The organism is Paenibacillus sp. CFBP13512 (assembly GCF_005233705.1).
GTDB classification, from domain to species: Bacteria; Bacillota; Bacilli; order Paenibacillales; family Paenibacillaceae; genus Saccharibacillus; species Saccharibacillus nuruki.
Genome location: NZ_QGAD01000014.1, coordinates 1 through 115343, shown reverse-complemented (window position 1 = coordinate 115343; position 115343 = coordinate 1). Strand labels below are relative to the sequence as shown.

Here is a 115343-nt window from a genome sequence, read left to right as displayed (position 1 = left end):
CAGTCGAGACTGCTATTGGTTCAGGTTCGGCTTGCTTGGTCTCTAGTATTTTAACTTCAAGTGGAGCAGGTGCCGCAGATGAAGCATTTTCCCGAATCATCGCCATCGGGATAAAAGCAGCTAAAGTCGCTATACTCCCCAGTAAAAGCACTAACTGTAGACTTAATATGTACGTGAGTCCTGTAAATTGTAGAATATCGGCAAGCACACCACCGCCTGTATTACCCAGTACCTGAGCTGCAAGTGTAAGACAAGCCAGATAGCTGAACATTCGTAGACGCTTGGATTTCTCTACATTTTCAGCCAAAAAAGGAATAGCCATGACTTGAAAAATAGAAGCAAATATTCCCGAACACACAGCTAAAACTAATAAACTTTGTTCATTCATCGCAAAAGATCTACCGATAAAAAATAGACCACTGGTCAAAGCACCCAGCACTAGTAACTTTTTACGGCTGAATCGATCGCCCATTAATCCGACAGGTATAAATAAAATAGCAGTAGCTAAGGATTGAATACTAATAATACGTCCGTTCATCACATCGGGGTAACCTAACCCTTGAATATACAAATTGTAGAGTACACTGAACATCCCTGTACCTATTTGATAAAATAAATTAGCCCAGAAAAATAACCGCACATTGTGCGGCCAACTACGTATTTCGTTCCAGATCGATATCAGTACACGCACGTCATATGCCTCCCCTGTTGGATGTATCCGCAATCAACCTTCGTAGTATAACAGTTTGTTGTTGATTTATAAAGGGAAAGAGCCGGATACATCCATACTTACAGTAGAAGCTTACGAATAACGAAGTAGATTTCTCTCAATTTCTTTGCTAATCTGATAAATTAAAAAAGGAGCACCGATAATAACGGTGATCGGCATCACCGCAATATCAAAAATCGGATCAATCGTATGCGATAAAATATCCAACCCAAGAATCAATACTGCGCCATAAATCGATGACCCTAGAATCAACCAGCGAATCGGCGGTTGATGAAAGAAAAAGCGCAATATGCTTGGAATAATAATGCCCACCAGTCCAAGCGGCCCAGCTAACATGGTCGATATGCCTGTCATCAGAATCACCATCAGCATACAAATGATCGTTGCCCAACTTAATGAAAAGAAACGAGTTGTTGCTGAGCGGGATGGTACACGTAGTGAAAGTAACCAACAGATTACTATTGCGCCTACAGTGACAGGTAACAGCACCCAGATGGTAAAGCGTGGGTCACCTAATATAGTAGGATTCACCAGATGATCGATATAATCAATAGTAGAATAAGAAGAATATATAATCATAGAGATCACTGTAATTAAGAAGACAGCTGCGATTCCGCCACTGATCTGGCGTAATGATTTTACTTTCCATGGAAGTAGATTGCCGATACTATAAGCTACGAATCCACCTATAGCTGCGCCTGCAATCGCCCAGACCATAATCATCCACTGACTTAGTGAAGGTAGAAAGATAATAATAATGCATAATGCTAGCGCTGTTCCTTGAGTCAAGCCCATAGTGGAAGGAGAAGTCATTGTGTTACGCGAAATATACTGCATGACTGTGCCGGATACGGCTAGACAAGCTCCTACAAGAATACAGCCTAATGTACGAAAAAGTGATCCAGTTTGTGAATACATGTGTTCTCTGTTGATCATTACTGAAAAATAACATTCAATGATCACTAAAATAACTCCAATAATCAGTACCATCATCATATAATGAGGTACATGCTTAGGAGTTACAGAAGTAGTAGGAATCGCTGTCGAGCGAGACATAAAAAAATTCACTCCTTTATGAGATTGAGTATTTGTGCCAATCTAAAATTATGTAAGTGCTACATGATCCATCTGATAAAACGTCTATCTATAGATGCTATTTTGTAGAGTACCTTATCTATTATCGGAAAGAAGATTGTTATTTTTCACTGTTTGAGCAAAAATTTACATAATTGATGAAAATGAGCTATGAAATGCAAAGTAATACAGCTTTTATATGGTAAACTTTGTTAATATGAAAAAGAAGGATAAGGTGAAAGAGTTAATTTGCAGACAGGTGGGATAAAACAGTGAATACAATCAAATCACAAGAGCAAATTATAAATATGATCGTCACATGGGCAGAACAGACAACCAATATTCGTGCTGTTGTTTTGGCAGGTACACATGGTAATGATCAAGTTCATAGTAATCCGTTAGCAACTTATCATATTCAATGTATAGTGAATGAACTGAATACAATGATCTGGCAAGAAGAATGGTTGCATACATTCGGAGAACCGTTGACTACATTACAACATATTCGTCATCATTCCGTGACTGGAGCGGTTGCTTGTACCCAGAATGTATTGTATACCGATGGTATCGAAATCGAATTTCAAATCTATCCTGTGAGTGAATGGGAGAATCAGATCGACAATGAATCTGCTTTCACTACACCGATATACCAAGTATTGCTGGATAAAGATCATCGTATACAACATTCAATCGTGGTACTTAATCAACAGTCTGTACGTCTAAATAAACCTGCACGGCAAGAATATGAACAGATTCAGCATGAATTTTGGTGGTATTGTATGCAAACAGCCAAAAGCCTTTTGCAACAAGAATTGCTTGTCGCTAAATATCAGTTGGATCATATTCTAAGAACTCGTTATCTTGAAAAAATGTTAGATTGGTATGCAGGTAGTCAGCATGAGTGGGATGTGATGTATCATCATGATCGGGCTGGATATCGACAACAGCTAGAACCTGAATTAGCGCAAGCATTAGCACAAACGTATGCAGGCAATCTGTTAGACGATAACTGGCAAAGCTTGCTTCAGATGACAAAGCTATTCCGTAATCTATCGGTATATGTAGCAGAAGTGACAGGATATGAATATGATCATGAGCAAGATCAGCGCATGATTCACTATTTGCATCAACTTCAAAACCAATAAGTTTCTATCTATATCATGAATCAATATAGAACACAAAAAGACTGCATCCCAAGATTACTGAGGACGCAGTCTTTTTGTTATTTAACGTAATGTTTGTTGAACTGTACCTGATCCATTAGATACTTGAATATGAGCACTAGCCCCATTAATTAACGTAAGTTGCGGAGGAATATGTCCAATATCTACATTATAGATCACAGGAATCTGTTGTTCTCCGAATACAGCTTGTAATGCATCTTGAAGTTCGAAATTTTTGACAGGTGTATAGCCAGCAGGTCTACCGATCAGCACACCACGTGTATATCGGAACCAACCCGCTTGATTCATTTGCCAAAGATGACGATAAATATCACCCGCATTCATTTCACAACTTTCCAGATACCAGATAAATCCTTCTTCTTGATCATAATGTTGGATAAAATCAGTCACAGGAGCCCATGGTGTACCGATCAGTGGAGTAAGCACATCCATACAACCACCTATCAATCGACCTGACAATTCAAGAGAAGATTCTGGTTGATCTTCTTGTCCGAGAATCTTCCATTCTGTAGGCGTATCCAGATTGAAATTAGGCTTCGAATAATCGCTATGCGTCTGATGATACGTAGAAGATGATTGCTCGACGCTTTGTCCTGATGCAGCAGATAAAAGATCCTGCCAGCGAATCGTTAGATTATCATCCGCTCCTGAAATATCAACCACTCCAGGTCCATGAGCTGATGCATATCCTGTCATCATCGTATACGTAAAGGTTAAAGTGCTAATATCTGAAAATCCTAGTATCCATGTAGGTGAGGCTTGACGAATCTTTTCCCAATTTAATAAGGGCAAAATATCCATTAGAAATTCGCCACCCCATGGAGGAATAATGGCTTTGATCTTATCATCAAGCAGGAATTGCTCTAACTCGGCTGCCCGTTTTTCTTTAGGTAAGCTTACACATTTATCATTGGTCCATACACTGCTACCGACACGTGTCTGATACCCTAGTTGATGCAGATACGCTGTAGACCGGTGTATTAAATGATGAATCTCTGGTTCTAACCCACTGGATGGAGCAATAATACCGATAAGATCGCCTGCCTGTAAAGGTGCAGGATAGATGATGTGCGAAGCATACAAATCTGAATGATGGGTCATAATGGTTTAACCTCCCGACGGTTCTGAATACGATGGTAGTTACACGAAATATAGAGTATGCCTATCTTCATTATATGCGATAACTAGCAAAAGGTTCTCCATTCTTGTTTGAACGGCTCATTTCATCTAATCGAGCATCGACTTCATCACTAATGACATAGTCTAAGCTATTCAGATTACTTTCCAATTGATCTGCATGTGTAGCGCCTACAATGACTGTAGCAACAGCAGGACGTTTAAGTAACCATGCTAAGGCAAGCGTTGTAGGTTCCGTGGAACGATTTTGTGCATACAGTCGTAATACTTCACCTAGATTGAGACGTTGGGTATTAAAAAAGCGCTGGAAAGAAGGATCTGTATCTGCACGCGAACCTGAAGGAGAAGGTTGCTTATCTGAATATTTACCAGTAAGAATACCACCAGCAAGAGGGAAATAAGGAATAATGCCTAACCCTTGATCCAGACATAAAGGAACCACTTCTTGCTCGGGTGTACGATCTGCTAAAGAGTATGAGGTCTGAAGCGATACATAGCGATTGAGATTGAATTGGTCACTGATACTTAATGCTTTCATCAATTCCCATGCCGCATAATTCGAAGCGCCGATATACCTTACTTTACCTGAGCGTACCATATCATCTAGTGTACGCAATGTTTCTTCTAATGGAGTATACGGATCGAACGTATGAATTTGATACAGATCTACATAATCGGTTTGCAACCGTTTGAGACTTTGATCCAATTCGCGTTCAAGATGATAGCGAGAAGAACCACGATCATTAGGACCTTCACCCATTGGAAGACCAGCTTTGGTCGTTAATACCACTTGTTGACGTTTACCACCTTGTAGACCTTGACCAATAATGCGTTCTGAAGCTGTGCCTGCATAGATATTAGCGGTATCAATAAAATTAATTCCCCGATCTATAGCAGTATGTAAAATACGAATCGATGTTTCTTGATCTGCACGTTTGCCAAAAGAATTGGTGCCTAGACCCAGTTCAGACACTTTTAATCCACTTTTTCCAAGGTTACGATAGTTCATAGGTATACTCCTTTATGTGATTTATTCTTAGATGTATCGATGTGGTGAGTAATCGAGCATGAAGTACAAATAAAGTCTGTAACCGTACCCTTGACGATTATTTCACTTATTATACCAAGCGAATAGAGTAGCGTTGTCCGGGTTCAGATCGTACATCTACAGGGGTATTGAAAAAAGAACTGAGTTGCTTGGATTCCACCATCGCTGTTGTATCACCTGAAGCAAATACCGCTCCATCACGAATCAATAATGTTTTGTTAAAGCAAGGCATGATTTCTTCGATATGATGCGTAACATAGAGTAATGTAGGCGCATGATCTTGCATCGCTATCGATTGTATCCGATGCAGTAATTGATCACGTGAAAAAATATCAAGCCCTGTACAAGGTTCATCCAAAATCAGCAATTCTGGCGACGCCATCAAAGCTCTAGCAATCAGAATACGTTGCCGCTCTCCTTGAGATAAGGTATCATAAGTGCGTCCTACTAGCCTTTCGGCATCCAATTGCTTCATAATAGATAAAGCTTGTGCATGATCTTGTTCTTCGATCTGATTGTAAATACCAATCGAAGCAAATTTGCCACTAAGCACAATGTTCTCTGCTTTCTCATGACCATGTAATCGTTGTTGCATCGATGTACTGACCCAGCCGATTTTTTTGCGATGTTCTCGCAGATCGACAGCACCAAATTGTTCATCAAGCACGTTAATACTACCTGTTGTCGGCCAAATGTAACCATTCACCATATTCAGTAATGTGGTTTTGCCCGAACCGTTGAGACCGAGTAAGCACCAATGTTCTCCGGGCTGTACTTGCCAGGAAATATCGTTGATAATCGTAGTCTGATCTCTTCGCCAGCTGGCGTGTTGTATATCAATAATCATATCGCTCACTCCTCATAAGTTTGGAAATTATTATAGCATTAAATGATTTATACATTGAAATTAATCAGAGAAGGAGACTACATAATATGTCATTTATAAACCATTCTAGTAAAGATGGAATCATCGGATTGTTAGTTGGAGACGCTGTAGGTGTCCCTTACGAATTTTTGGATCGTTCAATCATAGCTCGTCAGCCTGCTGTAGATATGATCGGTTATGGTACTCATCAACAACCAGCAGGGACGTGGTCAGACGATGGTGCATTGACGGTCGCATTATTAGTTAGTCTTGTTCACCATCCACAATTGGATACGATCGATTTGGGAAGACGTTTTATTCAGTGGTATCGTCAAGGGCTCTGGGGTGCACACTATGAAGTATTTGATATTGGGATTGCGACCCGAAAAGCCATTGCACTTATAGAAAAAGATCCGAACCATCCAGAACAAGCAGGAGGTCATGACGAGTATAGCAATGGGAATGGATCATTGATGCGTATTCTGCCTTTAATTTATAAATTAGTCGATCAAGATGCGAGTACACGTCTGGATTGGATTACACGGGTATCTTCTTTAACGCATCGTCATCCTGTATCTATTCTTGGGGGTATTATTTATGTCGAAATAGGTATCCAGTTGTTACAAGCTTCTTCACCGATGACGATCAAAGATGGCTATCAAAAGGCTTGTCAGATCATTAATAGTGAATATGCCGATTATCCAGAAATAGAACGGTATCAGCGCTTACTTAGTGGCTCGATCGATCAGTTTCCTATAGAAGAAATCTCTTCAAGCGGATATGTAGTGCACACATTAGAAGCCAGTATATGGGTACTTCTGCATACTTCAAATTATCGAGATGCGGTATTACAAGCAGTGAATCTAGGTGAAGATACCGATACAACAGCCGCTGTAGCAGGAGGACTAGCTGGAATACATTACGGTTATGATCAGATTCCTAGCGATTGGATCAAGCAATTGGCTCGATTGGAAGAAATGCTAGAGTACTGTGAACAATTTGACCAGCAAGGAGAATCATAATGAATCAGAATTACAATATCTGGGGTACCAAAGTATGGACAGGCAAAATGGTTATGTTGATCACGTTATTGATCGCTACAGGGTTTTGTGTAGCACTAGGTATTCATTTACGAGATTATACAGGGCGAGATATTTACCGTTATCTAAACTGGGACATTTTTCTAGGCTGGGTTCCGATTGGTCTAGCGTTGTGTATTGATGTATTGGTCAAGTTACGTCAGTCTTGGATCAAAAATATATTGGTGATTGGAGCAGGAATTGTCTGGTTATTGTTTTATCCTAATTCAGTATATCTGGTAACAGACACATTGCATCCGTTTGTTCATTTTGAAGTTCCATCAGGACAACGCTTTTTATTTCATTTGGAATTCTGGTATCATCTGTTTTTATTTTTTGTCGCGGCTATCTTAGGCTTGGGATTAGGTACGTATTCGTTGTCTTCCATACAGCAATTAGTCAGTGAACGCTATGGTGTTGTACGTTCATGGATATTTGCACATATCGTTCTAATTTTAAGCAGTATCGGTATCTATATTGGACGGTTTATTCGTTGGAATAGTTGGAATGCGATAACACATCCCAAGTTAATCTGGAAAGATGTGATAGACATTGTGACTGATCCGGTGCAATTACATTTTATGTTTGTTTTTACAGCAATGATCTGGGTGATTAGCCTGATCGGGTATTTTATGATGCGTGGCGGAATGTTTATGACAAGGCGAGGATGAAGCAGGATGTATCGATATAATTTATTTACTAAGATGGTCATGTTAATTGTAATAATGCTGATTCCTATTATGATTCTGTATATCTACTCTAACCGTACAACAACAGAAGTACTCAGTCGGGAACTGAATCAATCGAATATTAATCAATTGAACTTTTTTCAGACACAGGTTAATACCAACATCGAATTATTATCATCATGGCCGAATTTGTTAATTCATGATCCGGATATTGTGAGTTTTAACGATATTTATTTACAAAATGGATATCTAAATCTTGATGCGATCACATTGGTCAAGCGTATTCAAGGTAAATTAGCGATTCAAGAAAGTTCATCGAACTGGCGAAGTCATTTGTCGATCTATTCGCCAAGCCTGATGCGGTTAGTTACAGATAACGATATGAAAGACTATCGTATCAGTCAAGCTCAACGTTGGGCGAAGCCCGGCTGGCAAGTCACTTCATTACATGATAATAACAGAACCACATTCAATTTTTCATGGACAACCATTTCTCCGTATACTGCCAATACTCCAGATTTGCGAGATGCAAGTACCGTGATACGGGTGGAATTTGATAGTAGTAATATTCAAGATATGCTTGATAAATTCAAAAGTGATGGTCGACGTGATCCTTTTTACTATAATCCAGAACTGGGTGTCGTCTATAATCGTTCAGCTGATCATGTCTTAACAGATGAATTGATCAGTCATCTTAGAGAAAAGCCATTACAAGCTTTAGAAAGTCGCACGATTGAGATCGCGGATCAACAGTACATGGTGAATGCTGTTCGATCTGAAGTGACCGGTTGGTACATGGTAGACTATATTCCTCTGGACGATGTGTTACAGCCGATCCATAATTCGAATCGATTATTTTATTTGTCGATGATCGCTCTGTTATTAATGAGCTGTCTGGCTTCTTATCTTCTATACGCACAGGTACAGGTTCCCATTCGTCAGTTGATTGCTGGATTTGATCGGTTAAAGCAAGAAGATTATTCGGTACGTATACGACCGAAAGGTAGAAGTGAATTTGCGTATCTATCGATTCGCTTTAACTCAATGGTGGCACAGATTCAATCTCTATTTGAAAATGTGTATATGGAGAAAATTCATGTGCGTGAAGCGAGGCTGAAGCAGCTACAGTCACAGATTAATCCGCACTTTTTTTACAATTGCTTTTCATTTATTACCAGTATGGCGAAGCTGAATAACCAGCAAGCCGTTATTGCGATGTCCAAAAATTTGTCTCAATATTATCGATATACAACCCGTCAAGAACGTGATCTGGTTCCGATGACAGAAGAAATTGATTTTGTCCAAAATTATTTGGAAATTCAGCAGATGCGTATGTCCAGATTGAATTATAATATTCATTTGTCAGAAAATATCAAATACATTCTGATTCCACCGCTGATTGTACAACCACTTGTTGAAAATGCAGTGATTCATGGCATTGAGCGGTATTCGTCAGCAGGGTTAATCACTATTCATGGTTGGTGTGATGAAGAACAGTGGTTTTTGAGTGTAGAAGATGATGGAAAAGGAATGGAACCTGAAGCTTTAGCACATTTACAGCAGAGTTTATCCGAACCATTAGGCGAAGAAATGGGCTGTGGACTATGGAATGTACATCAACGATTAACATTGCGTTTTGGCGAGCAATCTGGGGTACATTTGTCACCATCTGAATTAGGTGGACTTAAAGTGACTCTCAGTTGGACGCAAAATAAAGGAACTAACATTCAGGAGTGAACCGTTAATTATGAACATTTTACTTGTCGATGATGAATCTTATGTTACAGAAAGCTTAGAACTCACGATTCCATGGACAGAATTAGGGATAGAAGACGTGTATCGTGCAGATTCAGTAGATCAAGCACTGACAACGTTGAAAAAATATGATATTGATATCGTAGTGACTGATATCCGTATGCCTGATCGGGATGGACTCGAGTTACTGGCTGAAATCGGAAATACATGGCCACATATTCGTACACTGGTGTTAACTGGTTATTCTGATTTTGAATATGCACAGAAAGCGATTCGTCTCAAAGCAGGCGATTATATTCTCAAGCCTGTTGATGATGATCCATTTATGGAAAGTATTCGTCGTGTAGTGAATGAGATTGAAGCGGAGTGGGGACAGACAGATAAATATAATCAGCTGGCTTATCAGCGTCAATCGGAGCTTGAGTTGTTGCGAGATGGTCTGCTAAATGATCTACTGCTTGGCAGAGAAGCTTCTGATCGTAGTATGTTATCTCGCTTAGAAACGTATGATATTCAGATTAAGCCAAATCATACAGCGCAGATGTTATTTGTTCCTCCAGGGTCATATACCCAAGATCAGACAGAAGAAGCAATTCGATTGTTAGAATATGCGATTGGGAATATTACAAATGAGATTCTAGGTGCGCATGGAGGAGTCTGGTTAGGGAGAGCACCACAAGGAGGTCTGGTGATCTTATGGCAGTATGATGCTCAGATCTACTCGGGTTATAAGCTACACATACGTGAACTAAGAGATAGCGTACATCGTTATTTGAAAACGAATTTGTCTTTCTGGGTCAGTGATCCCTTTGTATTTCCGGCAGAAATGTCATCGACCTATCGTCATATGATGCGTTTTGCTCATCTGGCTTATGCAGCAGCAGAGCAAGGCATTCATTTTATTCAAGAACAGCATCAACCGTTAGAGCGTCCATCTGCTATGAAATTTATGGAATCGCTCTACAAACCGCCAGCGCTTATTCATCTGTTAGAATCTGCACAATGGAATGCCGCTAAGCAAAAGGTCGATCAAGTGCTTGATACGATGGAGTCCTTACCCTTAACCCATGAACATTTGTATGAAGTCTATCTGGCAGTGAGTAATGCACTGGTGTATATGGCACATCATCATGGATACAAATTAGCAGCTTCGGATTCAGGAGGATTAGACCCTTTTTCAGCGCAACAGATTACAGGTTCACTGAGCAAGCTTCGTCTATGGTGCAATAGTGTGCTGACCCGGATTGAACTGCAAGGAACACCTTCAGCATTAGAACCAAGTCGTAGCCGTATTGTGAAGCAAGTGCAAGAAATGGTCGCTGAAAGTCTAGGGCAAGATGTATCCGTCAAAACGATTGCAGATCGTGTATTTCTTCATCCCGTGTATTTGTCTAAAATCTATAAAACAGAAACAGGTGAAGGACTGGGCGATTATATTATTCGGATTCGGATGGAAAAAGCATTATATATGCTCAAACACACCAATAGCAAAATTTATGAGATTACCGCAGCGTTAGGTTATCAAAACCCCCAATACTTTAGCAAATTGTTCAAAAAACATTACGGAATGACTCCAAATGAGTTCCGTGAAACATAAATGATTGCAAAAGGTGCAGGAATGTTATATTCGTGACATAGGCGATTGATGTTCTTGCACCTATACTTAAGAAGTAAGCAAGAAGCAACATACAATATGAACGAACGTGAGAACTAATAAGCTTGAATGTAGAATAAGGGGGAGCAACATGGGAATCAAGAAAACAGCAACAATCGTCATGAGTACACTACTTGTAGCGGCAAGCCTAGCAGGATGCGGAGGCGGAAAAGAAAGCGCACCTGCGGCGGTCAATACTGAAAACGTATACAAAGAGAAATACGATCCTCCAGTAACGATCACCACAGTATGGGGAGTAGATCCAACATTACAATTTAAAAATGGAGAATCTGCTGAAAATAATGTAGCTACCAAATGGGCAAAAGATAAATTCGGTATTGATGTCAAATCACTCTGGTCTGTAACCGATACGAACGGTGCATTTGCAACGAAAGTCAGATTGGCAATGTCTTCAGGACAAGAAATGCCCGATGTCGTGACAATCGGTGATACGGATTCGCAACTTGCACAAGATTTGATCGATTCTGGTATGTATAGCGAAGTTGGACCGTTGTTCGACAAATACGCTTCAGATACGTGGAAAAAGGCAATGTCTGAAGATGCGAATGTATGGAATCCGTATATCCGTGATGGTAAAAAAATGGGTATTCCTGTACTTGATTATGCATACAACCATGATTATGTATTGTGGATTCGTCAAGATTGGTTAACCAAGCTAAATATGAAAGCGCCTACTACTATGGATGAGCTAGAAAAAGTAATGGAAGCTTTCAAAAACAATAATCCAGATGGATTAGCACCAGATAAAGTAATTCCACTCAGTATCGGATTCAAATCTTCTATGAACACATGGATGGGCGATCCTTCGTGGATCTTCGGAGCTTATGGAACGATTCCTCAACAATGGAATCTTGGTTCCGATGGTACATTGCAATACGGTTCGATCCAACCCGGTATGAAAGAAGGTCTGGTGAAGATCAAAGAATGGTTTGATAAAGGATACATTCCGAAAGAAGCAGCACTATGGGATGAAAATAAAACTTCTGAACCAGCAGTTGCAGGTACAGCAGGTATTTTGCCAGGACCTTACTGGATGAGCGGATGGCCGTTACAAGATACTGTGAAAAACGTTCCAAGTGCAGTATGGAAACCGATCACGATCCCTGTTGGACCGAATGGCAAAGCGATGCGTCATGGTACAACAACAACGAACGGCGTAACATTGATCAACAAAAACATGAAACATCCTGAAGCATTCTTTACGTACCAAAACTATATGTTTGATCAATTGGCTAATCCTTCAGCAAATAGTGAATTTGATAAAGGTCTATTCAAAGGATATGACTACGATGTCGATTCTTCAGGCAAATTGTTGACAGGCGAAAATATCCCGGGCGGTTATGTGAACAGTGTACGTTACTTGTTAGTTCGTGATGGCGCACGTATTCCTAATGCTCAAATGGATGCTTTGATTAAATTAGCAGATGGTGGTAAAGCAGAGACTCGTCTAGAACGTGATATTCAAAATAACTATGGGCCTTTGACACCCGAAGCGGCTAAAGTATTGATGTCTCAGAAAGACAGTTCTTATCCAAATATGTTTACAGGTCCAACAACACAAAGCATGAAAACAAAAATGGACTATTTGAACAAAATCGAGAGTCAAACTTTTAATGAAATCATTTACGGTAAATCACCTATCGATTCATTTGATACTTTTGTACAGACATGGAAAACGTCAGGTGGAGATGAAGTAACCAAAGAAGTAAATGATTGGTATAAGAGCGTTCATAAATAATCTTAAGTAATACATTAAGAATGATCGAAATGCAATAAAAGGATATGAGAAAATAACGACTCTATCCAGAGTCGTTATTTTCTTCCTATCTACTGATTACAACCATAACAGTAAGCAATATATAGAGAAATCGAAATATAGAGGAAAAACGATATAGAAGGTATGAGGAGGAGAGAAATGAAAACACTTAGAAAAACTTGGCCGTTTCATGTGATGTTACTACCATCTATGATTTTCTTGCTTATTTTCAGTTATGTACCGATGGCAGGTATTGTGATGGCATTTCAAGATTATAAGCCGTGGTTAGGATTTACAGGTTCCGAATGGGTAGGACTGGCTAATTTCCGTTATTTATTTGAAAGACAAGATAGTATACAAGTAATCTGGAACACATTAGTGATTGCTGTACTCAAACTGATTTTTAATTTATTTGTTCCCTTTATTTTTGCGATTTTATTGAATGAGATTCGTCGTGTTAAATTGCAACGTACCATTCAAACGTTAGTCTACTTACCGCATTTTCTGTCATGGGTAATTTTGGGCGGGATCTTGATTGATCTATTAGCAACTGATGGATTCGCTAACCGTATTTTAAGCACATTTGGTGTGCAACCGATCTTCTTTCTCGGGGATAATGACTGGTTCCGGTTCACAGTCATTGCATCTGATGTATGGAAGGAATTTGGATACAATACAATCATTTTCTTAGCAACACTGGCAGGTATCAATCCTTCTCTTTATGAAGCAGCAGAGATGGATGGAGCAACTCGACTCAAACAAACTTTGTACGTTACGATTCCTTCAATGATTCCAATGGTAGCTGTAGTAGGTACACTAGCCCTTGGTAATGTATTGAACGCTGGATTCGATCAGATATTTAACTTATACAACCCGCTTGTCTATGCTAAAGGCGATATTATTGACACCTTTGTCTATCGTACAGCGATCTTGAATGGTGAAATGGGCTTTGGTACAGCTATTGGATTGTTCAAATCTGTGATCAGTATGGTTCTTATTCTCTTGTCTTACCGTTTGGCGTACAAATGGGCGAACTACCGTATATTCTAAAGGTTATGTATTAACCTCAGTACAACATCAACGGATCATTTAAAAAGCGAAACATAAAGGAAAGAGGGAGAATATGTATTTCAAAACCAGAGGATATCGTGTTTTCAATGTATTTAACACGATTTTGCTTATCCTGTTATCGATTATGTGTATTATACCTTTAGTGCATGTATTAGCGATTTCACTCAGTTCCAAAGCAGCAGCAGATGCTAATCTAGTCGCTTTGTGGCCAATCCAGTTTTCATTAGAAGCCTATAAAAAGACGATGTTTAATCCAGTATTTTTACATTCCATCTGGATATCTGTCTTACGTACCGTAATTGGTACAGCAATTACATTATGCCTAACCTTCCTAGCCGCTTACCCGTTGTCTAAAGACAATTCGGTATTTAAAGGACGTAATATTTACTCATGGATCTTCGTATTCAGTATGGTATTTACCGGCGGATTAGTACCGTTCTATATCGTTATTCAGAAATTAGGCTTGATCGATTCATTCTGGGTACTGGTATTGCCTGGTGCAGTGAACACATTCCTGGTTATCCTTATGCTTAACTTTTTCCGTGGTATTCCCAAAGAATTGGAAGAAGCATCATTTATTGATGGCGCAGGACCATTCCGTACCTTGTTTACCATTTACTTACCGATCTCATTACCATCAATCGCAACCATTACACTATTCAGCATGGTGTTCCATTGGAACTCATGGTTTGATGGATTGCTTTATCTAAACAATGCCAGCCAATTCCCACTAGCGACATTTTTACAAACCGTTATTATTCAACAAGATATGAGTTCTATGAGCTCCAGCCCGAAAGAAATGGAATTGATCTCACAAACAACCGTCAAAGCCGCCCAAATCTTCATCGGCGCAGCACCCATCCTAATCGTCTATCCTTTCCTACAAAAATTCTTTGTTAAAGGGATGACTCTAGGTTCTGTAAAAGAATAGTAACCATTCATTATTACTGCTAAATGAGGGTATAGTAATGCCAATTAAGATTCTACATCTTGCATAACGATGCTTTACACTATGATATAACTAAAAAGTATAAGAGCATAAAGGTATAAAAAAGTAACATCAATCTTAAAATCCCTCTCCTGCTACCCCAATTCAATAGGCACACTTTATCTTGTGAAAAGTTGCCACCCCAGCAGAGCGGAGGGAACGAAATCAATTCTAAAGGAAGCCTTTAAGGTTGGATATCGACTGCTTAGCAGTCCAATCAAGATATCCGACCTTACCAGCGCCCGACAGAATGATTTCGTTCCCGCAGCGGTCTAACTAAATGCAAATATGTAACAATAAAGGAGTCCATCATGACAACAATTGAATCCACTTGGAACCAAATGCTTCACGGAGCCGATTATAACCCTGAACAATGGCAACATCGTCCAGATATTTTAGAAGAAGATATTCGTTTGATGAAATTAGCCAAATGTAACGTGATGTCTGTAGGTATTTTCTCTTGGGTCGCATTAGAACCCGAAGAAGGTGTATATAACTTTGAATGGCTAGATCGCATACTAGATAATTTTGCAGCGAATGGAATTTCAGCCTTGTTAGCTACACCGAGTGGAGCACGTCCAGCTTGGATGTCTGCAAAATATCCTGAAGTATTGCGTGTCGAAGCGAATCGTGTACGTAATTTACATGGATTCCGTCATAATCATTGTTTTACTTCACCAGTTTATCGTGAAAAAGTCGATATCATGAATACCAAATTAGCAGAACGCTATGGAGAGCATCCAGCAGTAATTGGTTGGCATATTTCAAATGAATACGGTGGCGAATGTCATTGTGATTATTGTCAGGATGCCTTCCGTACTTGGGTGCAAAACAAATACACAACACTTGATACTCTAAATGAAGCATGGTGGACGAACTTCTGGAGTCATACATATACCGATTGGTCTCAAGTAGAATCACCTGCTCCACATGGTGAGACTCAGGTGCATGGTATGAACTTAGACTGGCGTCGTTTTGTTACCGATCAGACAGTAGATTTTTGCCGTCATGAAATCGAACCTTTGCGCAAAATCAATCGTTTACTGCCTGTAACGACTAACTTTATGTTTACAGGGAATTTCGATGGATTGAACTACTGGAAATTCGCTGATCTGTTGGATGTATTGTCTTGGGATAGTTACCCAACATGGCATGATCAAGCAGGAGATGAAGTACAGGGAGCAAGTATTGCATTTATGCATGATATTGTTCGTTCGATCAAACAAAAACCTTTCTTATTGATGGAAAGTACACCAAGCTTAACCAACTGGCAAGAAGTCAGTAAAAATAAACGACCTAATATGCATATGTTATCTTCACTACAAGCTGTTGCACACGGATCAGATTCTGTACAGTATTTCCAATGGCGCAAAAGTCGTGGTTCAAGCGAAAAATTCCACGGTGCTGTAGTCGATCATGTAGGACATGAACATACACGTGTATTTAAAGATGTACAAGATGTGGGGCAAGCGCTATCCAGTATGCAAGATATCGTCGGCAGCCATGTGAATGCAGAAGTCGCAGTAATCTACGATTGGGAAAATCGTTGGGCAATCAAAGACAGTCAAGGTCCTCGTAATATCGGTATGAAGTATGATGAGACTGTACTTAATTGTTACCGTCCTTTCTGGGAACGTGGTATTTCTGTCGATGTGATCGATATGGATCAAGATTTGTCCAAGTACAAAATCGTTGTAGCCCCTATGTTATATCTGGTACGTGAAGGGGTAGGCGAACGAATGGAGCAATTTGTAGAAGCAGGCGGAACACTCGTAAGTACGTACTGGTCAGGTATCGTAAATGAGACCGATTTATGTTTCCTTGGCGGATTCCCGGGCCCTTTACGCAACGTACTAGGGATCTGGTCAGAAGAAATCGATGGATTGCATGATCATGAGCGCAATCATTTGAAAATGTCTGATAACAATGAATTACAAATGCAAGGAACATATGATGTGAAAGAACTTTGTGATCTTATCCATTTGGAAAATGCACAAGCATTGGCTGTATACGGTAATGACTTCTATGCAGATCGTCCAGCACTAACAGTCAATACATTTGGAGCAGGTGAAGCTTACTATATTGCAGCTCGTACAGACTATGATTTCTTAGATGCATTTATCGGAAAATTAACAGATCGTCAAGAAATCAAGCGTACATTAGCAGGAGATTTACCTAAAGGTGTCACTGCCCATTCACGTATGAATGAAAAAGATGAATTTCTGTTTATTCAGAATTACACTTCTGCTGCACAATCTATTTCATTGGATCAACAGACCTATTATGATCTATTAGAAGATCAAGAACATGTTGAATTACCTAAAGAAATAGAGATTCCAGCATATGGAATTCGTGTACTGAAAAGAAGCCTATAATAGATCAAAATAGGGAAGGAATGGATCACTCATTCCTTCCTTATTTTTATATGTATTTTAATTTTTATCTTTAATTTGATATATAATTGTCGTAAAAATGCTTTAAAAATAAAATATATGTCGAAACAATTAAAATAACATTGAATATTGTTGAGCTTTCATATATATTGAAATCTGAAAGAAACACATATCGCTATAAAGAGAAAGTTAAACCGTTTACATTTATTGTTTATTATTCAAATTATCAAGAGGGGGAGAGACATGCCGACCATACATGATGTCGCCAAACATGCTGGCGTCACTCCAACAACAGTATCCCGTGTACTCAATAACAGGGGTTATATCAGTGATAAGACTCGTAAAAAAGTGTACTCTTCGATGGAACACTTAAATTACCAGCCTAACGAAATTGCACGTTCTCTCAAAAACAAGCAGTCCAATATTATTGGATTAATTGTGCCAGATGTATCCCATCCGTTTTTCGCAGCATTTGCCAGTCAGATTGAATATTATGCTTATGAAAATGGAATGAAGGTATTGTTATGTAACTCTCATCTAGATCCGGTTAAAGAAAAAGAATATATTGATATGATGCGAGGTAATCGAGTAGATGGCATTATTATGAGTAGCCATACACTGGAGACAGAACAATATCAGAATGTGCAAAGCCCTATTGTTACGTTTGACCGTCAAATAGGAGATATTCCTTACATTTCGTCTGATAATTATATGGGGGGCAAGCTGGCAACCGAATTGCTTATTAAGCAAGGATGCCGAAAGATTGCTCATATTTGTGGAAACTTACAATTGAATTTACTTGCAAATGAGCGAAGTAAAGCTTTTTTGAATGTAGTCAATGTACATAATGTTGAACATATTGTTATCGAAACAGATACGAATGTCTTTCATAACCAAGAATATCAAAAAATGATTCGTCAATTGTTAGCCGATCATCCCGATCTGGATGGCGTTTTTGCAACCAGTGATATTATTGCAGCTTATGTGATCAAAGAATGTATAGAGCTAGGCATCAAGGTACCTGAACAAATTAAAGTTATCGGCTATGATGATGTCAGTATCGCACCGTGGATCACACCTTCTTTAACAACGATTCGCCAACCTATAGAAGACATAGGGAAATTAGCGATTAAGTTATTAAGTCAACAAATAAACAAAGAAGAATATGTGATCAAAAATCAATTAGATGTTGAGCTTATTGAAAGAGCTTCCACCCTGTAGTGTGGAGGTTTTTTATAAAATGTATGTTAACCGATTGATAGGATGCTCCGGGCAATCTATACTCTTATTATGACACCCTGTCACTTATAGATATCTACTCGAACCATATTTACTTTTCTTATTAAATAGAAGAAGGGAAGATAAAAAATGAGTTATAGTATCGAACGTGCCAATCGTTTTGTTGCTGAGTCCAAACATTTGCTGGTCGATCAATATCGTTTGCATTATCATTTTATGGGTGAATTTGGATGGATCAATGATCCTAACGGTTTTGTTCAATATAAAGGGGAATATCATTTATTTTATCAATATCATCCGTATCAACCAGTATGGGGACCCATGCATTGGGGACATGCAGTCAGTAAAGATTTGATCGAATGGAGACATCTACCTGTCGCTCTGGCACCGGATCAAGAATATGATCGTGATGGATGTTTTTCAGGAAGTGCGATAGAGCATAAGGACAGTCTATATCTACTATATACAGGGCATATTATGACAGGACCTGATATTACCAAAGACTATTATCAAGTTCAGAATCTAGCGATATCACAAGATGGTATTCTGTTTACAAAAGATGCTCATAATCCAGTCATTAATACCGATCAGATTCCTGCACATACCAGTCAAAAAGATTTCCGTGACCCTAAAGTATTTGAACGGAATGGACAATTTTATATGGTGCTTGGCTCCAATGATGATCAAGGTAAAGGATTGATTTTACTTTATCGCTCGGTGGATCTTCATACATGGGAATATATGAATGTGATGGCACAAAGCGACGGTACATTGGGCGACAACTGGGAATGCCCGGATGTGTTCGATTTGGATGGTATAGATGTATTAATGATGTCTCCACAACGAATGTCGCCGCAAGGAAATAATTATCATAATTTACATTCCACTGTATATATGTTAGGTAAGCTTGATACTGATACAGGCATTTTTGATTATAAACAGTATATTCCGATTGACTATGGCTTTGATTTCTATGCTTGTCAGACTACACTCGATCAGCAAGGTAGACGTATCATGATCGGTTGGATGGACAGCTGGGAAGCATTAATGCCTACCCAAAATGGACATCACTGGGCAGGAGCGATGACGTTACCACGCGAAGTTATCCGTGACGGTGAACGCTTATTGTTCTGTCCTGTTGCTGAATTGGAGCAATCTCGCTTAGAAGGATTACATGCAGAATCATTTGAAGTACAAGGACAACAAGTGTTGGATTACAGAGGCGAAAGTTACGAGATTGAACTGAATATCGACGTCAGCAAATCCGAAGAATTTGCTATACATTTACGTACAGGTGAAGCAGAAACAACAGTACTCAGCTACTCACCTTTGGAACAATTATTCCGCTTTAATCGTGACCAATCGGGTATCGGACCAGGCGGTGAGCGGATCGCTTCGCTAACTACACCCGAAGGTCAACTACACCTACGCATTTTTGTAGACTTATCTTCAGTGGAAGTGTTTTTACAAGATGGCGAAAAAGTAATGACTGGACGCATCTATCCACAACCAGAATCACAAGGTATTGCGTTATATTCCAACGGTATCACCCAAGTACAATCTTTACACATCTGGAACCTAGTCCAACCCGAACAGATATAACCTAGTTCATCTAAAAAAGAGCTATTGTGCTGTCAACAATACAGCCCCAATAGCTCTTTTCTTTGTACATATTCCGACTGCTCATTAAATAGTTCCTATCAATAGCGACGACAAGGACAATACTGCCCCTGAAGCACTCTCCCTTTTCAACACGAAACCGACCCCAGCTTTTAGTTCAAAAACGCATCTAAAGCAATCGTCACTTTCCCTTTAGCATCAAAAGCACCTTTAGTATATTCGTACCACGTACCGTAAGACTGAGGTTCCCAATAGAACACACCTAATCCTTTACCACCAGAGACAGAACGTGTTTTGTTCAAAATGTCGGTCAAAAAAGCTTTAGACGTTGCCGGATCACTAGCATCCATACCGACTTCACAGACCATGACTTCTTTGCCATAACGAGCGACCATATCATTCATATTGGTTAACGTTTGTTGATTCAAAGCTTGCCAATTACTTTTCTCTGGATAAAGCGACATTCCGATGACATCGTATTTAGCACCATTCGCTTTGAGTCCATCAAACATCCAGCGATACAATGAATTATCATAGCCGTTAGATAAATGAACAATCACTTTTGTACTGCTATTGACTGCTTTTGTCGCATCATACCCGGAATTGATTAACCAGGCGAAATTTTTCATATTAGCAGAAGCACGTCCTTCTTCCCAGAGCATACCGTTGTTCGTTTCATTACCAACTTGTACCCATTCTGGCGTAACTCCTTGCGCTTTGAGAGCAGTCAGCACATCATACGTATGATCATAGACAGCTTTCATTAATCCGTTAAAATCTTTGCTAGCCCAATCTTTAGGCTTGGTCTGATGAGCAGGATCAGCCCAGACATCGCTATAATGGAAATCAATCATAATACGGAAACCCATTTTTTTAGCACGAACCGCTTGTTTGATCACATCTGCTTTATTAGAGAAATTTTTAGCAGGATTAACCCATACACGTAGACGAATCGAGTTCATTCCATGATCTTTAAGAATTTGTAGAGCATCTTGCTTAACGCCAGCATCATTATAAAAAGCCCAGTTATACGATTCCATTTCAGATAACCAACCAACATCAGCACCTTTGGCAAATGTAGCCGCATCTGCTGTAGAAGTTAGTGGAGCGACACTATAGCTTAATCCTGTTAGAATAGAAAGACTCAATACAACCCCGGATATACGTTTCATGATTTTACCAGACCACTTGAACATAAATAACCTCCTCAGTTCTTTTTGATTGTATGCGTTTACATTAAACGTTTTAAAAAGATTCCTTTTGCGAAGGAACAAGATTTATTGTAGCTTGCAGGTCAAAGGAAAGGTACCTATAAAAACTCAATATTTTAGCACTTTTGACAATAAAGATTCGTTAAATGAATATTTCTATAGTTAGGTGAACATCAAACATCATATCTATATAAAGATAGCTTTTACACAATATGTTAAAAAATATATATTGATTATTTACAAACGGTAGACATACACTTTATGATAGTACTGTTACTACATAGTAAACATTACGTATAAAATGCCTTTATTTGCTAACAAAGTTGTTCTTTTTATAAACGATTTTTCTTTTTAAAAGGAGTTGTATACCCAATTGGCGAAATAAATAACAAGAATGTTATAAAAATGTGTCGATCGTTTAAAGGTTATGTCTGAACTTACCGATAAATAATGTATTCAGTATTTCCTTTACCCACACAATAGAACTCATCGGATAGGCACTTGTATCACAATAATGACTGGGACATCGCATCATACATAATGTGAACCAGGGAATGGTAGGGATGATATGAAAAGAATAAGTTTATGGATGCTAACTCTGATCATGATTTTGATGGTAGTCTTGCCTTCGACAGGACATGCTGCCATTACAGCGAGCACTCATATTAATTTGGATGGGCAAGAGTTAGCTCTACCTGCAAGCGGACAAGTAGAGACAGTAGATGGAACAGTGATGGTACCGCTACGTGTTATCGTAGAACAATTAGGTTACAAAGTGAGCTGGTCGAATAAGGCACAGACAGCAACGATTAAAAAAGATAAAACAACATTACAACTTGTAGCAGGTAGTCATGTGGCTACGGTCGACAATAAATTGATTGATCTACCTGAAGCGCCTTTATTGCAAAATGGAACAACGCTTGTTCCGCTTCGGTTTATCAGTGAAAATACAGGAACAACAGTCAAATGGGACAATACAGTCAAAACGGTTTTTCTAACTACACCTAAAAAAATAGAACCTTCTGTACCTGATAAGACTCCAGATACGACAACACCAGCAGATACAACCAATGCTTCTGCTTTGCAAGCGATTAGCTTTAGTGATAGTCGCTTAACAGTGACGTTAAATGGAACAGCATCACCTAAATACAGCGCACTGACGAATCCGAATCGTATCGTGCTTGATTTACCGAAAACTGCTTTTTCAGATTCATTTTTAAATGGAAAAGTAATGAATCTAGGTAATGTAGGAAAAGTCGATGTAGCAGGTGATCCAGATGTAGCAGGTATCCGTTATTCATTATTTAGTAATGCACCATCTACAGTGCGTGTCGTGATGGATCTGAATAACGCACAGAAATACAAAGTGATCAATAACAATAAAGGTGTAGTCATTGTCGAATTAGATGGTGCAATTAAACCAGCATCTACAATCAACAATGGAACAGGAACGACCACCAATAATGGAAATACACAGGTATCAGGTAATCCGAATACGTCTACCGATCCTGTAATCACTAATCCAGACGGTTCAACATCTCCTGCTTCTGATCCTAATAACGATCCGAATACGACTCCAACCGATACACCTTCGACGGCTGTCCCTGTCACACCGGGTTCTGGACCAGGGAAAGATGGCAAGAAATTAGTCGTTATTGATGCAGGTCATGGTGGTAAAGATTCAGGTGCAATCAGTCTGACAGGACGATATGAGAAAAACTTTACATTGCCAGTCGTACTCAAAATTCAAGCTTTATTAGAACAAGAGCCGAATATCGATTTTGTGTTAACACGTAGCGATGATAGTTATCCTACTTTGCCAGATCGTGTGAAGATTGCCAATGATCTGAATGCCGATGTATTTGTATCGATTCATGGAAATAGTACAGATTCTGCTGTTTCTCCAAGTGGTACAGAAATGTATTACAGCCGTACAAGTAGCTTGAGCCTTGCACAAATCGTGCATAAACATGTGGTGGCAGCTCTAGGATTATCGGATCGTGGTATTCATCAGAAGAGTCTTCATGTGACACGCGAGACGAAAATGCCTGCTATATTGATCGAAGCTGGATATTTAAGTAGTCCGAAAGATGAAGCTTTAATGTATACCGATGCCTTTCAAGAACAATTAGCAGAAGCTGTTGTAGCAGGTATTAAAGAATATTTAGGGGTAGAATAACGTTATTTTGGAAATGTATTCGACCGCTACTGTTTCATTATTAAGATGGAGTGGTAATTAACCACGGTAAACTAATGACGAACTTGTCATTTTTGTGGTTAATACATAGACTCTACACATCAGGAGACATCAGATCAATCGCAACAGAATTTTCAAGGAGGGCATCTATGAAACGAAATCTTATTACTCTGGTGACAGCGGCTATGTTGCTCACTTCTACACCTCAAATGATGGAAGCAGCAGCAACGCCTGTACCGGTAGGCAAAGTGAATCTGCCAGTTAACTTCCGTTCAGGTCCGTCAGCAGATAGTACAGTGTATGGTACACTCCAACCTGGAACGAATATTAAAATACTTCGAGAAGTAAATAGTTATTGGTTACGAGTCAAAGTAGGCGTAAAAACAGGCTATGTATCGGCAAGTTATATCAACTATACACCTAAGCCAGCAGACGCTGAGACGATAAGTACACCAACAACGTCTACCAATACAGTATCCAGTCAAGAACAATCGTCTTCTAAGCTTCAGACACCAAAAGATACACCAACGATCACGCAAGCCAGTGCGCCTGCGCCCGTATCGCCAAGTACACCACCCGTGACAACAGTACCTCGTACCAATGATCCAGGTACAGGCATTATCGAACGGGGTGTTAATTTTAGAGCAGAACCCAAAACAGGTAGTGCTGTATTACGAGTGATGCCTGTCGGTGAAACGTTCAAAGCTTTGGAACAACCCAGTGCTTCTTGGATCAAAATCAAAGATAATACAGGCACCATCGGTTATGTATCGACAGATTACGTATCGTATACGTTACCAGCTTCAGCCACACCTGTGCTTACAAGCTTACCTGTAGATGCAATTCCAGAAGTGGATGATGTTCCATTCCAGCCACCTGTAACGGTTACACTACCACCTACACTAGCAACAGGGTCACCTTTGGATGAAGCGACCGCTGATCTTATTCTGGGTAGTGCATTAGCTTTACAAGGAATTACGCATTATGGTTATGGCAAAAATGAAGCACCTACATTGTTTGATTGCTCTTCATTTACACGGTATGTATTTGCACAAGCAGGTATCGATCTGGCTTGGGGAACACAATATCAGAAAAATGTAGGCATTGAAGTTGAACGTGGACAATGGCAAAAAGGAGATTTACTTTTCTTCTCAGGTGGAGATCCAAATGTGATTTCTCATGTAGGCATATACGCTGGCGATAACAAGCTAGTTCATAATAGTGTGAGTTTGGACGGTATCGCTATTTCTAATCTAGATCTTGATTATTGGGTGAAGCACTATGTAACGGCTCGTCGTGTTTTGCAATAGTTCAAAAGAATATAGATTAGTTCATAGATCAAGATAGTAAAAACTTGTTTTCTTTACCTTACTTAAGGCAGAGAGAACAAGTTTTTACTATTTTCGACAAAATATATTGTAAGCGTTACCAAAAGAGTGTATACTACCTGTAATATAAAGGATTGTTACTGCTCTAGCAGGCAAAACCTAATTTGACGATAGAAGGACACATTACTGTGTATCCTCTGTGGTTGGATTAGGTTTTTTTACGTTCATCTTGATCTACATAGCTATAGAGCTAGTGCTTTTCTTTGTATACATCTATAAATCAAACGATTTGCCAATCAAGGAGGTATTCAAATGATGAAGAAAAAAGTTCAATGGTTGTGGTTGCTTGTATTCATGTGTATATTATCTAACAACGGTATCGCAGAAGGAGCCGTTCAATCTAACCAAACAAAGAGTGATACGATGAACTACAAATATGAAGAAAATGTAAATCAACCTACAAGTGTAGGTATATTTAAAGGGTTACAAGCAGGTAACAATAATACATTAGTATGGTCAGGTATTCCCTATGCTCAAGCTCCTGTAGGAGACTTACGCTGGAAAGCACCTCAACCGATCTCATCATCTCCAACACAGCATTATAATGCTCTCCAAGCAGGCAATATCTGTACTCAATTAGCAGAGGGTAAAGTGGTTGGTGATGAAGATTGTCTATATCTTAATATTTATCGACCACATACGTCTGCAACCGACCTGCCTGTGCTTGTCTTTTTACATGGTGGTGGAAATGTAACAGGAAGTTCGGCTGCTTTGGAAGCGCAGTCTTTAGCTACTAGCACGGACTCGGTTGTTGTGACTGTGAATTATCGCTTAGGCTTATTAGGATGGATTCACAACAAAGCAATACAAAGTGGCGATCCAGCAGAAGATTCAGGTAATTTTGCGCTATTAGACCAGATTGCAGCCTTGAAATGGGTACAACAGCAGATTGGTAGCTTTGGCGGTGATGCCAATAATGTAACATTAGGCGGTCAGTCTGCCGGAGCGCGAGATGTATTAGCCTTAGTCATTTCACCACTAGCCAAAGGATTATTTACCAAAGCGATGCCTTTAAGCGGAGGAATGACCACAGCTACATCAGCGGAAGGGCAAGCTTATTCCAATACTCAATTAGCGAAAGTATTAGTTCAAGCAGGTAAAGTTACTACTGAAAGTGAAGCGCTCACGTATCTTAAAGAAACAGATGCTACTACATTACAACAAACGCTACGTTCACTGGATAGTAAACAACTGGTTCAAGCTGTAGGTAGCGTTATGATTCGAATGTCTGAATTTCCGCATTTATTTGCAGATGGATATGTTCTACCGAAAAATGGATTCGATGTTGTACAAAGTGGTAAATACAATCGTGTACCGATGTTAATTGGTAGTATGAAAAATGAGTTTAATGTGTTTGCTGCTTATGATCCAAAGTTTAGCGACCATTTTACCAAAAATACATGGGACAAAGCAGAGCAGAAGCAGTTCTGGCAAGCGACCGAATATGGAAGTCAATTATATTCCGCGTTTAATGCCGATCAAGTAGCGAATACATTTACCAAAGATAGTAAAGCATTACCGATCTATGTGTATCGTTTTGCATGGGGAACCGATGTAGATGGATTACAAGCACCTGCCAAATACCTAGCAGCTACTCATGGCGTAGATATGGACTTTTTAAGTGGTAACTTTGCACAAAGTAATTATGGATTATTATTTAAAGATCAATTTTACAAAGAAGATAATCAAGCAGGAAGAGTACAATTGATGCATCGTTACCGTCAATACATTCGTCATTTCTTGCATGATCAACCTATTCATAGCGGGGCATTACCTGTGTGGCAATCATGGCAACAATCAGGACAACTATTGCAATTTGATGCGAATAATAAGCAAGCCAATATCAAAATGATTGAGCCAGCGCCAACATCAGCTACAATGAAAAAGTCGATTCAATCTTCATTATCAGAAGCTTCTCAGTCTGTAGTATGGGACAACGTATTAAAAGGTAGATTTTTTATGGAGTCACAATATTAGAACAAATGAGATAAACTAGAATGAAAAGTACTGAATCAGCAGAGGTTACTCGCTAATCAGTACTTTTTTTATTATAATAAAAAGTTTGAATATCCTTCTACTTGTTTAAATTTAGCTATAATTATATGATAGATATAACTAATGGATGAACTTGACATAAATCTTTGGGAGGCACCATGAATATAAATCCTAAAACAGCAGCAGTCGACTGGGAATATGTAGTACAGAATTTAAAATCTTCTGTAACGATTGCAGATGCACGAAGAAGAGACTTTCCGCTTGTTTTTGTAAATAGTCATTTCACAGAATTGACAGGTTACACTAAAAACGAAGCGATCGGATATAACTGTCGTTTTCTACAAGGGGTAGATACCGATCCAGCAGCTGTTAAAAAGATTCGTGAAGCATTGAATAAAAAAGAATCTGCTGTCATCGAGATTTTGAATTATACAAAGAATGGAACTCCTTTTTGGAATGAAATTAATTTAGATCCTATTTTTGATCGAAATGGTGAATGCCATTATTTTGTAGGAATTCAATTTGATATTACAGATCGCAAAACAGCGGAGCAACAAGCTAAACGTGCAGCCGAATTAGCAGAAGCCGCTAATCGTGCGAAAAGCCGTTTTATCGCTAATATGAGTCATGAGTTCCGCACACCATTGAACGGTATTATCGGGATGACCGAATTGATCTTATTAAGCGAGATTGATCAAGAACAACGCGATAATATGAAAATTGTTCAAAATAGTGCAGAGACATTATTAACACTAATTAATGATGTACTGGATTTCTCTAAGATCGAAGCAGAAAAAATGAATCTTGAAAATATCGAATATAATATTCATGAGTTGATGGATATTACGATCAAAGCGCATCGTCCGTTAGCGTTAGAGAAAAAGATTGATTTGCTTCTTCATATCGGTAAACGTGTACCTCAAATCGTGCTAGGAGATCCGCACCGACTGAAGCAAGTGCTGAATAACTTGATTGGTAACGCTATCAAATTTACAGCAGAAGGTTCGGTAAAGATTTCACTTGAAGGACAAGAATTATCTGAAGATAAGTTGATGCTTCATTTTAAAGTTAAAGATACGGGTATCGGCATTGCAGAAAAAGACATGCCTAAATTATTTAAAAGTTTCAGTCAAGTAGACGATTCACAGACTCGCAAATTTGGTGGGACAGGTCTAGGACTTGTTATTAGTCAGCAAATTGTTGAGTTAATGGGTGGACAGATCACGGTGGATAGCGATCCGGGAATCGGCGCAATTTTCCAATTTACGATTCCAATGGGTTATGCTCATACGTCTACGAGTGAAGGGATGAACAAAGAATACACGCCTTTAGTGCAAGATATCGAACCACCAGAAGATATGGTTGCTGAATCCAATCCTAATAGCTTAAAAATACTATTAGCAGATGATGACCGGATTAGCCGTCTTATTACGATGCGTATGTTAGAAAAGCTGGGGCATCGTGCAGAATTTGCAGAAAATGGTCTAGAAGCTGTTCGTACATTAGAAAAAGATTCGACTTATGATCTGGTACTGATGGATATTCAAATGCCTGTAATGGATGGGCTTCAAGCTACAGATGAGATTCGCCATTCCAGTACGATTCAGAATCGAATGATTCCTATCGTTGCCTTAACAGCTCATGTATTCAAAGACGATCAGGAACAGATCTCAGCTTCAGGCATGAACGGTGCTTTATCTAAGCCTTTACCTATTCAAAAGCTAGCTGAAATGATTGACTCGGTAAAACAAGAACTACAAAAATAAGATCAAAAAACCGCCTTTTAAATAAAAGGGCGGTTTTTTTGATCTTATCTATTTGGGTATTACGAATTGAGTCTACTTTAGAAGCTGTATTTCAGCTATTAAGCATTTCTATTAATCTTCAATAGTCGACAAATCACCCGTAGGTAATTCTAACTCCCAAGCTTTCAAGACACGACGCATAATTTTACCACTGCGTGTTTTGGGAAGTTTGTCTTTGAATTCAATCTCACGTGGAGCCGCATGAGCAGATAATCCTTCTTTGACAAAACGAGTGATCTCTTGCTTCAGTTCTTCGGTAGCTGTATAACCTTCTCGAAGCGAAATAAAGGCTTTGATAACCTCACCACGCACAGGATCAGGCTTACCGATAACTCCTGCTTCAGCGACTGCCGGATGTTCTACCAGTTTACTTTCGACTTCAAATGGACCTACACGCTCACCAGAGGTATTAATAACATCATCGATCCGTCCTTGAAACCAGAAGTATCCGTCTTCATCCATATAAGCAGAATCTCCTGAGATATACCATCCCGGAATACGTGTATATTCTTCAAATTTGGCAGGATTATTCCAGATTTTGTACATCATTGAAGGCCATGGTGTCTTAATCGCCAAGTTTCCCATTCGTAGAGGAGGAAGGATATTACCAGCATCATCAATAATAGCTGCTTCTACGCCCGGAATCGGACGACCCATCGAACCAGGGCGGATATTCATACGTGGGTAGTTACAGATAAGCTGTGCACCTGTCTCTGTCATCCACCATGTATCATGAATCCGTTGTCCATAGACACGATAACCCCAGCGAATAACTTCAGGGTTCAGCGGTTCACCTACGCTTAATACATGACGAAGTGAAGAGAGATCATATTGCTGAACAACTTCATCTCCAGCTCCCATTAACATCCGGAAAGCAGTAGGCGCACTATACCAGACGGTCACTTGATAGCGTCCAATCGTCTCATACCAATCTTGCGGGCTGAATCGTCCTCCACGCACGATGTTAGTCACTCCATTTAACCACGGTGCAAAAATACCGTAAGACGTTCCTGTGACCCAACCCGGGTCAGCAGTACACCAATACACATCATCCGCTTGAAGATCGAGTACAATCCGTCCAGTGTATTCTTGTTGAATCATCGCACGATGGACATGATACACGCCTTTAGGCTTGCCTGTAGAGCCTGAAGTATAATGAAGGATTAGACCATCATCAAGATCAACCCATTCGACCTCTGCTTCAGTAGAAGCTTTACTCATTTCTTGGGCAAAATCAATATAAGGAGCAGTAATTTCTTCTGCTTCCCCTACAAGAATCACGTGTTGAAGTTCTGGTAAATCAGCACTTGGAACCCGTTCAACCAATTTGGGCGTTGTAATAATAGCGATAGCACCACTATCTGCCAAGCGATCTCTAACTGCCGTTTCCATAAAAGCTTCAAATAAAGGTCCTGCAACTGCACCGATTTTGATAATACCGAGTAGTGTAAAGTACAGTTCAGGTGTTCTCGGCATAAAAATAAAGACCCGATCGCCTTTACCGATCCCTAGTTGGCGAAGCATATTAGCAGCACGATTCGATTCTTGACGTAATTGTTCAAAAGTATACGATTCACTACGTACTGCATCACTGTAATGAAGAGCGATATGATCACCACGCCCAGAAGTAGCATGACGATCTATCGCTTCATAAGCCAAATTCACTTTTCCCGATTCATGCCACGAGAACCTTTTTTCTACATCAGCCCAGTCAAATGTACGACTGGCTTCTTCATAATCCATCATATTGGCTTGTGTAGCTTCTACAGCAATAGTTTCCACGTTATCTTTTCCCATAATGACCTCCATGATTACTGAGATACGATCTTGTGTTGCGATTACCATATATAGCGCTTACAAAAAACAATACTACGATTTCACAAATTGTTCAATTTTATATTTTCCTGTAGTATAGCATAGCGAAATATCCTTTTCTTTACAAATCACTTTTACATCATAATCATGAAAAAAATCATGAATTTACATTTTGACTACAAAAGATTACAACTTTGTAGTAATATATAACGAATGAAAATGATTCGTATTGAACAACTTAACTATTTTAGACGAACATAATAATTCAAAACGAATAATTATGCTAGTAATTGAGTTCTTTTAGAACCAGTATTCGATGTCTACCCTAATAGTCAAGCAAATCAAAAGGAGAGATGTGTACCTAGAAATCTTAAGCATTAACTATACTTTTTAACTTAAAAGGAGGTTTATCACGTAATGAAACAAAGTACCATTTCTCCCAGGCAAACGATTGGCGAGGTAGGCATCATCCGAGCTATCGCTTGTATGAGTGTTGTATTATTACATTCGATCAAATTCACTACAGGTGAAAGCACAGAAGGTGCAATTCAATTTGGACTCTGGACTCTGGCTGGACTGCTTTCGTTTGGGACATCTACATTTGTCTTTATATCCGCATTAGTCTTAGCTTATTCATATCCCAATCATTTGCCTAAGCGGTTCTATAGTAAACGAATTAAATTTCTATTGATTCCATTTGCTTGTATGGCTGTCTTTTATGCGATCATGTCGGGTATTCTAAATGGATGGTCAATTCCCAAGCTAGTTGTATTTAATTTACTGGGAGCTTATCACGGATGGTTTGTATTGGTTATTTTCCAGTTTTATATTCTACATCAACTGTTTAACAAATATATAGACCGCTTTTCAGCGAAATGGGTACTTATGATATCGCTAGTAGTGAATGTAGGGTATTTGGCTTTCTTTAATCTGGTAGCACCGCCTAGCAATAATCAGTATATTGCCTATATTTGGGATCGAGGATATTGGATGCCATTTACAGGTTGGGTATTTTACTTTGCACTTGCTTATTATTGCGGTAAAAATTATCAGACTTTTATGCAGTATATTGAAAAGTATAAAGTATGGATCTATGCCGCATTACCTGTATCGATTGCGTTGATTCTGTACAATAATGTATATTCTAGTTTTGGATTTGGCTCAAAACGAATGGACATGATCTTATTCACAGTGTTATTGATTTTTGTACTCTTTTTAGCGTTCCGTCATGTAAAAAAAATGCCACCTATCTTATCTGCGATTAGTCAGTATTCATTCGGCATTTACTTGTTACATTGGTTCTATCTACAAATGATGGATCTCGCTGTGGAATCTTTTCATTGGTCACTAGGATATTTGGAGATTCCTTTGTTATTTATCGGAGGGATCGCTTGCTCGTATCTAACAATTAATATATTGAATCGTATGAAAATAGGTAAATATATCGTAGGTCGAGTGAATGTGCCGAAGTCAGCTACAACACTATCCAATCGCAAGTTGGCTACAGAAATTAAATCATAATATATTCAATATGGATATAGAGCAGACCTTCTTAATGACTAAGAAGGTCTTTCTGTGTAGATCGACACATACATTTACTGCAAAAGTCGGTATAATCAAAACTATAAAGAAAGCGTTATCAAAAAAATATACTATAAAACACAGCTTATTCAATACTCTAATACAGAAAGGAATCTCAGTATGGAGCATTTGAAAATCCCACAAACGGAAACACTGGTGTCTCCTCGGTGTACATTGATATTAGAAGGACCCGTCTCTCCAGAACATATTCGTACCAAGCAGATGCATCCTCAACTTGATGCTTTTCGTCGTCCACCTGAACAGTGGGAAGCATTGATTGAAATTGCGGCATTGGATGAAGGACGTATTATTATGGCGTGTGACGGTGATATGATCGTCGGCTATGTTACTTTTCATTATGCTGATGAATATGAACGATGGTCTGAAGGAAATATGGAAGATTTGATCGAGTTGGGCGCAGTTGAAGTAGCTAATGACTATCGCGGACTAGACATTGCTAAGAAATTGATCCAGCTTTCTTTTCGAGAAGAGCAATTGGATCATATGATTGTATTCACTACAGAATACTATTGGCATTGGGATCTTGAAAGTACAGGGCTTAGTGTCTGGGATTATCGCAAAATGATGGAGCAGTTAATGAAAAATGTAGATATGGTCTGGTTCGCGACAGATGATCCTGAAATATGTTCTCATCCTGCCAATTGTCTTATGGTACGTGTAGGTAAATATGTGCCGCAATCTTCTGTAGAAGCATTTGATCGCTTACGATTCCGTCAGCGATTTATGTACTAATTAGGAGCGATAGAAAGGAGAATCGATAGATGGACAAAGCAGCATATATGTATCATCCTGATAGTCTAAAATATGTTTTTCATCAGAATCATCCATTTGATCAGCGTAGATTAACGTTGACTCGTGATCTGTTGCAACAAGTGGATGCTTTGTCTATAGACCAAATCTTTGTGCCGACTGAACTGCCTGATCATCATTTGTTACAACAAGTTCATATTCCTGAATATATCGATGTTGTAAAGCAACTAAGTGTAGAACATCCTGCCACAAAAGCGATGGATCATGCTGCGCAATATGGTCTTCATCAAGGCGATACTCCTTACTTTGCAGGTATGCATCAGAGTGCGCTGTCGATTGCTGCTGGCTCGGTAACTGCGGCGCAGATGGTGATGGAGGGTCAGACGACACATGCGCTTCATTTGGGCGGTGGACTGCACCATGCGATGCCACAGAAAGGGGCAGGTTTCTGTATTTATAATGATGCGGCACTTGCTATAGCTCATGTACGAGAAGCTTATGGAGCTAGAGTCCTCTATATTGATACCGATGTGCATCATGGGGATGGAGTAGAGATGTGCTTTTATACCGATCCTGATGTATTCACGTACTCGATTCATGAGACTGGTAAGTATTTATTTCCGGGAACAGGAAGAGTTGAAGAACGAGGTGCTGGTGAAGGATTTGGTTTTACAGTCAATCTACCCCTTGAACCGTATACAGAAGATGATTCGTGGTTAGAATGTTTTGAGACAACACTGCATCAAGTGTTAGAACGTGCCCGTCCTGATCTCATTATTAGTCAGCATGGATGTGATGCTCATGCACTTGATCCTTTGTCTCATTTGCATTGTTCGATGCAGATCTATCGGGAGATGCCTCGTATGATCCATGAAGCGGCTCATCAATGGTGCGAAGGACGGTGGGTAGCCCTTGGTGGTGGAGGATATGATATCTGGCGCGTGGTGCCTAGAGCGTGGTCATTGTTATGGCTTGAAATGAGCAACCATCCACTACTTCAACAGATTGATCAAGCGCCATTACTATCACTACCTGAGGTCTGGCTAGAACGCTGGCAAGCAGAAAGCCCTGTCGATTTACCACGTACATGGCTAGATGATGTCACACGCTGGGAGCCTATTCCAAGGCGAGATGAGATTACTTTATCCAATCGCAAAATCTGTGAAATAGCAGCTACTTATCTAAAATAATAGCAGAATAGAATTGCTAGTATCCAATTGTGTTATAACTGGTATAAAATAGCAATAAGCCAGCTTGTAACAAAATCGTAATCACTTAAAAGTGGCGAAATGCACATTTTCGGGTATATATATTTTGCCGGGAGATTGGCAGACGAAGGATTTTCACATACAACGTGTAAAAGGGTAAGGTAATATGAACAGTAAGCAGGGAGAATTACCCTATGTGTAGAAATAGATACTATAATCAAGTAATGAGGTAAATCTATCATTCATTTATAGTATGGAATGGTCTGCCGATCCCGAAAGGAAGAGATATGTATGTGCTATATCCTATCACCAGCGAATGTATACCCGGATCGTTATTGGTTTAAGTACAATTTCAATGATTCGCCGGATCATTTGAGTTTCAAAAAAGGCACACCTCAACGAGATTGGGCGAAGACGCCAAAGTTCCATTTGCAAGGAGATATCGATCTTAATCACTTAATGCATTTTGATTGGTTTATGAGTGACGGTCCAGATTTGGTCGGACCCAGGCTAGCTAATGTGATTCGACAATATGCAGATAAAGATGTGCAATTGGTAGATGCAGAAGTCACTGTGAACGGAACACCGCTGAATGGATTTCAGGTGCTCAATATTTTGACCGTTATCAATTGTCTTGATCCCGAAGAATCTGTACATATTCCATTACTTCCGGGTATTCATGGAAGTCCAGTACATTACATTTCGGTGGCTTTTCAACCGGATGGGCTTCGAGGTCATGGACTCGTTCGTTCGAACGAAGATATCAGTCTAATTGTAGCTTCTTCTGAATTCGTAGAAGCGTGCCGTGCGCAGAACATAGCTGGTATTGTTTTTAAGGAAAATCTGTAGTATCTATAGGTGCAACATGCCTTAATAGGCGGTCTCCTTCTTTTTTGGAATACAAGGGTATCGTTAAATGATTCATTGATTCTTAGCGTTACATGTCTCTGCAAATTATATGATAATCACATGAAGGGGGCTTTTCCATGAGTAAGAAAGAAGTAGTAGCAATGTTGCTTGCCGGAGGTCAAGGCAAAAGACTCAAAGGTCTAACAAGATTCCTGGCAAAGCCAGCCGTATATTTTGGTGGTACTTATCGTATTATCGATTTTCCTCTTAGTAATTGCGCCAATTCACGTATTGATACAGTAGGTGTATTGACACAATATGAACCCATGGTCCTTCATGCATACATAGGTGTTGGTAACGATTGGGATATGGATCGCAAAAATGGTGGAGTCTTTGTATTACCGCCACATGAACGCGAAGAAGGTAGTAGCTGGTATCAAGGAACAGCAGATGCGATCTATCGCAACCTTAATTTCGTGGAAAGATTCGATCCTGAACACGTTCTTATTTTATCCGGTGACCATATCTACAAAATGGATTATGGCAAAATGCTGGATTACCATAAAGAAAAAGACGCAGATTGCACCATCTCTGTAGTCAATGTCACACTGGAAGAAGCAAGCCGCTTTGGTATGCTGAATACAGATGATGATCTTAAAATTTACGAGTTTGACGAAAAACCAGAACATCCAAAAAGTACTCTTGCTTCTATGGGAATTTACTTGTTCAAATGGGATGTGCTTAAATCTTATCTAATTCAAGATGAGACGAATCCAACATCTTCTTATGACTTCGGTAAAGATATTATTCCTTTACTGTTAGATGATGACAAAACATTGTACGCTTATCCATTCGAAGGCTATTGGAGAGATGTCGGTACAATCCAAAGTCTATGGGAATCCAATATGGACATGCTATCCGAACATCCGGAATTGGATTTGAATGATCCGAACTGGCGTATTTTCACACGTAGCCCGAATCAGCCTGCTCAATACATTGCACCTGAAGCTAAAGTCAGTGATAGCATTATTAACGAAGGTTGTATTGTACATGGTGAAATTAATCATTCAGTTCTATTCTTTGGCGTGGAAGTCGGCGAAGGTAGTATGATTACTGATTCTGTTATTATGCCTAATGTTAAAATAGGTAAAAATGTCCGTATTCACCGCGCGATTATTGATGATGGTATGGTATTACCAGATGGCACACAAATCGGTGTGGATCGTGAAGATGAGAGCGAAATCTTACTAATAACGAATGAGTCATTATAATATAGAGGACGGTGATGGGAATGAAGGGCTTCGTAGGAGTTATCAACCTGGATCATGAATTAGACCAATTAAATGAATTAACATATTTCCGTTGCGGTGCAGCCGTTCCATTTGGTGGACGCTATCGTCTGATCGATTTTGCTTTATCGAATATGATGTATGCAGGTATGGAAGATATCGCATTATTTGTTCGTCGTAAATATCGTTCATTGATGGATCATCTAGGCGAAGGTAGACCGTGGGACTTGGATCGTAAACGGGGTGGACTCTTTATCTTGCCACCGGATTGGCATGATCCAACCGATACTTCACTTGGGGATCTGCAACATATTCATAATAATATGGATTATTTCCATCGCAGTTCTGGTGATATTGTAGTGAACAGTGGAACACAGCATGTGAACAAAGTAGATTTCAATGAAGTCTACAAGTATCACAAAGAAAAAGGCGCTGACGTCACTGTTGTTTACAAAAAAATAGCTGAATTGGAACCAGAGCATGGCCCATGTCGTCGCGTAGAAGTAGATGAGAATGGATATGTGTCCGGTTTTCACCATGAACGTGATCACAGCAATGTTTATCTAGAAATCTTTATTATGGATAAAGAATTGTATTTGGATCAAGTTCGTTACTCTATCGCTCATGGCAAAAGCTATTTCTTCCGTGATGTGATTCAGCACAATCCGAATGGTCTGAAAATTGCAGCTTATGAATATACAGGCTACAATGCAGTCATCAATTCAGTGGAAAGTTATTACAAAAACAGTCTGGCTCTATTGAACCCGGATAACTATATGAAGTTGTTCCATGAAAAACCGGTACAGACGAAAATTAAATACGAAGCACCAACCAAGTATCTAGAAAGCGCTAAAGTGACCAATTCGCTTTTGGCAAATGGATGTATTATTGGTGGAGAAGTTGAAAATAGTATTCTGTTCCGTGGAGTTAAAGTGGAAAAAGGCGCACGTGTTGTCAATTCGGTTATTTTGCAAAAATGTACAATCGAAGCAGGCGCTGTTCTGGAAAATGTTATCTTGGATAAAGATGTTCGTATTTCAGGTGATCGCACATTGATTGGTGATGTGATAAAACCATACGTTACAGCGAAGAGCACTTCCGTCTAAATACAGAATAGAAATAGAATAGAGGAGGAACGCCCTGTTGTTTACAAGCAAAGAGTCATTCAAAAGTATATTTCAGGATAATGTAGTGTCCAAATTAGGAAAAACGTTAGAAGAAGTATCAAGTGAAGATGTATATACGATTCTAAGTCGCATGATCCGTGAATCAGCGGGAAAAGAATGGGCAGCAACGAACCGCGAATTTAAAGATAATGAAGAAAAGCAAGTCTATTATCTATCACTTGAATTTCTGATAGGACGTCTACTAGGTAATAACCTACTTAACATGGGTGTCCTTGAAATTGTACAAGAAGGTCTGGAAGACTTAGGGGTTTCTCTTTCTGAAATAGAAGAACAAGAAGCAGATGCAGGTCTAGGTAATGGCGGTCTTGGCCGCCTTGCTGCTTGCTTTATGGATTCACTAGCTTCCCTTGGATATGCAGGGCATGGCTGTGGTATTCGTTATAAGTACGGTTTATTTGAGCAAAAAATAGTGGATGGTAATCAAGTTGAATTACCAGATAACTGGCTACAAAAAGGGAACGAATGGGAAGTCCGTCGTGACGACCGTAAAGTAGAAGTTCGCTTTGGTGGTAATGTTCAAGTTCATGAAAAAGATGGCGAACTTGAATTCTCTCTTCATGATTATGAGGGTGTCTGGGCGATTCCTTATGATGTTCCGGTGATCGGATACAAAGGTAATAAAGAATCTTCCCACATGAATACTCTTCGTCTGTGGAGTGCAGAACCGATGCGTGAGATGGCAAGTCGTAGTTCTTCTTCAGGAGGCAACTATTACAGTTATCTGGATTACAATCGTTCGGTAGAGTCGATCTCCGAGTTCTTGTATCCTGATGATTCCCAATATGAAGGACGACTGCTTCGCTTGAAGCAACAGTATTTCCTTTGTTCTGCTGGTCTTCAAAGTATTCTGCGTACCTATGATAAATTAGGGCTTAGTTATGAAGAATTGCCGAAAAAAATAGCGATTCATATTAATGATACGCATCCAACACTGGTTATTCCTGAACTCATGCGTATTTTATTAGATGAAAAAGGCTATGGATGGGATACTGCATGGGAGATTGTAACGAAAACGGTCTCCTATACAAACCATACGATTTTGAGTGAAGCTTTAGAAAAATGGCCGACTCATATGGTACGTGAACTATTACCACGTGTGTATATGATTATTGAAGAGATCAATACTCGTTTTTGCGGAATGTTGATGGATAAATATCCAAACGATCCTGATCGTGTAGCGCACATGGCGATTGTTTTTGATGATCAAGTGAAAATGGCACATTTGGCGATTGCAGGTAGTCATAGTATCAATGGTGTAGCTGCATTGCATACCGATATTCTGAAGCAACGCGAAATGAAAAATTTCTACGAGCTATATCCAGATCGGTTCAATAACAAAACAAATGGGATTACGCATCGTCGTTGGTTGATGCATGCTAACCCTGAATTGTCTCAGTTGGTTAGTGAATCGATCGGTACACGCTGGATCACGCATCCACAAGAAATGGTTGGCATTTTGAAATATAGCGAAGATGCTAGCTTCCAAGAACGGACAGCTCAGATCAAGCTGAATAATAAGCAAAAGTTAGCGTCGTATATTGAGCAAAAATACGATGTTAAAGTAAATACCGACTCGATCTTTGATGTACAGGTTAAACGCCTGCATGCCTACAAGCGGCAGTTCTTGAATATTCTTCATATTATTCACCTGTACCATCAGATCAAAGCTATGCCATCACTGGATATGGTTCCACGTACGTTTATCTTTGGAGCCAAAGCAGCACCAAGTTATTATTTAGCAAAAAGTACGATCAAGCTAATTAACAGCGTAGCTAACGTTGTGAATAATGATCCAGATGTGAAAGACAAACTGAATGTCTTTTTCTTAGAAAATTATTCAGTATCTTTAGCAGAGAAGATTATTCCGGCGGCTGATGTCAGTGAGCAAATCTCGACAGCCAGTAAAGAAGCATCCGGTACAGGGAATATGAAATTTATGATGAATGGTGCTCTAACCGTTGGTACATTGGATGGTGCTAACGTGGAAATGCATGAGATGTTAGGCGACAATAACATGTTTATTTTCGGCTTACATGCAAATCAAGTGATGGATTATTATCAGCATGGTGGTTACAATGCTCGTGATATCTATAACAGCGATTCACGTATTCAAGAAGTTATGAACCAACTGATTGAACGTGGACCATTCACTAATCATAATAATGAATTTGATATTTTGTACCGTTCAATTCTGGATATGAACGATGAATATTTCGTATTGAAAGATTTCTCCGCCTATACAGAAGCTCATGTTCAGATTGATCTCGCTTATCGTAATCGTAAAGAATGGCTGAAAAAATCTATTCACAATATCGGACATTCTGGTAAATTCTCTAGTGATCTGACGATCGGGCAGTATGCGTCAGAAATTTGGAAAATCAAACCTGTGGATCGTCCTTAATATTGCATATGGATTGAATGAGCTGAATATAGTTAGTGAATGAAGGGAATCCTTCTTGGTATTGTGATTGTCTGCGGATGATTATGATAGTGGGGAGGGTTCTTTTTCTTTTATGCGGTGGAGGGACATCGCTACGTAAAATGATTATCCTCTCGATCACTGTTAAGAATGGATATTTTGAACAACTTCTATCGCAGTAAATATCCATTCTTAGTGTATGCTTACGAAGTAGTTTTCTTGCGAAAACTTGTAAGGCTAACGCTACGCTTCTTACGGATAATTCCTTTTCCTTCGCTAAATCGTTGTCTACATCCAAACAAGAAACACTTATTTATTATGGTTATACTAGATCAGCAGATTTTTTTGCTAAAGGTAATGAATATAATTCAGTTTTATCTTAAAAACATGCAATATATCTAACACTAGAGTTACAAACGTCCACTGAGCGCAGGGAGCGATATAGTTCTGAAAGAGCGAAGCGCTCGCCTTTGTAAATGGATACCTACCGCAAAGCGGTTGATCAAGGTATCCATTTACAACAAGCGACGACAAGAACAATATCGCACCCGGAGCGCTGTAACTCTAAAACACCCCCACACCCATCCGTTCCCCACCCGTACGATTCTTCTGATACTGCTTCGGCGTAACCCCCGTGTACCTTTTAAAAATCTTCGTAAAATAACTCTGATCGTGGAACTGCAATAACGTTGAAATTTCCGCTAGTGAATAATGAGAAAGGCTGATTAATTTTTTCGCTTCATCTATACGTTGTTGCTGAATGTAGACAACAGGCGAACAGCCGATTTCTTTTTTGAATAATTGGGATAAATAATCAGCATTTAGCTTTGTTTCTTTTGCCAAATATTGTAGATGAATCGGTTCGTACAGATGGCTGAAAATATAATGACGTGTGAGATTAACTTCATGCGAATATCGTTGCTTTTGCCCTTCCAGTACGCGATCCACAAAGTCAGCATTACATCGTTGAGTCGTCATATGCACTTGAGCTGGATTTTCACATTCTTCCACCGCTTGAATATAAAAGTCGCTTAACGTATAAGCAATTTCGGCGTTGACTCCGCCATCCATTGCTGCACGTGTGACGAGCGTAACCGAGCAGATACCTAGATTTTTTTCGTTACGTAACAAGCTTTTTTTGGACAATACTCCTAATTTTTCGGTAGGAAAGCCTAATTCCCACTGGATCAAATCTTCTTTGCGACCTTCTCGAATATATTGAAGAAACACACGCTCCATTTCTGGATTATGATGATAACGATCCGAGGCCGAGTATTCTGGATCATTCTCATGATGTGTTAAGGATTCAGATGAAGCTAGACGTGGAATAGAGTCCAAATACACACGGTGAATAGACGTAGCAGGAATATGCAAGTTATGTTGAATCAATTCGGCAATATCTAATTCTTGCTGGTACAGCATAAAATAAATCATGACCGCAGCATTATAGATACGTTCTTTGGAGATCAAGGGAACTTTTTTATAAAATGCCCATACTTCATCTTGCTGACGGAATGATAACTGATGATCTACAATAATGCCTTTGATCAATTCTTCCGGGACAATCGCATTGAAAAAAGGACCTGCGATCAGTGCACCTGCCAACGTGGTAGAAGTAGTATGCACTGTAGAAGATAGATCAGAAGCGGAAACATTCCTATTTGCATCACTGCTAGCATTTTCATCTGTAATAGCATCTGGATACGAATGTAAAGGTATAATGAGATACTGTTCTACAAAATTAGTCGCATGAATTAGTGGATACTTGCCCTGAATATGTTCAGTCAATAATTGTAACCCTTCACTTTTACTTGTATACAAAGGGTTAAAGTTCTGCGCAGGGTATTCTTCAATCAGTACAGCATGCTGATCTACAAGATAAAGTGGAATCTGATACTCAATATGTATACATTTCATCATAAATTTAAGGGTATTTAACCAGTGACTATTCATATCATTGTCCAACTCCAATCATTTTTGCTCGATCTTTTTTTATTATCGAATAATAAGGTATTTATTATTTTACTAAAAAAATAGGAATAATACCATAAATATAATGTCATAACGCTTACATTAGAGCAGTACACTATATACAAATAGAGAATAGCAATTGGAAACGAGGGCATACGAATGATAGGAATATGGAACAGTACATCACAATTACAATCATCCAAGTGGAAATTTTTATTTGAGGTTCAGCAAGAGTCTCCTAAGCCAACACCACAGGATTACTCTTTGACCGTGCAAATGGAGCCATTACCACTTGCTCTAGATATCAAGCACATCCATGTAGAAGGTAATACGTTGAAAGCTACCGGAAGTGTGGTTGTTTTGCCGCATGGAGAAGGCGAAGCTACGATTGAAATGGTATTTGAAGAAGATTGCTTTACTGGCTTTATTTCACTACCTTTTACAGGAGTGATGAAGCTTGATGGTACAAGAGGTAGAGGACAATCGTTAAGCGAAGAATTGATTAACGTCGTTGCTCCTTATCATAAAAATAATGTTATCGAACGTACTCCAGAAAATATTCAAGCTCAAGTCGAACAGTTGCTTGGCGAAATGACGATTGCCGAGAAAATCGGGCAAATGAGTCAGTGTATGGCTTCTGATTTTGCTTTTGGTGGCGATATCGAAGCAGAATCGGCAGACGTTCTCGTTGAACAAGGACGTACAGGTTCAATCTTAGGTGCTTTTAATAGTAGTCGTGTATTTGAATTGCAAAAAACAGCTGTAGAAAAATCTCGTCTAGGTATCCCATTGATGTTTAATGCGGATGTTATTCATGGTTTCCAAACGATTTTCCCTGTACCGCTGGCATGGTCTTGTAGTTGGGATATTGAAGCGATTCGTGATGCTTGTGCAATCGCAGCCAAAGAAGCAACCGCTACAGGAATTACCTATAACCATGCACCTATGGTTGATATTGCACGTGATGCTCGTTGGGGACGTGTAGTCGAAGGTTCAGGTGAAGATCCATATCTAGGTTCCCTTATTGCTAGAGCGCAAGTAGAAGGCTTCCAAGGGGCTAGTTTATTTGACAAAGAAACATTGATTGCTTGTCTGAAGCACTTTATCGCTTATGGCGCTTCTGAATCCGGTCGTGATTACAATACTGTTGATATTTCAGAATGGATGTTGCGTAATCTGTATTTGCCTCCTTTCCAGGCTGGTCTTCAAGCAGGTGCGGCTTCGGTGATGAATGCCTTTAACTTTTATCAAGGAATTCCGATTGCAGCTAGTGAAGTGATTTTGAAAGATTTACTGCGTGATGAATTAGGATTCGACGGTATCTTGATCTCTGATTATGGTGCAGTAGAAGAGATTTACACGCATGGTGTAGCGAAAGATCGTAGTGAAGCTGCTCGTCTATCGCTTAATGCAACCATGGATATCGAAATGGTATCGCAAACGTATGAGCAATTTCTACCACAGCTTGTAGCAGACGGCAAGATTCAAGAACAGCAATTAGATGATGCTGTACGACGTATTTTGACATACAAATATCAGATCGGTATTATGGATGATCCTTTCCGTTATGTGCGTCCAGATAAAGAAGTCGAGTATCATTTCAACGAAAGCCATCTACAAGCTAGTCGTGAATTAGCTCAGAAATCAATCGTTTTGCTCAAAAATGAAGCTCAAACGTTACCGCTCCATGTGGCTGAATCGAGTGCACGCATTGCAGTCATCGGACCTTTCGGAGATAGCAAAGATTTGTTAGGGCCTTGGCAGTTTTCCAAATATGGAGCAGATACAGTCACTCTATTAGAAGGATTACAAGCCAAAGGCATTCAAGAAGATCGTCTGCTATACAGTGAAGGTTCCAAAGTGAATGAATCGATTGTAGGTGGAATTGAACGAGCACTTGAAGTGGCTAGTCATGCCGATGTGATCTTGTTAGCACTGGGTGAAAATAGTGAAATGTCCGGTGAAGCGGCTTCACGTATGGATATTACGATTCCTGAACCACAGCAACAGTTAGCAGAAGCGATTGTTGAATTAGCGAAGCAATCCGGTAAAGCGGTGGTATTGGTTCTTACCAATGGTAGACCACTGGTACTGGATTGGTATGAACAACATATGGATAGTATTGTTGAAACATGGTTTTTGGGATCGCAAGCAGGACATGCGATTGCTGATGTATTAGTCGGCGATTACAACCCGTCTGCCAAATTAACAATGAGCTTTCCGAAGCAAGTGGGACAAGTACCGATCTATTACAATCACTTCAATACAGGTAGACCGGTTACTGCCGAAAATGAACACGAAAAATATATTTCCAAATATTTAGATGGTCCGAACGATCCGTTATATCCTTTTGGTTATGGACTGAGTTATAGCCAATTTGAATATTCCGCTATCGAATTAAGCCGTTCTACTATGCAACGTTCTGAGTCGATTATAGCAACGGTTCAAGTGACGAATACTAGTGCAGTGGCAGGACAAGAAATTGTACAATTGTATATTCAAGATCTATACGGAAGTACGGTTCGTCCTGTCAAAGAACTAAAAGGATTTGAAAAAGTTACACTAGCTCCAGGTGTGACTGCACAAGTACAATTTGAAATCACAGAGGAATTGCTCAAGTATTGCAATGCACGACTGCAATGGGTAGCAGAAGCTGGAGAATTCAAAGTGTATATTGGTTCCAATGTAAAACACGTACAAGTAGCAGGGTTTGAACTGATTGAAGCTTGAATTAAAAAGCTTTTCGCTGTAACATAGTAGTGAAGTAAGTGCTTACAAAAAAGTGTTGCTAACATTTTGAGCGTATGTTACTATGGATTCACAGAAAACCAAAAACACGGATTGTTACTGATTACTCAGGCAAAACCGAAATTGACGCTCCAAGTCATTTTTGGTTTTGCCTTTTTGACTATTTTGATAGTAAAAGGTGATGGGAATGAAAATAGCACAAGTGCTGAATAATAATGTTGTCACAGTCATCAATGCTTCTGAACAGGAGCTGGTGGTCATGGGTCGAGGTATCGGTTTCAAAAAGCACCCTGGCGATCTGGTGGATGAGACAAAAGTAGAAAAAGTATTCAAGCTCGAAAGCAGGGAAGTCTCACAAAAGTTGATGACATTATTATCAGACATTCCCATCGAATACGTAGATTGTTCAGACGAAATTATCCGATATGCGCAGACGATACTCGGAAGCAAATTGCATGACAGCATTTATATCTCACTGACCGATCATATTCATTTTGCGATAGAACGTTATCGACAAGGAATAGAGATTCGGAATGCGATTCTTTGGGAGATCAAAAAGTTATACCGTAAAGAATATGTAATCGGTATGAAAGCGCTCCAAATGATTGAAGACAAATTAGGTGTTGAGCTGACTGAAGATGAAGGTGGATTTATAGCGCTCCATTTCGTGAACTCACAATTGAACGGTGAGATGAGCGAGACGATCAGTATGACCAATATCGTCAAAGATGTTCTACGAATCGTTACCCGACATTATGTTTTTGAAATGGATGAAGAATCATTAAGTTATTTCCGCTTTTTGACGCATTTAAAGTTTTTCGCACAGCGCGTACTCCATGATACAGTAAGCGATAGTGGAGACAATTCGTTACATGATATGGTCAAAGTCCAGTATCCTAACGCTTATGCATGTGCACAGAAAATTGAGTCCTACACCAGCAAAATTCACCAGCGTAGCCTTTCCAAAGATGAATTGCTGTATCTCACGATTCATATCGAACGGATTACTAAGGCTGAACAGACAGAACGATCAGAAGGGTAGTATCATGAACCAACTCACACAAGTAAATACATCAATGAATGGGATTGTGACTTTAATTAGGCAAAACCTGAATGTGGATAGATGATCATGCAATATGCTATAGAAGCATTGTATGTACTGTCAGTGTAGACTGACTCATTTATAAGCATTTAGGTTTTTTTGTATCCTAATCGTAATAGCCCTATATAAAAAGGAGAAGCTTACTATGGATAGAGAGAAATTATCACAAGACATACTGGATTTAGTCGGCGGTACAAGTAATATTGATCAGGTCACTCATTGTATGACCAGACTTCGTTTTAACTTGAATGATGATAATCTAGCCAACAAAGCTCAATTGGAACAAACACCCGGCGTAATGGGTGTCATGAAAAATGGCGGTCAATTTCAAGTTATTATTGGAAATGAAGTCGCCAATGTATACAAAGAATTAATCAAAAAGATACCTGGAGCAGGGCAGACTGAAAATACATCTTCATCCAAACCCAAAAAGAAACAGAATCCAATCAGTACGCTGTTTGATTTTATTTCAGGTATGTTTACACCGATCTTACCTGCAATTACCGGCGCAGGGATGATCAAAGGGATCGTAGCGATCCTTGTAGCCTTAGGCTGGATGTCTAACACAAGCTCTACTTACATTATTTTGTCAGCCATCGGAGATGGAGCATTTTACTTCTTACCGATTATTCTAGCGATTAGTGCTTCTCGTAAGCTGGGCAGTAATATGTATATCGGGGCAGCCTTAGGAGCCGCTATTATGCACCCGACGATCACCGCATTATTGGGTTCAGGGCAAGCGGTAACATTTGCTAGTATTCCAGTAGTAGCAGCAACGTATTCTTCGACAGTTATTCCGATCGTGATTGCGATCTGGATCGCTTCTTATGTAGAAAAGGTAGTAGATCGCTTTACTCACGTATCGCTCAAATTATTAGTCGTACCTACGATTACATTGTTAGTTATGGTGCCTTTAACATTGATTGCTATTGGACCATTAGGGTCTATTATCGGAAATGGATTATCCGGTGGAATCGCTTGGTTATTTGAAAATATGTCGATTGTCGCAAGTATTCTAATCGGTGGTACGATGTCATTGTTAATTATTACAGGTATGCATTATGCTTTGACACCGATTGTTATCGGTTCGATTACAACATTAGGATATGACTTTATTATTCCTTTGATGTTTGCCGCTAACTGGGCGCAAGCAGGTGGAGCACTAGGCGTAGGTCTTCGTTCCAAGAATGCTCAAACCAAATCGCTTGGCTTCTCTACAGGTTTAACTGCTATTATGGGGATCACGGAACCTGCTATGTATGGTATCAATATGAAATTCAAAAAACCATTTATTGCTGCTCTAATCGGTGGAGCGATAGGTGGAGCATTTATGGGTATCTTCCATGTTAAATCGTACGTGATTACCGGATTGGTGGGTCTACCGAGTGTAGCAGCATTTATCAGCCCATCGATCAGTACACTAATCTATGCACTATTAGGTGGTGTCGTTGCTCTAGTATCTGCAACAGCGATTACTTATTTTGCAGGAATTAAAGAAAAGACAGAAGAGTCTGAATCTACTCCGGTTGCCAATACTGAAGGTAATAGTCAATCTGCAACAAGTCATCAGGTAGCAGCATCGAATGTCATTGATATTCACCAACCGACTATTCATCAAGTGGTTGCCACCGATATTTTCAGCCCTGTAGCTGGTGAAGTGAAGCCACTTAGCGCTGTCAATGATCCTGCATTTTCTCAAGAAATTATGGGTAAAGGGGTAGCGATCGAACCGACAGAAGGACGAATTGTATCACCTGTAAATGGAACAGTATTCTCTGTTTCCAAAAGTGGACATGCAATTGGACTTGTAAGCGACACCGGAACCGAAATGTTAATTCATATCGGAATCGATACGGTGAAGCTCAAAGGTCAACATTTTACACCTCATGCCAAAGCAGGAGAAACAGTGAAGATCGGGGATCTATTAATGGAGTTCGATCTCAAAGCAGTACGTGATGCAGGATATGAGACGATTACACCTGTGATTGTAACCAATATTAATGATTATAATGATCTACAATCTGCAACACAGCCTAATACACGTTCAGGTGAACTATTGTATAAATTAAGCTAATATCATAGCTAGTAACCAAGATAAGAAGTGAATAAGATTAGACTCATTATGAGCATATATTGAATCTCAAGCAATACTAACAAGCTAACCGAATATATGATATATGCTAAAAATATACACAAAAAGAGCTTGAACAATGTCATGGGTGATTATTTCCCGACATCGTTTAAGCTCTTTTTGCTACAGTAACATTGTGTTGGCATTAAGCCGTTATAGTTGAATTCAAATTATAGATCGCCACTGAATGCTTTGATAACCAAAATACCACCAAATACAATAGCAATACCCAGCACAGCATACCAGCGTTCTTTCACTAGATTATTCACGAGTAGACTCCTTTAAACCGTTCATTAGATTGAATTGGTATGGTTCTTATAACCAAACCATATTGTACCAAAATGAATTGTAAATTCAACCCTTTTATAGTTATAAAATTATAGAGAAAACAAAATTTTTTAATTAATATAGATGCCTATGTATAAGTTGCATAAAATATTAATCTATCTATACCCTACAGATAATGGTGATAGTAAATTAAATATGCAATTAATTCGTTATAATGATATAAATATTATAAAAAAAGTGAAATTTATTTTTGAAAATCTATTAGAGTAGAGGAAAAAAATGAAAATTTGGAAAATAACTAGTAGTGAAAAAAATATTGTACTGACTATAGGTGAATGGATTGATTTTTTAGATAATATCCGAGGTCAATCTCTCATTAAAGAGTGGATACCATTTGAAGTTTTTATTGAAGGAAGCAAAAAAAAGTATAAAGATTTTCCATCGTTTCTTCCTAGTGCACCCGTAATAGGTATAGAAGCAAAGAAAAAAATTGAAATTTTTTTGGAAGGAGAAGTAGAATTTTTACCTCTTATTCATGAGAACCACTCATTTTTTCTTCTTAATATTATTAATGTGATTGACTGTGTAGACCAAGATAAATCAATTGCTGATTTTTCAAAAAAAGGTAAAAAAACAAATTACAAAAAAATATATTTTAATAAAGAACTTATAACTACAAATAATAAAATATTTAAAATTCCTGAATTTCCAAGTAAGTACTGTTTTGTATCTGATGAATTTAAAGAATTTATTGAAAAATCTGGTTTGCATGGTCCAGATTTTGATTTGGTATGGGACTCTGAAATAGACCAAGAAACTGAACTTCATCAACAGCAGAATTACAACGAATATATTAATAGTGTTAATAATAGTTTCGATCTCAGTATGTCTTGGGAACAAGCAATGAACTGTGTAAACCAAAACGAGGCTGTGGTCAGTGATCGATGGAAATTAAAATTAGATCAAGATCTTAATATTTTACTTGGACAATTAAATATGGATTTACAATATGATTTTGTCAGTCCAAAGTATATTCCACCGATTCTTTTAGATCTGAAATGGAAAAAGGCTTAGATGTTGAGTAAGGAACTTTAGCAGTCATATAGATCACCAAAAGTATTTTTGAAAAAAAGTATGTTATATGAAATGTAGTATTAGTAATTTTCTCTAAATAATTAAAAATAAAAAAGCCTTTCAGCGTAAAAGACTGAAAGGCTTTTTTGTATTATGATATCTACCTTCAACAACTTATATCGTTCTGATGACGCTTACTAATAACGCTTACATATACTGCTTATCAAGCTACATTATACTTTAGGCATAGCTACCATTCGTTCTTTATTTTGCTTCGGTGTAACGCTTCCTACAGGCTCACGTTTGTTTTTATCATTGGATAGTCCAAAGATCGAAATCACCGTAATCAGTAATACGATGGCGCTCAAGAAGTAATACGTATTTTGGAAACCAATACTGGTGTACATATTACCGGCAATACTTGAGAAGACCACAATAGCGGCTTGCTTGGCAAAGTTAAACGCTAACAAATAGATCGTAGCGGAAAGTCTAATATCGAACACGCTTGTAATGTATTTGAAAATGGATACTAACAACAATGGCATTTCAACAGCAGCAATCAAACGAAGTAATGATAAGCTGACAGTGTCTGTTGCGATAGCGGTTCCAAAAATACGTACAAACGTTAATAATCCGAAAAGTAACAGTCCGTTTTTGGCTCCAATTTTGTTAATAATAAATGGCATAAAGATCATCAAGATCGCTTCAATCGCTGTTTGTAAAGACACCAGTTCACTAAAGCGCTGTGTACCTAAATCAGGAGAAGCAAAGAATTGATTATAATAGTTCGGGAATTGTTGATCAAATACATCGTACACACTTGCTGTACCGACAATCAGTAGAGACAAGAACCAGAAATTTTTAAGTTTGAAAATCGAAAATACACGTTCTTTGGTAATTTCACTAGAAGCTTCATTCGAATCCGCAGGTACACCGGCTGCACTTGCCGAAGGATCAACTTTAGCTGTATGCAATAGAATCCCCAATATAGCCGCAGAACAAGACGCGAACCAGAAAATACTGATAGGATTATACAGATACATCATTCCGCCGATTAAAGTCGCTGTAGCACCGGCAATTGAACCGAAAAGACGTACACGACCGTATTCGATTGAACTGGCACGACTAGCACGTTCAATATACGCTTCAACGACCCCAACACCACCCTGGAAAACAGCACTCAGGTAAATACCACCAATAATCGCGCCTACCCAGATATTATATTGAAGAAGTGGAATAAATAAAAAGGTAAAGAAGGGTCCCATAAATAAAGCAACAATAACAACAAACCAGAATAAGTTTTTACGGAATCCTAATTTGTCTGAAATCACACCGAAAAACGGTTGATAACATAAAGCGATTAACGAAATTGCTGAAAATACAAGTCCAGTATGGCTAGCATCAAGCCCTGCTTCTTCTTTTAACCAGATCGGTAAGAAAGCAAGTACAACTGCCCAGATTAAAAAGTAGAAAAAGAACAATCCGCCAAAATTCCAAAAATTCCATTTTGGTAATTTGATATTGTTTAACTTCATGATTCACTCATCTCCGTATCCATATCGTTGTCTCTATTTATGAACAAACAAATCTTGATTTAAGAACGAACAAATCCTGCATCAGGCACAGGCTTGCCAAAGTTCGGTGTACCATCTTCATTCCATGTAATCACTTGTGCGCGTGTATGGCGGTTAGGATCGTATAATGGATCGCCTGTAATTTCAGTGTAATTACGTCCATGATAGACAAGTACATCATGTTGATCATCTTCAGTACGGGTAAAGCTGTTATGCCCGGGGCCGTATTGACCATTTTCAGCAGCACTTGTAAATACAGGTTGTGGCGATTTGTGCCATGAGTTCACATCTAATAGATCACTATTCTCATCAGCAGTCAGTAATCCCATGCAATAATTCTCATCGGTAGCGCTTGCAGAATACGTAATAAAGATTTTGCCATTACGTTTGAGCACAGCTGGACCTTCATTTACAAGGAAACCAATTACTTCCCAATCCAGTTCAGGTTTAGTCAACATCGTTTGTTTACCTTTAAGAGTCCACGGATTTTCCATTTCTGAAATGTAAAGATTGGAATTGCCCGGGATATCATAATCACGTTGTGCCCATACATAATAAAGGGTGCCATTATGTTGGAAAGTGGTTGCATCCAGTGCGAAAGATTCCCACTCTGTAATGATTTGTCCTTTTTCTACCCATTGACCTTCTAATGGATTAGCAGCATCTGTCTCGATCACATACATACGATGATTAAATGTACCATTCACCGGTTCAGGAACATCAGCAGCAGCGAAGTAGATATACCATTTCTCATTAATGTAATGTAGCTCTGGAGCCCAGATCAGGTTGCTAAGCGGTCCGTGGTCTGGTTTGCGCCATACGGTTACCGCAGGAGCATCAGCTAATCCTTGGATCGTCTGAGCACGTCTTACGTCTAGTCGATCATATTCAGGTACAGAAGCTGTGAAATAATAGTATCCATCTGTATGTTTGTAGATCCACGGATCAGCTCGTTGTTCCACAATCGGATTTTTGAATTCAGGTAAGTTGGTCATGATATCGTCTCCTTGAAGTGTGGTATAGCATTATCCTGATTTATTTTCAGGTAACGCTTACAAGTTTGATTTAAAAAATATGTACGTACATTTATAGTTTATATAAACATTAATAATAAACTGATACATACACTAATTTTCTAAATAGTAGCATTTATTTAAACATATTTCAAGAATATAGATCAAAATAGATAATAGACCTGTCTATAATGTGTATTTTCTGTGGTTAAATGTACGTACATGTAGAGGAATAGAGAAAGTAGTAAAGAATATGAGCCATTTGGTCGATAAAGGATATATACGCAAATGTCAGATTATATTGTTCGAGGAGCTAATCATTATGAAAATCGAATTGATTGTATTTTATGTAGCAGGTCAAGCTTATGCTATTAACTTTAATGAAATTGATGAAATTCAAACTGCTAAAAAAGGAACACCGTTACCCTTTTCAGAAGATTGGCATGAAGGATTGATCACGATTCGTGGAGCATTGTACCCGTTGGTTAATCTGCGTAAAGTATTGGCTGTGTCTTATGAAGAACCGAAAGAAACAGACAAAATGATTTTGCTTCGTCGTACTCGTGTTGCTCTACTAGTGGATGAGCTAGACAATACAGCGACTGTAGAAGAATCAGAGTTGAAAGAAAACCCGGAAGTAAATAGCCGTGATATTTTGCCGAATGCATTTGAAGTGAATGGTAAAATTATACCGATTGTGAATGTAGAGTCGTTGTTGTCGTACACACGTAACGCATACGTCTAAACATCTGCTTGAGTCATATCGCATCATGTCTTGCATATAAAAGTAAATAAAAAAAGCGCCGTCTGCTTATCGCAGGGCGCTTTTTTTATATTAAGATAGCAAAGATTCTGCTCCATCTACATACATTTCAGTACCACTAATTTGAATAAAATAAGTAGTCTAATTTATAAGGGCTTTTATGATTGAACTGAGAGCGTATTTATAGTTTGAATTACTAAATTTGTAAGCGTATACTTTAATTTCTATAGACATTTAGAGTATGATAGAAGTGGAAATGAACACGTTAACATAATAGATTAAAGGAGGATATTATCAATGACATTACAGTCTGATCCACAAATCTATACGAACCCTATTATTCATGAAGATTATTCTGATCCTGATGCTATTGCGGTAGGGGATGATTTCTACATGGTGGCTTCTAGTTTTGCGCATGTTCCGGGATTACCCTTACTTCATTCTACAGATCTTGTACATTGGAAGTTGATTCATTATATTTTGCCCAAGTTAGAATTTCTAGAAGGTTCGTCTGATTATGATCAGCCTAGACATGGAGAAGGGGTATGGGCACCTAGTCTTCGCTATCAGAATGGACGTTTTTGGGTGTTTTTCAGTACGCCGGATGAAGGTATCTTTATGTGCTCGGCAGAACAACCAACAGGCCCATGGACTGCTCCGCATATGTTGAAAAAAGTCAAAGGATGGATCGATCCGTGTCCATTTTGGGATGAAGATGGGCAAGCTTATCTTGTGCATGCTTTTGCTCATAGTCGTTCAGGGATTCGAAGTAAATTGCAAATGTTCCGTATGAGTGCAGATGGTCGTGAACTTCTGGGTGAAGGACAAATTGTGTATGATGGTGGATCGGTTCATCCTGTTATGGAAGGCCCCAAGTGTTACAAACGTGAAGGAAAGTATTACTTATTTGCTCCTGCGGGAGGAGTTAGTCATGGTTGGCAAGTTGTTTTGCGTGCGGACCATATTTTCGGACCCTATGAAGATCGGATTGTGTTGCAACAAGGAAATAGTGAAGTGAATGGACCACATCAAGGAAGTTGGGTAGAGACAGCGGCAGGAGAGTCGTGGTTTTTACATTTTCAAGATAAATATGCGTATGGACGAATTACTCATCTTCAACCGATGCAATGGGATAACGGTTGGCCTATTATCGGGCAGTATCAACAAGGGCAGACAGCAGGAGAACCTGTATCACAATGGCGTATGCCTGTAACTCGTAATAACAATCCAGCTATCGAATATTCTTCAGAAAATCAAGCTTCGAATATCACATCTATGCAACCGTATTCACTTTATGAGGAACAGATCCAATTATTAGATGGAGCGACTCAGACTTTTGGATCACAGTGGCAATGGCAAGCAAATCCGCAACCAGACTGGTATGCTACCGATGATGAACATCAGGAGTTACGATTATATGCGTGTCCATTTGTATCTCGTGAAATAGGCTTACCGGACAAGGCGGTATTGTATGATGCTCCACAATTGTTGTTACAGAAGTTACCTTCATCCCATTTTACAGCGACGACCCGATTGCAGATAGCTCCCAAATCGATGACTGAGAAATTCGGACTCACTGTATTTGGACGAACATATACGTATTTAGCGATAGAGCAGAATGAAGATCAGCACTATCGTTTATCGTTAACACAAGGCTATAGTGATCAAGATGCTAAGGGGCAAGCGCTTGATCATCCGATTGAAGAAGACATTTGGCAGACAGATCTGCATGATCTACAGGTTAATCCTTCACAACCACATATATCCAATCCTATCTATCTGCGTGTATCAGTATGGTTAGATACCAAGCAAGACGATCATCCTGCACCTGCAAGCACCGCAAGAGAAGATCAGATTCCGGTATCTATTTTGCATGCAGGGTTATCTCAATTTAGTTATAGTCTGGATGGTAGCCATTTTATTGATATTCCACATATCGAACCTATTCACCCCGGGCATTGGGTAGGTGCCAAAGTAGGCATATTTGCTGTGGATTTGAAAAAAAGAATAGAGCCATTTGAATTAACAAGTGATGATCAGGATACCATAGGATATGCAGAGTACAGCACATTTTTCATCGAACAACAGCATTAATAGATAGCCATAGATAAAATAAGCACATTTCAATTGTAAAGCCCCACCATTGATCTCTGATGAGTACAAGAGACGGATGGTGGGGCTTATTTTGTATATCTTTATTAAATTCTTAATATATAGAATCAATTAACAGATGATCAGATCGTAGAAAGAGCTTGAAATACATGATTAAATCCACGCTCTGAACGTTCCCATAATGACGTGATTGAATCGGTAGGCGGTTCTGGTGTGAGAATTTCTTGTGCTACTACGCCCGTATAACCGATATCTTGCAAAGCTTGAACAAAAGAACGCAAATCAATGACTCCTTCAGCAGGATATAAGCGATCATTATCCAGCACTTGATCCATAGGAATATCTTTGGCATCGTTAATATGCACATGGACAATCTGATCTGCACGTAATTGACGAATATCATCCGCTGTAAATCCTGTTGTATAACAATGATAAGTATCGACCAGTAAGCCTACATTAGTCTGATTTATGGCATCAATCATTGTTAAGGTATCTTCTACACTATGAATAAATGGGTATTTCCAAGCAGTACGCAAGTGATGTGGCCCTACAAATTCTAACCCTAATCGAATACCATATGCATCCAAAATAGAAGCGATCTGACGTAAACGCACAATACTCTGCGCCATATAAGCAGCAGGTAATTCATCGGTAGCAGGTAAAATATATGTACAACAGCTCTCACAACCAAGTAAAGAAGCTTGATATGCTGTTGTAGCTACACGGGTTAATTGTTCACGAAAAAGGGATTCGGTCTGACTCCATTCTACAGGCAAGCCTATCGAACCCAATACAACATGATGATCTTTCAAAAGTTGTTGAGTTCCTTCTAATCCATACTTAGCAACTAATGTATCCGTACTCATATCGACAGCGCCAAATCCATACGTAGCGGCAGAACGGACTAATTCTTCAGGTGAAATGTGACCAAGTCCAGCCTGACTGATTCCTTTAATCATTAATAATCATCTCCCAATCGTGAATGATGGTTATAGTATTCGTGCCAAAGAGGTGGAAGTCCTTTATATCTATTGAAGATAAAAGGTATTTATTAGAGTGTTATTTTGATTCGAAAGAGCATTGGTTTATAATAGGGTGTATTCATTAAAGAAGAATGGTCTCTTTCATCGAAGTTGATGCATAAAGAAAGGATTTTGCCCATAATGACCTTATTACGTCATAAAATAAGTTTGCTTCATTTTACTTTTTTGAGTGCAGTGATGGTATTGAGTGCGTGTTCGAGCACTTCAAAAACGATTGCACCTGAAGTATATTCAGTCCCACTTCAAAAAAATTCAGATCATATATCATCTACGACCAAGCCTACTGTAGAACCGACTACACAAAGTACACCCACAGATCCGGGAACAACGATTGATTATGTCTTTTCAGCAGAAGGACAAAAGCCGGATCAGCTCATTATTAATTTAATCAATAAAGCACAGTCTACACTGGATATAGCTATCTACAATCTGTCACGAGAATCAATTGTTCAAGCGTTGGAATATGCGCAAAAGCGTGGCGTGCAAGTGCATATTCTTACAGATAAAACTAAAGTAGAAAAGAAATCACAAATCAAAGCGCTTCAAACATTAATAGAAGCAGGAGCAACGATTAAGATCAATACATTTGATGGTAAAATGCATGAGAAAATGTTAATTGTAGATCGTCAAATTGCTACTGTAGGTTCATTTAATTATACCGATGAATCAAGCGAAGAAAATGATGAAGTGTTAGTCGCTATTCATGATGCTAATCTGGCGGAAAAATGGTCAGTTATTTTTGAACATATGTGGAATGATCACAGTCGTTATGAGACTTGGATTGCGAATAATTAAACAATATGTCATACATTTTCCTTTTATTGGATATTTGACTTAAAAAATGGTTTTTATTACAATGAGAAATATACTTCCTAACAAGAGGAGTATATTTTTTATATGTTTTTGTAAGCGTATACAAAATAAAAGGAGGCAATGTAATGAATCTATGGTCAACAAGTAAAAAATGGCTACCTCTTGTCTGTGGGTCTGTATTGTTCACTTCTTTATGGATGCCTACATCGATCTCAGCAGCCACAACAAATGATACTTCTTCAGCAATCCAGGTAGCGAATACCTCATCTTTTACACCCGGTGCGGTCTGGAATGATACGAATGGTGTACCTATTCAAGCACATGGTGGCGGGATATTATACAATCAGCAAGATGAGACCTATTACTGGTATGGGGAAGATAAGACCAATGGATACTTACCTGCACGTGGCGTTCATGTATATGCTTCCAAAGACCTTTATAATTGGGAAGATAAAGGATTAGCATTAACAGCCATTGAATCGGAAGATGATTTTACGAATGATCCAGTTATTTCTAAATTATATGCAGGACGTACAGATACTGCTAACATACTTAATGATATTGGAACGAATCGCATTATCGAACGCCCTAAAGTGATTTATAATGAAAAAACAGGCAAGTACGTTATGTGGATGCATACCGATGGGCCAAGTGCGACATCAACTGCTAATTATGCCAAAGCTCAAGCGGGCTATGCGCTGTCTGATTCACCAACAGGACCTTTTGTATATGGAGAAGGATTCCGTATGGATCGAGCACCTAAAGATGCAGAGTACAATGGACAACCGGATCAGCCGGGGATGGCAAGAGATATGACTTTATTCAAAGATGATGATGGAACCGCTTATCTGGTCTATTCCAGTGAAGAGAATCTAACGATCTACATTTCCAAGTTAAACGATGACTATACTGATATTACAGGTTGGCACAAAGAAGGCAAAGCAGAACGGGATCAGGAATATCAATCGGTCTATGGTGAAGATTATGTACGTGTATTCCCGGGAGCACAGCGTGAAGCACCAGCGATGTTCAAGCACAACGGCAAGTACTATATGGTGACTTCTGGAGCGACTGGCTGGGACCCGAATGTTGCTAAATATACAGTAGCTGATCATATCTTTGGTCCGTGGGCACCGTTGAAAAATTTTGCACCGGATAGTCAGACTACATTTGGTTCGCAAAGCACACATATTATTCCGGTAGAAGGAGCACCCGGTAAATTTATCTATATGGGAGATCGCTGGAAAAAAGATAGCCTCAAAGATTCACGTTATATCTGGTTACCTATTAAAATAGCAGACGATGGTGCAATTACATTATCTTGGCGTGATGAATGGACGCTAAACGATCTGTAATAATGTTACCAAATAGCATTTACATGTATTTCACATGATTCGTTATCGCCTTTAATCTTGAAAGAGTACGATTTATATATACTCTGAATCATAGAAAGAAGGCGATGGATCATGATTAGTCAGATGCTGAAGCCCTTGCTGAGACAAGCGAGAACAAATGAAGCTACGTCTTTGCAAGCAGTAGCGATACCTTCATTTCCAGATAGTCGTCCACCTGAAGACACGTTAACCCTTACTGATCTTCTTCGTAGTGCTCCTCAAGTCACAACCAAGCAGACATGTGAACAAACGCTTAAAGTCATGTCCAGTTATCCTGAAGCTGAAAGTATTGTAGTCTGTGATAAGCACAATCATCCAGTAGGTATCGTGATGTGTGCTCGCTTTTTCTTTCGTGTGAATAGACGTTCAGGCATGGATGAATTTCAGATGCAACGAATTGTGAAGTTGATGACACAAAAGCCTCTTATTGTTGATGTTCATCATAATGTAACTGATGTACAGCAGCTTGCAGAGCAGCGTGCTGAATATTTCCGCAATGATAGTGTGATTGTTACCGATCAAGATCATCTGGTAGGTATTGTGACAGCCAATGATCTACGTTATGGTTATCGCAGTTAATAGAAAATGTAGATGATGATAACAGTAATTGGAGCTGTCCTTAAGGACGGTTTTTTTGTATGAACATTGATCATATTTGTTAGCAACGCTTTACTCACATATATGGTAAAATACATATAACCTATCCCAATTTGAAGGAGCAGATACATATGAAAATCGAAGATATTTTTGGGAATTTGCCTGTACTGGAAACAGAAAGAATGATTTTACGTCCGATTACGATGGACGATGCAGAAGATATGTACGCTTATGGTTCTGATCCAGAAGTGACTCGTTATGTCACATGGCATGCACACCAGTCGATCGAAGAGACCCAACAGTTTATTTCCTTTTTACTTGGAAAATATGAAGAAGGCGCTGTCTCTCAATGGGGGATTGAACATAAAGAATCCGGGCGCTTGATCGGTACAATGGGCTTTATCAATTGGAATACCAAACATTTTAAAGCTGAAGTCGGTTACGCTCTTTCTAGAGAATTTTGGAATCGTGGATATACTTCAGAAGCGATGAAAGCAATTATCGACTTTGGCTGGAATCAAATGAAATTGGTACGGATCGAAGCTCGTTGTATGCCTGATAATATTAATTCTGCACGAGTCATGGAGAAAGTCGGCATGCAATATGAAGGCTTAATGCGTAAAAACTTGTATGTTAAAGGACGCTTTCACGATGCCAAAATCTATGCGATTGTAGCTGATTAATCTGGGAATGGAATTCAAGGAGAGCTAGCTTCATTTGACTTGCCTGAAGAACAATTTGATTCCAACTATCAGAGCAAAGAATGATGCACTATTTTTTGTGAATAGAGGGGTTGGTTAGAGATGAGTACTATTCGATTTGAGCCGATAGAAGAACAGTATTTGCCTGAAGTGCTTTCGATTTATAAGCATTATGTAGAGCATACAACCGTATCTTTTCATACGGAATTGTTATCGTTGGCACAGATGCGCGCGCAGATTATGAATGTACCTGCTCATTACAAGTCTTATGTGATTATCGAAGAACAGGATGCTTCTGTAGTCTCTAATGCTGAACCTACACCTGTAATCGCTGGCTACATCTTAATCACTCCACACAAAAATAAACAAGCATATGATGTTACAGCAGAAGTCACGATCTATCTAAAGCCCGGTCAGACAGGCAAAGGATTAGGCGGAAAATCGCTCACTTTTCTAGAACAAGCAGGCGTTGCAAGTGGATTTCATGTGTTAATTGCAACGGTATGTACAGAAAATGCAAATAGTATCGCTTTATTTGAACGATATGGCTATAAGAAATGTGCTCATTTTCGTGAAGTTGGTTATAAATTTGGTCGTCGGCTCGATATTGCTAGTTATCAGAAAATTATTGGCTAGTTAATCGTTTTTTTATTCATGATTTTGTGAGATCCATTATCATTTTGACGTACTGTTTTATTCTTTGATATCACTAAATGATAATCATTATATTTGGGAAACGAATAATAGACTGGATTTAGACCCGAGTACCTGAGTTTTTCAGGTACTTTTATTATAGGTTATAGTCCTCAACTGTAGACCTTAACTTGAAAGGGATTGGATCATGTTTTTGAAAAAGCAAAAGGTACATAAGCAAGGACATGTATATACGTATTATCGTATTGTAGAATCGTATCGAGATGAACAAGGCAAGAACAAGCATCGTACTGTGAAATATTTGGGTAAATTGTCTGACCAAGAAGTCGGCACTATTACCAAGCAGTTAAAAGAAAATCGTTATCCATTTTCCAATCCAAACGATGTATCTATTCCTGAACACAAACAACATACGCATATCTTATCTCGCAAAGTATGGATTCCTTTGTCATTGACGATCATCACTTATCTGCATCATCATCCTAAAGAATGGACAGTTGCAGAATACGATACTTTGATGATGATCAAAGAAGGACAAGCAGATGTCCAGCTTCAAGGCAGTCACTTTACGATCAAAGCGGATCAGGTTTTATTTTGTCCGGCTGGAAGTGGTGTATTTCTATATAATAATTCTTCACAACCTGTCCAGCTATTGAAGCTTATGTTCCAAAATGTAGATAAGCATGCATCTTCTTCTTGGTCTAGCGATGGTCTAGCTACGATCATACCTGTACATTCCCCTTTAGAAATGCAGCGCTTAGGCAAAGAATTACTAGCAACCGTAGATCAACCGAAAGAACTGTCTGTAGAAAAAGAGCTGTATAGCCAACTGCTTTTTTATCAACTATTACATTTGATATGGAACCAGCATTCATCAGGGACAGAAGCAACTAATCTGAATATGATACAGCAGGCTACAGATGAGGTAAGGATGTATTATCGTGAAGAGATACGGCGTACGGTTATCGCTGCTCGCTTAGGGATTACACCTGAACATTTTTCTCGTATTTTCCGTAAGCATAAAGGTATTTCGTTTACCGATTATGTCTACCGCTGGCGAATGAATGCCGCCAAAAAAGACCTGCAATATTCTAGTGCAAGTATTAGCGAGATTGCTAGACGTAACGGATATCCGAATGAGCATTATTTTAGCCGTCGGTTTAAGTCTTTATTTGGTCTATCGCCCAAGCAGTATCAATCGTCTGAGAAGCAGTATGCTACGTGGAATTATCCTTTTACAGCGATGCTTCTTCAACTTGGTATGGTTCCCCAAGCAGGGTATTTGGAACAATGGAAATGGGAGAAGTATCATCAACATCTGGATCTAAGCACGATGATTGTATTGCATGATAGTCTAGAGCAATCTATACAGACGATGAATGATGTACAGCCAGATCTTGTATTTGCGTATGAAGATAATCTAGGTAGATCCATATTAGAAGAATATGTACCTGTACAAACTCTCTCTATTGAACATCACAACTGGCAACAACAATGGTTGTGGTTAGCGGAGCAGGTAGGCAGGCTAGAACAGGCACATCAATGGTTAAATGATTGGAATCGGCAAATACAGCAAGCGAGAGAACAATTATCATCTTTTATCGGTATGGAAGAAACAGTAGGTATCTACAAAATCGTCTCGGAAAAAATATATGTATACGGTGATCGGCGCAGTATGGGTGGCCCACTTATTTATCAACAGTTACATCATATTCCTCCTGCAATCGTACAAGAAGATATTATAGATCAGAATTTGATCAGTAAAGAAGTGACTTTAGCAGAATTAAGTCGATATGCAGCAGATCATATGATTGTGATTTATTATCCAGTTGAAGGCACATCAGAAGTCGCTTTGGAGCCTGTAATGGAATCTTTAGAGTGGCAACAATTAGCAGCTGTACAGAATCGACAATGTTATACTATGGATCGCAATATTTTTTATGGATTTGATCCTTGTTCACAAGAAGCACAATTACAATTGTGGTTACAACAGTTCATATCATGATTGTCATGATAAATGATCATATTTGTGCATAGACGTTATACGATAGACTTGTTATGATTCCACCTGAGAATGATTATCAATTAAATCGCAGGGGGACATTATGAATTATTACAGATATACAAAAAAAACTATCCTTACAGGTGTACTATTGTTATGTATAGCACTGGTATTGGGAGCTTGTAGTGGTCGTACAAGTACTACTTCAGCAACAGACAGTCAACAGACGAACACAGAATCATCACAGTCTGCAACACGAACGATCGACACAGCTAAAGGGAAAGTGACTATCCCTACTAACCCCAAACGAATTGTATCTACCTATTACCATGGAACACTGATTGCACTTGGACTGACTCCTGTAGGGGCGAACAAAGAGTGGTGGATGGGCAGTCCATTTTTGAAAGAACAAGAACAATCGATTAGTGATATTGGTACACCCACTTCTTTGGAAAAAGTAGTTGAATTAAATCCTGATCTGATCGTTATTAACGATTTTGATGTCGAAAAATACGAAGAATATTCCAAAATTGCTCCAACGATCTATGTTCCTTATTCTTCCTACCATAATCCCAAAGAAGAAATACAATTATTCGGTACATTATTAAATCGCGAAAAAGAAGCAAAGGCATGGTTAGATCGCTATGATCAGACAGCTGAACAAGCACGTGAACAAATTAAAAATAGAGTAAAACCGGGACAAACCGCAGCTCTTATCAATGTACGGAGTAAAAAAATAGCTGTACTTGGTGAAAATTATGGGCGTGGCGGATATGCTATCTATGATGCACTCCAATTAAAACCATTAGATATCGTGCAAAAAGAAGTAATTGATAGCGATGCACAGATCAAAGATATCTCCCTTGAAGTATTGCCAGAATATGCGAATGCTGATTATATTTTTATTTGCTTTAATAATGATGCGGAACAGGTCGATAAGAGTTCTATTCTGGATAACCCTTTATGGAAAAGCTTGCCGGCTGTGAAAAAAGGACAGGTCTATATGTTACCTTATGACACTTATGCTTACTATGATCCTGAATCAATTATTGGTCAGATTGGATTAATCAAAGACATGCTGATCGATAAAAACAAATCTTAATGATATAAACTTCTTCTACAGGATATCCTGACTGCAATGATAGCGTCTCATGCCTATCGTTGTTCAAGCAGGATATCCTTTTTTTGTCGATATAATTCATTAGCGCAACAACTGAATTTCGTGAACATCGCACGGTCTGTTATGATAAAGGATAAGTGAATACAGAGTAGCTATAGCAACAAGGAGGAACAGAGATTGAAGGAACATATTTTAATCGTAGAAGATGAACACAAAATTTCTCGACTGTTGCAGATTGAACTGGAAGCAGAAGGGTATGATATTTCACAAGCCTATAATGGAGCACAAGCATGGGATCTGTATCAAGAAAGTACGTATGATCTTATTTTGTTAGATGTGATGTTACCCGAAATGAGTGGTATCGAAATTTTGAGACGGATTCGTGGTGTAGGTGGAAATATACCCGTTATTTTATTAACCGCCAAAAGTTCTGTTGAAGATAAAGTAGCCGGTCTGGACTTGGGAGCGAATGATTATATTACCAAGCCTTTTCAAATCGAAGAATTATTAGCTCGTGTACGTGCAGCTCTACGGCAACGTCCACAGACTGCTCCTGTTATCGAAGACAATGATGGAGTCTGGTTAACCGCAGCAGACTTACGCCTTAACGAAGGAACCCGAGAAGTGATCAGAGGTGAGCAACAGATTGAGCTCACGCCACGTGAATTTGATCTGTTAGCTTATTTGCTCAAGAATAAACGGCAAGTACTGAATCGGGATCAGATTGTCACGGCGGTCTGGGGATATGATTATTACGGAGATACTAATGTCGTAGATGTCTATATCCGTTATGTACGCAAAAAAGTAGATCAAGATCCTGAACGCGAACTGATTCATACGGTACGCGGAGTAGGGTATGTTATTAAAGATAATAGTTAACAGAAAGGATACAGGATGAAGCTAAGAAGTAAAATACATTTGTATTCTTCGGTGTTATTTGCCTTGTTATTTATTTTAACGAATGTGCTGGTCTATATTGTGTTTAGCCGCTTGTCGATCAATGAACAATTGGTACGAGTGGAATCACAGACCAACAAAACAGCGGACAATATTCGGCAAACCGCAGGTTCGATGACCACAGCCGATCTATTACGTGCTTATGTTCCTGTAGATGGAATGATCCGTATTGTCACTGAAAAAGGAAATAATTCATTAGTCGTAACTTCTTCTTCGGAACAAGAATTAAGTAAGCGCACCGTAAGCTATAGTAAAGAATTACAATCTCAAAAAATTACGTATAATGCGAATGGGTATGTATTCGTATCTATTCCTGTGATCTGGACGGACGGTTCTGTTGTGAATGTGCAAGTGACAGAAAGCCTGCATCAGACAGAAAATTATTTGCAGGTACTTCGAATCGTATTGATTACAGTCACAGGATTAGCCATGATTCCAGTTATTTTGTCAGGTCATATTCTTGGACGAATTATTATGCGTCCTATTGGAGCCATGACTTCAACGATGAGTGAGATTAAGCGAAGCGGGCGATTCAAGCGTTTGGAATTAGATCCTAAGTCCAAAGATGAATTATTAGAAATGGGTCAGACATTTAATGCAATGATTGATCTACTTGAGACCAATTATGATAAGCAAAAACAGTTCGTGTCTAATGCTTCTCATGAACTCAAAACACCGCTCACCATTATTGAAAGTTATGCCAGTCTGTTGAAGCGTAGAGGGATGGATCGTCCAGAACTATTCCATGAGTCGGTTGATGCGATTCATTCAGAAGCGGTACGCATGAAAGAAATGACTGAGCAACTGCTGTTATTAGCCAAGCACAAAGAACAGTGGAATTTATCGATAGAACCTTTGCATTTAGCTGAAGAAATCGATCAATTGGTCAAAGGGTTCCATAATGCATATCAGCGTCAGATTGATGTTCGTATTTCCACTGAATTGCTAGCCAAACCGTCGCTATTATTGATTCAAAATGATGCTGGTAAATTGCGACAATTGTTGTTCATTTTATTAGATAATGCTCGTAAATATAGTCAGAATCCGATCGTGATTGAGATTGAAAATGATCAACCCATGTCAGAGCATGCAGGTACAGTGAAAATACAGCGTAGATGTATTCGAATTATTGACCAAGGAATTGGTATTCCTCAAGCTGAATTATCCAAAGTATTTGACCGCTTTTACCGGGTTGATGAAGCACGTAGTCGTACCGATGTAGGAGGATCTGGACTAGGGCTGACTTTAGCTTTAGAAATAGCAGATGCGATTGGCGCTACGATACGTCTGGAAAGTGTAGAAAAAGAAGGCACAACAGCGATCGTCTCGTTACCCGCTATTTTTGTACCTACAACTACGATGTTCTCAGCAAATTCTAATGAAGAGCCTGTATAATAACGATGCAATTAGAAATTATATTGAGGAAGTGATCCATAAATGCGACGAAGAGAGATGCAAAGAACAGCATCACCTGCTACTCATACAGTAGCAACTGTTATCAAAGACAGACGATGGTGGATTGCCGGAGCAGTCGTAATTTTATTAATTTTGATGTTTTTAATGACATTATGGTGGAAATCTATAGCACAAGCGAGCCCTGTTTTAACATCAACACAAGCCAAAAATGTAGTACTCAAGCAATATCCGGGTAAAGTAACAGAGACTGCATTAAATAATGGAATCTATACAGTTCAGTTACAATCGGATCAAGGCATGTATCAAGTTCAAGTCAACGGTAACAGTGGAGCGATTCAATCGATTCAACAGATCGGACAATCGACAGTAGCGACCACTACACCTAATAGTACGAATACAACAGATTCGTCTAGCTCAGATTCATCCAGTTCAACAGCAACCGAGCCAACGACTTCTACTACTACACCGGCAACAACAGATAGCAGCAATAGTACAAATACATCATCTGCTGAAGATTCGACAGATACAAGCGATACTACATCGACACCAACTGAATCTTCACCACCGACTTCAACTACTGAAAATAAAGATAGCAGTAATGACAACAGTGGAATAGCTAATAACCAACCACCGTCTAATGATCAGCCAGCTATGGGTACACCTGATCCGAACCAGCCGCCAGTCGGTGCGCCTGCGTCACCTGAAGATCAGCGAGATCGCAAAGATGATCGTAAAGACAAAGAAAAGCCTAAAGATAAGAACAATTCATCCAAACCCCCTGTATTGATTTTAAAAGAAAAAGATGCAGAGCGAATTGCACTGACTCAAGTACCCGGTAAAGTGGATGATACCGACTATGAAGATGATGAAGACAAAGGACAATCGTATTACTTGGTCGATATTGATACGCCAGATGAAAGAGAAGCTACTGTACAGGTGAATGCGATTTCTGGAGCAGTCATGTCTGTCACATGGGATGATGTTGACGATTCCGACAACGAGAACTAAGAAAAAATTCATAATAATTAACGTTCTCATCAAATTCTAATCTTGTTGTAATCGACATCTCATTTGTAAGCTTTATATTAATAGCAGAGGCAAGAACAAGTGAAAAACATATTACAAAATTATTAGGAGGAACATAACATGATGAACAAAAAATTAGGTATCGGTGTATTATCAGCAGCAATCGCTTTGGGAACAATGGGAACTGTGACAGCAGCGACTACGAATAATTCAAGTAATTCAAATAGTGCAACAGCAACAACAAGCAAATTAATTGGTGAAACCAAAGCGAAGCAAATCGCATTAACGAAAGTACCTGGAGGTACGATTGATGGTGTAGATTTAGAACGTTACAATAATGGCAAATTGTACTATGAAGTTGATGTAGATAAAGCCAATTCCACTAAAGATGTAGATGTTCATATTGATGCAGTTACAGGTACTGTGTTGAAAGTGGTCAACGATGATAATGACGATGATGACAACGACAACCAGACGGCTACAAACAATGCCAACAACAAAGTAAAAACAGTCGCACAAGCTAAAGCCATTGCTTTGAAAGCTGTAAAAGGTACAGTGACTAAAGTAGATCGTGATAGTGATGATGGTCGAGTGACTTATGAAGTTGACTTGAAAATCGCTGGTGGCGAAGCAACTGTAGAGATTGATGCAGCTACAGGTAAAGTATTATCAGTCGATAAAGATTACGACAATGATGATGACAACGACGACTACGATAACGATTAATAGGTAACAAAGCTTATAACTAGCAAGCTTATAATTAAATAACGATAAGATCTAAATAAGCTCTTATTCTGAAAGTAATCGATATGATTATTTTACAGGGTAAGAGCTTTTTGCTAGACTAAATACATAATTTACTTAACTATTTAAAAAAGTAAGCTATACTTATTAAGGGTTTTATTCAAGAAAATAGATGACCGCCTAAAATTTATAACTTATAATACGTTAAACAATTACTTAATAGGTTAATAAATAGATAACTATTATTATCAATCTATAAAAAAGATAGTGCATATGGGAAGGAAGAAAGATGACTCATGCATAAAATTCGAAGAGAAAAAATAATAGAAGGTACCACTATTCCTGGATTTATCCGTAATGGACAATACTTTTATATCAATGTAGATATTTATGAAGATGGAATGGTGAATTGTTGGGAACTGGCTGATCTCAAAGGCGTGCGCGAAAAGATTGATTTGGAATGGTTAACACCACAAGTACCTGACGGAGAATCTATTTCCGTTTTTGGCTTAGGGGATTATCGCACGATTGGCGGTTCATGGAAGCACGATGCACAGAGCTATTATGACTACATAACGGAGTTAGTACAGCAATTGAATCCGGGTATGCATAATATCTACGAAGTTTCTTTTGCCGAAAAAATGAAAAAAGAGAAATATAAAATTGTAGAATCACCTTACGCCCAAGATTTCTTTGTAGAGTCTGAAGTAGGATATAAAGTCGTTACAGGAGAAGGATTTTTTATCTTTATGAAGTATGAAGGTATTGATTATCTGGTATACCTCACGGTATATAAAGACGGTACGATTGAATGTCAAAATGCTGTTTTTCAAAAAATATTAAAATTAGAAGAGTTAGAAGAATTATTTAGCAACGGCACCTTTTTTACAGAACTCAAAGAACCGACTAAGATCACACTCGATCATCTCGGTGATGTAGTAATGGTCAATGGAAGTTACATTATAGATATTGAGGATAAATACAAGCAAGTACTCGACATTTATCAAAAGTTAAACAAGCATCCAAGCTTATATGATATTTGTAGAAATCGGTATTATGACTATTTAGAAAACCCAACAGTAGAGAATAAAGAATATCTACGTAAAGCTTATGAAGTGATTCCAGAGAATGAGCGTCCTCGTGTAGCCAAAACTCAAGCTCAACATGAAGATTATATTCGTATTCTGTATACCGATCAAAAAAGAGAAGTTTAAATACAATAAACCCCTTGTCCTGTAAATGGATAAGGGGTTTATATATGGAACGAACAATCGCTGTGATGAGATCGCTCAATCTTGGGATTGAATGTATTCATGAGTCCATCCTTTATTATAACGTGTGATGTTCAAGCAGATCATGCCGATTGCGAAGCTCTAAGTGAAAACGGATGCTTTGCAGTAGAACTGGATTATTCTCAATCTCTGCTTCTTCAATACGTTCTTCTTTCACTGGATCAGGACTGCACAGAAATTGGGTCATCCATAGAGATAAGTTATTATCGTTATTCATAAGTAAACCCTCCTCGGATGAAATAGTAGTTGACTCGAAAGATCAGTAGATCAATACAGAAACTATAATGATCCGTAGCTTGTATACTGTTTCTGTATAGTTATTATATCGTGCATACTTTAACGAAATGTGATGGCTAGCTTAAAATAACATTAAATTATGCTACAAATAAGACAAAATAAAGGGAATGATTGAATATACATCTATTTATTTCCTATTATTGTTAAATATTTATGTATCCATCTCATGTTGGTGTTATATCGTATACGTTATACATTGGATATCGAATGTATGTATTTCATAGCAAATAAAGCGACTGTGCCAGAATAATGTCTGGTTCAGTCGCTTTATTGAATTCGTATGTGAATAATTATGACTCCGTATGAGGAGGGGAGAACATAGAGGACTCCCGTACAATCAGACGATGAGGAACAATATGACGCTGTGAAAGTAACGCATGATCATCTCCACGAATCGCTTGAATCAATGCTTGCGAAGCCGTATATCCAAGATGATAAATACCAATATCTATACTACTTAGTGGTGGAGTCGATAATTCAGCAAGCGCAATATTGTTAAAACTCACTATTGAGATATCATCAGGTACTTTATAACCCAATTCATGGAGCCCACGCAAAATTCCAAAACTGACAATATCATCGACAACCACAAGCGCTGTTGGACGTTCAGGCAAATTCATAAAAAAGGACATCGCCCGATAACCACTTTCTTGCAAAAATTCTCCTTCTACAATCCAATCATCCCGTAAAGGAAGACCTGCTTCTTGCAACGCTTGTCGGTAACCGCTCATTCGATCAAGCGATACGACGAGCTCAGAAGGACCACTTACAAAGCCAATCCGTCGATGCCCTAATTGGATCAGATGACGGGTAGCATCTGCCGCCGCTTCTATATTGTTGGTATCGACAGAAAGAACATTCGCATGTTGCTCACTGCGTCCGATCAGTACCGTTGGGAATTCTTTATCACTTAGGAAATCAACAACCGGATCATTTTGACGAGAATAAAGTAAGATCGCTCCATCAATACGTCCACCAAAAACTAAGCGAGAGACGGCGTCTACTTCTTCCTTTTCACTAGCGCCTGAAGTGAGGACGACATCATATCCACTTCGATTCGCTTGGGTCACAATACCACGTATTAATTCCATAAAAAAAGTATTCAAAAACAACTCTTCCGCAGGCTTAGGTAAAATCACACCTAAACTTTTGGTTGTTTTGGATACTAGACTTTTCGCCATCATATTTGGATGGTAGCCCATCTCCTCCATAATCTCTCTCACTTTTTCTGAGGTAGCATGGCTGATTCGCGGATGATTAGACAATACACGCGAAACGGTAGAAGGAGATACGCCTGCTCTTTTGGCGACATCTTTGATCGTAACCGACATGTGTACCTCCCTGGTCATGGTTTTTGGGATATTGAGAACCATCACTATCTGTATTATCTATGTTAAAACATATGCTATACGGATGTAAACTGCAAAATATACACACTTCCAAAGAAAATAGGCGATATTTTATGATTTTCAGAGAAATAGATAGGATATAAGCAATTATATCTGCAAAAAGCCAGAATATGGCGTTAAATTGTTTGTGCAAACGTTTTTACAATTTCCATATTTCAGTTATGATGGATTTGCTGGATAAAGCGCTTACTTATAACATCATTTACCTTTAGTGGTGATTATTAGACTTTTATGGCTGGGGAAAAGGGTATCATATGCTAATATGAACAAACGTTTGCGCAAATGATATAGTCAAAGTACATAGGCAACAAACCCTTGATAACAGTACATAATTTTAGCGCTCGCCATCATACTATAGAGCGGAGGAAAAAAAGAATGATGAATCGTAAAAAGTGGGGAATCATGAGTTGTTTATTAATCATGATGTTAATAGTGTCGGCATGTAACAGTGGTGGAGCAGGAACAACTACACCGGGAACAACCACAGATCCTGCAACAGCAGCCGATCAGCAAGAAATGGTACCTGAAGAAGGCGCCAAACTTACCGTATGGGATAGTGGCGATCAGAAAACATTTATCGAAGCAGCAGCTAAAGCTTTTAAAGAAAAATATAATGTAGAAGTAAGCTTTGCTGAAGTTGGACCAGACAAATCGATGGGTCAAATGGTAACAGATGGACCAGCAGGTGTAGGTGGAGATGTATTCGCCGGGGTTCATGATCAGATTGGTCAAGGGGTATCCGCAGGTGTTGTGTTGCCTAATGACTGGTTCGAAGAAGATACCAAATCACGTAATAGTGAAATTGCGATCAAAGCGTTAACGTATGACAATATGTTATATGGATATCCCAAATCGGTAGAAACCACAGCTGTTTTCTATAACAAAGACTTGATCAAAGAAGTACCACAAGATTGGAATGGCGTAATTGATTTTGCAAATACATTTAACGATACAAAAGCGAATAAATTTGCGATCATGTGGGAAGTTGGTAACGGATACTATGTATTCCCATTTATCGGTGGATACGGTTCCTATGTATTCGGTAGTGATGGTACAGATGCAACAGATATCGGTCTGAACAATCCAGCAGCTATTGAAGCAACAACATTTATTCAAGGATTGAACAAAATTCTTCCGCTTAAAACATCAGATATCAATGCAGATATCAAAAAATCATTATTTACGTCTAATAAATTAGCAATGAATATCAGTGGTCCATGGGATACAGGTTCACTCAAAGAATCGGTTAAAAATATCGGTGTAGGTATGTATCCAAATCTGCCAAATGGTAAACCAATGACTCCGTTCTCCGGTGTAAAAGCTTATTTTGTAAACGCTTATACGAAGTATCCGAATGCTTCTAAATTATTTGCAGACTTTATTACTTCCGAAGAATGGCAGACTAAGAACTTTGAAATGAATGGAGCTCTTCCATCCAATACCAAAGTAGCTGAAAGCGAAAAAGTACAAAGCGATCCGATTGCATCTGTATTTTTGAAACAGTTTGAAAATTCAGTACCGATGCCTTCGATCCCAGCAATGGCGCAATTCTGGTCTCCAATGGAAGCAGCAATGTCTTCGATCTGGAACGATAATAAAGATCCCAAAGCAGCACTGGATAATCTAGTCAGTCAAATGAAGAGTAATATCGAGACAGGGCAATAACAATGGGGAACGTATCGATTCATCCTGAGCGAACAACAGGTGTAGGGAGTGGGCTTATAGCAGCGATCTTGTCTGCGCTGATTATGGGACTCGGGCAAATGGTTAATCGTCAGTGGGCGAAAGGAATTATTTTCCTGATTGCTGAACTGGTAAGTGTCTATCTGATTATTACCAGTCTGGCGAACAATATCTGGGGGTTGATCACACTTGGTGATCAGCCTTCCCGTATGGAGAAAGTCGGCAGATTGTATCAGAACGTACCGGGAGATCATTCGATCTTTATGATGATCTACGGACTGGTCGCACTATTGTATATTGGTTTATTGATATGCTTCTATATTGCGAATATCAAAGACGCTTATCGTATTGGTAAAAAGCGCGAACGTGGCGAACGTGCCAATACATTCCGTCAGACATGGAAAATGATCGGTAATCAAGGGTTTCCTTATTTGTTACTGACTTTACCAGCGATTGGCGTATTAGTGTTTACGATTGTTCCGATTATTTTTATGGTATTAATGGCATTTACCAATTACTCGGCACCCGATCATATTCCAGCTAAAAATCTAGTCGATTGGGTAGGGTTCCGTACATTTACCAATCTATTAACACTCAAATCCTGGAGTCATACGTTTATCGGTGTACTCACATGGACGATTATCTGGGCAGTGGTTGCGACAGTCACTACATATTTCGGCGGTATTCTAGTCGCATTACTGATTGAGCAAAAAGGGATCAAATTCAAAGGCATGTGGCGTACGCTATTTATTTTGCCGTATGCGATTCCGCAATTTATCTCTCTACTAATTATGCGTAATCTACTGAACTTCCAATTTGGCCCGATCAACCAATACTTGCGTATGATGGGTCTGGGTTCAGTACCGTGGCTGAATGATCCGTTCTGGGCAAAAGTGACCGTGATTCTAGTGAATATGTGGATCGGTATTCCCGTGTCGATGATTCTTGTACTGGGTGTACTGACAGCGATTCCGCGTGATCTATACGAAGCGGCAGAAGTGGATGGAGCGACAGGGTTCCAGAAGTTCCGTAATATTACGATGCCATTCGTATTGTTCCAGACGGCTCCGATCTTAATTATGCAATTTGCAGGCAATATCAATAACTTTAACGTGATTTTCTTGTTAACAAATGGATTACCAGCCAATGGAGATTATGCGTTTGCAGGTAGTACCGATCTATTGGTTACATGGCTCTATAAGTTAACTCTTGAAAATCAGCGTTATAACTTTGCTTCAGCGATCGGCATTATTATCTTTATTATTATTGCGGCATTCTCGCTCTATAACTATCGACGTAGCCGTTCCTTTAAAGAGGAGGATATGATCCAATGAGAAAACAACAACGTGTTAAATTGGTGTTCAGTTACATCTTGCTTGTACTGATCGCTATAGGCTGTATTTATCCAGCACTCTGGATCATTTTATCCTCACTCAAAGAAGGCGATTCGCTCTATAGTGAGACATTGATTCCGCAAAAATTAACATTAGAGCATTATATGGACTTGTTCCGTTCGCAATCGGACAAAGATTTGCCTTACTTAAAATGGTATTGGAACACACTCAAAATTGCGATTACCAGTATGATTCTAGGAACGCTTTTCCAAGTGCTAACCGCATACGCCATGTCACGCTTCCGCTTTAAAGGCAGACAAACGATGATGTCACTTGTACTGATTCTAGGCATGTTCCCGGGATTTATGAGTATGATTGCAGTGTATGTTATTTTGCTACAAATGAACTTACTGAATTCGCCGTGGGCGCTAGTACTGGTGTATACCTCTGGTGCAGCACTGGGAATGTTTGTGGCTAAAGGCTTTTTCGATACGATTCCAAGAGCATTGGAAGAATCGGCTTTGTTGGATGGAGCTAGTCATTTCCAGATATTCAGTCGTATCATTCTACCGTTGTCGATGCCGATCATTACGTATATTGCCTTAACGACATTTGCCGGTGCATGGGTCGACTTTATCTTCGCTCGCTTGATCTTACGTTCGAGGGAGAACTGGACATTGGCGGTAGGATTGTATGAGTTGGTCAATACGTATTCGAGTACAGAGTTTACGTTATTCGCCGCAGGTTCGGTGTTGGTGGCATTGCCGATTACGTTGTTGTATATGTTCTTGCAGAGGTTCTTGGTGCATGGATTGACAGCAGGAGCGACGAAGGGGTAATACAAGCCAAAGATATAATAAAGTTAAATTAAATAAAGAAACCTTATACTTTTTAATCAGAGTATAGGGTTTCTTTATTTTAGCTATATTTTATCTTATAAATGTTAGTAATAATTTATTTTTCTGATTAAACACTTGAAGGTTCAAACTCTTCTATATAAGTTATACTCACGATATGTGTTTTATTTATTAAAATTTCTTCTTTTGTAAAACTTAAAGCATTATCCAAACTAATATTTGATTCTTTATTATGCAATATATCATAAATTAACTTTTTATCTTTAACGATGTAATCTCCTTTTTTAGTTATGTTTAATAGAATTACTTCTAATTCAGAATTATTGGATAAAATAAATTTGAAAATATGTTTTTTAATAGCACTGGTTGAAAAACGTGAAGGATATAAAGATAGAAAGGCATAACTAATTTTAAATATAAGAAAAGAACCACCTAAACCTAGAATTACAATAGCTACAGACTCAAAATTAAAGCCAGTAAAATAGTTATAAATAATACCAATAATTATATTTGCATAACAAGAAGCCGCCACAAGAGAAAGCAAAGTACAACAATGTAAATAATAATTTATTTTATAATGTTCTGATTTATCTTTTTTTAAATTTACTATTAATGTATAAACACCTATTCCTAAACATGATAGAATAAATAGTATAGTAATTGTAAGATAATGTTCATGACCAAATTGGTTGAAAAAATAAAGAGCTATAAATATTGAAATTAATATAAATAAAGGTGTTATCACTAGATTATTAACTTTTCGAGAAATTTTAAATCCATTTTCTATTTTTTCAATGTTGCTAGTATTAAGGTCTAGTATATTTATTAATTTAGGTAGAGAGGAAAAAATTGATGGTGGAATTTGCATATTGGCTCTCCTATCAAATTATAATATTTAAACTGTGTTCTTTTTAAAAAAATCTAGATATTAAAGTAGTATTGTAATTCTTTAATGTGATTATTATAAATCTATAAATATGTTTTTGATTGGAGGGATATTAATGAAAAATTTAATCTCAATAATAATTTCTCAATGTAAAAAAATAAATCCGTTAATATTATGTTTAGTTGCAGTTATAGGTGTTGTAGGTTCAATGATATTTATAACAAATTCAATAGATAAACAAAAACCTACACTCTCAACTCCAATAAATAGTTTCAAATCAACAGAAGTTCAAATACAATCTGAAGAAAAAAGTAATGTTGATGAATTAGTCACAGAAAATGAAGAATCTTCATCCGATTCTGAGCCTAAAGTTGTTGAAACAAATAATAATTCTCCTGAACAAGGGATGGTTGATCAACAACTAGAAAAACCTCAGCAATCGACAGTCGTTGAAAGTAAAGAAGTACTTAACTTGAATTCAGCAGATTTAACTCATGAAGAAGATAATGTACAAGACGAAATATATTATGAGAATTGTTCTGTAGTACGTGATTCTGGATTAGCCCCCTTATCAAAAGAAGATCCCGGATATAGTCTGGAATTAGACCGAGATGGTGATGGTCTAGCCTGCGAATAAAATATTATTTACCATATTGTTTTAAGAGAATGAGTGATCTTTGTAAATCGAAGGGTCATTCATTTTTTCTAATGATCATAATTCTTACGCCAATTTTGAAACAATTGATCATAATTTAGCTTTTGGGAACTAGGAGCTTCTAGTTCTTTATCTTTAATATAGTTCTCAAAAGTTTTACCTTCTTTATTTACTCCAGATTCTCTTATAGATAATTCGTTTAAAACTGCCACCCTATACTCACGATACGAGAGTTGTTTACCAGTTGAATCGACTGCTATTTCAGGTATAGGATCTTTCATTTTTTCTAAATTTTCTTTTACTTTATTATTAGAAACTTTCAATAATTCATTAACACCTGCATGATTAGGTTTATCAATTTTAGCTAGTTCTAAATAATATATAGCCGCACGATAATGTTCATTTTTCATTGCTTCTTTGCCTAAATCTATATTTTTTCCAAAATTAGTGAGCTTGCATGAACTAAGCAAAAAAATAGCTATCAAAATTATATATATTTTCAATAAATAGAAACCTCCTTTGATACTTATTCTAATGAGAATAAATGAGAATAAATGTTATTATAATTATAAAATTCTACATACAAATTTTAGGATGTATAATTAAAATATAACTGTATTTATTTAGAAAGTATATTAAAAATTACTTCCTTAGCACTTTAAAAGTGTAGTACAAGAAATATCAAATAAAAATACCCTCCTACTTTTTTGCAGAGTAAGAGGGTATTAAGATAGTAAAGCACTATTTAAAAATTACGTATTCAAAATAGGTATTTCTGCAAGCAAATTCTTCAAGTTAATCGCATCCCATGGTGTGTGTTCAGTTATCCCTAAGCCAACGACTTCTGTTTCTTCAGAGAGTTCTTTCAGCAAATGGAGCAATTGTGGGAATTGCATCGTACCGGAAGGAGAGACAAGATAAGGTTCGTAAGGCTTTGCAAATAACAAAGAACGAAATGCTTGAGGATCAAGTACATCGAGATCAAGATGAACGGCTAAGTGCTTAATATTTCTTTCTTGAATCCATGTTTTGATAGAATCTAAGCTATTGGCTAATTCTGCTGTTCCTGCTGTACGAATACCTAATCGTTCGATCATTTCGGTATCATGTTCGACTACTGTTATACCTTGTGCTTCAAAGGCTTCTGCAATGAACTTGTTCTCTTCTTCTGTAGCCACAGCGAGTCCCGCAATAAAGACATTCTCAGGTTTCAAAGGAACTTTCACATGCTTAGCAAATTCCTGATCACCTTCGCCAAGAAGATTGCCTAGTGGCAGGGTATGCCCGTTATCGTATCCGGTATATCTAACCAGATCACTATGAGCATCGATCCATATCAAGCCTAATTCACCATCATATTTTTCATTTAAATAAGCAAAAGGAGCTTGTTCGACCAAGCAATCTCCTCCAAACATAATAATGCGATCGGGTTGATGTGCCTGAATAAGATGCTCAGCCGCTTCTAATTGTTGTAACAATTGTGTTCGTCCATACATTCCATGCTCATTTTGAAGTGGGATACCCTCATAAGGTCGAACAGGAACATGAATAAGAGGTTGATCATTATTAGGAGCTAGCCATGCCAGTAGCTCAGCACCGAAAGAATAGTTGGGATTATTCCCACCTTGCCATTGTGGCATTAAAAGACGTATCGTTTTGGTAGTCATTATTGATCTCCTTTACTTCAAAGTAAGGCTAGTATAAACTGAACGCAAATATAAAAGTAGTACGCACTATTTGGATAGGTACTACCCAAAAGGATAGTGGTGTAGATGAGTATGGCTGAATATCAAGGCAAAATTAAAAACATTCAAGATACTCCGTTCGGCTACACGTTGTCAATTATTGGCGGGAAATGGAAGATGGTCATTATCTATCTTTTGGCTGAAAATCAAACGGTTCGTTTTAATGAATTAAAAAGACAAATTGGTGCCATTACGTACAAAACGTTAAGTGCTCAACTGAAGGAATTAGAAGCAGACGGTGTAGTAAAGCGAGAAGAATTTCCTCAAATTCCACCCAAAGTAGAATACAGTCTTACTGCGAAAGGCGCATCACTTTTACCGGGATTGGAAGCATTATGCGAGTGGGGAGTTAACAACCAAAATTGAAAAAAGCAAAAATAAGCTATCAGCTCTTAGACAGGCAATAGCTTATTTTCAATTTCTAATCTATTTTTCTAAACCCTAGCCACAACCTGATCCACCAACCCGTAAGCTACCGCTTCCTCAGCCGTTAGAAAATAATCTCGATCACAATCTTGCGCTACCTTCTCCAGAGGTTGACCGGTACGATCTGCGATAATTTCATTCAACTTCGCTCGACTGCGAAGCAAGCGGTCGGCATAGAGAATTACATCCGAAGCCTGACCTTTAGCGCCACCAAGAGGTTGATGAATCATAATTTCACTATTAGGTAAAGCCATCCGCTTTCCAAGCGTACCACCTACGAGCAGAATTGCACCAAAGCTTGCCGCCATACCTGTACAGATTGTCGATACATCTGGTTTGATAAATTGCATCGTATCATAGATAGCAAAGCCAGCCGATACCGAACCACCGGGGCAATTGATATACATCTGAATATCTTTTTGCTCGTCTTCGGCAGCTAGATGAAGCAGTTGAGCCACAATAATATTTGCCATCTGATCTTCCACTTCACCAGACACCATAATGATCCGATCTTTCAGTAATCGAGAATAAATATCGTAACTACGTTCACCACGATCCGTTTGTTCCACCACATAAGGGATAGTTGTCATCTGAAGCACTCCTTGTTAAGCAGCCGCTATACGTATCTCAGAAGAAGAGGATGAATAGAACTGCTTGTGATACGGCAAAAAGGGCTGCATTGTATTAGAGACTGCTGTCGATGTTGAATGCTTAGCATAAGCCCATTGGGTATCGATAGCTATAGCTTGAACATCCTGACTGGACGTATTCATTCGCATCACCGTCAACTGCACGATTCTGGAAGCATCACCTGCATGAAGGGCTTGTACGTATTGATGTAAGAGCACCAGCGTATCCCTATCTTCGGCGAGCGAAATGTATTCGTCTAAGGTGTCAACTTTTTGCGTAAGAATCGTTCTTGCCCGGTACAGAGCTGCTTTGACAGCACCTTCAGTCGTCTCTAACATCTGCGCCGTATCTGCCGCTGAATAACCAAATAAATCTCGTAACATAAAAATCGCTTGTTGCCATGGAGATAGTTGATTCATTAATTGTTGTATCGCGAGTTCAATATCTTGCGGACAGGATTCTGCTACATCCTGTACTATTAGGTGATGTTGCTGAATATAATTCTCCACATAACGTTTTCTACGCATGATATCGATCCATGTGTTACGAGCCGTGCGAATCGTATAGGCTTCTGATTGTGCTATAGATAATCCTTTGCACTGAGCAGATAGAATTTTGAGACAGGTTTCTTGCATAAGGTCTTCAGCATCTGCGATATGATGGGTTAATGACAGACAGTATTTATACAGGGATGGAAGTTGCTCTTTCCAATACTTTGTCGTCTGATCTGTAGAATGTGTTGAACATAAAGTAAGATCTTGCTTGTGTAAAAGTGTCATCTATGGGGCGCCCCCTTTGTGATCAGAAATGCTCTAACTACAACGTTGTATATCTTGTAAACGAATAAGGTGATTCAAAAGATACGCAATATGTATAACGATAATTAAAATATGTACAAGTCTGGCTAAGAGCATACCGTAATCTCTTATTTTTTTAAAGGTTAACTCTAACGATTTATACTAAACCTATGCTAGTATAGTAAAGACGACATCAGATCGTAATGGGCGGCTAACGAGCGAATAGGAGTGAACATAGATGACACCGAGGAAAATACATATTATAGGCGCCCATGCAAGTGGAAAAACCCATCTGGCACGTCGATTATCTCGCAGATTGGGTATTCCTCATTATGCACTGGAAAATTTAGTGTGGAATGGAACAGGGGAGAAGAAGCGCAGAAATATACCTGCCCTGCGAGAACAACTCTTGTTAGATATCGTCTCGCAAGACTCATGGATCGTCGAGGGGCAGGATTATGAATGGTTAACGTTTAGCTTTGCTATGGCAGAGCAGATCATTTTTTTGACTCCGTCTCCATTGGTGCGAGATGGACGAATGATTTTGCGTTTTATGCGTCAGAAAATAGGAACAGAAGTCGATCAAGATCGATTCTCATTCGGTACGTTAATGAATATGATTGAATGGAATCATCATTTTGAACGACATACGAAGAAAAATATTATCGAAGCATTAGAGCCTTATAAGCACAAACTCATCATAACCAAGTATGTTCAATAAAGTAGAGTTCATAATGAATAACTATACGGTTATTCGTATTTTTTCAAAACGACAACAGCATTATGACCACCAAAGCCGAACGAGTTGGATAATCCAATCTGAAGATCGGCTTTTCGTGCACCTTCAGGAACATAATCGAGATCGCATTCTTCATCAGCTTGGTGCAAATTAATTGTCGGTGGAATGATCCCATTACGTAGCATTTGAACCAGCGCTATCGCTTCTGCACCGCCAGCCGCACCGAGCATATGCCCTAACATCGACTTATTAGCAGTCACTGGAATCTGATACGCCTGTTCTCCAAATAATTGCTTGATCGCATACGTCTCCGAGCGATCTCCAACGCCTGTACTGGTCGCATGGGCGCTGATCACATCGACTTGCTCTGGTGTGATGCCTGCATTGCGCAATGCGGATTTCATGGCTTGATGAGCTCCACGACCTTCAGGATGAGTCGCTACCATATGATAAGCATCTGAACTAGCTCCATAGCCGATCACTTCAGCGTAGATAGTCGCTTTTCTAGCGAGTGCATGAGATAAAGATTCCAGTACCACAATCCCTGCACCTTCTGCCATAACAAATCCATCTCTGGATTGATCAAATGGACGACTGGCTGCGGTTGGGTCGTCATTACGTGTGGATAAAGCAGTTGCATTGCCGAAGCTAGCCAGAGCGACTTCATTGATCGCCGCTTCTGCACCACCTGCTAGAATCACATCGGCATCTCCATAAGCAATCATTCGCATCGCTTCGCCAATAGCGGTATTACCGATCGAACAAGCCGTAACAGGGGAAAGCGTCGGTCCCCATGTGCCAAGCCGAATACTAATCATCGCGGCCGCACTGTTAGCGATCATCATCGGAACCAGTGTAGGGCTTACCCGTTCAGGTCCTCGTTCTAATAAAATATGATCTTGATCCAACAACGATTGAATTCCACCTGTACCTGAACCGACATAGACACCGATTCGTTCACGATCACTTTCTTCGATATTTAAGCCCGCATGAGATACAGCTTGTTCAGCCGCAGCGATTGCAAATTGAACAAAGCGATCCATCCGTCTAGCTTCTTTTCGTCCAAATAAAGCATCCCCATCAAAATCACGCACTACACCTGCAATTTTGGCTTTGTGCCGTGAAGTATTAAACGCATCAATCATACTAATACCCGATTGACCTTTCACCAAATTATTCCAAAATGTATCTATATCATTCCCTAACGGAGAAACAATCCCCATCCCTGTAATCACAACTCGTTCCATCCTTTTTTATCCTCCTAAGCGTTTGGGTTTGGCAGTATAAACGCGACCTCTACACTATTATTCTGGCATGCAAAATATCCTATTACAAGTTACCGTTTATCCTAGTATAATAAGTAACAGGTTACTGCATACTTTTTAAACCTATCAATCCAATAACAAAATCATAGAATACTAATGTATGTATACAACGAGCATTAAAATCGCATTCACTCTAAGGAGGGTATACAGTGAATCAACAGCATCGTTTACAAGCCTTATCTTCTTTTCTCAAAGCTCAGCGAGCGAAGATTTTACCTCAACAAGTAGGACTAATCGTTGGCATTAGACGACGCACTCCGGGATTACGACGGGAAGAAGTCGCTCAATTAGCAGGTGTCAGTACAACATGGTATACATGGTTAGAGCAGGGCAGAGATATTCAAGTATCTGCTTCTGTATTGGAAAATATAGCATCCGCCCTTTTGCTAACACCGGATGAACGGAAATACTTATTTTCATTAGCGCTGGATAAAAGTGCATCGATCGTTCCTTTGTCCGAAGAACTTCCTTCTATTACACCTGCGCTATACAAAATCTTACAACAGCTACAATACTGTCCTACGATTATTTCTGATCGACATTGTCATATTGTTGGATGGAATGATGCCGCCAAACATGTGTTTCTCGATTTTGAAAGTATTCCTGAACCGGGGCGCAATATGATTCGTTTGTTATTTTCACGCAAAGAGTTTCGTCGTTTAGCTGTGAATTGGGATGACTTTGTAGGCGGATTTTTGGCGATTTTTCGTGCTTATTATGGTCAATATGTAGATGATGAGTGGTATGAGCAATTCATTGCAGAGATGAGTGAATTGTATCCTGATTTTTATCATTTATGGGAGCAAAGTAAAGTCAGTTCGGCACCTGAAGTTGTGATCGAATTCCGACATGCCAAAGCAGGTAAAATGCTGTTCGATCTTACCTCATTACAAGTACAAGGCAATACTGATCTACGGTGCAGTATTTATACGCCTTTAGAAGATTCGGCGACAGAAGTGAAGCTTAGAGCTTTAATGGAACGTAGCAAGGAAATAGAATTAGAGCTGTAAACACCTTTTGTAATTTTCCAGTCTCTATACTATAATTTCCATATATCCCATAGACAGATATACGGATAGAAAGAAGTGAAAAGAGGTGCTGTATTGTTAGAATATTATCCTTTAATCTGTTCATCCTTGATCGTTATTTTGTTGATTTTCCGTTCAGTATATCATCGATTCCAGAAGTATAATCGTGAAAATACAGGCTTATCCTTTCTAAGTGTTCTGGTTTTAATCCTATTTCTATCTATGGATGGACATGCTCCTTGGGAAAAAGATACAGCGTATATATTAATTATTATTAGTTCCTGTCTTTTTGTGCGATTTTTGAATTATTGGGTGGTTCAACGGAAGTGGACGGACTAGTCATAGGGATTCTTTAATAACCTGATGTGACGGTGAATAGCTGAGAACATCTTATAATGTAAGACAACAACATATAACGAAAGAAGGAGCAACGGATGAACTCTCTACAAGGGCAAGAACATGAACGGGACGTTGCCTATGCCGCTTTACAAAAAAGATTATCTGAGTGTAGCGAACAGGATGCTCTACAGTTAATGCGTAGCTTCGATCGTCAGATCACTTTCTGGCATAAGCAAAAGTCGAATATCCAAGAAGCCCGTTCTTTTTGGAAAACACCTTATCCTTATGTGGGCATTGGTGTAGGTATTATAGTGCCGGTCAGTGGATTTATACTATTGATGTTATTGCCTTGATCGAAACATAGCTAGCTAGTAGCGCTTGGCACGATGAACGCAACCATGATAATGAGAAATGATGGTTGCAACACAAAATACCTTACTTTAAAGGAAGATGACTTCATGAATTCGATGCCTAAAGCATTTCAAGGCGATTATATTCCATCCTTACTGGATAAGCATCAGATGTCTGTATTAGCACCGTATTTGCAAGCTACTCAGCGTTCTGTACTTCAATTAGAACGTGGACAGCATGGAAGTCAGCAAGTGGGAGTATCGCGTATCGGCGGTTATCCTGATCTACCTGCGCATATCCAGTGGCCTTGCACTAAAGGTGGACAATATATGACTTCACTGGCTCAATTGAATTTGTCACAGATCGTTAGCGAAGTGGGTGAAGATCGGTTGCCTGATTATTTTCCACGTCAGGGAATGCTTTATTTTTTTGTGGGATTAGATGAACCTTCTTACCAGATTGAGCATCAGATTCTGTATATGTCCAAGCAAGATATGGGATCACTGCACTATCATGAACCAGCAGGGACGACAATATTGGAAGAAGATGAAGAACAGCCGTTTCAAGCGTATGAAGTTCATGCTCAAGGCAAAATAGAATTTCCGAATTACGGATATTTAGAATATGATGCCTTAGCAGATCATGGTGTGTCTGAGGAACAGTATCTGGAGTGGATCGAAGGGTTGAATAATGAACCCGATGATGCAATTGGGAAAATGTTTGGTTATCCTGTATCACAACATGGAGACGATGAGATTGAAGCCATCACTTCGATACTGACAGGCAAGCATACATATGAAATACAGAAGCGCCGGGCATGGCTGGTTGATGTTTTGGAAGGTGATGAACAGAAAGCAGATCAAGAGATTGAAGATATGCTGATGTTATTGGAGATCGAAAGCGATGATGATATCGGTTATATGTGGTGGGATGCCGGAGTCATTCATTTCTTTATCCGCAAAGAAGATTTGCTTCAGTTGAACTTTGAACGAACGTATTGTTCTGTCTATTCCAGCTAAAGAATCTGTTGACGCTACTTTATATTATATTAGACGTATTCAAATAGACTATCCCGTTCCTGAGTGTTTCTGAGGAAAAGGATAGTCTATTGAGGTTCAATCGTTATTTAATCGAATTGATTATGGGTTTGCTTTTTGTTGATCGGGTAGGGTGACTGCACTGTTATCGCTTGAAAAACATGCAATTTCCCATTCTCCACTTGTCTCATTCGTGGGCCTTTGAAGCCACGCTTGACCAGTTGCTTACGCATATACAGCATTAATGCCCAATGACTCACGACAAGGATATGTTCTTCCTCTGAAGATAAAATCACATCTAGTGCACGATTAATACGTGCTTCGACTTCTCGGATCATTTTACGATATCTACGGCTTAGTAAAGGAGCCATTTTGAAAAGAACGCCCCATCCGATAAACGGAATACGTATATTCGTATTGAAGCTTGGAGGTGTGAGTTCACGCAACTCAGGCATTATTGTAATTTCACCATCATAAATCGAACGTGCCGTTTTGATCGCACGCGGGAGATCGCTAGCAAAGCATTTTCCCCAATTGAATCCGCGCAAGTCTGTTGTACCATCATGGATATCCGCAATATCATATTCTTCAAGCCAAGCAATCAGTTCACTGACTGTGACAAACTGGCGAAGAGGAAATTCTTTATTTACTTTAAAATGGCGGACAAGTCCGATTGTCTTCGTCATGAGTCGTGTATAATTCCTCCAGAATAGTATGGTCTTTCTGTACCTGAACAAAAAATAAGTAGATAATTTTAGTTTAACATAGTCACGCAAGGACAGGGACGATATTCATTATTTATTTTAAAATAAAAGTACTGCCTTGCAAAATGACGTTTTGAAACCTGACACGTAATCGTGTATATTTAGTCATAAGCTTATAAATGAAGATTATGTTTGGTGATGAAAGGGAGAATACAATGAGTCAATGGGAATATCGTACAGTCAAATTACATACCGGAGGTTTCCTCGGTGGCAAAGTAGATGATGTTGAATTACAAGAGCAATTGAACGCCTATGGTTTTGATGGATGGGAGCTGGTATCGACATTTGATACCAGTCTGTCACAAGGTGGTTCACGAGAAATTATTTTGATTTTCAAAAGAAGTGCATTGCTTGATTAAGCCTGTAATTACATCTGTATTATGTACGTACAGATGTATACCTTTTTTTGGAAATGTTAATCGTTACCTTTAATATCGGTTAATACATATTATATTTGAGGTGAACCATGCTGCGAAATTAGGTATGCAGCATCAGCAACGGTATACTTTAATGAATGACGATGATGATAAGCACAAGGAAAGGCTCATCGAATAGGAGGAAACAACAATGATCGGAACATGGCTTGAAGAAATTAAATCCATATTACGACCAGAATTGAATAGTCTCGAAGAAGCGCTCAAAGCTTCTGCTGGAGATGAAGAAATAGAGCAAGCTGAAGCTACAATTGGTGTCTCTTTCCCTGATGATCTGAAAGAACTGTATCACATACACAATGGCGAGTCTCGGAGTGGACCGGGGTTCTTTTTTGGCTTGCAATTTTTGAGTCTGGAAGAGATGGTTAGCGAATGGAAAATATGGTCAGAGCTTGAACCGGAGTACCAGACGATGGGAGATCATTATTCGATTCCATCAGGTTGGATCAAAGAGCAATATATCAATCGTCACTGGATTCCTTTTTGTCATGATGGAGGGGGGAATCATCTAGGGATTGATTTGTCTCCTGCTGAACATGGAGTCGTTGGACAGGTAATTAATTTCGGACGTGATGAAGAAATGAAATATGTGATTGCGCGTAGTCTCGGTGAATTTATTCATTTTATGCGTGATACGGTTCGTCACGGAAATTATACGATTGAAGAAGATGATGGATTCAAATATTGGATGTATGGCCGTAATGAACAATCACGTATGTTGAAAGATGCTCAGGCCTATGCGCTTGCTGATCTACCCAAAGCCCATACACTAGCTAATGAATCAGAAATACCGTTAAAAGAATGGTTTGAGCAGTTGGATGATAGCTGGCGAGACCGAATTATCAACAAATCCAATACCGTGGAAGAGTTCGCTCGTGCTCATCAAATCTTTTTGATTCGTGAACAACTAACGGATATCACACCACTAGAACGTTGTCATGAAGTGCGTGAATTGATTCTAAGTGTCAATGATATTCAAGATATTCGTCCGCTTGCGAATTGTCGTGAACTCAAAAAGTTATATCTTGTCCGTAATCCGATTCGGGATCTAACGCCATTACGTGGATTACCTTATTTGCAAATTGTGAATCTCGAAGGAACATTGATTGAAGACTTGGACCCTTTAGCCACATTACCGCATCTATGTAATCTAGATTGCACAGATACGCGTATTCAAGATTATACGCCTTTAGCCCAGATGAAGCAGTTGACTACCCTTGCTCTTTCATCACCGTCACGTCAAGCGGTTCAAGCGTTATCTTCGATCACAGGACTGCGGGAATTGAAAGTATGCTCTCCTGGAGAATGGACAGCGGAGGACTGGCAACATATTAGTGAGTCGTTGTCTTTACGCAAGCTTCATATCGAAGATGCTTATTTTGCTGATATGAGTTGTCTACAAGCTTGTGACCAATTGGAAATGCTGACCATTCATGATACACGTATCTCTGATATCTCAGCGATTGCCGATTTGCCTAATTTAAAGCAATTGGAACTGAACAGCGGATGCCAGATTAGCAATATTGAGACGGTTTCCAAATCGGTTTCACTTGAACAATTCAGCGGATCGTTTGCTCAATTTCAGTTGTTAAAAGATACATTCGCTCAATATGTGAAATTCCACAAAATTGTAGGCGAAATGACAGATGAAGAAGAAGAAATCTGGCATAGTCATATACGTTAATACGCTATATTTTGAATATAATATAAATCATAAAAAACTCTGTATCGCTAAAAAGATACAGAGTTTTTTTATTTTTTAATATTTTTTACCTAAAATGATAAAAATGTAGTTGACTATCAAATTTTATTTTAGGTATAATTTACTAATAAATAACATATATTTGAAAAAGTAGAGATGTTTTGAAAACGAAATTAGTAGGTATAACAGCATTACTTGTGACATTAGGCTTAGGTTGGGGAGGAGTAACCACCCATGCACAGACTCCAGCAATACATAAAGATTGGGGGGTAACTACACCTCTAGTCCAAAATGTTGCGCCAAACAATGGATTGAACAACTCTAAAGATTTCTTGGCTATCCCAAAAAGTGAATTATCACAATCCATCACGTTGCCGTCGTCTGCTCGTTCATTCAGTGCAGTAGTTGACGATACGTATGGAACGAATACTACACCGGATCAAGCTTTGTTTATTCAGACAGGACAAGCCTATCAAGGTTACATTGCTGCTGAAGGAGAAAGTCGCTGGTTTTATACTCAAGTCACTAATCCAGCGAAACTGACTTCTTTTTTAAGTGTAGTTAATTCGGCTACGGTTGATTATGATCTTTCACTTTATTATTTGAATGAAGAGACATCTGAGATCGAGCAGGTCGCTTTTTCTACCAAAGGTCCAACACAATATGAACAGCTTAGTCATATTGCCAAAGCAGGATATTATTTTATTAGAGTAAGTTCTTATCAAGGAGCAGATACCACTAATCCATTTACTGTATTTGCTGTCACTTCAGATAGTTATGATGCAAGCGAGCCTGATGATAATCCGTGGTTAGCCAAAGATAAAGGATCAGCACCTTTTGTCAGCACACAGAATATTGATAATCGTTTTGACGAGGATTGGACAAAAGTCACTTTGACAGCTCAATCCAAAATGAACCTTCGTCTAGACAACACATCTGCTTATGGAACGTATCAATTACAGTTATTTAATGCGAATCTGGTGAGTCAAGGAACACTGGCACAGAATACCAACGGTCAAGTCACACTACCTGCGGGAACGTATTATATTCAAGTCTTAGCACCTTCTACATTCGATCTAACGACTCCATACAAACTATCTGTTAATTATCAGACAGCAGATGTATCCAGAGTTGCGATCAGTAATATTACAACAGATGGTGGTGTCTATGGATTTATTAATTATGGACAAGGTAATAAGTGGCGTGTCAAAAACAATATTGTGATCTCAGGTCGTGCTTTTGATGCTACAGGCAATCCGGTAGCGAACGCTATCGTAACGACTAATATCACTACAATTCTCAATGGCAAAGTGATTCCCGGAACAGCTACGACAGATGCTTCAGGTAACTTTACAATGCCAGTCAATATTGATAATCCAGGAGTAGGACAATATACTTTCCAATCATCCAAATACAGACATTATTATGATATTGTCAGAATCCAATTTTTCAGCAACGGTAAGCCATTAAATTCAGACATTAGCACACTGTATCATTTCGCTTATGAAATCTACACAGGTTGACCATAATTTTAAAAATGATAGCATCTTGCGTAAAAAATGACATAACCGTTTTCAGAATCTGTTGCAAATGAATGATAAATGCGATGTAACAACAGTGAAAAAGTAGAGAAACGATGAAAAAGAGAGAAAATAGGAGCCTGCGATAGATAACTTTTCAATAGTTATCTGAAAATGAAAGCTGTGATGATTCACAGCTTTTTTTGCGTCTTTTCTCAGCTTTACAGTTGACAAGGACAGGCGTATTATTCATTGCAGGCAGTTGATGAATACGATTCAGCAACTGATATAAATGAAGTTTCCAATGTTTTTGATCGCTGAGTTTTCGGTGCTAACCGAAAAACGGGGGAACCAAATTGCGATTTCACAAAACGGTGTGAGAGCCGGAATGTGAATCGTTGGGGTGAATCTGCATACTGACTAACCATGGTACAGTCAGACAATGCAGTAGGGCGACTCTCACCGCCCGAATCCGACAGCTAACCTCGTAAGCGTGGATAGGAGAGAAGTGTGAAGCTTGTGCCGATCTGACACAGTGTAATACGACTCTGTGTTTTTTGATATGTTAACAATGTCACAACGCTTAATTTTCATATGCATATGAAAAGCGGGGGAACCAATCGTTGATGGAGAGGACTGATAGGAAATGATCAGGATCTACACAACATGGGGTGAATTCCGGTATCTACCGGAACGGGCAATCTTCCAGCCCGAATCCGACAGCTAACTCCGTAAGCGTATAAGGGAGAACTCCTAACCAGCAACTCGGCAGGTACACGATAAGTGTGCGTGTTTGTAGAAGTCTGGGGAAAAGTTCTGCTTTTCTCCAGGCTTCTTTTTTTGTGCCTTTTTTAGCAAATTATAGTAACCAAAATGAATGCAGGGAGTTCTTCACATATGATGGATATATTAATGATTGGATTGGTTTTGTTGATTACTGTAGGGTTGAGCGGGTTGCTGCAATGGGCATCTGTAGCTATCGGAGAAAGAAGGAATGAGCGATGACTTGGCTGCTGTGGATTATTATTGGTGGATTAACCATTTATCTATGTTACGCATTAATTTATCCAGAAAAATTCTAATGGGTCAGGGGAGAACATCGTGAGTATCTTTTCATATATCGGAATTGCAGTCACTTTTATTATTGCTTTAATCATCGCTCGTCCAACCGGACATTATATTGCACATGCTTTTGACAATACACCCAATCGATTAGATCGTTGGTTTCATCCTATTGAAAAATGGATTTACAGGTTCGGTGGAATCAAAGGTGAAAATCAGACGTGGAAGCAATATGCAGGAGCCGTATTGATCAGTAATACAGTGATCTTACTTATCGCTTATGCGATCTTCCGTCTTCAACATGTATTACCTTTGAATCCAGCGGGCATTACGAATATGAGCCCTGATCTAGCGTTCAATACAGCGATTAGCTTTATGACAAATACCAATTTACAGCATTATAGTGGTGAAAGTGGTTTATCTTTATTTTCACAGATGACAGCGATTATCTTTATGATGTTTGTATCACCGGCAACAGGGATTGCGGTTGCAATTGCATTTATTAGAGGAATAACCGGTAAGCCACTAGGTAATTTCTTTACGGATCTAGTACGGGCAATTACACGCATTTTGTTACCTCTTACTTTTATTATGGCGCTTGTCTTTGTTGGATTAGGTATGCCGCAGACGTTGCATACTGTAGTGACAGCACAGACGTTACAAGGAACAGAGCAAAAGATTGGTGTAGGTCCAATTGGATCATTTCTAGCGATCAAAGAATTAGGGAATAACGGTGGTGGTTATTTTGGAGCCAACTCTGCACATCCTTTTGAAAATCCAGGCGGATTCAGTAATATGTTGCAAATGCTGATGATGTTACTGGTTCCAATGTCATTGCCATTTACGTACGGTAAAATGGTCGGCAACTCGAAGCAAGGCCGAGTATTATTCGTTTCGATGGTTATGATGTTTGTCGTGATGCTTAGTGTATCTCTTGCAAGTGAATATCAAGGAAATCCATTGATTAATCAATTAGGTACCCAGCACAATGCAGGATCGATGGAAGGTAAAGAAGTACGATTAGGCGAAGCTCAATCTTCGTTCTACTCTGTAGTTACTACTGCTTCAGAGACTGGTGCTGTCAATAACATGCATGATACGTTAACACCACTCGGTGGATTGATTGCATTAGGAAATATGATGCTAAATACAGTATTTGGCGGTTCAGGTGTAGGACTGTTGAATATTCTAATGTATGCCATTATTGCGGTGTTCTTATCCGGTCTTATGGTTGGACGCACACCTGAATTTCTCGGTCGCAAAATTGAAGGCAAAGAAATGAAATTGATTGCCGTCACATTACTTATTCAGCCTCTACTGGTCTTAGCGCCTACAGCGATTGCTTTAATGACGCAGGCAGATACGATTTCGAATCCGGGTTATCATGGACTGACTCAAGCGCTCTATGAATTTACATCATCAGCAGCGAATAACGGTTCAGGATTTGAAGGCTTGGGCGATAACACACCATTCTGGAATATCATGACAGGTGTTGTGATGTTTATCAGTCGTTACTTCTCAATGGTGACATTGTTAGCTGTTGCAGGCTCATTAATGGCGAAAAAACCTGTTCCAGAAACAAGCGGAACGTTACGAACAGATCAAGCGTTATTCGGCGGTATGTTTATTATTTCTGTTATTTTAGTCGGTGCGCTTACGTTTTTCCCGGTAGTTGTACTTGGACCTATTGCAGAAATGCTCACATTGTAAACAGCAACATCTTATCTTTTTCTATCAATATATAGTGCGTGTATACTACCAAACGCTAAGTGGAGGAACAATGTAATGAAAAGTAAATCATCAATGATGAGCCGGGACTTGATCTCCAAAGCTTTACAGCAGTCCGTGATCAAATTAAATCCTAAACTGATGGCACGTAATCCAGTAATGTTTGTAGTAGAAGTAGGCTTGATTATTAGTTTATTGTTAATTTTTGTCCCTAATGCTTTTGGCGAATCGGTTTCAACAGGATTTAATATTGCTGTCGCTATTATTCTTTTGTTCACGATACTATTTGCGAACTTTGCAGAAGCGTTAGCCGAAGGACGAGGTAAAGCTCAAGCCGATTCCATGAAAAATACGCAAAAAGAAATTATTGCGAATCGGATCGAAGGCGAGCAGATTGTCGCTGTATCTTCCACTCAACTACGTAAAGGCGATATCGTCAAAGTGGTACAGGGCGAAATGATTCCTGGTGATGGCGAAGTCATTAAAGGACTGGCATCTGTGGACGAATCAGCGATTACAGGCGAATCAGCTCCTGTGATTAAAGAAGCAGGTGGAGACTTTAGTTCTGTCACTGGTGGTACGATGGTGATTAGTGATGAGATCATTATTCGTATTACAAGCGATCCAGGTGAATCGTTTATGGATCGGATGATTAGTCTGGTCGAAGGTGCTGAACGTCAGAAGACACCTAATGAAATTGCGTTAAACACAGTATTGATAAGCTTAACAATTATCTTTTTAATGGTTGTTGTTACATTGCCTTTTATGGCGAGCTACTTAAATATTGTTCTATCTGTACCTGTACTTATTGCGTTGTTAGTCTGCTTAATACCAACAACGATCGGTGGATTGTTATCTGCTATCGGGATCGCTGGGATGGATCGGGTCACACGCTTTAATGTATTAGCAATGTCAGGGAAAGCGGTAGAAGCTTCTGGTGATATTAATACGATTATTTTAGATAAAACAGGTACGATTACGTATGGTAATCGGATGGCTAGCGAATTTGTACCGACAGAAGGACATTCACCACAAGAAGTCGGCGAATGGGCAGCCGTAAGTTCTGCTTTTGACGAGACACCAGAAGGTCGTTCTGTTCTAGAATTGATGAAAAAGCAAAATTGGGAATATCCACAATCGTTAAGCGAAGGCGCAGAGATTATCGAGTTTCGTGCAGAGACACGAATGAGCGGTCTGGATCTTACCGATGGACGCAAAGTACGTAAAGGCGCAGTCGATGCAATCAGAAAATGGGTTGTGTCTCAGGGAGGAACTATTCCGGATAATCTCCAAGCCAATAATGATGCTATTGCTTCTGCTGGAGGAACACCTCTTGCAGTGGCTGTAGATCAAGAAATTTATGGATTGATTTATCTTAAAGATACAGTCAAAGCAGGTATGAAAGAACGTTTTGAACAAATGCGTAGTATGGGTATCAAAACGATTATGTGTACAGGGGATAATCCACTAACCGCAGCAACAATTGCCAAAGAAGCAGGAGTAGATGATTATATCGCTGAAAGTACGCCGGAAGACAAAATAGCTGTTATTCGTCGTGAACAAGCTGAAGGTAAATTAGTTGCAATGACAGGTGATGGTACCAATGATGCACCTGCACTTGCACAAGCCGATGTAGGGATTGCGATGAATAGTGGTACAGTTGCTGCCAAAGAAGCAGCCAATATGATCGATCTGGATTCTGATCCTTCCAAAATTATCGAAGTGGTCGCTATTGGTAAACAGCTATTAATGACTCGTGGTAGCTTAACCACATTCAGTATTGCGAATGATATTGCTAAATATTTTGCGATTATTCCAGCAATGTTTATGGTGGCTATTCCGCAAATGCAAGTGCTGAATATTATGAACCTACATTCACCAATGTCTGCTATTTTATCAGCGCTAATCTTTAATGCCATCATTATTCCGATTCTGATTCCACTAGCGATGAAAGGTGTCGCTTATAAGCCAATGAGTTCTACCAAATTATTGCGTCGTAATCTATTTATCTATGGATTTGGGGGAGTAGTCGTTCCTTTTGTCGGTATCAAATGTATTGATTTGATTATGCAGACTTTTTTATAAGAAATAAGTTCAACGAACGATACAGATACTTTGAAATGACTACTAAGAAATGAAGGGAAAGAATAGGTATGAAAACGGTATGGGTGACTTTACGAACAAGTATCATTTTATTTCTGCTCTGTTGTGTGTTCTATCAACTAGCAGTTACAGGGGTTGCGCAAGCATTAATGTCCAAGCAGGCGGATGGAAGTCTTATTTATAATAGTAACAATCAGGTTGTTGGTTCCGAACTGATCGGACAATCATTTACAGAACCTCAATATTTTCAAGGACGGATATCCAGTATTGATTACAATGCGAATGGATCAGGATCACCAAACTTTGCACCATCTAATCCAGAATTGCTCAAACGCCTGCAAGAATCTGTAGGTACATGGCAAAAGCAAAATCCAGATGTTCCTGTATCTTCTTTACCGGTAGATTTGATCACCAATTCAGGCTCAGGATTAGATCCTGATATTAGCCCTGAATCCGCTAAAGCTCAGATTCCAAGAATTAGTTCATTAACAGGAGTCTCAGCGGATCAATTACAAGCTTTAGTGCAGCAAAATACATCATCCCGACAATTAGGTATATTCGGTGAACCAGCTGTTAATGTATTGAAACTGAATCTAGCTTTGCAAAAAGAGCTGTCTGCATCATGAACACTTTTCGCCGCAAAACACCTGAAGAATTGTTACAAATGATCACCAAATTAAAACAGGGACGTTTGAAAGTATATATCGGAGCCGTAAGTGGCTCCGGTAAAACGTACCATATGCTTCGGGATGGTCAGATGCTCCGTCAAGAAGGAATAGATGTTGTCATTTGTGCAGTATCTACCTTACAACGTCCGGAAACGATGCAACAATTAGGCGATCTAGAACGCATTCCAAGTATCCATTGGGTGAAAGAAGACAAGCAAGGGCAACAGTGGGAACAAAAAGATTTGAATCTAGAACAGATTATTATGCGCAATCCAGAGGTCGTTTTAGTCGATCATCTGGCTCATATGAATCGACCTGAAGCGAAGCATCGGACACGTTGGGAAGATATTCGTTATCTATTGGAACATGGAATCAGTGTGATGGTAACAGTTAATGTATATGAACTGGAAGGTTCGGCTCAATTGGCTCAGCAGTATATTGGCCGAGAAGTGGAATGTACAGTTCCTGCGGATACATTACACCAAGCCGATGAAGTTCGATTAATTGATGTCACGCCAGAAGTGGTGCTGCAACGTTATTCTGCTGGTCTGTTGGATAATAGTAGTGACCGTGCTTTTTTTGAACGTGGGAATCTGGCTGTGTTACGTGAATTAGCACTGCGTACTGTGGCAGAGGGAGTAGGCGGTACACTGGAGAAGCATCGTGCCGAACAAGGGCTAACCGGACCGACAGGAACAGCAGAACGTATTATGGTATCTGTGCAGTACCACTGGAATGGTTCTATTTATATCCGGCGTGGACAACAGATTGCCCGGCGGTTAAGTGGAGATTTGTTAGTTGTTTCTTTTCAAAATAAAGCACGTAAGCTCAATCGTGAAGAAGAAACATTCAAGCGTTCGATCCGTGAGTTATCCACTCAAGTGGGTGGCGTATTTGAAGAAGTGGCAATGATCTCTAAGCGCAGATTACCAAGACAAGTGGTACGTTATGCCAAAGAACACCAAGTAACACGAATTGTATTAGGACATTCACGCCAAAATCGCTGGCAAGAATGGATCAATCGTTCTGTGATTAATGGTGTATTGTTAATGACTCGGGATATTGATATTTTTTTGATGGCAGATCGTGCAGAGCAAGAAGGAGAACGTATTTTACCTGCCAAAACGGCTAAAGTGAATGTTCCTAAAAAAGAAGATGTCTATCGTCGTTTACCTTCAGAAGAAATTGCTCGTCAAATTGATCATATTCGGCGCGGTACATTCAAAGTATATGTAGGAGCCGCACCCGGAGTCGGCAAAACATATACAATGCTACGTGAAGGCAACGAACTGCATCGCCAAGGTATAGATGTCGTGATTGGTTTATTAGAAACTCATGGACGACAAGAAACAGCAGATCAAGCGGCTTCATTGACATTATTACCAAAGCAAGTGATCAAGTATGGTGATCATCATTTAGAAGAATTAGATGTACAAAAGATTATTGAACGTAACCCAGAAGTCGTTTTGGTCGATGAATTAGCTCATACCAATGTACCGGGTAGCCGTAATAGTAAGCGATATGAAGATATCACAGAGTTATTAGCAGCAGGCATTTCAGTGATATCTACAGTCAATATTCAGCATTTGGAAAGCTTAAATGATGCTGTTGAACAAATTACAGGAGTTCGTGTACGAGAAACAGTACCGGATTCCATTTTGCATTTGGCAGATGAGGTAGAATTGATTGATGTTACGCCACAGACGTTACGTCAACGATTACAAGAAGGCAAAATTTATGCTGCGTCCAAAGTCGAACAGGCACTCAGTAACTTTTTCAAAATGGGTAATCTGATTGCTTTACGTGAATTAGCATTACGTGAAGTCGCTGATGATGTCGATGAGCGTTTAGAATCGTGGGAGCGTAAAGATTCATTGCGTGGCCCTTGGCAACGAGAAGAAATTATTTTTGTAGGTGTTAAATTAGATCATGAAGCAGAGCGTCTGATTCGGCGCGGATTCCGCATTGCGTATCGACTCAAAGCCAAATTAATCGTTTCGTATATTCATCTGGGTAGCGAGTTCTCACTGGCAGGTGTAATAGCGGACAAAGCAGATAAGTTGCATCATTTAACAGTACGTCTAGGCGGAGAATTTGAGATTCGCTATCAACCACTACGTCAACGTTTAGCCCAGTCTATTGTAGAAGAAGCTCAATCGTACCATGCAACTCAGATGATTCTTGGACAGACAAGTACCCCACCTTGGAAAAGATGGGGCAGAGATTCATTATTGAAAAAAGTATTACGTTATGCACGCAATATGGATATTCTGGTGGTAGCAGATCGAGAAACTTAATTGTAGATAGATACAGATAATAATCTATTCACCTTTATAATCCAGAGGATACTTATTCAATCTCAATATCACCAGAAGACGTATTGGCTTTGATCATATAAGGACTATTTGTACCATTAGGTGGAACTTCCACATCGCCTGAGTTCGTATGGGCTTCATATGAACCTTCAAATTGATGATTAGTGTGGATTTCAATATCGCCGGATTGAGCAGAAGCTTCTAGATTACGTGCTCCTTTTTGAAGAGTGATTAAGATATCACCAGATTGCGATTCGATATGACCTTCTCCGCCTAATTGCTGAATTTCGGTTTCACCGGAACTTGCGTTTGTATGAACATCTCCATCTAAGCGTTGCGCATAAATATCGCCTGAACCTGAAGCTAGATCGAGCGTAGAACCTTGCCAGTGTTCTAAGCGAATATCACCTGAAGAAGTAGCTAATTGCGTTTTGCCTTTCAAATCATAAGCTTTTACATCGCCCGAACTGGTTTGGAGTTGTATGTTGGTAGCTGTTACATTTTTGAGTGTTGTATGAGCAGATGATACATCCATATTAAATTGTTGCAATTGAGCTGGATCTGTTAAAGCAACTGTTATATGTTGAATAGCAGGTGTCACATCCCAATGGAATAAATTAAATCCATTACTTGTTTCTTTTAACGACAGTTGTAGGGTATCGTTTTGAATCGTTGTCTGTTGTAGTTGCTTGGAGATACCTTGATCTAGCTTACCTTCAAATTGAACAGTATCTTTACCATCTGTACTTGGCACAAAATCCACCTGCACATCATAAGCGGAATAGATACTTAATGCTTTCAATTGCCCACCAGATAATTCCCATATTTGTTTATGTACAAGAGAACCGAGTTTACCACCTAATCCTAAATTATTAGAAGCCAGACCAATAATACCTGCAACAACACAGATAAGTCCAATAACGACACGTTTTTTGATGACTGTTTTCATAATAGTTCCTCCAGATTCATTGTACTTATCTTCTTCAGTCTGTATGTATTTTCCATATTTATATTCAGTCATACAAATAGTACAGTACTTATGATAACACAGTCAAAGATTTCATTTCTCAAAGATAGATATTAAAAAAATATAGAAAAAACTCCCTATCCGTAGAAGGAAGGGAGTTGAAATGTAACTGAGATGATTTACGTTCTCAAATGATTGATTTTAGAATGAATTACGAACACCAACATTATTGAACATCGCGTCAGTCCATTGACCTTTAACTGCATAGTTTACAGATGTAATCGTTGGAGCATTGGTACGCATACCGTTGTAGATATTTTGTACATCAGCTGTATTTAATTCAATATTTAATGAAGGGATGATGGTTACCGCTGGTTTTTCTTCAGTAGTTGTTTTAGCATTTGGCACTGTTGTTGCTAATTTAGCTTCTGTTGCTTTAAGGATACCATTGTTACTGTATACCCAATCCGCAGAATAACCTAAAGTTTGAAAATCAGCGATAGGAAGAATAAAGTCTACACTATCTTTAAATAATGAAATATCTTGGCTTGTACCTGTTAAAGTAGGAGATACCGTGAATACACCAAGTGCTAGATCAGGTTTGATTGTTGCGATATCTTCGTTCACTGTTTTTACATAAGCCGCTAATTGCTCTGCTTTCCAAGTGTTCCAAGTGTTTAATTTGTTACTGTTGCTTTTCGTAAAATCAATCGTGTCTGGATCGAATCCATTAGCAGATTGGAATGCATTACGAGTAGAAGTATTCATATCTACACGATCGGTATCAAAATCAAGACCGCTTAATACAACGCCATCTACATTATAATTAGTTACGACTTCTTTAATAATAGAACGTTCGTACGTTTGTAGATCAGGTTCAAAAGGATTTACATAGTAGGCACTTCCGTTCATACCTGTGTAAGTTGAAACTTTTTCTTTATCATTGATTGTACGCATTTGCCAAGATGAATTTTTATCAATAGCCGCTTTATCTTGGAATTGTGGAACAACAGCGTTCACTTTGATGCCATATTGATGAGCTTCATCAATCACATCAGCCAATGCATCGAATTCTGTGAATCCAGTAGCTTCTTTCACCAATTCACTGTTATAGAAAACATAACCAGATGATCCATTCACATCGCTATCTTGTTTGACTGTCATATTAATAACAGACACATGGTTACGAACCGCTTGTTTGATAAACGTATCCACTGTTGCTGCATTAGTAAAGTTAGCTTCTGTTTGAACTGTAATTTCACTTGTAAAAGGAGTTACCGTAGCAACAGCTTCTTCAGCACTAGCTGTTGATGTTTGCCAAGGCATAATCGTAAGAGCCAATAAAGCAGCAGATAAAGAATAAGTAATTTTTTTCATAATAGTTAGATCCTCTCCGAAATACATGTGTATTTTTGCTGAAAGTAAGTTATTGTCAGTTATAAATAATGAATAGCTTCTCAATTCAATTATTTTCCTATACGCTCTTATCTTTCGTAACTATACCATTATAATATGAATAACCAATGAACGACACCATGAGAAGTCTATGTCAATTGTCGCATTTAGACGAAAAACAGACATAATAGAGAAAAAGGTTCGCAGTTTTCCATGAGAATAATGATTTTTAGCCAAAATTGAATCAATTTGATTAGGTATACTATATAATACGTAACCTAAAGGTAAAAAGTTTCACATTTTAATGATATTTTCAAAAAAATTAAAAATCCACGCAAAAAAACCTTTATAAGTTCGCTGAAGTTTACAAGCACTTCAGTTCTTATAAAGGCTTTTTGATAGGAAGACTATAATCTAGAGATTATTCTTGAATCTCTATAAGCTCTAAATGAACATTGACGGTATCTTCCTCTGTAGTCAGCTTCGGTACAGAAGTTGAATAGTTGTGAATCGTTCCTTTGAAATGAAGATCGTGAGAAGGCACTTTAACATCAAATGTCTGCCCGTATAAATGAGAAGTCACATCATGATACTCTTGATTGCCAGTAATGACAAAATCAAAAGTAAGAAGATGGCGACTCTTTTCTTGAATCGAATGGCTGACCTGTTCATGTTGGAACTGTAAAGCGTTCAATTGCAATGTGTCTAAATAGACAGGAATCGCTTCTGTGGAACGAATAGACATGGTGTACCAATTCCTTTCTAGTGATTAAATCTTAAGATCTAATAGGATATTCTCCACTATAACAAATAATAAAGCTTAAAGCTAAATAAGGTTGCATATTATTATGGGGTTGACCGCCACCTGTATTTTGTACCATGAGTAGATCCATAGGAACTGTAGAATTAGGTACAGCGTATAGATTGATTTGTGATTGAGAAGGTCCTACTTTTGGAGATTGCGACCAAAGGGCATTATTTGGAGAAGTAGTATTGCCCGGAATAGCTTTGGCTTGTGGAATATGATTATGAAGAGGCATTTCTACTGCTGATAATGTCACTGTTTCTGTACCTGCTGTGCTTCCAATAGGACGAGCAGTCAAGGATGGGTTAGCACCTGTACCTTGATGCATAGGAACATTGCCTTGCAAATTAGGTAATTTAAAAGTATTTTGACTACTGGCTGCACCATAACTATTGCCTATAACACTATACAGTGCTTGATAAGCCGTGATGCTAAGTTCTTGTCCTTGACAAAAAAACCAGTCTTGTGGTGCAAAATTTCCAGCAAACATTCGAATTTCCCCTGTAAATGGATCAGCCATAAGAGATACCTCCATTAATAATATGATGATTGCTTGTATTACACCTATAGATGTGAAACGTTCTATATCTATTAAGGACGAGGTGGATAAAGTCCGGTAGTGGCAATACAGATGGTCAGTGCCAAATAAGGTTGCATATTGTTATGACCTGTCCCTGTCCCAGCATTAGCAAGAGCATTAGGCGCTAATGTTACGGCTGTTGCACCTGTAGAAGGCTTATAAGTATTCGGCGCTGGTGTTGACCAAGCATTACTTGTTGGTGTTTTGGAAGAAGCAGTTGCAGAAGATGCTTTTATATTATGATTATGTTGAGGCATCTCAGTAACAGTAAGTGGATGATTGGCTTCGCCAGCTTTTTGACCTAATGCATATGTGGTTCCAGATGAATTAACTCCTGTTCCAAGTGGAACTTGTCCTTGTAAATTAGGTAGAGCAAATGTCGTTCTTCCATCTCCGCCGTAAACGACTCCTAATAATGAAAAGAGAGCAGAATTTTGATTGACAGGTAGTAATTGTCCATTACATGCTAGCCATCCTTTTGGAACAAAACCATAAGGAAATATCCGAAGTTCGCCTAAAAACGGTTCCATAGTATAATCCTCCTCCAATTACAGATAGAAGGGGGTAAAACATTGACAAAACCTATTTATTTTAACAGGTATAAAAGATTTTTTTGTATGATGTTAGCCTTAATTCTAGTATTGACTTCGACAGGGTGGTCAGGTAACAACGTAGCTTCTGCGGCTACCACATGGACAACAGTGACATCTAATACGAATCAACCTATTTATAAAGTTGCCTATGGAAATGGAATGTGGGTAGCTGTAGGCGTAGATGGATCAGATACTAACAATATAAAGGGGTTAGTACTTACATCTACTGATGGAGCTACATGGGCTAAAAGTAATCTTGGTACTCATTCTCTCAATAATGTTATTTATGCAGGAGGACAATGGGTAGTTATTGGTGATAATTTCAGTGCCTTTACATCTAACGATGCTGTAACATGGACAGCACGAACCGTTTCTAATGTGAATGAAGTTATTAATCTAAGTGGGATTAGTTATGGAAACTCGAAGTATGTAATTGTGGGTAACCTTGGAAATATTTATTATTCCTCAGATGCTATCACATGGACAAATACAAAACCTGCTTCAGATGATTTTTTAGGAGTTGCTTATGGGAATAACATCTTTGTAGCCGTAGGTGCGAATGGAATAGCTTATAGTTCACCAGATGGTGTAAATTGGACCAATAGAGGACCGATTGCAGGAAGTAGCTCCTTATATTCGGTCAGATTTTTAAACGGTTCTTTTTACGCAACATCAGATGGAAAAATAATAACATCTACCAATGGGACAAGTTGGAATGCTCCTCAACCGATTTCTGGAGCGTCAGCAACTGTTTTTTATGATATTACTTATAGTGGTGGTAAATATGTACTTATTGGAGATCTTGATGGAACTTTTACAAATGGAGTTATTTTGACTTCGAGTAATGGTACATCATGGACTTCAGAAACACCGAATGCAACGCCCGTTTTGTATGGAGTAGCATCAAGCAGTAATCAATTTACAGCTGTAGGTGATGCAGGAAACATTAGAACTCAAGCTATTGCCCCAGCAAGTACTGATGCTACACTTAATGCTCTTTCGATCAATCAAGGAATATTATCTCCAACCTTTGCCTCAGGCACTACAAGTTACAGCGCAAATGTAGCATTTGGTGTCACTACTATTAATATCACCCCAACAGTCAATCAAGCGAATGCTACTGTCAAAGTGAATGGAACTGCTACTACGAGTGGAACAGCTAGAACGGTATCTTTATCCGTAGGAAGCAATCCGATTACAGTAGAAGTAACAGCACAAGATGGAACAACGACCAAAACGTATACCATCACGGTTACACGAGCAGGCCCAAGCACCAATGCCAATTTAAGTAGTCTAGCGATTAGTCAGGGAACGTTATCCCCATCGTTTGCCTCAGGAACAACAAGTTATACAGCTAACGTAAATAATAACGTTACGAGTCTAACGGTTACCCCAACAGTAGCCAATAGTAATGCAACAGTTACAGTAAATGGAGTTACGGTAACCAGTGGAAATGCTTCAGGAAGTATTGCTCTTGCAGTAGGCAGTAATATGATTACAACTATAGTTACAGCGCAAGATGGATCAACAACTCAGACATATACAGTGACTGTGACTCGTGCGGCAGCCCCAAGCACCAATGCCAATTTAAGTAGCCTAGCAATTAGTCAGGGAATGTTATCCCCATCGTTTGCCTCAGGAACAACAAGTTACACGGCTAGCGTAGCTAATAATGTCACCAGTCTAACGGTTACTCCAACAGTATCTAACACCAATGCAACTGTTACGGTTAACGGAGCAACAGTGACAAGTGGAAATGCTTCAGGAAGTATTGCTCTTGCGGTAGGCAGTAATACGATTACAACGGTAGTCACTGCAGAAGATGGAACAACAACTCAGACATATACAGTGACTGTGACTCGCGCAGCACCTCCAAGTACAAATGCCGATTTAAGTGCACTATCCATAAGTTCGGGAACACTGTCTCCTGCTTTTGCTTCAGGAACAACCAATTACACTGCTAGTGTAAGCAATGCAACGACAAGCCTTACCGTAACGCCCACATTAGCAGATGCTACAGCAAGTGTGAAAGTGAATGGAGTCGCAGTAAGTAGTGGAAATGCTTCAGGAGCGATAGCATTAAATGTAGGTAGTAATACGATTGCAACGGCAGTTACCGCACAAGACGGAACAACAACCAAATCGTACACAATTACTGTCACTAGAGCAGCAAATAGTAATAATAATTTAGGCGGATTATCCATAAGTTCGGGAACCTTATCTCCCACATATAACTCAGCAACACCCAGTTACACGGCTAGTGTGAGTAATGCAACAACAAGTATTACAGTCACACCGACTACAGCAGTTAATACAGCAAGTGTGACGGTGAATGGAAATGCCGTAACCAGTGGAAATGCTTCACAAAGTATTCCATTAAATGTAGGAAGTAATACCATTACAATTACTGTAACAGCGCAAAATGGTTCGCCTAAAACGTACACAATTACTGTCACTAGAGCAGTAAGCATTAATGCTAATCTAACTAATTTGGTATTGAGTCAGGGTATATTGTCTCCAACATTTGCCTCAGGAACAACTAGTTATACAGCTTCTGTTGGTTATAATATAAGTAGTCTGACTGTCACACCAACGGTAGCGGATAGTGCAGCAAGTTTGACTGTAAATGGAGTTGCGGTAAGTAGTGGAAATGCTTCACAAAGTATTGCATTAAATGTAGGAGACAATACCATTACCACTATAGTCACAGCGCAAGATGGAACAACGACCAAAACATACACTACTACAGTAACACGGGCTGCTGCAACGAATAATGCTAATTTAGCTAACTTATTGATCAGTGCAGGTACATTGTCGCCAGCATTTGATGCGACAGTTACGTCTTATACAGCTTCAGTCAATGATGCAACCAGTAATATTAGTGTTACGCCGACGACAGATGATCCTAATGCTGTAGTGAGAATCGATAGTAATTTGGTTACAAGTGGTACTGCAACAATAGTCGGTCTTGCTACAGGAAATAATAGTATTGTTATTGAAGTGACAGCATCAGATAATTCGATTAAAACGTATACTCTTCAAGTGAAACGTCTTCAAAATCCTAATCTAAGTAATTTAACGATTAGCGCTGGGACATTGAATCCTGTGTTTGATACAGCTACAACATCGTATACAGCTACAGTTAATTATTCATCTTCCACCATCCAAGTCACACCAACAACCATCACTACACCTCAACAATTAACAGTAGCAGGAATAAATGCTACTAGTGCTACAGCAACGACTGTTCCTTTGGCTGTAGGAAGTAACACGATTCCAGTTGTGATTACGATGACAGATGGAACCACACAAACGTATACGATTACAGTTACCCGTAACAATATCAGTGATGCCGATGCTGTAAGTGAAGCATATAATACATTAGTGATTGGCTATGCAACAGGAGATAGTGAGAGTTCGGTGACTCAGAATCTTACGTTACCTACCACAGGAATTAACGCTACTACTATTAATTGGACCACAAATAATCCAAGCGTGATACAAAATAACGGAACAGTCACGCGTCCATCTTATCCTAATTCTGATGTGACCGTCACTCTAAATGCATTGATTCAGAAAAATGCAGCACTGTCGATTAAAACATTTACCGTAGTAGTCAAATCTCTTCCAATTACGGATGTACAGGCAGTAGCTGAAGATATGAATGCTTTGCAAGTACAATATGCAAATGGCGATACTGCCAATGCAGTCACCCAAAATGTAGGACTTGCTCTAACAGGAAGTAATAATACCGTTATTACATGGGAATCAAGCAATCCACAACGAGTAAGTTCTACAGGTACAGTCACACGCAGTACCTATAGTGAAGGTGACCAGAACGTTCGCTTAACTGCTCAAGTCCAACGTGGAAGTGTTACAGATACCAAAACATTTGATCTGATTATCAAAGCTAAATCTGCTTCAAGTGGAAGCAATCTCAAAGGATTAACCGTTAATGGACTTGTATTCAGTCCAGCATTTAATCCAGAAATCAATAATTATAATATGAGTGTAAGTAACGCTACAAACAATATTACGGTTACAGCATCGGTATATGATTCAGATGCAACGATAACCGTTAATGGTAAAGTACTTGCAGATGCAGGAACATCGGATCCAATTGCTTTGTCTGTAGGAGAGAATGTAGTTACGATTATCGTTACTGCTCAAAATGGTGCTACACAATCGTATACGATCACGATCAAACGTGATAAGAAATCGGACTCTGGCTCAGGCGGTGGCGGATCGAGTAATCCAGATGATCCTAGTACGCCGGGCACAAACCCAGGTACAACAGAACCTACAACGCCATCTACATCAAGTGGTTTTGAAATTATCGTCAATGGACGACAAATTGAACAAATCGCTACAGGGGTATTAAATCAACAAAATGGTCAATCTGTTTTTACAGCCATAGTAGATACCGATAAATTAGGCAATTTATTAGCGAATGAAGGCAATGCTCCACAAGTTATTATTCCTGTCAAAGCGAGTGCCGACAAGATCAATACTGTATTAACTGGGGAAGCAGTACAGATTCTTGCAGGTGCACAAGCAACTTTACGTATTGAGACTGTACTAGGTAATTACACATTACCTTCTACTCAATTGCGTATTCAACAATTAGCAGGGGAACTTGGTAACAATGCGAATTCAGCACAGCTAGAAGTCAATGTCACCATTACTCGTAGTACAGATGCAGTGATTAATGCACTGAATAATCGTGCTGCTCGTGATGGATTTATAGTAGCGGTAGCTCCAGTAGACTTCAATGTTACAGCTACTTACAATAATCAGACGTCAGCGGTGAATGAATTTACCACTTATGTCAAACGCGAATTACCAATTCCAGCAACATATGATCCTAGTCGTATTACAACAGCTGTTGTTGTCGATGCACAGCAAAATATTCATCATGTGCCTACTGCGGTCGCTAAGCAAGGCGAAGCTTATTATGCAGTCGTTAACAGCTTGACCAATAGTAATTACGGTCTCATCTGGAATCCAGAAGAATTATCAGATGTAGCTAATCATTGGTCGAAATCAGCGGTAAATGATATGGCTTCACGCCTTATTGTCAATGGAGTGGATGCTACTCATTTTAATCCGAATAGCAATGTGACAAGAGCAGAATTTGCAGCTATTCTAGTGCGTGCTCTAGGTTTATCGGATACAGGAACCTCTTCCAAATTCACAGATGTATCGACATCTGATTGGTATATGGGTGCTGTAACTGTCGCTAATAACTACAACTTAATCGATGGATATGAAGATGGTACATTCCGTCCAACTCAAACGATTTCTCGTCAAGAAGCATTTGTGATCTTGAACCGGGCGATCGCTATTGTCAAACTGCAACAAACGGCAGGTAGCGCTACATTAAGCAGCTATTCAGATCAAAACAAAGTAGCCACTTGGGCACAGACAGCCACTCAAGCAGTGTTGTCATCGGGTGTAGTTCAAGGGAATGGCAAATTACTGAACCCAACAGGTCAAATGAGTAGAGCAGAGACAGCAACCGTTATGCAACGTCTACTCAAATTAGCTAAATTAATCTAAGATGGTGCAGATGATAGGCAATGTTCAAATAATATAGTATATGTACAAAAAAGAATCCTTTAGGCAATTTGCTAAAGGATTCTTTTTCTTTTGGAAAAATGTTGCTCAAATAACGTTCACTTGATTACGACTTAGCGTTATTTTGCTGAGCAATTGTTGAAATAATTTCTTCTATAGAAAGAACACCTAGATCAGCGCCGCCATGTTGACGAACAGAAGCAGAATTAGCATTTTTCTCATTTTCACCAACAACCAAGATATAAGGCGCTTTTTCCATTTGAGCTTCACGCATTTTGTAACCTAATTTTTCATTACGAATATCGATCTGAACACGAATACCTGCTTGGATCAATTGTTGTTTCACTTGCAATCCATAATCAATATAATGTTCAGAAACAGGTAGGATTTTAATCTGCACTGGAGCTAACCAGACAGGGAAAGCACCTGAATAATGTTCTGTTAGTATACCTAGAAAGCGATCGATCGAACCATAGATCGCGCGATGAATCACAACAGGACGATGCTTGAGATTGTCTTCACCGATATAAGTCAGATCGAATTTTTCAGGCATTTGAAAATCAAGTTGGATAGTACCGCATTGCCAGCTACGTTTGAGCGCATCTAGAATATGAAAGTCGATTTTGGGACCATAAAAGGCACCATCACCTTCATTAAGTGTATACTCAATTCCTCGATGATCCAGCACATTACTTAGCGCTTGTTCAGCCTGATCCCATAACTCATCTGCACCCATATAATCTGCTGGACGAGTCGATAATTCGATTTTGTAATCAAATCCAAATACTTTATACATATCATCGAGAAGTGTCATCGCCTGATTGATCTCATCTTCAATCTGATGTGGCATCGCATAGATATGAGCATCATCCTGACAGAAAGTACGCACACGCATCATACCGTTAAGCGCACCGGAGAATTCATGACGATGTACCTGACCGAACTCCATCATCCGAATAGGAAGTTCACGATAAGAATGCAGATCATTTTTATAGATCAACATATGTCCCGGACAGTTCATCGGTTTCAAAGCAAATGCTTCTGCATCCACAGGAGCAAAATACATATTGTCTTTGTAATGATCCCAGTGACCGGATTGTTCCCAAAGTCGCTGATTCATCATTAGCGGTGTACGAACTTCTTGATAGCCATTTTTCAATTGCATGTCGCGTGAAAAGTTCTCCAATTCTGTCCGCAAAGCCATTCCTTTAGGCAAATAGAACGGCATACCGGGTGCTTCTTCTGAGAACATAAACAAATCCAATTCTTTTCCCAGTTTGCGATGGTCTCTTTTTTTCGCTTCTTCTAGCATATGAAGATGTTCATCCAATTGATTTTTTTTGGCAAAAGCTGTTCCATAGATACGTTGTAACATTTTCTGATTAGCATCACCGCGCCAGTAAGCGCCTGCAACATGCAATAATTTGAATACTTTTATTTTGCCAGTGGAAGGAAGATGAGGACCACGACAAAGGTCGAAAAATTCACCTTGCTCATAGATTGAAATTTCTGCGTCTAGCGGCAGATCGTGAATTAACTCTAATTTATAAGGATCATTGATGTCTGTAAAAATAGCCAATGCTTCTGCACGACTAACGACTTTACGGACGATCGGCAAGTTTTCATTGATAATCTTGTTCATTTCTTTTTCAATATCTCTTAATTGTTCTACAGACAAAGGGTTAGCAATATCAATATCATAATAAAATCCGTCTGCAATCACAGGACCAATGCCTAGCTTCACTTGTTGATCACTATAAAGGCGTTTAATCGCTTGTGCCATTAGATGAGCAGTGCTATGACGATAAATGGCTAATCCTTCAGCATCATCCAGTGTGATCATCTCAACCGCACTATCTTGATCAATGATAGTATTGAGGTCAACCAGTTGATTATTGATCTTGCCGGCAATGGCTTGTTTGCCAAGACTTGTGCTGATCGAAGAAGCGAACTCAGCGATAGATACAGGTGAATCTACAGAACGGATCGAGCCATCAGGTAAAGAAATGTGAATAGACATTATAGATTCCTCCAATAATTAGAATAGTAAGCGCAAAAAAGCACACTGTCCCAGAAAGGGACGAGTGCGCTTGGCTCGTGGTTCCACCCTAATTTGACCTCCCTGTAGAAATAGCTAAATACGCTATGATCATGCAGAGAAAAGTCCTCATTGGAATCCATTAACGGGGATTAGGCGGTACTATCTAATAAGATGATCACGATGTACCATCTGTTCAATACTACGGCTACAAAGGGGTAATTTCACATTTGTCGACTGAAAAAGCTCTCAGCAATCGCTTTTCTCTCTGGGCAGTGCAGAATATGAACCATGTCTTTGGTCAAAGCCTGATATTTATTTGGGATGTGCTATTGATTTCTGATTATAGGAGTGTGATTGTAAAAGGTCAAGCATAAATATAAAAGAGAATGATACAGAAGAAATTAAATCTATCAAAATAAATGAATTTATTATTTCAACACATGAAAATTTCATAATAGAAAAGAAAAATATTCAATTAAAAGTAAGTCATACAAAACAAGGAGTATGGTATATTAGTAAACATAATTTATACACACAATGAATCTATGATTAGACAATATTCAAATACCAAAAGGAGTAGTAGACGATGAAGTTGAACTGTGTCATTCTTGATGATTACCAACATGTTGCCGAGCAGATGGCAGATTGGTCAGTGATCGAATCTCAAGTTAATATTCATAGTTATCATGAATATTTTGAAGATCGAAATGAATTGATTGAAGCGATTCAGGATTATGAAATTCTAGTGATTATGCGTGAACGTACCAAGTTTCCAGAAGATGTATTGCGTAAATTGCCTAACCTCAAATTGTTAATTACGACAGGTATGCGCAATGCTTCGATCGATCTCAAAGCAGCAGAAAAATTAGGTATTACTGTCTGTGGAACCAGAGGGAAAGGCGCTGCACCAACCGAATTAACATGGGCACTTATTCATGGGTTATCCCGTCATTTGATTCAAGAAAATGAAGCGTTCCGTAATGGTGGCGCATGGCAGAGTACGATAGGTGTTGGGTTGCAAGGTAAAACATTAGGATTATTAGGGCTTGGTAAAATCGGTCAACAGATGGCGCTGATCGGTCAAGCGATGGGTATGCATATTTTGGCATGGAGTGAACATTTAACACCAGAGCGAGCAGAAGCAGTAGGTGTGCAATTAGCCACTTCCAAAGAGCAATTATTAGCAAAAAGTGACTTTCTGTCGATTCATTTGGTACTCAGTGATCGCACACGTCGCATGATTGGAGCGCAAGAGTTCGCTTTGATGAAACCATCTGCTTACCTGATCAATACATCGCGTGCAGGCATTGTCGATCAGACGGCGATGATTGAAGCTTTGCAACAAGGAATCATTGCCGGTGCTGGACTGGATGTATTTGATACAGAACCTTTGGCAGAGGATCATATTCTGCGCAAATTACCTAATGTATTAGGAACACCACATATTGGTTATGTATCGGACGATAATTATAAGTGCTTTTATGAAGATGCTGTAGAAGACATCCAAGGATATCTTAATAACGATATACAGCGCCAACTCATCTACGTACGCAAATAAAGATATAAACTATAAAAGTATAATAGTTTCTTGTTTTCCTTTTATATACCAAGAAAATATTGCATTATTGATCTGAAAATGAATAGAGAGCTCCTCAAAAAGTCTAAGATATAGAAAGTCACTTTTTACGTAAAGAAGTGATACTTTCTATATTAAAGACTTTTTTTGTTATAGATTGTATCAACACATTTGGATCACTATTCATGTTAATTATACTATTTCAATATATGAAAAATTCATAATAGGAAAACCAAAATAAGCTCACCCGTGATACTACAAGCAAACAATTTCAACAGAGCACCTGCACGTGTCAAAAGCTACCCTAATCCATATTTAAAAACAATCAAAAAAACGACCGCTTATCTGTAAGAGATACAGCGATCGTTGTTAAATATACTTTATAACATGAAGAGTATGTCTACAAACTCTTATTTAGGCAAAAGTATAAAAAAGAAGGATGTCTAAGCCTAAGATCAACTTTTAAAAAACAGTACTTACTTAGAATCTCCATTTAAATAATTAAAGAATGGGCCATCTACCCAGAATTGATAACGATCGACTTTCACAGAAGGATCAAGTGCTTTGAACCCAGCAGCTACAGTAGCCGATTTGTCATTAAGAGAGAAGGATTGTACATAATAATCACCTTGTGTGATTTTATTATTACTAATCACATCATAATCTTTAAGAGCCGTTTGAGAATAATACAGTGGTTGCCACCATGAGCTATAGATCAATCCTTTTTGATCTTCGCTATCTTTTTTAGCATACGCCAGAATGACTTTTTGGAATTTGTTTTTGTCAGCTGTATTAGCAAATTCAAAAGCTAAATCGTATTCTTTAGCATTAGCAATATAGTTACCGTTAGCAATTTGGGAGACATGATAATCTTCTGTCGATTTGGGTTCCCCCCATTCTTTCAAATAAATGAAAGCAGACGTTTTTGGTTCAAATTGTACTTTAGCAGAAATACCTTCACTGCGAAGTAAACCGATCAATTGCACAGCATGTTTGATATCGTCATGACCATAATTAAGTGATAATGAATCAATAAAGTTAGCTTCATAACGGTTATCTTTGACATTGTAACCTGTTACCAAATTTTCTTCTAACGCTTTGTTCGCCAGTTCTTGCAGTTCAGGAGCTTGAATAAGGCGGGAAGTGTTATAAGCATCTTGTAATTTGGCATAAATATCATCATCACTGGTGTAACCCAGATAGTGTTTATACTGTCCTTTGAACTTTAATACCTGTCCGAGTACAGTTTCGACAAATGTAGCCGACGGAGAAGCGGTATGAGCAGCCTGTACGGATGAATAAAGAGACTTAGGTAGCAATCCGCTATCGACAGCGACAGCCAGTTCCTGACCCGCTTGTGTAGATAAGGTAGAAGGTTGAATAGAAAGCTTGGCAAGAGCTGTTTTTACTTTAGCCGGAGGATATGTATATGCGAGTTCTTTCAGACCAGCCGCTTTGACTGCGAAATAAATAGCCGTGCGCGCATCTAATTTTTGATTAGGATGAACGGTTGTACCGGAGAGGATATCATTTTCAGACAAAGTAGCTGCTGCGTTGTACCATTTATTACTGGTTGGTACATCTGTAAATTTAGCTTCAGATTTTTCAGGAGTTAATTGCAAAGCTGTTGCCAAGTCTTGGATATATTGACCACGTGTTACTCCATTATTAACAGAAATCTTGAATTTGGATTGTAAAAATTGCGAGTATTCCGAAGCGCTAACCTCATGCTGAGCTACAACAGCAGTCGCCGCATCACTGGTACTGCTATACAATACAGGTGAAGCTATAACAGAGACGGCGAGTGTCCAGGCAATAACAGACTTACGAAGAACAGATTTTTGCAGAAATGCTGTAGAAAATGGTAACATTCTTAATCCCCTCCAATTAATTACATAAATCCTATAGGTTTTATGAGAAATATTATTCTGAATCATAATATGGAGGGTACGAACTGTCAATCAAAATAAATGTGATCTCTTAAATAGATAATAGAGTTGACCGATATTAAAATGATAATGATAGATTTATTTGAAATCATTGTTGATTGATGTAATACCAATACATAAGGTAGAAGGGGAACATAAATTGCTTCAAGTTATTGATTGTTGGAAACGTGCATGGGCTTATTATGATGATGTAGATAAAAGTATGGATAATCTCTATGAAAGTATAAAGAAATTAGAAATACAAGCGGAATAAGATATAAAACAAAAACTCGCTATTCGATCCGAATCATCTTCACCTCGAAGAATTCAGAAGAAAGCGAGTTTTTGTTATTTATAATATCGGAGAAAGCAGACGAGCGAACGATTCAAGCATCCGTTGATACAATGGACGATTTTCGTAATCAGCCAGTGTAAGAACTTTGCTATCCAAAATATCTTGTAAAAATAGTTCTTCCAACTTGGCAGCCGTTTCACTATCATATACAATCGCATTCACTTCAAAGTTAAGCTTATAACTACGAATATCCATATTGGCTGTACCGACAGAAGCGATCGTACCGTCGATGACCATTGTTTTGGCGTGAAGAAATCCTTTTTCATACAAATAACAACTAACATTCAACTCTAACAACTCACGTAAATAAGAGTAAGAAGCCCAATAGACCATTTGATGATCTGGTTTTTTTGGAATCATTAGATGCACTTGCACACCTGAGAGCATGGCTGCTTTGAGCGCAGTAACCATACTTTCATCCGGTATAAAATAAGGTGTCTGGATCATAATACTTTTTTTCGCTTCATAGATCATTTTGATATACGAATATTTAATCGTCTCCAAGCTGCTATCCGGGCCACTGGATACAATTTGCATCCCGATATTACCCGTAAAAGGCTTGGTTACAGCAAACAACGAATAGTCTTCAGACATCGGTGTATTTAATGCCAGATGCCAATCTCGCAAAAAGTGAGTCTGCATTTGCAAAATCGAGGAGCCTTCTACACGTAAATGAGTGTCACGCCAGTAACCAAATCGTTTTACTTTACCCAAGTACTCATCGCCTACATTAAAGCCACCAATATAACCACAATCCCCATCAATAATAACCAATTTGCGGTGATTACGATAATTGAGTTTGAAGTTTACTTTAGGAATACTGGGTGGGAAAAAGGCAGCGGCATGACCACCGGCTTCACGAAGTTCACGGATAAACTTTTTGTTTACTTTCGAACTACCCCACGCATCATAAATTAGACGTACAGTAACCCCTTCACGAGCTTTGGCAGTTAAGGCATCAATCAGCTTGCGACCCAATTCATCACGCTGAATAATATAATACTGAATATGAATATATTGTTTGGCATTCGCAATATCTTCAAATAAAGCGTCAAACTTTTCATTACCATCAGCAAAAATGCGAACTGTATTATCTTGCGTGTACAACGCATAATTACTGATCAAGTTCATATGCACAAGCTCATGATAACGACCGATCGAAGGATCATTGAACGAGAAACTTCTAGAGTGAAATTCCTGACGCTGATCTTCAACAACCGATTCGATAATAGATCTGAATTCTTTACGCAATCTGAATTTTTTGACCCGACTCAAATTCTGACCAAAAAATAAATAGACCATAAACCCAACGACCGGTAAAAACACCAGTATCATTAGCCATGCCCATGTTGCTCCAATATTGCGCCTTTCCATAAACACAATAAAAAGAGCGAAAAAGATATTAATCGCGATAAAAATCCAGGAAAGATGCGATAAAATAGACATTCACCGTTTCCCACCTTAGATATGTAATAGAGTTCACCATTCAGCATACCAAAAAATAAGATATTACACACTATAAAAAGAACAACTGCCTACAAAAGCTGTTGATCCAGCTCCATAGGCAGTTGTTATGTGATCTGACCTTATTATAAATAAACTAAATTTTGATATGATGATCGGCAGGTTCCGCAGGTTTACTACGCATATACCAGATTAACATAATGAAAGACAATACCGTCATCGTTAACAAAACAACATAATTCATACGATAGATGCCTGAAGCCGATTCAAATGGATTACGTGCGATCAATAATCCGAAAACAGCAGTAGCTGTAGCACCACCGAAAAATTGTGTTAACTGAAATACGCCTACACCTGAAGACAATTGCTTGCGTGGAAGCATACGAGATACTTCATTTTGCAAAGATGCACCTACAGCTGAGAACGAAGAAGCCAGTAGCATGTAAGCAACCATTAAGATATAAGGAGAGAACGTTAAGAAGCCGATTAACCCAGCAAATGTCACGACCATAATAATATAACCGATAAAGGATAAACGATAATTACCATACTGATCGATCCATCGACCGATAATAGGGGTCATAATCGCTGACAAAATAGCACCCGGGAATATCATTAATCCACTAAAAGAAGCAGATTGACCAAATACTTGATTAAGCACTAATGGAATAAGGAACACCATTCCTAAGTTAATGGCAAAACAGCAAAACGACATAAACAACATTTTACGATAAGCGGTATTGCGGAATAGCTCTGGTAAAATAAATGGATTGGAAGATCGACGTAAATGAAAGACCAATACAATAAAAGCAACAATAGCTATCAATAGATTGACCCACGATAAGCGACCAATACTTAATAGTAGAGATGGAATAACGATGACCAGTAATCCTGCACCGACAATATCGAACTTCTGATCCTTTTTAAAAGAAAACTCTTTTTCAGAAGGAAGCATTTTCCAATACGCAGGAACAAGTAATACAATCAATCCAGTGACCAAAAATAAAGAATTCCAACCTAAGCTATCTGTTAAAATCCCACCGAGTACAGGGCCGATACCAAAAGCAAGCGAACCACCAGCTGCAATCAATGAGATCGATTTGCCACGTCGATCATTTGGAACATAACGGGTAGCAAGTACTAATCCTAATCCTTGCATAGGTCCTGCACCTGCTGCTTGTAAAATACGAGCCAACATAGCCATAGGGAAATTATTCGCTGTAAATCCGATCACACATGAAGCGACCAATAACAATATTCCAACCATTAATAATTTACGAACAGGATACCAATCAGACAACCGACTGAAAATAACAACCGATAACGCAAAGACTATCGAATATCCTGAAATTAGCCATGAACCTAGAGAAGAGCTAATATGTAAATCAGCAAGAATACGCGGTAAAGAAACGTTGAACATCGTTGTGTTCATAACAACTAGAAATATGCCAGCTGCCCACAACGGAATGACTACTTTATCTCTCATTCAATAACCCATCCTATCTGTAATCTACTTCTTTATACTTACATACTTACTAGACTATAGCTGAATATTTTTGATATGGCAAAATGGATATAATCGGTAGCTTTTCTTTTAACCGCTTACAATTCGGTTAACCACCGAAATCTATGCTATTTAGTATTTAAAAAAAGAGAATATAAAATATAAGTATAA

General features: G+C 38.9%; 89 protein-coding genes and 2 riboswitches (1 of these 91 running past the window's edge). Of the genes, 60 read left to right on the top strand and 29 right to left on the bottom strand.

Annotated elements, in window-relative coordinates:
• Both PaeCFBP13512_RS18245 and PaeCFBP13512_RS18240 read right to left on the bottom strand, forming a co-directional pair.
• Positions 1 to 691, bottom strand: partial view of an MFS transporter gene (locus tag PaeCFBP13512_RS18245; protein WP_069328441.1) — the 5' portion only. 623 nt of this gene lie to the left of the window's left edge; only the first 691 of its 1314 coding nucleotides appear in the window; the start codon lies at positions 689 to 691; its stop codon lies off the left edge, out of view.
• A 111-nt stretch (positions 692 to 802) separates the two neighbouring features.
• Positions 803 to 1786, bottom strand: coding sequence for a FecCD family ABC transporter permease (locus PaeCFBP13512_RS18240; RefSeq protein ID WP_137225092.1), 984 nt, complete (start codon positions 1784 to 1786; stop codon positions 803 to 805).
• 290 nt (positions 1787 to 2076) lie between these two features.
• Between PaeCFBP13512_RS18240 and PaeCFBP13512_RS18235 the strand changes: the two genes are divergently transcribed.
• The gene (locus PaeCFBP13512_RS18235; RefSeq protein WP_137225091.1) at positions 2077 to 2949 is read left to right on the top strand and encodes an aminoglycoside 6-adenylyltransferase; all 873 of its coding nucleotides are present in this window, start codon (positions 2077 to 2079) and stop codon (positions 2947 to 2949) included.
• 81 nt (positions 2950 to 3030) lie between these two features.
• Here the strand turns inward: PaeCFBP13512_RS18235 and PaeCFBP13512_RS18230 are convergent, their stop codons facing one another.
• From PaeCFBP13512_RS18230 to PaeCFBP13512_RS18220, 3 genes are all read right to left on the bottom strand, one after another.
• A complete protein-coding gene (locus tag PaeCFBP13512_RS18230; protein WP_137225090.1) occupies positions 3031 to 4089 on the bottom strand; it encodes a S66 family peptidase in 1059 nt (352 codons plus the stop codon).
• Positions 4090 to 4159: 70 nt separating this feature from the next.
• Positions 4160 to 5134 carry an aldo/keto reductase gene (locus PaeCFBP13512_RS18225; RefSeq protein ID WP_069328437.1) on the bottom strand — a complete coding sequence of 325 codons (975 nt, stop codon included), beginning with the start codon at positions 5132 to 5134 and terminating at the stop codon, positions 4160 to 4162.
• A 109-nt stretch (positions 5135 to 5243) separates the two neighbouring features.
• Positions 5244 to 6020, bottom strand: a complete 777-nt coding sequence (locus PaeCFBP13512_RS18220; RefSeq protein WP_137225088.1) for an ABC transporter ATP-binding protein — start codon at positions 6018 to 6020, stop codon at positions 5244 to 5246.
• Between the two features lie 86 nt (positions 6021 to 6106).
• Here PaeCFBP13512_RS18220 and PaeCFBP13512_RS18215 point away from each other — a divergent pair, with 86 nt between their 5' ends.
• The 10 genes from PaeCFBP13512_RS18215 to PaeCFBP13512_RS18170 all read left to right on the top strand — a co-directional run bounded on the left by PaeCFBP13512_RS18215 (position 6107) and on the right by PaeCFBP13512_RS18170 (position 20285).
• A complete protein-coding gene (locus PaeCFBP13512_RS18215) occupies positions 6107 to 7060 on the top strand; it encodes an ADP-ribosylglycohydrolase family protein (protein WP_137225086.1) in 954 nt (317 codons plus the stop codon).
• Complete coding sequence (locus PaeCFBP13512_RS18210) at positions 7060 to 7788, top strand: DUF1361 domain-containing protein (protein WP_137225084.1); 729 nt, start codon at positions 7060 to 7062, stop codon at positions 7786 to 7788. The genes PaeCFBP13512_RS18215 and PaeCFBP13512_RS18210 overlap by 1 nt, the downstream gene beginning before the upstream one ends.
• A gap of 39 nt (positions 7789 to 7827) precedes the next feature.
• Positions 7828 to 9543 (top strand): sensor histidine kinase, encoded by a 1716-nt coding sequence (locus tag PaeCFBP13512_RS18205; RefSeq protein ID WP_342671991.1) that lies wholly within the window; start codon positions 7828 to 7830, stop codon positions 9541 to 9543.
• 10 nt (positions 9544 to 9553) lie between these two features.
• Entirely contained in the window at positions 9554 to 11158 is a 1605-nt protein-coding gene (locus PaeCFBP13512_RS18200) for a response regulator (RefSeq protein ID WP_069328432.1), read from the top strand.
• Positions 11159 to 11306: 148 nt separating this feature from the next.
• Positions 11307 to 12974 carry an extracellular solute-binding protein gene (locus tag PaeCFBP13512_RS18195; protein ID WP_069328431.1) on the top strand — a complete coding sequence of 556 codons (1668 nt, stop codon included), beginning with the start codon at positions 11307 to 11309 and terminating at the stop codon, positions 12972 to 12974.
• Between the two features lie 177 nt (positions 12975 to 13151).
• A complete protein-coding gene (locus tag PaeCFBP13512_RS18190; RefSeq protein ID WP_069328430.1) occupies positions 13152 to 14042 on the top strand; it encodes an ABC transporter permease in 891 nt (296 codons plus the stop codon).
• A 73-nt stretch (positions 14043 to 14115) separates the two neighbouring features.
• Positions 14116 to 14994 (top strand): carbohydrate ABC transporter permease, encoded by an 879-nt coding sequence (locus PaeCFBP13512_RS18185; protein ID WP_069328429.1) that lies wholly within the window; start codon positions 14116 to 14118, stop codon positions 14992 to 14994.
• Between the two features lie 368 nt (positions 14995 to 15362).
• Positions 15363 to 17426 (top strand): beta-galactosidase, encoded by a 2064-nt coding sequence (locus tag PaeCFBP13512_RS18180; RefSeq protein ID WP_137225080.1) that lies wholly within the window; start codon positions 15363 to 15365, stop codon positions 17424 to 17426.
• 261 nt (positions 17427 to 17687) lie between these two features.
• Positions 17688 to 18665 carry a LacI family DNA-binding transcriptional regulator gene (locus tag PaeCFBP13512_RS18175; RefSeq protein ID WP_137225078.1) on the top strand — a complete coding sequence of 326 codons (978 nt, stop codon included), beginning with the start codon at positions 17688 to 17690 and terminating at the stop codon, positions 18663 to 18665.
• 147 nt (positions 18666 to 18812) lie between these two features.
• A complete protein-coding gene (locus PaeCFBP13512_RS18170; RefSeq protein WP_137225076.1) occupies positions 18813 to 20285 on the top strand; it encodes a glycoside hydrolase family 32 protein in 1473 nt (490 codons plus the stop codon).
• Positions 20286 to 20455: 170 nt separating this feature from the next.
• Here the strand turns inward: PaeCFBP13512_RS18170 and PaeCFBP13512_RS18165 are convergent, their stop codons facing one another.
• Positions 20456 to 21499 (bottom strand): glycoside hydrolase family 53 protein, encoded by a 1044-nt coding sequence (locus tag PaeCFBP13512_RS18165; protein ID WP_241669426.1) that lies wholly within the window; start codon positions 21497 to 21499, stop codon positions 20456 to 20458.
• A gap of 583 nt (positions 21500 to 22082) precedes the next feature.
• On the opposite strand from PaeCFBP13512_RS18165, the gene PaeCFBP13512_RS18160 reads away from it, so the two are divergent.
• The 4 genes from PaeCFBP13512_RS18160 to PaeCFBP13512_RS18145 all read left to right on the top strand — a co-directional run bounded on the left by PaeCFBP13512_RS18160 (position 22083) and on the right by PaeCFBP13512_RS18145 (position 28860).
• Positions 22083 to 23693, top strand: coding sequence for an N-acetylmuramoyl-L-alanine amidase (locus tag PaeCFBP13512_RS18160; RefSeq protein ID WP_069328425.1), 1611 nt, complete (start codon positions 22083 to 22085; stop codon positions 23691 to 23693).
• Positions 23694 to 23860: 167 nt separating this feature from the next.
• Positions 23861 to 25021 (top strand): C40 family peptidase, encoded by a 1161-nt coding sequence (locus PaeCFBP13512_RS18155; protein ID WP_161594308.1) that lies wholly within the window; start codon positions 23861 to 23863, stop codon positions 25019 to 25021.
• Between the two features lie 330 nt (positions 25022 to 25351).
• Positions 25352 to 27076 (top strand): carboxylesterase family protein, encoded by a 1725-nt coding sequence (locus tag PaeCFBP13512_RS18150; protein WP_137225072.1) that lies wholly within the window; start codon positions 25352 to 25354, stop codon positions 27074 to 27076.
• A gap of 176 nt (positions 27077 to 27252) precedes the next feature.
• Positions 27253 to 28860: an ATP-binding protein gene (locus PaeCFBP13512_RS18145; RefSeq protein WP_137225070.1), complete on the top strand. Its 1608-nt coding sequence runs from the start codon at positions 27253 to 27255 to the stop codon at positions 28858 to 28860.
• Between the two features lie 111 nt (positions 28861 to 28971).
• Here PaeCFBP13512_RS18145 and acsA read toward each other — a convergent pair whose 3' ends face one another.
• A complete protein-coding gene (gene acsA, locus PaeCFBP13512_RS18140) occupies positions 28972 to 30696 on the bottom strand; it encodes an acetate--CoA ligase (RefSeq protein ID WP_137225068.1) in 1725 nt (574 codons plus the stop codon).
• 435 nt (positions 30697 to 31131) lie between these two features.
• Between acsA and PaeCFBP13512_RS18135 the strand changes: the two genes are divergently transcribed.
• The 7 genes from PaeCFBP13512_RS18135 (at position 31132) to PaeCFBP13512_RS18105 (ending at position 40000) form a co-directional block, all read left to right on the top strand.
• Positions 31132 to 32235: an acyltransferase family protein gene (locus PaeCFBP13512_RS18135; protein ID WP_137225066.1), complete on the top strand. Its 1104-nt coding sequence runs from the start codon at positions 31132 to 31134 to the stop codon at positions 32233 to 32235.
• Between the two features lie 180 nt (positions 32236 to 32415).
• Positions 32416 to 33048, top strand: a complete 633-nt coding sequence (locus PaeCFBP13512_RS18130) for a GNAT family N-acetyltransferase (protein ID WP_069328419.1) — start codon at positions 32416 to 32418, stop codon at positions 33046 to 33048.
• Between the two features lie 29 nt (positions 33049 to 33077).
• Positions 33078 to 34256, top strand: a complete 1179-nt coding sequence (locus PaeCFBP13512_RS18125) for an acetoin utilization protein AcuC (protein WP_137225063.1) — start codon at positions 33078 to 33080, stop codon at positions 34254 to 34256.
• A gap of 309 nt (positions 34257 to 34565) precedes the next feature.
• Positions 34566 to 35123: an imm11 family protein gene (locus tag PaeCFBP13512_RS18120; protein ID WP_069328417.1), complete on the top strand. Its 558-nt coding sequence runs from the start codon at positions 34566 to 34568 to the stop codon at positions 35121 to 35123.
• A gap of 137 nt (positions 35124 to 35260) precedes the next feature.
• Positions 35261 to 36394 (top strand): glucose-1-phosphate adenylyltransferase, encoded by a 1134-nt coding sequence (locus PaeCFBP13512_RS18115; protein ID WP_069328416.1) that lies wholly within the window; start codon positions 35261 to 35263, stop codon positions 36392 to 36394.
• Positions 36395 to 36414: 20 nt separating this feature from the next.
• Positions 36415 to 37518 (top strand): glucose-1-phosphate adenylyltransferase subunit GlgD, encoded by a 1104-nt coding sequence (gene glgD, locus PaeCFBP13512_RS18110; protein WP_069328463.1) that lies wholly within the window; start codon positions 36415 to 36417, stop codon positions 37516 to 37518.
• 37 nt (positions 37519 to 37555) lie between these two features.
• Positions 37556 to 40000: a glycogen/starch/alpha-glucan phosphorylase gene (locus tag PaeCFBP13512_RS18105; protein WP_069328415.1), complete on the top strand. Its 2445-nt coding sequence runs from the start codon at positions 37556 to 37558 to the stop codon at positions 39998 to 40000.
• A gap of 582 nt (positions 40001 to 40582) precedes the next feature.
• Here PaeCFBP13512_RS18105 and PaeCFBP13512_RS18100 read toward each other — a convergent pair.
• On the bottom strand, positions 40583 to 41938 hold the full coding sequence (locus tag PaeCFBP13512_RS18100; RefSeq protein ID WP_161594307.1) for a helix-turn-helix domain-containing protein: 1356 nt from the start codon (positions 41936 to 41938) through the stop codon (positions 40583 to 40585).
• A 210-nt stretch (positions 41939 to 42148) separates the two neighbouring features.
• Here PaeCFBP13512_RS18100 and PaeCFBP13512_RS18095 point away from each other — a divergent pair, with 210 nt between their 5' ends.
• From PaeCFBP13512_RS18095 to PaeCFBP13512_RS18080, 4 genes are all read left to right on the top strand, one after another.
• Positions 42149 to 44719 carry a glycoside hydrolase family 3 N-terminal domain-containing protein gene (locus PaeCFBP13512_RS18095; protein WP_137225060.1) on the top strand — a complete coding sequence of 857 codons (2571 nt, stop codon included), beginning with the start codon at positions 42149 to 42151 and terminating at the stop codon, positions 44717 to 44719.
• Positions 44720 to 44924: 205 nt separating this feature from the next.
• Complete coding sequence (gene licT, locus PaeCFBP13512_RS18090) at positions 44925 to 45779, top strand: BglG family transcription antiterminator LicT (protein ID WP_137225058.1); 855 nt, start codon at positions 44925 to 44927, stop codon at positions 45777 to 45779.
• 205 nt (positions 45780 to 45984) lie between these two features.
• Positions 45985 to 47913, top strand: a complete 1929-nt coding sequence (locus PaeCFBP13512_RS18085; protein WP_069328411.1) for a beta-glucoside-specific PTS transporter subunit IIABC — start codon at positions 45985 to 45987, stop codon at positions 47911 to 47913.
• 624 nt (positions 47914 to 48537) lie between these two features.
• Complete coding sequence (locus PaeCFBP13512_RS18080; RefSeq protein ID WP_137225056.1) at positions 48538 to 49332, top strand: imm11 family protein; 795 nt, start codon at positions 48538 to 48540, stop codon at positions 49330 to 49332.
• A 233-nt stretch (positions 49333 to 49565) separates the two neighbouring features.
• Here PaeCFBP13512_RS18080 and PaeCFBP13512_RS18075 read toward each other — a convergent pair whose 3' ends face one another.
• Entirely contained in the window at positions 49566 to 50867 is a 1302-nt protein-coding gene (locus PaeCFBP13512_RS18075; protein ID WP_241669425.1) for an MFS transporter, read from the bottom strand.
• 59 nt (positions 50868 to 50926) lie between these two features.
• Positions 50927 to 51901, bottom strand: coding sequence for a glycoside hydrolase family 43 protein (locus tag PaeCFBP13512_RS18070; protein ID WP_137225054.1), 975 nt, complete (start codon positions 51899 to 51901; stop codon positions 50927 to 50929).
• Between the two features lie 340 nt (positions 51902 to 52241).
• On the opposite strand from PaeCFBP13512_RS18070, the gene PaeCFBP13512_RS18065 reads away from it, so the two are divergent.
• Entirely contained in the window at positions 52242 to 52664 is a 423-nt protein-coding gene (locus PaeCFBP13512_RS18065; RefSeq protein ID WP_069328409.1) for a chemotaxis protein CheW, read from the top strand.
• A gap of 315 nt (positions 52665 to 52979) precedes the next feature.
• A complete protein-coding gene (locus PaeCFBP13512_RS18060; RefSeq protein ID WP_137225052.1) occupies positions 52980 to 54776 on the top strand; it encodes a glycoside hydrolase family 43 protein in 1797 nt (598 codons plus the stop codon).
• Between the two features lie 140 nt (positions 54777 to 54916).
• Here the strand turns inward: PaeCFBP13512_RS18060 and PaeCFBP13512_RS18055 are convergent, their stop codons facing one another.
• Complete coding sequence (locus PaeCFBP13512_RS18055) at positions 54917 to 55753, bottom strand: sugar phosphate isomerase/epimerase family protein (RefSeq protein ID WP_137225050.1); 837 nt, start codon at positions 55751 to 55753, stop codon at positions 54917 to 54919.
• A gap of 204 nt (positions 55754 to 55957) precedes the next feature.
• Between PaeCFBP13512_RS18055 and PaeCFBP13512_RS18050 the strand changes: the two genes are divergently transcribed.
• The 12 genes from PaeCFBP13512_RS18050 to PaeCFBP13512_RS17995 all read left to right on the top strand — a co-directional run bounded on the left by PaeCFBP13512_RS18050 (position 55958) and on the right by PaeCFBP13512_RS17995 (position 68475).
• Entirely contained in the window at positions 55958 to 56632 is a 675-nt protein-coding gene (locus PaeCFBP13512_RS18050) for a phospholipase D-like domain-containing protein (protein ID WP_161594306.1), read from the top strand.
• 143 nt (positions 56633 to 56775) lie between these two features.
• Positions 56776 to 58005, top strand: a complete 1230-nt coding sequence (locus PaeCFBP13512_RS18045; protein ID WP_206665609.1) for a glycoside hydrolase family 43 protein — start codon at positions 56776 to 56778, stop codon at positions 58003 to 58005.
• A gap of 111 nt (positions 58006 to 58116) precedes the next feature.
• Positions 58117 to 58623 (top strand): CBS domain-containing protein, encoded by a 507-nt coding sequence (locus PaeCFBP13512_RS18040; protein WP_137225046.1) that lies wholly within the window; start codon positions 58117 to 58119, stop codon positions 58621 to 58623.
• A gap of 149 nt (positions 58624 to 58772) precedes the next feature.
• The gene (locus PaeCFBP13512_RS18035; protein ID WP_069328405.1) at positions 58773 to 59324 is read left to right on the top strand and encodes a GNAT family N-acetyltransferase; all 552 of its coding nucleotides are present in this window, start codon (positions 58773 to 58775) and stop codon (positions 59322 to 59324) included.
• A 120-nt stretch (positions 59325 to 59444) separates the two neighbouring features.
• Entirely contained in the window at positions 59445 to 59978 is a 534-nt protein-coding gene (locus PaeCFBP13512_RS18030; RefSeq protein WP_137225044.1) for a GNAT family N-acetyltransferase, read from the top strand.
• Positions 59979 to 60189: 211 nt separating this feature from the next.
• On the top strand, positions 60190 to 62001 hold the full coding sequence (locus PaeCFBP13512_RS18025; RefSeq protein WP_161594305.1) for a helix-turn-helix domain-containing protein: 1812 nt from the start codon (positions 60190 to 60192) through the stop codon (positions 61999 to 62001).
• Between the two features lie 100 nt (positions 62002 to 62101).
• Complete coding sequence (locus PaeCFBP13512_RS18020) at positions 62102 to 63100, top strand: ABC transporter substrate-binding protein (protein ID WP_137225040.1); 999 nt, start codon at positions 62102 to 62104, stop codon at positions 63098 to 63100.
• A 195-nt stretch (positions 63101 to 63295) separates the two neighbouring features.
• Complete coding sequence (locus PaeCFBP13512_RS18015; protein WP_137225038.1) at positions 63296 to 63997, top strand: response regulator transcription factor; 702 nt, start codon at positions 63296 to 63298, stop codon at positions 63995 to 63997.
• Positions 63998 to 64012: 15 nt separating this feature from the next.
• Positions 64013 to 65470: a sensor histidine kinase gene (locus PaeCFBP13512_RS18010; protein WP_137225036.1), complete on the top strand. Its 1458-nt coding sequence runs from the start codon at positions 64013 to 64015 to the stop codon at positions 65468 to 65470.
• A 57-nt stretch (positions 65471 to 65527) separates the two neighbouring features.
• On the top strand, positions 65528 to 66499 hold the full coding sequence (locus PaeCFBP13512_RS18005) for a PepSY domain-containing protein (protein ID WP_161594304.1): 972 nt from the start codon (positions 65528 to 65530) through the stop codon (positions 66497 to 66499).
• Between the two features lie 138 nt (positions 66500 to 66637).
• Entirely contained in the window at positions 66638 to 67243 is a 606-nt protein-coding gene (locus PaeCFBP13512_RS18000; RefSeq protein ID WP_069328397.1) for a PepSY domain-containing protein, read from the top strand.
• 314 nt (positions 67244 to 67557) lie between these two features.
• Positions 67558 to 68475: a DUF7638 domain-containing protein gene (locus tag PaeCFBP13512_RS17995; protein WP_069328171.1), complete on the top strand. Its 918-nt coding sequence runs from the start codon at positions 67558 to 67560 to the stop codon at positions 68473 to 68475.
• 115 nt (positions 68476 to 68590) lie between these two features.
• Here PaeCFBP13512_RS17995 and PaeCFBP13512_RS17990 read toward each other — a convergent pair whose 3' ends face one another.
• Complete coding sequence (locus tag PaeCFBP13512_RS17990) at positions 68591 to 68770, bottom strand: hypothetical protein (RefSeq protein WP_069328172.1); 180 nt, start codon at positions 68768 to 68770, stop codon at positions 68591 to 68593.
• Between the two features lie 370 nt (positions 68771 to 69140).
• On the bottom strand, positions 69141 to 70181 hold the full coding sequence (locus PaeCFBP13512_RS17985; RefSeq protein WP_137225032.1) for a LacI family DNA-binding transcriptional regulator: 1041 nt from the start codon (positions 70179 to 70181) through the stop codon (positions 69141 to 69143).
• A gap of 453 nt (positions 70182 to 70634) precedes the next feature.
• Between PaeCFBP13512_RS17985 and PaeCFBP13512_RS17980 the strand changes: the two genes are divergently transcribed.
• From PaeCFBP13512_RS17980 to PaeCFBP13512_RS17970, 3 genes are read left to right on the top strand one after another with little or no spacing between them, the layout of a single operon-like run.
• Positions 70635 to 71924 carry a sugar ABC transporter substrate-binding protein gene (locus PaeCFBP13512_RS17980; RefSeq protein ID WP_069328174.1) on the top strand — a complete coding sequence of 430 codons (1290 nt, stop codon included), beginning with the start codon at positions 70635 to 70637 and terminating at the stop codon, positions 71922 to 71924.
• A gap of 2 nt (positions 71925 to 71926) precedes the next feature.
• Positions 71927 to 73276 carry a carbohydrate ABC transporter permease gene (locus tag PaeCFBP13512_RS17975; RefSeq protein ID WP_069328175.1) on the top strand — a complete coding sequence of 450 codons (1350 nt, stop codon included), beginning with the start codon at positions 71927 to 71929 and terminating at the stop codon, positions 73274 to 73276.
• Positions 73273 to 74115, top strand: coding sequence for a sugar ABC transporter permease (locus PaeCFBP13512_RS17970; protein WP_069328176.1), 843 nt, complete (start codon positions 73273 to 73275; stop codon positions 74113 to 74115). The genes PaeCFBP13512_RS17975 and PaeCFBP13512_RS17970 overlap by 4 nt, the downstream gene beginning before the upstream one ends.
• 127 nt (positions 74116 to 74242) lie before the next feature.
• Here the strand turns inward: PaeCFBP13512_RS17970 and PaeCFBP13512_RS17965 are convergent, their stop codons facing one another.
• The gene (locus tag PaeCFBP13512_RS17965; RefSeq protein WP_137225030.1) at positions 74243 to 75001 is read right to left on the bottom strand and encodes a hypothetical protein; all 759 of its coding nucleotides are present in this window, start codon (positions 74999 to 75001) and stop codon (positions 74243 to 74245) included.
• Positions 75002 to 75134: 133 nt separating this feature from the next.
• On the opposite strand from PaeCFBP13512_RS17965, the gene PaeCFBP13512_RS17960 reads away from it, so the two are divergent.
• Positions 75135 to 75656 carry an excalibur calcium-binding domain-containing protein gene (locus PaeCFBP13512_RS17960; protein WP_161594303.1) on the top strand — a complete coding sequence of 174 codons (522 nt, stop codon included), beginning with the start codon at positions 75135 to 75137 and terminating at the stop codon, positions 75654 to 75656.
• 68 nt (positions 75657 to 75724) lie between these two features.
• Here the strand turns inward: PaeCFBP13512_RS17960 and PaeCFBP13512_RS17955 are convergent, their stop codons facing one another.
• Both PaeCFBP13512_RS17955 and PaeCFBP13512_RS17950 read right to left on the bottom strand, forming a co-directional pair.
• A complete protein-coding gene (locus PaeCFBP13512_RS17955) occupies positions 75725 to 76177 on the bottom strand; it encodes a hypothetical protein (RefSeq protein ID WP_137225027.1) in 453 nt (150 codons plus the stop codon).
• A 249-nt stretch (positions 76178 to 76426) separates the two neighbouring features.
• Positions 76427 to 77341, bottom strand: coding sequence for an arginase family protein (locus tag PaeCFBP13512_RS17950; RefSeq protein ID WP_137225025.1), 915 nt, complete (start codon positions 77339 to 77341; stop codon positions 76427 to 76429).
• A 105-nt stretch (positions 77342 to 77446) separates the two neighbouring features.
• Between PaeCFBP13512_RS17950 and PaeCFBP13512_RS17945 the strand changes: the two genes are divergently transcribed.
• A complete protein-coding gene (locus tag PaeCFBP13512_RS17945; protein WP_137225023.1) occupies positions 77447 to 77785 on the top strand; it encodes a winged helix-turn-helix transcriptional regulator in 339 nt (112 codons plus the stop codon).
• A gap of 68 nt (positions 77786 to 77853) precedes the next feature.
• Here PaeCFBP13512_RS17945 and clpP read toward each other — a convergent pair whose 3' ends face one another.
• Positions 77854 to 78435: an ATP-dependent Clp endopeptidase proteolytic subunit ClpP gene (gene clpP, locus PaeCFBP13512_RS17940; RefSeq protein WP_137225021.1), complete on the bottom strand. Its 582-nt coding sequence runs from the start codon at positions 78433 to 78435 to the stop codon at positions 77854 to 77856.
• A gap of 15 nt (positions 78436 to 78450) precedes the next feature.
• On the bottom strand, positions 78451 to 79254 hold the full coding sequence (locus PaeCFBP13512_RS17935) for an RNA polymerase sigma factor (RefSeq protein WP_137225018.1): 804 nt from the start codon (positions 79252 to 79254) through the stop codon (positions 78451 to 78453).
• A gap of 256 nt (positions 79255 to 79510) precedes the next feature.
• Here PaeCFBP13512_RS17935 and PaeCFBP13512_RS17930 point away from each other — a divergent pair, with 256 nt between their 5' ends.
• The gene (locus PaeCFBP13512_RS17930) at positions 79511 to 79993 is read left to right on the top strand and encodes a DNA topology modulation protein FlaR (protein ID WP_137225016.1); all 483 of its coding nucleotides are present in this window, start codon (positions 79511 to 79513) and stop codon (positions 79991 to 79993) included.
• 29 nt (positions 79994 to 80022) lie between these two features.
• On the opposite strand, the gene fabF is transcribed toward PaeCFBP13512_RS17930, so the two are convergent.
• Positions 80023 to 81258, bottom strand: a complete 1236-nt coding sequence (gene fabF, locus PaeCFBP13512_RS17925) for a beta-ketoacyl-ACP synthase II (RefSeq protein WP_137225014.1) — start codon at positions 81256 to 81258, stop codon at positions 80023 to 80025.
• Positions 81259 to 81485: 227 nt separating this feature from the next.
• Here fabF and PaeCFBP13512_RS17920 point away from each other — a divergent pair, with 227 nt between their 5' ends.
• From PaeCFBP13512_RS17920 to PaeCFBP13512_RS17910, 3 genes are all read left to right on the top strand, one after another.
• The gene (locus tag PaeCFBP13512_RS17920; RefSeq protein ID WP_137225012.1) at positions 81486 to 82346 is read left to right on the top strand and encodes a helix-turn-helix transcriptional regulator; all 861 of its coding nucleotides are present in this window, start codon (positions 81486 to 81488) and stop codon (positions 82344 to 82346) included.
• A 452-nt stretch (positions 82347 to 82798) separates the two neighbouring features.
• Entirely contained in the window at positions 82799 to 83056 is a 258-nt protein-coding gene (locus PaeCFBP13512_RS17915; protein WP_137225010.1) for a hypothetical protein, read from the top strand.
• 105 nt (positions 83057 to 83161) lie between these two features.
• Positions 83162 to 84073, top strand: a complete 912-nt coding sequence (locus tag PaeCFBP13512_RS17910; RefSeq protein WP_161594302.1) for a YwqG family protein — start codon at positions 83162 to 83164, stop codon at positions 84071 to 84073.
• Between the two features lie 107 nt (positions 84074 to 84180).
• Here the strand turns inward: PaeCFBP13512_RS17910 and PaeCFBP13512_RS17905 are convergent, their stop codons facing one another.
• Positions 84181 to 84777 carry a histidine phosphatase family protein gene (locus tag PaeCFBP13512_RS17905; RefSeq protein ID WP_137225007.1) on the bottom strand — a complete coding sequence of 199 codons (597 nt, stop codon included), beginning with the start codon at positions 84775 to 84777 and terminating at the stop codon, positions 84181 to 84183.
• A gap of 233 nt (positions 84778 to 85010) precedes the next feature.
• Here PaeCFBP13512_RS17905 and PaeCFBP13512_RS17900 point away from each other — a divergent pair, with 233 nt between their 5' ends.
• The 8 genes from PaeCFBP13512_RS17900 (at position 85011) to PaeCFBP13512_RS17865 (ending at position 96369) form a co-directional block, all read left to right on the top strand.
• Positions 85011 to 85214, top strand: coding sequence for a DUF4177 domain-containing protein (locus PaeCFBP13512_RS17900; protein ID WP_069328188.1), 204 nt, complete (start codon positions 85011 to 85013; stop codon positions 85212 to 85214).
• A gap of 208 nt (positions 85215 to 85422) precedes the next feature.
• Positions 85423 to 86973, top strand: a complete 1551-nt coding sequence (locus tag PaeCFBP13512_RS17895; RefSeq protein ID WP_137225005.1) for an SMI1/KNR4 family protein — start codon at positions 85423 to 85425, stop codon at positions 86971 to 86973.
• 179 nt (positions 86974 to 87152) lie between these two features.
• A complete protein-coding gene (locus PaeCFBP13512_RS17890) occupies positions 87153 to 88514 on the top strand; it encodes a carboxypeptidase-like regulatory domain-containing protein (RefSeq protein WP_137225003.1) in 1362 nt (453 codons plus the stop codon).
• 302 nt (positions 88515 to 88816) lie between these two features.
• Positions 88817 to 89020: riboswitch (cyclic di-AMP (ydaO/yuaA leader) on the top strand.
• 61 nt (positions 89021 to 89081) lie between these two features.
• Positions 89082 to 89264: riboswitch (cyclic di-AMP (ydaO/yuaA leader) on the top strand.
• Between the two features lie 248 nt (positions 89265 to 89512).
• On the top strand, positions 89513 to 89593 hold the full coding sequence (gene kdpF / locus PaeCFBP13512_RS23655; RefSeq protein WP_083243537.1) for a K(+)-transporting ATPase subunit F: 81 nt from the start codon (positions 89513 to 89515) through the stop codon (positions 89591 to 89593).
• 19 nt (positions 89594 to 89612) lie between these two features.
• Positions 89613 to 91283 (top strand): potassium-transporting ATPase subunit KdpA, encoded by a 1671-nt coding sequence (kdpA, locus tag PaeCFBP13512_RS17880; protein WP_137225001.1) that lies wholly within the window; start codon positions 89613 to 89615, stop codon positions 91281 to 91283.
• Positions 91284 to 91358: 75 nt separating this feature from the next.
• On the top strand, positions 91359 to 93386 hold the full coding sequence (gene kdpB, locus PaeCFBP13512_RS17875) for a potassium-transporting ATPase subunit KdpB (protein WP_137224999.1): 2028 nt from the start codon (positions 91359 to 91361) through the stop codon (positions 93384 to 93386).
• Positions 93387 to 93454: 68 nt separating this feature from the next.
• Positions 93455 to 94030, top strand: a complete 576-nt coding sequence (gene kdpC / locus PaeCFBP13512_RS17870) for a potassium-transporting ATPase subunit KdpC (RefSeq protein ID WP_137224997.1) — start codon at positions 93455 to 93457, stop codon at positions 94028 to 94030.
• The gene (locus PaeCFBP13512_RS17865) at positions 94027 to 96369 is read left to right on the top strand and encodes a histidine kinase (protein WP_069328194.1); all 2343 of its coding nucleotides are present in this window, start codon (positions 94027 to 94029) and stop codon (positions 96367 to 96369) included. The genes kdpC and PaeCFBP13512_RS17865 overlap by 4 nt, the downstream gene beginning before the upstream one ends.
• Before the next feature lie 52 nt (positions 96370 to 96421).
• On the opposite strand, the gene PaeCFBP13512_RS17860 is transcribed toward PaeCFBP13512_RS17865, so the two are convergent.
• The 5 genes from PaeCFBP13512_RS17860 to PaeCFBP13512_RS17840 form a co-directional block, all read right to left on the bottom strand.
• Positions 96422 to 97336, bottom strand: a complete 915-nt coding sequence (locus PaeCFBP13512_RS17860; protein ID WP_161594301.1) for a DUF4097 family beta strand repeat-containing protein — start codon at positions 97334 to 97336, stop codon at positions 96422 to 96424.
• Between the two features lie 219 nt (positions 97337 to 97555).
• Complete coding sequence (locus PaeCFBP13512_RS17855) at positions 97556 to 98731, bottom strand: family 10 glycosylhydrolase (RefSeq protein WP_161594300.1); 1176 nt, start codon at positions 98729 to 98731, stop codon at positions 97556 to 97558.
• A gap of 439 nt (positions 98732 to 99170) precedes the next feature.
• Positions 99171 to 99494: a DUF3219 family protein gene (locus tag PaeCFBP13512_RS17850; protein ID WP_137224991.1), complete on the bottom strand. Its 324-nt coding sequence runs from the start codon at positions 99492 to 99494 to the stop codon at positions 99171 to 99173.
• A gap of 31 nt (positions 99495 to 99525) precedes the next feature.
• Positions 99526 to 100074 (bottom strand): phage tail protein, encoded by a 549-nt coding sequence (locus tag PaeCFBP13512_RS17845; protein WP_137224989.1) that lies wholly within the window; start codon positions 100072 to 100074, stop codon positions 99526 to 99528.
• Positions 100075 to 100145: 71 nt separating this feature from the next.
• Positions 100146 to 100664 carry a phage tail protein gene (locus tag PaeCFBP13512_RS17840; RefSeq protein WP_137224987.1) on the bottom strand — a complete coding sequence of 173 codons (519 nt, stop codon included), beginning with the start codon at positions 100662 to 100664 and terminating at the stop codon, positions 100146 to 100148.
• A gap of 87 nt (positions 100665 to 100751) precedes the next feature.
• On the opposite strand from PaeCFBP13512_RS17840, the gene PaeCFBP13512_RS17835 reads away from it, so the two are divergent.
• Positions 100752 to 106286: a cadherin-like beta sandwich domain-containing protein gene (locus tag PaeCFBP13512_RS17835; RefSeq protein WP_161594299.1), complete on the top strand. Its 5535-nt coding sequence runs from the start codon at positions 100752 to 100754 to the stop codon at positions 106284 to 106286.
• A gap of 124 nt (positions 106287 to 106410) precedes the next feature.
• Here the strand turns inward: PaeCFBP13512_RS17835 and thrS are convergent, their stop codons facing one another.
• Positions 106411 to 108324: a threonine--tRNA ligase gene (gene thrS, locus PaeCFBP13512_RS17830; RefSeq protein WP_069328202.1), complete on the bottom strand. Its 1914-nt coding sequence runs from the start codon at positions 108322 to 108324 to the stop codon at positions 106411 to 106413.
• Positions 108325 to 108931: 607 nt separating this feature from the next.
• On the opposite strand from thrS, the gene PaeCFBP13512_RS17825 reads away from it, so the two are divergent.
• Positions 108932 to 109903 (top strand): D-2-hydroxyacid dehydrogenase family protein, encoded by a 972-nt coding sequence (locus PaeCFBP13512_RS17825; protein WP_137224983.1) that lies wholly within the window; start codon positions 108932 to 108934, stop codon positions 109901 to 109903.
• Between the two features lie 494 nt (positions 109904 to 110397).
• Here PaeCFBP13512_RS17825 and PaeCFBP13512_RS17820 read toward each other — a convergent pair whose 3' ends face one another.
• Complete coding sequence (locus PaeCFBP13512_RS17820; RefSeq protein WP_241669424.1) at positions 110398 to 111792, bottom strand: hypothetical protein; 1395 nt, start codon at positions 111790 to 111792, stop codon at positions 110398 to 110400.
• 160 nt (positions 111793 to 111952) lie between these two features.
• Between PaeCFBP13512_RS17820 and PaeCFBP13512_RS23260 the strand changes: the two genes are divergently transcribed.
• Positions 111953 to 112123 carry a hypothetical protein gene (locus tag PaeCFBP13512_RS23260; RefSeq protein ID WP_161594298.1) on the top strand — a complete coding sequence of 57 codons (171 nt, stop codon included), beginning with the start codon at positions 111953 to 111955 and terminating at the stop codon, positions 112121 to 112123.
• Between the two features lie 78 nt (positions 112124 to 112201).
• Here the strand turns inward: PaeCFBP13512_RS23260 and cls are convergent, their stop codons facing one another.
• Together cls and PaeCFBP13512_RS17810 are read right to left on the bottom strand one after the other, a co-directional pair.
• The gene (gene cls / locus PaeCFBP13512_RS17815) at positions 112202 to 113650 is read right to left on the bottom strand and encodes a cardiolipin synthase (protein ID WP_137224981.1); all 1449 of its coding nucleotides are present in this window, start codon (positions 113648 to 113650) and stop codon (positions 112202 to 112204) included.
• 154 nt (positions 113651 to 113804) lie between these two features.
• The gene (locus PaeCFBP13512_RS17810) at positions 113805 to 115154 is read right to left on the bottom strand and encodes an MFS transporter (protein WP_069328207.1); all 1350 of its coding nucleotides are present in this window, start codon (positions 115152 to 115154) and stop codon (positions 113805 to 113807) included.
• Positions 115155 to 115343: the final 189 nt, after the last annotated feature.

Coding starts and splice junctions, on each gene's coding strand:
- PaeCFBP13512_RS17915 (WP_137225010.1), top strand. CDS start 82,799: ATGAACTCTCTACAAGGGCAAGAACATGAACGGGACGTTGCCTATGCC.
- PaeCFBP13512_RS17930 (WP_137225016.1), top strand. CDS start 79,511: ATGACACCGAGGAAAATACATATTATAGGCGCCCATGCAAGTGGAAAA.
- PaeCFBP13512_RS17850 (WP_137224991.1), bottom strand. CDS start 99,494: ATGTCTATTCGTTCCACAGAAGCGATTCCTGTCTATTTAGACACATTG.
- licT (WP_137225058.1), top strand. CDS start 44,925: ATGAAAATAGCACAAGTGCTGAATAATAATGTTGTCACAGTCATCAAT.
- PaeCFBP13512_RS17820 (WP_241669424.1), bottom strand. CDS start 111,792: ATGTTACCATTTTCTACAGCATTTCTGCAAAAATCTGTTCTTCGTAAG.
- PaeCFBP13512_RS18065 (WP_069328409.1), top strand. CDS start 52,242: ATGAAAATCGAATTGATTGTATTTTATGTAGCAGGTCAAGCTTATGCT.
- PaeCFBP13512_RS18175 (WP_137225078.1), top strand. CDS start 17,688: ATGCCGACCATACATGATGTCGCCAAACATGCTGGCGTCACTCCAACA.
- PaeCFBP13512_RS17865 (WP_069328194.1), top strand. CDS start 94,027: ATGAACACTTTTCGCCGCAAAACACCTGAAGAATTGTTACAAATGATC.
- PaeCFBP13512_RS18095 (WP_137225060.1), top strand. CDS start 42,149: ATGATAGGAATATGGAACAGTACATCACAATTACAATCATCCAAGTGG.
- PaeCFBP13512_RS17860 (WP_161594301.1), bottom strand. CDS start 97,336: ATGAAAACAGTCATCAAAAAACGTGTCGTTATTGGACTTATCTGTGTT.
- PaeCFBP13512_RS17960 (WP_161594303.1), top strand. CDS start 75,135: ATGAAAAATTTAATCTCAATAATAATTTCTCAATGTAAAAAAATAAAT.
- PaeCFBP13512_RS18220 (WP_137225088.1), bottom strand. CDS start 6,020: ATGATTATTGATATACAACACGCCAGCTGGCGAAGAGATCAGACTACG.
- PaeCFBP13512_RS18210 (WP_137225084.1), top strand. CDS start 7,060: ATGAATCAGAATTACAATATCTGGGGTACCAAAGTATGGACAGGCAAA.
- PaeCFBP13512_RS18005 (WP_161594304.1), top strand. CDS start 65,528: ATGCAAAGAACAGCATCACCTGCTACTCATACAGTAGCAACTGTTATC.
- PaeCFBP13512_RS18115 (WP_069328416.1), top strand. CDS start 35,261: ATGAGTAAGAAAGAAGTAGTAGCAATGTTGCTTGCCGGAGGTCAAGGC.
- PaeCFBP13512_RS18195 (WP_069328431.1), top strand. CDS start 11,307: ATGGGAATCAAGAAAACAGCAACAATCGTCATGAGTACACTACTTGTA.
- PaeCFBP13512_RS18165 (WP_241669426.1), bottom strand. CDS start 21,499: ATGTTCAAGTGGTCTGGTAAAATCATGAAACGTATATCCGGGGTTGTA.
- PaeCFBP13512_RS17975 (WP_069328175.1), top strand. CDS start 71,927: ATGGGGAACGTATCGATTCATCCTGAGCGAACAACAGGTGTAGGGAGT.
- PaeCFBP13512_RS18030 (WP_137225044.1), top strand. CDS start 59,445: ATGAGTACTATTCGATTTGAGCCGATAGAAGAACAGTATTTGCCTGAA.
- PaeCFBP13512_RS18020 (WP_137225040.1), top strand. CDS start 62,102: ATGAATTATTACAGATATACAAAAAAAACTATCCTTACAGGTGTACTA.
- PaeCFBP13512_RS18045 (WP_206665609.1), top strand. CDS start 56,776: ATGAATCTATGGTCAACAAGTAAAAAATGGCTACCTCTTGTCTGTGGG.
- PaeCFBP13512_RS18060 (WP_137225052.1), top strand. CDS start 52,980: ATGACATTACAGTCTGATCCACAAATCTATACGAACCCTATTATTCAT.
- PaeCFBP13512_RS17990 (WP_069328172.1), bottom strand. CDS start 68,770: ATGAATAACGATAATAACTTATCTCTATGGATGACCCAATTTCTGTGC.
- PaeCFBP13512_RS18130 (WP_069328419.1), top strand. CDS start 32,416: ATGGAGCATTTGAAAATCCCACAAACGGAAACACTGGTGTCTCCTCGG.
- PaeCFBP13512_RS18230 (WP_137225090.1), bottom strand. CDS start 4,089: ATGACCCATCATTCAGATTTGTATGCTTCGCACATCATCTATCCTGCA.
- PaeCFBP13512_RS18155 (WP_161594308.1), top strand. CDS start 23,861: ATGAAACGAAATCTTATTACTCTGGTGACAGCGGCTATGTTGCTCACT.
- PaeCFBP13512_RS17965 (WP_137225030.1), bottom strand. CDS start 75,001: ATGCAAATTCCACCATCAATTTTTTCCTCTCTACCTAAATTAATAAAT.
- PaeCFBP13512_RS18150 (WP_137225072.1), top strand. CDS start 25,352: ATGATGAAGAAAAAAGTTCAATGGTTGTGGTTGCTTGTATTCATGTGT.
- PaeCFBP13512_RS18070 (WP_137225054.1), bottom strand. CDS start 51,901: ATGACCAACTTACCTGAATTCAAAAATCCGATTGTGGAACAACGAGCT.
- cls (WP_137224981.1), bottom strand. CDS start 113,650: ATGTCTATTTTATCGCATCTTTCCTGGATTTTTATCGCGATTAATATC.
- kdpB (WP_137224999.1), top strand. CDS start 91,359: ATGAAAAGTAAATCATCAATGATGAGCCGGGACTTGATCTCCAAAGCT.
- PaeCFBP13512_RS18185 (WP_069328429.1), top strand. CDS start 14,116: ATGTATTTCAAAACCAGAGGATATCGTGTTTTCAATGTATTTAACACG.
- PaeCFBP13512_RS18225 (WP_069328437.1), bottom strand. CDS start 5,134: ATGAACTATCGTAACCTTGGAAAAAGTGGATTAAAAGTGTCTGAACTG.
- PaeCFBP13512_RS18135 (WP_137225066.1), top strand. CDS start 31,132: ATGAAACAAAGTACCATTTCTCCCAGGCAAACGATTGGCGAGGTAGGC.
- PaeCFBP13512_RS18125 (WP_137225063.1), top strand. CDS start 33,078: ATGGACAAAGCAGCATATATGTATCATCCTGATAGTCTAAAATATGTT.
- PaeCFBP13512_RS18190 (WP_069328430.1), top strand. CDS start 13,152: ATGAAAACACTTAGAAAAACTTGGCCGTTTCATGTGATGTTACTACCA.
- PaeCFBP13512_RS17980 (WP_069328174.1), top strand. CDS start 70,635: ATGATGAATCGTAAAAAGTGGGGAATCATGAGTTGTTTATTAATCATG.
- PaeCFBP13512_RS18000 (WP_069328397.1), top strand. CDS start 66,638: ATGATGAACAAAAAATTAGGTATCGGTGTATTATCAGCAGCAATCGCT.
- PaeCFBP13512_RS18050 (WP_161594306.1), top strand. CDS start 55,958: ATGACCTTATTACGTCATAAAATAAGTTTGCTTCATTTTACTTTTTTG.
- PaeCFBP13512_RS17910 (WP_161594302.1), top strand. CDS start 83,162: ATGAATTCGATGCCTAAAGCATTTCAAGGCGATTATATTCCATCCTTA.
- PaeCFBP13512_RS18085 (WP_069328411.1), top strand. CDS start 45,985: ATGGATAGAGAGAAATTATCACAAGACATACTGGATTTAGTCGGCGGT.
- PaeCFBP13512_RS18160 (WP_069328425.1), top strand. CDS start 22,083: ATGAAAAGAATAAGTTTATGGATGCTAACTCTGATCATGATTTTGATG.
- PaeCFBP13512_RS17995 (WP_069328171.1), top strand. CDS start 67,558: ATGCATAAAATTCGAAGAGAAAAAATAATAGAAGGTACCACTATTCCT.
- kdpC (WP_137224997.1), top strand. CDS start 93,455: ATGAAAACGGTATGGGTGACTTTACGAACAAGTATCATTTTATTTCTG.
- acsA (WP_137225068.1), bottom strand. CDS start 30,696: ATGGGAAAAGATAACGTGGAAACTATTGCTGTAGAAGCTACACAAGCC.
- PaeCFBP13512_RS18180 (WP_137225080.1), top strand. CDS start 15,363: ATGACAACAATTGAATCCACTTGGAACCAAATGCTTCACGGAGCCGAT.
- glgD (WP_069328463.1), top strand. CDS start 36,415: ATGAAGGGCTTCGTAGGAGTTATCAACCTGGATCATGAATTAGACCAA.
- thrS (WP_069328202.1), bottom strand. CDS start 108,324: ATGTCTATTCACATTTCTTTACCTGATGGCTCGATCCGTTCTGTAGAT.
- PaeCFBP13512_RS17945 (WP_137225023.1), top strand. CDS start 77,447: ATGAGTATGGCTGAATATCAAGGCAAAATTAAAAACATTCAAGATACT.
- PaeCFBP13512_RS18100 (WP_161594307.1), bottom strand. CDS start 41,938: ATGATGAAATGTATACATATTGAGTATCAGATTCCACTTTATCTTGTA.
- PaeCFBP13512_RS17900 (WP_069328188.1), top strand. CDS start 85,011: ATGAGTCAATGGGAATATCGTACAGTCAAATTACATACCGGAGGTTTC.
- PaeCFBP13512_RS17985 (WP_137225032.1), bottom strand. CDS start 70,181: ATGTCGGTTACGATCAAAGATGTCGCCAAAAGAGCAGGCGTATCTCCT.
- PaeCFBP13512_RS17935 (WP_137225018.1), bottom strand. CDS start 79,254: ATGACACTTTTACACAAGCAAGATCTTACTTTATGTTCAACACATTCT.
- PaeCFBP13512_RS17825 (WP_137224983.1), top strand. CDS start 108,932: ATGAAGTTGAACTGTGTCATTCTTGATGATTACCAACATGTTGCCGAG.
- PaeCFBP13512_RS17835 (WP_161594299.1), top strand. CDS start 100,752: ATGATGTTAGCCTTAATTCTAGTATTGACTTCGACAGGGTGGTCAGGT.
- PaeCFBP13512_RS17950 (WP_137225025.1), bottom strand. CDS start 77,341: ATGACTACCAAAACGATACGTCTTTTAATGCCACAATGGCAAGGTGGG.
- PaeCFBP13512_RS18010 (WP_137225036.1), top strand. CDS start 64,013: ATGAAGCTAAGAAGTAAAATACATTTGTATTCTTCGGTGTTATTTGCC.
- PaeCFBP13512_RS18145 (WP_137225070.1), top strand. CDS start 27,253: ATGAATATAAATCCTAAAACAGCAGCAGTCGACTGGGAATATGTAGTA.
- PaeCFBP13512_RS18035 (WP_069328405.1), top strand. CDS start 58,773: ATGAAAATCGAAGATATTTTTGGGAATTTGCCTGTACTGGAAACAGAA.
- clpP (WP_137225021.1), bottom strand. CDS start 78,435: ATGACAACTATCCCTTATGTGGTGGAACAAACGGATCGTGGTGAACGT.
- PaeCFBP13512_RS18080 (WP_137225056.1), top strand. CDS start 48,538: ATGAAAATTTGGAAAATAACTAGTAGTGAAAAAAATATTGTACTGACT.
- PaeCFBP13512_RS17855 (WP_161594300.1), bottom strand. CDS start 98,731: ATGAAAAAAATTACTTATTCTTTATCTGCTGCTTTATTGGCTCTTACG.
- PaeCFBP13512_RS18200 (WP_069328432.1), top strand. CDS start 9,554: ATGAACATTTTACTTGTCGATGATGAATCTTATGTTACAGAAAGCTTA.
- PaeCFBP13512_RS18075 (WP_241669425.1), bottom strand. CDS start 50,867: ATGAAGTTAAACAATATCAAATTACCAAAATGGAATTTTTGGAATTTT.
- PaeCFBP13512_RS18040 (WP_137225046.1), top strand. CDS start 58,117: ATGATTAGTCAGATGCTGAAGCCCTTGCTGAGACAAGCGAGAACAAAT.
- PaeCFBP13512_RS18170 (WP_137225076.1), top strand. CDS start 18,813: ATGAGTTATAGTATCGAACGTGCCAATCGTTTTGTTGCTGAGTCCAAA.
- PaeCFBP13512_RS17895 (WP_137225005.1), top strand. CDS start 85,423: ATGATCGGAACATGGCTTGAAGAAATTAAATCCATATTACGACCAGAA.
- PaeCFBP13512_RS18120 (WP_069328417.1), top strand. CDS start 34,566: ATGTGCTATATCCTATCACCAGCGAATGTATACCCGGATCGTTATTGG.
- PaeCFBP13512_RS18240 (WP_137225092.1), bottom strand. CDS start 1,786: ATGTCTCGCTCGACAGCGATTCCTACTACTTCTGTAACTCCTAAGCAT.
- PaeCFBP13512_RS17845 (WP_137224989.1), bottom strand. CDS start 100,074: ATGGCTGATCCATTTACAGGGGAAATTCGAATGTTTGCTGGAAATTTT.
- PaeCFBP13512_RS18215 (WP_137225086.1), top strand. CDS start 6,107: ATGTCATTTATAAACCATTCTAGTAAAGATGGAATCATCGGATTGTTA.
- PaeCFBP13512_RS17905 (WP_137225007.1), bottom strand. CDS start 84,777: ATGACGAAGACAATCGGACTTGTCCGCCATTTTAAAGTAAATAAAGAA.
- PaeCFBP13512_RS18205 (WP_342671991.1), top strand. CDS start 7,828: ATGTTAATTGTAATAATGCTGATTCCTATTATGATTCTGTATATCTAC.
- PaeCFBP13512_RS17840 (WP_137224987.1), bottom strand. CDS start 100,664: ATGGAACCGTTTTTAGGCGAACTTCGGATATTTCCTTATGGTTTTGTT.
- PaeCFBP13512_RS17970 (WP_069328176.1), top strand. CDS start 73,273: ATGAGAAAACAACAACGTGTTAAATTGGTGTTCAGTTACATCTTGCTT.
- kdpF (WP_083243537.1), top strand. CDS start 89,513: ATGACTTGGCTGCTGTGGATTATTATTGGTGGATTAACCATTTATCTA.
- fabF (WP_137225014.1), bottom strand. CDS start 81,258: ATGGAACGAGTTGTGATTACAGGGATGGGGATTGTTTCTCCGTTAGGG.
- PaeCFBP13512_RS18055 (WP_137225050.1), bottom strand. CDS start 55,753: ATGATTAAAGGAATCAGTCAGGCTGGACTTGGTCACATTTCACCTGAA.
- PaeCFBP13512_RS17810 (WP_069328207.1), bottom strand. CDS start 115,154: ATGAGAGATAAAGTAGTCATTCCGTTGTGGGCAGCTGGCATATTTCTA.